Annotated in this window: 101 protein-coding genes and 9 pseudogenes (2 of these 110 running past the window's edge); 50 read left to right on the plus strand and 60 right to left on the minus strand. The window is 64.1% G+C overall.

What is annotated here, in order from left to right; all coding sequences use genetic code 11:
• Both E5P2_RS33810 and E5P2_RS33815 read left to right on the plus strand, forming a co-directional pair.
• Window positions 1-448 carry the 3' portion of an IclR family transcriptional regulator gene (locus tag E5P2_RS33810; RefSeq protein WP_162571437.1) on the plus strand. Its footprint begins 356 nt before the window's first position, so only the last 448 of its 804 coding nucleotides appear in the window; its start codon lies off the left edge, out of view; its stop codon occupies window positions 446-448.
• 6 nt (window positions 449-454) lie between these two features.
• The gene (locus E5P2_RS33815; RefSeq protein ID WP_162571438.1) at window positions 455-1,375 is read left to right on the plus strand and encodes a LysR family transcriptional regulator; all 921 of its coding nucleotides are present in this window, start codon (window positions 455-457) and stop codon (window positions 1,373-1,375) included.
• A gap of 13 nt (window positions 1,376-1,388) precedes the next feature.
• Here the strand turns inward: E5P2_RS33815 and E5P2_RS33820 are convergent, their stop codons facing one another.
• The 4 genes from E5P2_RS33820 to E5P2_RS33835 all read right to left on the minus strand — a co-directional run bounded on the left by E5P2_RS33820 (window position 1,389) and on the right by E5P2_RS33835 (window position 4,894).
• Window positions 1,389-2,126 carry an SDR family NAD(P)-dependent oxidoreductase gene (locus E5P2_RS33820; protein ID WP_162571439.1) on the minus strand — a complete coding sequence of 246 codons (738 nt, stop codon included), beginning with the start codon at window positions 2,124-2,126 and terminating at the stop codon, window positions 1,389-1,391.
• Complete coding sequence (locus tag E5P2_RS33825; protein WP_162571440.1) at window positions 2,123-3,304, minus strand: NAD(P)H-dependent flavin oxidoreductase; 1,182 nt, start codon at window positions 3,302-3,304, stop codon at window positions 2,123-2,125. The genes E5P2_RS33820 and E5P2_RS33825 overlap by 4 nt, the downstream gene beginning before the upstream one ends.
• Before the next feature lie 121 nt (window positions 3,305-3,425).
• Window positions 3,426-4,445, minus strand: coding sequence for an MDR family NADP-dependent oxidoreductase (locus E5P2_RS33830; RefSeq protein WP_232080983.1), 1,020 nt, complete (start codon window positions 4,443-4,445; stop codon window positions 3,426-3,428).
• Window positions 4,442-4,894: a nuclear transport factor 2 family protein gene (locus E5P2_RS33835; protein WP_162571442.1), complete on the minus strand. Its 453-nt coding sequence runs from the start codon at window positions 4,892-4,894 to the stop codon at window positions 4,442-4,444. Before E5P2_RS33835 ends, E5P2_RS33830 begins: the two co-directional genes overlap by 4 nt.
• 190 nt (window positions 4,895-5,084) lie before the next feature.
• On the opposite strand from E5P2_RS33835, the gene E5P2_RS33840 reads away from it, so the two are divergent.
• The 14 genes from E5P2_RS33840 (at window position 5,085) to E5P2_RS33905 (ending at window position 14,487) form a co-directional block, all read left to right on the plus strand.
• Window positions 5,085-6,023 (plus strand): SDR family NAD(P)-dependent oxidoreductase, encoded by a 939-nt coding sequence (locus E5P2_RS33840; RefSeq protein ID WP_162571443.1) that lies wholly within the window; start codon window positions 5,085-5,087, stop codon window positions 6,021-6,023.
• A 201-nt stretch (window positions 6,024-6,224) separates the two neighbouring features.
• The gene (locus E5P2_RS33845) at window positions 6,225-6,962 is read left to right on the plus strand and encodes an IS6 family transposase (RefSeq protein WP_162571444.1); all 738 of its coding nucleotides are present in this window, start codon (window positions 6,225-6,227) and stop codon (window positions 6,960-6,962) included.
• Window positions 6,963-7,090: 128 nt separating this feature from the next.
• Window positions 7,091-7,375: a type II toxin-antitoxin system TacA family antitoxin gene (locus tag E5P2_RS33850; RefSeq protein ID WP_162571445.1), complete on the plus strand. Its 285-nt coding sequence runs from the start codon at window positions 7,091-7,093 to the stop codon at window positions 7,373-7,375.
• A complete protein-coding gene (locus E5P2_RS33855) occupies window positions 7,372-7,872 on the plus strand; it encodes a GNAT family N-acetyltransferase (RefSeq protein WP_162571446.1) in 501 nt (166 codons plus the stop codon). Before E5P2_RS33850 ends, E5P2_RS33855 begins: the two co-directional genes overlap by 4 nt.
• 320 nt (window positions 7,873-8,192) lie before the next feature.
• Window positions 8,193-8,936: a hypothetical protein gene (locus tag E5P2_RS33860; protein ID WP_162571447.1), complete on the plus strand. Its 744-nt coding sequence runs from the start codon at window positions 8,193-8,195 to the stop codon at window positions 8,934-8,936.
• Window positions 8,937-9,040: 104 nt separating this feature from the next.
• A complete protein-coding gene (locus E5P2_RS33865; RefSeq protein WP_332107576.1) occupies window positions 9,041-9,271 on the plus strand; it encodes a BrnT family toxin in 231 nt (76 codons plus the stop codon).
• Window positions 9,268-9,561 (plus strand): BrnA antitoxin family protein, encoded by a 294-nt coding sequence (locus E5P2_RS33870; RefSeq protein WP_162571448.1) that lies wholly within the window; start codon window positions 9,268-9,270, stop codon window positions 9,559-9,561. Before E5P2_RS33865 ends, E5P2_RS33870 begins: the two co-directional genes overlap by 4 nt.
• A 256-nt stretch (window positions 9,562-9,817) precedes the next feature.
• A complete protein-coding gene (gene sdhC / locus E5P2_RS33875; protein WP_162571449.1) occupies window positions 9,818-10,195 on the plus strand; it encodes a succinate dehydrogenase, cytochrome b556 subunit in 378 nt (125 codons plus the stop codon).
• Window positions 10,135-10,533 carry a succinate dehydrogenase, hydrophobic membrane anchor protein gene (sdhD, locus tag E5P2_RS33880; protein WP_269475715.1) on the plus strand — a complete coding sequence of 133 codons (399 nt, stop codon included), beginning with the start codon at window positions 10,135-10,137 and terminating at the stop codon, window positions 10,531-10,533. The genes sdhC and sdhD overlap by 61 nt, the downstream gene beginning before the upstream one ends.
• Before the next feature lie 39 nt (window positions 10,534-10,572).
• A complete protein-coding gene (locus tag E5P2_RS33885; RefSeq protein ID WP_162571451.1) occupies window positions 10,573-11,310 on the plus strand; it encodes a succinate dehydrogenase iron-sulfur subunit in 738 nt (245 codons plus the stop codon).
• Window positions 11,311-11,368: 58 nt separating this feature from the next.
• Window positions 11,369-11,905 carry a hypothetical protein gene (locus tag E5P2_RS38445; protein WP_162571452.1) on the plus strand — a complete coding sequence of 179 codons (537 nt, stop codon included), beginning with the start codon at window positions 11,369-11,371 and terminating at the stop codon, window positions 11,903-11,905.
• On the plus strand, window positions 11,902-12,114 hold the full coding sequence (locus tag E5P2_RS33895) for a DUF2945 domain-containing protein (RefSeq protein WP_162571453.1): 213 nt from the start codon (window positions 11,902-11,904) through the stop codon (window positions 12,112-12,114). Before E5P2_RS38445 ends, E5P2_RS33895 begins: the two co-directional genes overlap by 4 nt.
• A 129-nt stretch (window positions 12,115-12,243) precedes the next feature.
• Complete coding sequence (locus E5P2_RS33900; protein ID WP_232080986.1) at window positions 12,244-13,890, plus strand: molybdopterin-dependent oxidoreductase; 1,647 nt, start codon at window positions 12,244-12,246, stop codon at window positions 13,888-13,890.
• 24 nt (window positions 13,891-13,914) lie between these two features.
• On the plus strand, window positions 13,915-14,487 hold the full coding sequence (locus E5P2_RS33905) for a DUF488 domain-containing protein (protein WP_162571454.1): 573 nt from the start codon (window positions 13,915-13,917) through the stop codon (window positions 14,485-14,487).
• Here the strand turns inward: E5P2_RS33905 and E5P2_RS33910 are convergent.
• Together E5P2_RS33910 and E5P2_RS33915 are read right to left on the minus strand one after the other, a co-directional pair.
• The gene (locus E5P2_RS33910; RefSeq protein WP_162571455.1) at window positions 14,472-14,708 is read right to left on the minus strand and encodes a hypothetical protein; all 237 of its coding nucleotides are present in this window, start codon (window positions 14,706-14,708) and stop codon (window positions 14,472-14,474) included. The genes E5P2_RS33905 and E5P2_RS33910 overlap by 16 nt on opposite strands.
• Before the next feature lie 355 nt (window positions 14,709-15,063).
• Window positions 15,064-16,382, minus strand: a protein-coding gene (locus E5P2_RS33915) for an IS3 family transposase (protein ID WP_162571641.1) whose coding sequence is annotated in 2 segments (ribosomal slippage) — window positions 15,064-15,939 and window positions 15,942-16,382 — 1,317 coding nt in all. Because the reading frame shifts where the segments join, the coding sequence is not laid out codon by codon here.
• Between the two features lie 101 nt (window positions 16,383-16,483).
• Between E5P2_RS33915 and E5P2_RS33920 the strand changes: the two genes are divergently transcribed.
• The 3 genes and pseudogenes from E5P2_RS33920 to tnpC (E5P2_RS33925) form a co-directional block, all read left to right on the plus strand.
• Window positions 16,484-16,879 carry a transposase gene (locus E5P2_RS33920; RefSeq protein WP_232080987.1) on the plus strand — a complete coding sequence of 132 codons (396 nt, stop codon included), beginning with the start codon at window positions 16,484-16,486 and terminating at the stop codon, window positions 16,877-16,879.
• Window positions 16,876-17,142 (plus strand): annotated as a pseudogene (gene tnpB, locus E5P2_RS38015) (IS66 family insertion sequence element accessory protein TnpB); the annotation flags it as partial. The gene E5P2_RS33920 and the pseudogene tnpB (E5P2_RS38015), both read left to right, overlap by 4 nt.
• 17 nt (window positions 17,143-17,159) lie before the next feature.
• Window positions 17,160-18,009, plus strand: a pseudogene (gene tnpC, locus E5P2_RS33925) (IS66 family transposase); the annotation flags it as partial.
• Between the two features lie 252 nt (window positions 18,010-18,261).
• Here the strand turns inward: tnpC (E5P2_RS33925) and E5P2_RS33930 are convergent.
• The 8 genes from E5P2_RS33930 to E5P2_RS33965 all read right to left on the minus strand — a co-directional run bounded on the left by E5P2_RS33930 (window position 18,262) and on the right by E5P2_RS33965 (window position 29,479).
• Window positions 18,262-19,710 (minus strand): IS1182 family transposase, encoded by a 1,449-nt coding sequence (locus E5P2_RS33930; RefSeq protein WP_162569187.1) that lies wholly within the window; start codon window positions 19,708-19,710, stop codon window positions 18,262-18,264.
• A 460-nt stretch (window positions 19,711-20,170) separates the two neighbouring features.
• Window positions 20,171-20,521: a hypothetical protein gene (locus E5P2_RS33935; protein ID WP_162571458.1), complete on the minus strand. Its 351-nt coding sequence runs from the start codon at window positions 20,519-20,521 to the stop codon at window positions 20,171-20,173.
• A gap of 315 nt (window positions 20,522-20,836) precedes the next feature.
• Complete coding sequence (locus E5P2_RS33940) at window positions 20,837-21,061, minus strand: DUF7661 family protein (protein WP_162571459.1); 225 nt, start codon at window positions 21,059-21,061, stop codon at window positions 20,837-20,839.
• A 243-nt stretch (window positions 21,062-21,304) separates the two neighbouring features.
• Window positions 21,305-22,555, minus strand: coding sequence for an aminotransferase-like domain-containing protein (locus E5P2_RS33945; protein WP_162571460.1), 1,251 nt, complete (start codon window positions 22,553-22,555; stop codon window positions 21,305-21,307).
• A complete protein-coding gene (hglS, locus tag E5P2_RS33950; protein WP_443083580.1) occupies window positions 22,552-23,928 on the minus strand; it encodes a 2-oxoadipate dioxygenase/decarboxylase HglS in 1,377 nt (458 codons plus the stop codon). Before hglS ends, E5P2_RS33945 begins: the two co-directional genes overlap by 4 nt.
• 42 nt (window positions 23,929-23,970) lie before the next feature.
• Window positions 23,971-26,508 carry a valine--tRNA ligase gene (valS, locus tag E5P2_RS33955; RefSeq protein ID WP_162571462.1) on the minus strand — a complete coding sequence of 846 codons (2,538 nt, stop codon included), beginning with the start codon at window positions 26,506-26,508 and terminating at the stop codon, window positions 23,971-23,973.
• The gene (locus tag E5P2_RS33960) at window positions 26,509-28,134 is read right to left on the minus strand and encodes an N-acyl-D-amino-acid deacylase family protein (RefSeq protein ID WP_162571463.1); all 1,626 of its coding nucleotides are present in this window, start codon (window positions 28,132-28,134) and stop codon (window positions 26,509-26,511) included. It abuts the gene before it with no gap.
• A gap of 13 nt (window positions 28,135-28,147) precedes the next feature.
• Window positions 28,148-29,479 carry an aspartate aminotransferase family protein gene (locus E5P2_RS33965; RefSeq protein ID WP_232080988.1) on the minus strand — a complete coding sequence of 444 codons (1,332 nt, stop codon included), beginning with the start codon at window positions 29,477-29,479 and terminating at the stop codon, window positions 28,148-28,150.
• Window positions 29,480-29,728: 249 nt separating this feature from the next.
• Here E5P2_RS33965 and E5P2_RS33970 point away from each other — a divergent pair, with 249 nt between their 5' ends.
• The gene (locus tag E5P2_RS33970) at window positions 29,729-31,231 is read left to right on the plus strand and encodes an aminotransferase-like domain-containing protein (RefSeq protein ID WP_232081013.1); all 1,503 of its coding nucleotides are present in this window, start codon (window positions 29,729-29,731) and stop codon (window positions 31,229-31,231) included.
• Between the two features lie 4 nt (window positions 31,232-31,235).
• Here E5P2_RS33970 and E5P2_RS33975 read toward each other — a convergent pair whose 3' ends face one another.
• From E5P2_RS33975 to E5P2_RS33995, 5 genes are all read right to left on the minus strand, one after another.
• Window positions 31,236-31,946, minus strand: coding sequence for an ABC transporter ATP-binding protein (locus E5P2_RS33975; RefSeq protein ID WP_162571465.1), 711 nt, complete (start codon window positions 31,944-31,946; stop codon window positions 31,236-31,238).
• A complete protein-coding gene (locus E5P2_RS33980) occupies window positions 31,946-32,665 on the minus strand; it encodes an ABC transporter ATP-binding protein (RefSeq protein WP_162571466.1) in 720 nt (239 codons plus the stop codon). Before E5P2_RS33980 ends, E5P2_RS33975 begins: the two co-directional genes overlap by 1 nt.
• Window positions 32,662-33,678, minus strand: coding sequence for a branched-chain amino acid ABC transporter permease (locus E5P2_RS33985; RefSeq protein ID WP_162571467.1), 1,017 nt, complete (start codon window positions 33,676-33,678; stop codon window positions 32,662-32,664). The genes E5P2_RS33980 and E5P2_RS33985 overlap by 4 nt, the downstream gene beginning before the upstream one ends.
• Before the next feature lie 128 nt (window positions 33,679-33,806).
• Window positions 33,807-34,700: a branched-chain amino acid ABC transporter permease gene (locus E5P2_RS33990; RefSeq protein WP_162571468.1), complete on the minus strand. Its 894-nt coding sequence runs from the start codon at window positions 34,698-34,700 to the stop codon at window positions 33,807-33,809.
• A gap of 58 nt (window positions 34,701-34,758) precedes the next feature.
• Window positions 34,759-36,012, minus strand: coding sequence for a branched-chain amino acid ABC transporter substrate-binding protein (locus E5P2_RS33995; RefSeq protein WP_162571469.1), 1,254 nt, complete (start codon window positions 36,010-36,012; stop codon window positions 34,759-34,761).
• Window positions 36,013-36,108: 96 nt separating this feature from the next.
• On the opposite strand from E5P2_RS33995, the gene E5P2_RS34000 reads away from it, so the two are divergent.
• The 5 genes from E5P2_RS34000 (at window position 36,109) to E5P2_RS34020 (ending at window position 42,852) form a co-directional block, all read left to right on the plus strand.
• Window positions 36,109-37,335 carry a pyridoxal-phosphate-dependent aminotransferase family protein gene (locus tag E5P2_RS34000; RefSeq protein WP_162571470.1) on the plus strand — a complete coding sequence of 409 codons (1,227 nt, stop codon included), beginning with the start codon at window positions 36,109-36,111 and terminating at the stop codon, window positions 37,333-37,335.
• Complete coding sequence (locus E5P2_RS34005; protein ID WP_162571471.1) at window positions 37,332-38,771, plus strand: FAD-binding oxidoreductase; 1,440 nt, start codon at window positions 37,332-37,334, stop codon at window positions 38,769-38,771. Before E5P2_RS34000 ends, E5P2_RS34005 begins: the two co-directional genes overlap by 4 nt.
• Before the next feature lie 19 nt (window positions 38,772-38,790).
• A complete protein-coding gene (locus E5P2_RS34010; RefSeq protein WP_232080989.1) occupies window positions 38,791-40,326 on the plus strand; it encodes an acetolactate synthase large subunit in 1,536 nt (511 codons plus the stop codon).
• A 75-nt stretch (window positions 40,327-40,401) separates the two neighbouring features.
• Window positions 40,402-42,060, plus strand: a complete 1,659-nt coding sequence (locus tag E5P2_RS34015) for a gamma-glutamyltransferase family protein (RefSeq protein ID WP_162571472.1) — start codon at window positions 40,402-40,404, stop codon at window positions 42,058-42,060.
• A 225-nt stretch (window positions 42,061-42,285) separates the two neighbouring features.
• Complete coding sequence (locus tag E5P2_RS34020) at window positions 42,286-42,852, plus strand: DNA-binding protein (protein ID WP_269475721.1); 567 nt, start codon at window positions 42,286-42,288, stop codon at window positions 42,850-42,852.
• 181 nt (window positions 42,853-43,033) lie between these two features.
• On the opposite strand, the gene E5P2_RS34025 is transcribed toward E5P2_RS34020, so the two are convergent.
• Both E5P2_RS34025 and E5P2_RS34030 read right to left on the minus strand, forming a co-directional pair.
• The gene (locus E5P2_RS34025; protein WP_162571474.1) at window positions 43,034-43,417 is read right to left on the minus strand and encodes an antitoxin Xre/MbcA/ParS toxin-binding domain-containing protein; all 384 of its coding nucleotides are present in this window, start codon (window positions 43,415-43,417) and stop codon (window positions 43,034-43,036) included.
• A gap of 256 nt (window positions 43,418-43,673) precedes the next feature.
• A complete protein-coding gene (locus tag E5P2_RS34030) occupies window positions 43,674-45,218 on the minus strand; it encodes an IS3 family transposase (protein ID WP_162571475.1) in 1,545 nt (514 codons plus the stop codon).
• 177 nt (window positions 45,219-45,395) lie between these two features.
• On the opposite strand from E5P2_RS34030, the gene E5P2_RS34035 reads away from it, so the two are divergent.
• Complete coding sequence (locus tag E5P2_RS34035) at window positions 45,396-47,006, plus strand: PAS domain-containing sensor histidine kinase (protein ID WP_162571476.1); 1,611 nt, start codon at window positions 45,396-45,398, stop codon at window positions 47,004-47,006.
• A gap of 77 nt (window positions 47,007-47,083) precedes the next feature.
• Here E5P2_RS34035 and E5P2_RS34040 read toward each other — a convergent pair whose 3' ends face one another.
• A complete protein-coding gene (locus E5P2_RS34040; RefSeq protein WP_162571477.1) occupies window positions 47,084-47,524 on the minus strand; it encodes a DUF2514 family protein in 441 nt (146 codons plus the stop codon).
• A gap of 61 nt (window positions 47,525-47,585) precedes the next feature.
• Here E5P2_RS34040 and E5P2_RS34045 point away from each other — a divergent pair, with 61 nt between their 5' ends.
• Both E5P2_RS34045 and E5P2_RS34055 read left to right on the plus strand, forming a co-directional pair.
• A complete protein-coding gene (locus E5P2_RS34045; RefSeq protein ID WP_162571478.1) occupies window positions 47,586-48,581 on the plus strand; it encodes a Bug family tripartite tricarboxylate transporter substrate binding protein in 996 nt (331 codons plus the stop codon).
• A gap of 1,494 nt (window positions 48,582-50,075) precedes the next feature.
• Window positions 50,076-50,615, plus strand: a complete 540-nt coding sequence (locus E5P2_RS34055) for a hypothetical protein (protein ID WP_162571479.1) — start codon at window positions 50,076-50,078, stop codon at window positions 50,613-50,615.
• Between the two features lie 152 nt (window positions 50,616-50,767).
• On the opposite strand, the gene E5P2_RS34060 is transcribed toward E5P2_RS34055, so the two are convergent.
• A complete protein-coding gene (locus tag E5P2_RS34060) occupies window positions 50,768-51,769 on the minus strand; it encodes an NADP-dependent oxidoreductase (RefSeq protein WP_162571480.1) in 1,002 nt (333 codons plus the stop codon).
• A gap of 298 nt (window positions 51,770-52,067) precedes the next feature.
• On the opposite strand from E5P2_RS34060, the pseudogene E5P2_RS34070 reads away from it, so the two are divergent.
• Window positions 52,068-52,178: pseudogene (locus E5P2_RS34070) on the plus strand (SDR family NAD(P)-dependent oxidoreductase); the annotation flags it as partial.
• 52 nt (window positions 52,179-52,230) lie between these two features.
• Here E5P2_RS34070 and E5P2_RS38450 read toward each other — a convergent pair.
• The 12 genes and pseudogenes from E5P2_RS38450 to E5P2_RS34125 all read right to left on the minus strand — a co-directional run.
• Window positions 52,231-52,371: pseudogene (locus E5P2_RS38450) on the minus strand (SDR family NAD(P)-dependent oxidoreductase); the annotation flags it as partial.
• Window positions 52,372-52,607: 236 nt separating this feature from the next.
• Window positions 52,608-54,071 (minus strand): glucose-6-phosphate dehydrogenase, encoded by a 1,464-nt coding sequence (gene zwf, locus E5P2_RS34080; RefSeq protein ID WP_162571481.1) that lies wholly within the window; start codon window positions 54,069-54,071, stop codon window positions 52,608-52,610.
• Window positions 54,072-54,128: 57 nt separating this feature from the next.
• Complete coding sequence (gene eda, locus E5P2_RS34085; RefSeq protein WP_162571482.1) at window positions 54,129-54,758, minus strand: bifunctional 4-hydroxy-2-oxoglutarate aldolase/2-dehydro-3-deoxy-phosphogluconate aldolase; 630 nt, start codon at window positions 54,756-54,758, stop codon at window positions 54,129-54,131.
• Entirely contained in the window at window positions 54,755-56,659 is a 1,905-nt protein-coding gene (gene edd / locus E5P2_RS34090) for a phosphogluconate dehydratase (protein WP_162571483.1), read from the minus strand. Before edd ends, eda begins: the two co-directional genes overlap by 4 nt.
• 108 nt (window positions 56,660-56,767) lie before the next feature.
• Window positions 56,768-56,818, minus strand: a pseudogene (locus E5P2_RS38455) (hypothetical protein); the annotation flags it as partial.
• Window positions 56,799-57,148: pseudogene (locus E5P2_RS34095) on the minus strand (pyruvate kinase); the annotation flags it as partial. The pseudogenes E5P2_RS34095 and E5P2_RS38455, both read right to left, overlap by 20 nt.
• Window positions 57,149-57,157: 9 nt before the next feature.
• Entirely contained in the window at window positions 57,158-58,795 is a 1,638-nt protein-coding gene (locus E5P2_RS34100; RefSeq protein WP_162571484.1) for an NADP-dependent glyceraldehyde-3-phosphate dehydrogenase, read from the minus strand.
• Window positions 58,796-58,842: 47 nt separating this feature from the next.
• Entirely contained in the window at window positions 58,843-60,060 is a 1,218-nt protein-coding gene (locus E5P2_RS34105; RefSeq protein WP_162571485.1) for an ROK family transcriptional regulator, read from the minus strand.
• Window positions 60,057-60,512 carry an RbsD/FucU family protein gene (locus E5P2_RS34110; protein ID WP_162571486.1) on the minus strand — a complete coding sequence of 152 codons (456 nt, stop codon included), beginning with the start codon at window positions 60,510-60,512 and terminating at the stop codon, window positions 60,057-60,059. The genes E5P2_RS34105 and E5P2_RS34110 overlap by 4 nt, the downstream gene beginning before the upstream one ends.
• An 11-nt stretch (window positions 60,513-60,523) precedes the next feature.
• Complete coding sequence (locus E5P2_RS34115; RefSeq protein ID WP_162571487.1) at window positions 60,524-61,315, minus strand: ATP-binding cassette domain-containing protein; 792 nt, start codon at window positions 61,313-61,315, stop codon at window positions 60,524-60,526.
• Window positions 61,312-62,271 carry an ABC transporter permease gene (locus tag E5P2_RS34120; protein WP_162571488.1) on the minus strand — a complete coding sequence of 320 codons (960 nt, stop codon included), beginning with the start codon at window positions 62,269-62,271 and terminating at the stop codon, window positions 61,312-61,314. Before E5P2_RS34120 ends, E5P2_RS34115 begins: the two co-directional genes overlap by 4 nt.
• Before the next feature lie 26 nt (window positions 62,272-62,297).
• On the minus strand, window positions 62,298-63,299 hold the full coding sequence (locus E5P2_RS34125; RefSeq protein ID WP_162571489.1) for a sugar ABC transporter substrate-binding protein: 1,002 nt from the start codon (window positions 63,297-63,299) through the stop codon (window positions 62,298-62,300).
• A gap of 136 nt (window positions 63,300-63,435) precedes the next feature.
• On the opposite strand from E5P2_RS34125, the gene E5P2_RS34130 reads away from it, so the two are divergent.
• Window positions 63,436-64,362: a carbohydrate kinase family protein gene (locus E5P2_RS34130; RefSeq protein WP_162571490.1), complete on the plus strand. Its 927-nt coding sequence runs from the start codon at window positions 63,436-63,438 to the stop codon at window positions 64,360-64,362.
• A gap of 155 nt (window positions 64,363-64,517) precedes the next feature.
• Here E5P2_RS34130 and E5P2_RS34135 read toward each other — a convergent pair whose 3' ends face one another.
• The 4 genes from E5P2_RS34135 to E5P2_RS34150 form a co-directional block, all read right to left on the minus strand.
• Entirely contained in the window at window positions 64,518-65,237 is a 720-nt protein-coding gene (locus tag E5P2_RS34135; RefSeq protein ID WP_162571491.1) for an IS6 family transposase, read from the minus strand.
• A 62-nt stretch (window positions 65,238-65,299) separates the two neighbouring features.
• Window positions 65,300-66,709, minus strand: coding sequence for a sensor histidine kinase (locus E5P2_RS34140; protein WP_232080991.1), 1,410 nt, complete (start codon window positions 66,707-66,709; stop codon window positions 65,300-65,302).
• A gap of 28 nt (window positions 66,710-66,737) precedes the next feature.
• Window positions 66,738-67,415, minus strand: a complete 678-nt coding sequence (locus tag E5P2_RS34145; protein ID WP_162571493.1) for a response regulator — start codon at window positions 67,413-67,415, stop codon at window positions 66,738-66,740.
• 15 nt (window positions 67,416-67,430) lie between these two features.
• Window positions 67,431-68,459, minus strand: coding sequence for an ABC transporter substrate-binding protein (locus E5P2_RS34150; RefSeq protein WP_162571494.1), 1,029 nt, complete (start codon window positions 68,457-68,459; stop codon window positions 67,431-67,433).
• Window positions 68,460-68,684: 225 nt separating this feature from the next.
• On the opposite strand from E5P2_RS34150, the gene E5P2_RS34155 reads away from it, so the two are divergent.
• The 3 genes from E5P2_RS34155 (at window position 68,685) to E5P2_RS38025 (ending at window position 73,409) form a co-directional block, all read left to right on the plus strand.
• On the plus strand, window positions 68,685-70,163 hold the full coding sequence (locus tag E5P2_RS34155) for a porin (protein ID WP_232080992.1): 1,479 nt from the start codon (window positions 68,685-68,687) through the stop codon (window positions 70,161-70,163).
• Between the two features lie 278 nt (window positions 70,164-70,441).
• Entirely contained in the window at window positions 70,442-71,551 is a 1,110-nt protein-coding gene (locus E5P2_RS38020; RefSeq protein WP_232080993.1) for a DUF4158 domain-containing protein, read from the plus strand.
• Between the two features lie 13 nt (window positions 71,552-71,564).
• Window positions 71,565-73,409, plus strand: coding sequence for a Tn3 family transposase (locus tag E5P2_RS38025; protein WP_443083581.1), 1,845 nt, complete (start codon window positions 71,565-71,567; stop codon window positions 73,407-73,409).
• A 288-nt stretch (window positions 73,410-73,697) separates the two neighbouring features.
• Here E5P2_RS38025 and E5P2_RS34165 read toward each other — a convergent pair whose 3' ends face one another.
• Window positions 73,698-74,324 (minus strand): cupin domain-containing protein, encoded by a 627-nt coding sequence (locus E5P2_RS34165; RefSeq protein ID WP_162571645.1) that lies wholly within the window; start codon window positions 74,322-74,324, stop codon window positions 73,698-73,700.
• Between the two features lie 124 nt (window positions 74,325-74,448).
• Between E5P2_RS34165 and E5P2_RS34170 the strand changes: the two genes are divergently transcribed.
• From E5P2_RS34170 to E5P2_RS34190, 5 genes are read left to right on the plus strand one after another with little or no spacing between them, the layout of a single operon-like run.
• Window positions 74,449-75,624, plus strand: a complete 1,176-nt coding sequence (locus E5P2_RS34170) for a M20 family metallopeptidase (protein WP_162571495.1) — start codon at window positions 74,449-74,451, stop codon at window positions 75,622-75,624.
• The gene (locus E5P2_RS34175; protein WP_162571496.1) at window positions 75,621-76,673 is read left to right on the plus strand and encodes a hypothetical protein; all 1,053 of its coding nucleotides are present in this window, start codon (window positions 75,621-75,623) and stop codon (window positions 76,671-76,673) included. Before E5P2_RS34170 ends, E5P2_RS34175 begins: the two co-directional genes overlap by 4 nt.
• 21 nt (window positions 76,674-76,694) lie before the next feature.
• Complete coding sequence (locus E5P2_RS34180; RefSeq protein ID WP_162571497.1) at window positions 76,695-77,855, plus strand: aromatic ring-hydroxylating oxygenase subunit alpha; 1,161 nt, start codon at window positions 76,695-76,697, stop codon at window positions 77,853-77,855.
• Window positions 77,855-78,697, plus strand: coding sequence for an alpha/beta fold hydrolase (locus E5P2_RS34185; RefSeq protein ID WP_162571498.1), 843 nt, complete (start codon window positions 77,855-77,857; stop codon window positions 78,695-78,697). Before E5P2_RS34180 ends, E5P2_RS34185 begins: the two co-directional genes overlap by 1 nt.
• A gap of 60 nt (window positions 78,698-78,757) precedes the next feature.
• On the plus strand, window positions 78,758-79,798 hold the full coding sequence (locus E5P2_RS34190) for a Bug family tripartite tricarboxylate transporter substrate binding protein (protein WP_162571499.1): 1,041 nt from the start codon (window positions 78,758-78,760) through the stop codon (window positions 79,796-79,798).
• Window positions 79,799-79,940: 142 nt separating this feature from the next.
• Here the strand turns inward: E5P2_RS34190 and E5P2_RS34195 are convergent, their stop codons facing one another.
• Complete coding sequence (locus tag E5P2_RS34195; RefSeq protein ID WP_162571500.1) at window positions 79,941-80,174, minus strand: hypothetical protein; 234 nt, start codon at window positions 80,172-80,174, stop codon at window positions 79,941-79,943.
• Between the two features lie 45 nt (window positions 80,175-80,219).
• On the opposite strand from E5P2_RS34195, the pseudogene E5P2_RS34200 reads away from it, so the two are divergent.
• Window positions 80,220-83,130, plus strand: a pseudogene (locus tag E5P2_RS34200) (Tn3 family transposase).
• Window positions 83,131-83,431: 301 nt separating this feature from the next.
• Here E5P2_RS34200 and E5P2_RS34205 read toward each other — a convergent pair.
• The 9 genes from E5P2_RS34205 to E5P2_RS34245 are packed head-to-tail and all read right to left on the minus strand — an operon-like array spanning window position 83,432 to window position 92,769.
• Window positions 83,432-84,463, minus strand: a complete 1,032-nt coding sequence (locus E5P2_RS34205; protein ID WP_174262741.1) for a leucyl aminopeptidase — start codon at window positions 84,461-84,463, stop codon at window positions 83,432-83,434.
• Between the two features lie 21 nt (window positions 84,464-84,484).
• Window positions 84,485-85,291, minus strand: a complete 807-nt coding sequence (locus tag E5P2_RS34210) for an alpha/beta fold hydrolase (protein WP_162571501.1) — start codon at window positions 85,289-85,291, stop codon at window positions 84,485-84,487.
• A 24-nt stretch (window positions 85,292-85,315) separates the two neighbouring features.
• Window positions 85,316-86,029: an isochorismatase family protein gene (locus E5P2_RS34215; protein ID WP_162571502.1), complete on the minus strand. Its 714-nt coding sequence runs from the start codon at window positions 86,027-86,029 to the stop codon at window positions 85,316-85,318.
• A complete protein-coding gene (locus E5P2_RS34220; protein WP_162571503.1) occupies window positions 86,030-87,247 on the minus strand; it encodes an FAD-dependent oxidoreductase in 1,218 nt (405 codons plus the stop codon).
• Window positions 87,244-87,756, minus strand: coding sequence for a (2Fe-2S)-binding protein (locus E5P2_RS34225; protein ID WP_162571504.1), 513 nt, complete (start codon window positions 87,754-87,756; stop codon window positions 87,244-87,246). The genes E5P2_RS34220 and E5P2_RS34225 overlap by 4 nt, the downstream gene beginning before the upstream one ends.
• A complete protein-coding gene (locus E5P2_RS34230) occupies window positions 87,753-88,598 on the minus strand; it encodes an FAD binding domain-containing protein (protein WP_162571505.1) in 846 nt (281 codons plus the stop codon). Before E5P2_RS34230 ends, E5P2_RS34225 begins: the two co-directional genes overlap by 4 nt.
• Before the next feature lie 17 nt (window positions 88,599-88,615).
• The gene (locus E5P2_RS34235; protein ID WP_162571506.1) at window positions 88,616-89,461 is read right to left on the minus strand and encodes a CoxG family protein; all 846 of its coding nucleotides are present in this window, start codon (window positions 89,459-89,461) and stop codon (window positions 88,616-88,618) included.
• On the minus strand, window positions 89,445-91,775 hold the full coding sequence (locus E5P2_RS34240; RefSeq protein ID WP_162571507.1) for a xanthine dehydrogenase family protein molybdopterin-binding subunit: 2,331 nt from the start codon (window positions 91,773-91,775) through the stop codon (window positions 89,445-89,447). The genes E5P2_RS34235 and E5P2_RS34240 overlap by 17 nt, the downstream gene beginning before the upstream one ends.
• 16 nt (window positions 91,776-91,791) lie before the next feature.
• Window positions 91,792-92,769: a Bug family tripartite tricarboxylate transporter substrate binding protein gene (locus E5P2_RS34245; protein WP_162571508.1), complete on the minus strand. Its 978-nt coding sequence runs from the start codon at window positions 92,767-92,769 to the stop codon at window positions 91,792-91,794.
• 170 nt (window positions 92,770-92,939) lie between these two features.
• Between E5P2_RS34245 and E5P2_RS34250 the strand changes: the two genes are divergently transcribed.
• Window positions 92,940-93,689 (plus strand): IclR family transcriptional regulator, encoded by a 750-nt coding sequence (locus E5P2_RS34250; protein ID WP_162571509.1) that lies wholly within the window; start codon window positions 92,940-92,942, stop codon window positions 93,687-93,689.
• Between the two features lie 250 nt (window positions 93,690-93,939).
• On the opposite strand, the gene tnpC (E5P2_RS34255) is transcribed toward E5P2_RS34250, so the two are convergent.
• The 3 genes from tnpC (E5P2_RS34255) to E5P2_RS34265 form a co-directional block, all read right to left on the minus strand.
• The gene (gene tnpC / locus E5P2_RS34255) at window positions 93,940-95,511 is read right to left on the minus strand and encodes an IS66 family transposase (protein ID WP_443083582.1); all 1,572 of its coding nucleotides are present in this window, start codon (window positions 95,509-95,511) and stop codon (window positions 93,940-93,942) included.
• 105 nt (window positions 95,512-95,616) lie between these two features.
• A complete protein-coding gene (tnpB, locus tag E5P2_RS34260) occupies window positions 95,617-95,949 on the minus strand; it encodes an IS66 family insertion sequence element accessory protein TnpB (RefSeq protein WP_162571510.1) in 333 nt (110 codons plus the stop codon).
• Window positions 95,946-96,341, minus strand: a complete 396-nt coding sequence (locus tag E5P2_RS34265; RefSeq protein WP_162571511.1) for a transposase — start codon at window positions 96,339-96,341, stop codon at window positions 95,946-95,948. Before E5P2_RS34265 ends, tnpB (E5P2_RS34260) begins: the two co-directional genes overlap by 4 nt.
• Before the next feature lie 102 nt (window positions 96,342-96,443).
• Here E5P2_RS34265 and E5P2_RS34270 point away from each other — a divergent pair.
• Window positions 96,444-97,762 (plus strand): IS3 family transposase gene (locus E5P2_RS34270; protein WP_162571641.1). Its coding sequence is split into 2 segments (ribosomal slippage): window positions 96,444-96,884 and window positions 96,887-97,762, totalling 1,317 coding nucleotides; the frame shifts between segments, so codons are not numbered across the junction.
• A 327-nt stretch (window positions 97,763-98,089) separates the two neighbouring features.
• On the opposite strand, the gene E5P2_RS34275 is transcribed toward E5P2_RS34270, so the two are convergent.
• Window positions 98,090-99,408, minus strand: a protein-coding gene (locus E5P2_RS34275; RefSeq protein ID WP_162571641.1) for an IS3 family transposase whose coding sequence is annotated in 2 segments (ribosomal slippage) — window positions 98,090-98,965 and window positions 98,968-99,408 — 1,317 coding nt in all. Because the reading frame shifts where the segments join, the coding sequence is not laid out codon by codon here.
• A gap of 104 nt (window positions 99,409-99,512) precedes the next feature.
• Between E5P2_RS34275 and E5P2_RS34280 the strand changes: the two genes are divergently transcribed.
• From E5P2_RS34280 to tnpC (E5P2_RS34290), 3 genes are read left to right on the plus strand one after another with little or no spacing between them, the layout of a single operon-like run.
• Entirely contained in the window at window positions 99,513-99,860 is a 348-nt protein-coding gene (locus E5P2_RS34280) for a transposase (RefSeq protein WP_162571512.1), read from the plus strand.
• On the plus strand, window positions 99,857-100,189 hold the full coding sequence (tnpB, locus tag E5P2_RS34285; RefSeq protein ID WP_162571513.1) for an IS66 family insertion sequence element accessory protein TnpB: 333 nt from the start codon (window positions 99,857-99,859) through the stop codon (window positions 100,187-100,189). Before E5P2_RS34280 ends, tnpB (E5P2_RS34285) begins: the two co-directional genes overlap by 4 nt.
• A gap of 57 nt (window positions 100,190-100,246) precedes the next feature.
• Window positions 100,247-101,815, plus strand: coding sequence for an IS66 family transposase (tnpC, locus tag E5P2_RS34290; RefSeq protein ID WP_443083578.1), 1,569 nt, complete (start codon window positions 100,247-100,249; stop codon window positions 101,813-101,815).
• A gap of 97 nt (window positions 101,816-101,912) precedes the next feature.
• Here tnpC (E5P2_RS34290) and E5P2_RS34295 read toward each other — a convergent pair.
• Both E5P2_RS34295 and E5P2_RS34300 read right to left on the minus strand, forming a co-directional pair.
• A pseudogene (locus E5P2_RS34295) lies at window positions 101,913-102,092 on the minus strand (acyl-CoA dehydrogenase); the annotation flags it as partial.
• Window positions 102,093-102,185: 93 nt separating this feature from the next.
• Window positions 102,186-102,734, minus strand: a complete 549-nt coding sequence (locus E5P2_RS34300) for a MarR family winged helix-turn-helix transcriptional regulator (protein ID WP_162571649.1) — start codon at window positions 102,732-102,734, stop codon at window positions 102,186-102,188.
• A gap of 75 nt (window positions 102,735-102,809) precedes the next feature.
• On the opposite strand from E5P2_RS34300, the pseudogene E5P2_RS34305 reads away from it, so the two are divergent.
• Window positions 102,810-103,331 (plus strand): annotated as a pseudogene (locus tag E5P2_RS34305) (IS5 family transposase); the annotation flags it as partial.
• On the opposite strand, the gene E5P2_RS34310 reads toward E5P2_RS34305, so the two are convergent.
• The 4 genes from E5P2_RS34310 to E5P2_RS34325 are packed head-to-tail and all read right to left on the minus strand — an operon-like array spanning window position 103,328 to window position 108,589.
• On the minus strand, window positions 103,328-104,134 hold the full coding sequence (locus E5P2_RS34310; RefSeq protein ID WP_162571514.1) for an alpha/beta fold hydrolase: 807 nt from the start codon (window positions 104,132-104,134) through the stop codon (window positions 103,328-103,330). The pseudogene E5P2_RS34305 and the gene E5P2_RS34310 overlap by 4 nt on opposite strands.
• A complete protein-coding gene (locus E5P2_RS34315) occupies window positions 104,131-105,354 on the minus strand; it encodes a xanthine dehydrogenase family Fe-S subunit (RefSeq protein WP_174262742.1) in 1,224 nt (407 codons plus the stop codon). The genes E5P2_RS34310 and E5P2_RS34315 overlap by 4 nt, the downstream gene beginning before the upstream one ends.
• A 5-nt stretch (window positions 105,355-105,359) precedes the next feature.
• Window positions 105,360-106,211, minus strand: coding sequence for an FAD binding domain-containing protein (locus E5P2_RS34320; RefSeq protein ID WP_162571515.1), 852 nt, complete (start codon window positions 106,209-106,211; stop codon window positions 105,360-105,362).
• Window positions 106,208-108,589 (minus strand): xanthine dehydrogenase family protein molybdopterin-binding subunit, encoded by a 2,382-nt coding sequence (locus E5P2_RS34325; protein WP_162571516.1) that lies wholly within the window; start codon window positions 108,587-108,589, stop codon window positions 106,208-106,210. Before E5P2_RS34325 ends, E5P2_RS34320 begins: the two co-directional genes overlap by 4 nt.
• 355 nt (window positions 108,590-108,944) lie before the next feature.
• Here E5P2_RS34325 and E5P2_RS34330 point away from each other — a divergent pair, with 355 nt between their 5' ends.
• The 5 genes in view from E5P2_RS34330 to E5P2_RS34350 are tightly spaced (at most 28 nt apart) and all read left to right on the plus strand, a layout consistent with a single transcriptional unit that may run on beyond the window.
• Window positions 108,945-109,262 (plus strand): non-heme iron oxygenase ferredoxin subunit, encoded by a 318-nt coding sequence (locus E5P2_RS34330; protein ID WP_081270285.1) that lies wholly within the window; start codon window positions 108,945-108,947, stop codon window positions 109,260-109,262.
• Complete coding sequence (locus E5P2_RS34335; protein ID WP_162571517.1) at window positions 109,259-110,518, plus strand: NAD(P)/FAD-dependent oxidoreductase; 1,260 nt, start codon at window positions 109,259-109,261, stop codon at window positions 110,516-110,518. The genes E5P2_RS34330 and E5P2_RS34335 overlap by 4 nt, the downstream gene beginning before the upstream one ends.
• A 28-nt stretch (window positions 110,519-110,546) precedes the next feature.
• Window positions 110,547-111,857, plus strand: coding sequence for an aromatic ring-hydroxylating oxygenase subunit alpha (locus E5P2_RS34340; RefSeq protein WP_162571518.1), 1,311 nt, complete (start codon window positions 110,547-110,549; stop codon window positions 111,855-111,857).
• Window positions 111,854-112,369 (plus strand): aromatic-ring-hydroxylating dioxygenase subunit beta, encoded by a 516-nt coding sequence (locus E5P2_RS34345; RefSeq protein ID WP_162571519.1) that lies wholly within the window; start codon window positions 111,854-111,856, stop codon window positions 112,367-112,369. The genes E5P2_RS34340 and E5P2_RS34345 overlap by 4 nt, the downstream gene beginning before the upstream one ends.
• Before the next feature lie 17 nt (window positions 112,370-112,386).
• Window positions 112,387-113,187, plus strand: the 5' portion of a protein-coding gene (locus E5P2_RS34350) for an amidohydrolase family protein (protein WP_162571520.1). 195 nt of this gene lie beyond the right edge of the window; the window shows 801 of its 996 coding nt (coding positions 1-801); the start codon lies at window positions 112,387-112,389; its stop codon lies beyond the right edge, outside the window.

Genomic DNA, 113,187 nt, shown 5'->3' on the forward strand with positions numbered 1-113,187 from the left:
GGTGGTCCTGGCCATTCGCAACGGTGTGTGGTCCCAGTACATCCACGTGCTGCAGGCCACCAGCATGGCGCGCCTGCAGGTGACGCGCGGCGCGCTGCGCCCGCTCGCCGCATCGGGCACCGGCTACGCGCTGCTCGGCACGATGGAGGACACCGAAGTGAAGAAGATCGCGCACCGCATCAATGCCGAGGCGCGCACCGGCGCGATCGCTTCGGTGGCCACCGAAGGGCTGCTTGCCACGCTGGGCGAAGTCCGGCGCCTGGGCTATGCCTTCACCGCCGACCTGGTCACGCCCGGCGGCGCCGTGCTGGCCATGCCGCTGCCGGTCACCGACAGCGGCGAAGCGCTGGTGATCGGTCTCGGCGGCATCAGCGAAGTGCAGAAGAAGCGCCGCGCCGAACTGGTGGTGACGATGCGCGAGACGCTGGCCGCGTACTTCCCGCAGTAGCACGACATGGACCTGCGACGCGTCCGGCATTTCGTCGTCCTGGCGGAAACACTCAACGTCAGCCGCGCCGCGGAGCGCCTGCACATCGCGCAGCCCGCGCTGTCCGTGTCGATCCAGAAGCTGGAGACCGAACTGGGCAGCCGCCTGTTCGAGCGCACATCGACCGGCGTGCTGCTGACAGCCAGCGGCGAAGCCGCGGTGGCCGAGGCGCGCCGGCTGCTCTATCAGGGCGAACAGCTGGCGCGCTCCGCACGCGAGGCGGCCGAGGGGACCTCCGGACGCCTGCGCATCGGCTTCGTGGGCTCGGCGATCTACCAGCTGATCCCGAGCCTGATCCCGCTCTTTCGCGGCCAGTATCCCGGCGTCGAACTGGTCCTGCGCGAAGCCACGTCGACGAGCATCGTGCAGATGTTGAACGAGGACGCACTGGACGTCGGTCTCGTGCGCGCGCCGCTGATGCAGCCGAGCGCGGCGACCCTGGTGGCCCTGCAGCGCGACCGCTTCATCGCCGCGCTGCCTCGCACCCATGCGCTGGCGCAGCGCCGGCGCCTGCCCCTGGCCGAGCTGCGCGGCGAGCGCTTCGTCATGTACAGCGCCGCCGGCGCGCCGGGCCTGCACGGTTCGGCGATGGCCGCATGCCAGGCCGCCAGCTTCGTTCCCGACATCAGCCAGGAGGCGGTCCAGATCGCCACCGTCCTCGCACTCGTCGAAAGCGGACTGGGCGTGGCGCTCGTGCCCGAGGTGATGCGCGGCCACCGCGGGGAGCATGTGGCCTATCTCGACCTGGATGCGGCATCGCCGGCCATGGAGACAACGCTCGCGCTCGCCTACATCGAAGGCATGGAGAACCCGGCCGCGCAGCGCTTCATCGAGCTGTGCGGTCATCGAGGGCTCCTTGCGGCGGCCGGCGCTGCCGGAACGTCGTGAGACCGTGCCTGCTTCAGTGGCGCGTGCGCCCGCCGTCCGCCGCGATCGCCGTGCCCGTGATGAAGGTCGACTCCGGCCCGATGAGGAACAGGATCAGGTCGGCGATCTCGGCGGTCGCTGCAAGGCGGCCCATCGGCACCGCGGCGATGTTTCGCTTCACGGCATCGGGATTGGGACCGTCCAGAATGGCCTGCACCATCGGTGTGCCGGTGGTTCCAGGACACACCACGTTGACGCGGATCTTCGGCGCCAGTTCGAACGAGATCGTCTTGCTGAAAGCGACGACGCCGCCCTTGGAGGCGGTGTAGCTCGAACTGCTGCCCGTCGGCAGCAGCGCCTGGGCCGATGCCAGGTTGACGATGGAAGCTGTCTCTTCCTTGCGCATCCACCGCGTCGCCTCGCGGCACACGAGAAAGGTGCCGTTGAGATTGGTGTCGATCTGCGCCTTCCAGGATGCATAGTCGGTGCTTTCGAAGGGCAGTCCGTTGGCCACGCCGGCGCAGTTGACCACGCCGTCGATGCCGCCCATCGCCTGGGCCGCCTGGTCGATCGCCGCAGCCACCGACGCCTCTTCGCGCACGTCGGTCCCGATGGCCCAGGCCCTGTTGTCCACCGCCAACTGCTGGATGGCGGGCAGGTCGATGTCGAGCATCGCGATGCGCGCACCCTCGCGCATGAAAACGCGCGCCGTCTCGCGGCCGATGCCCGAGCCGGCGCCGGTGATCACGATGCGCCTCTTGTTCAATCTCATGGAGTCTCCTGGTTGGAATTGCTGCTGATGCGCCGGATGCGCACGAGCGTGGACTCGCAGTCCTCGACCATCGACGAAACGATCTGGGCTGCGGACTGCACGCGATTCATGCGGCCCACTACCTGCCCGACCGGGATGGTCGTCAGGTCTGCGCGGCCATGGCGCTGGATGCGCTCCTCGGCCTGCGCGGTCAGCAGATGCTGGCTGGGCATCCCGAGCATCGGCGGCGCGTCAGGCGCCTCCCAGGCGGCGCTCCATTCGGAACGCAGCTGCCGCAGCGGCTTGCCGGTGCGGCAGCGCGAGCGCAGGGTGTCGGTCGAACGCGCGGCCAGCAGCCGCTCGACGACGGCGGCGGGCTCGTCGCTTTCCGCGCAGGCGAGCCAGATGGAACCGGTCCATGCGCCTTCGGCGCCGAGCGCCAGCGCAGCGGCCAGCTGTGCGCCGGAGCCGATGCCACCGGCCGCCAGCACCGGCACCGGCGCCACCGCCTCGACGATTTCCGGCACCAGCACCAGGGTCGAGATGTCGCCCGTGTGCGCCGCCGCTTCGGTGCCCTGCGCGATGATGAGATCGACGCCGGCATCGACCTGCTGCTGCGCATGGTGCGGACTGCCGACCAGCGCGCCGAGCCTGATGCCGCGTTCACGTGCGCGCGCCCGCACATCGGGCGGCGGCGGCCCGAGCGCGGTGACCAGCAGCGCGATCGGGTGGCGCAGCGCGATCTCCACATGCATCAGCGCGCCGCTTTCGACGGCGCCCAGGCGGAATTCGTACCAGGACGAGCGCCAGCCGGGCCCACCCGGGCGGCCGTCGTCAGGCCTGGGCAGCGCCTCGGCGAGCGGCGGCACACCGAAACGCTGAAGCAGGCTCTCCGTGAAGTCCCGGTGGCCCTGGGGGATCGATTGCTCGAGCGCGGCTTCGAGCGTCCGGACATCGGTGCCTGTGCCCTTGCCATCCGATTTCAGCGGGATCATGACGTCGACACCGAAGGGTTTGCCATCGACATGGTGCGCGATCCATGCCAGGTCCGCATCCACACGCTCCGGAGAAAAAGTGCTCGCACCATAGATCCCCATGCCACCGGCGCGGCTGACCGCGGCCACCACCTCGCGCGCATGCGAGAACGCGAAGATCGGCGCGGCGATGCCGAAGAGCGCCGTGGCGCGTGTCGCGAGCATGGGTGTCTCCTTGGTGCACGAAAAGTCTATCGGCGACCTGCGCCTGACGCGCACATCGCCCGAAGATCACATGCATGTGATTGTTTGGGTGCCAGGTCTTGCGCAGCCGGGCTCTGGCGGATCAGGACACCCGGGCGATGTGCTTTCCGAAGCCCCGGCCGGCCAGCATGCCGACGAAGGCGGCCGGCGCGTTCTCCAGCCCTTCGGTCATGGTTTCGTGCTGGCGCAGTGCGCCCTCGTGCCACCACCGGGCCAGATCGGCAGCGGCCTGCGCATGCTGCGCCTCGAAGTCGTCGATCCGGAAGCCCTGCAGCGCCAGTCCCCGATCGAGCAGGCGGGCGAAGTTCGCGAAGGCGTGCGCCGCATCGGATTGGTAGTGTCCGAGCAGGCCGCACAACGCGATGCGGCCGCGCGGATTCATCCGCGACAGAGCGGCGTCGAGCACGGCCGCGCCGACCGACTCGAAGCACAGGTCGACACCCGACGGCGTGGCCTGCTCCAATTGCCGCTCGAAGTCGAAGGCCGTGTAGTCGACGGCTTCGTCGAAGCCCAGCTCGCCCTTCAGCCACGCGCACTTGCCGGCGCCGCCGGCGATGCCGATCACCCGGGCGCCGAAGCGGCGGGCGATCTGGGCCGCCACGCTGCCGACGGCACCCGCCGCCGAGGACACCAGCACCGTCTCGCCCTGCCGCACCTGTCCGAGGTGGACCATCCCCAGCCATGCGGTGATGCCGGGGCGACCCAGCGCGCCGAGATAAGGCGAAGAGGAAGGCTCGAGCGGCGTCACGCGCATGAGGCGCTCGGCGTCCTGCGCGGCGAAGGATTGCCAGCCGGCCCATCCCAGCACCAGGTCGCCCGCGGCGAATCCGCCCGCCGCGCCGGCCTCGACCACGCCGAGCGTGCGGCCGATCATGGGGTCGCCGGGGCGCAGCGCGGCGCGGCCCTGCCGCGCCTCCTGCATCCGCTTGCGCATGTACGGATCGAGCGAAAGGTACAGGGTCCGCGTGAGGACCTGCCCCGGACCGGGCACCGGCATCGGCGCGCGCGACAGCTCGAAATTCCCGATGCCGACCGCGCCGTCCGGCAGCGAATGAAGCCGTACCTGGAGGTTGCAGACCGTCATTGCAGCCGGGGGTGTCATGCCTGGTCCGAGAACACCACCGTGGTATGCCGCGCGCCGATGTGCCATCGTCCGTCGATGCGCACGAACTCGTCACGGTAGTCGACGACCATCTGCGGCTGAACAAGCTTCGCCGGCCCCGTGCCGCCATAGGCCGGATCGCGGTACACCGTGGTGTAGCTGAGTCCGCGCGCATGGTCCTGGTCGATCACCTCGACATGAATGCTGCCGCAGACGTGGCGGGTGACATGACCGGTGGGCCGCGCATCCATGAAGCGCCGGATCTCGTCGCGGCCTCGCATGACCATTCCGGGGCGCTTCCACACGCCGTCGGGTGCGAACAGTTCGGCGAAGGCTGCGTGGTCGCGGCTGTCCGCACAATGGCAGTAGCACGCCAGCACGCTGGCGCAGGCCGTCTGGACCGTGGCCACCTGCGCGTCGCTCAATCCGCAATGGGGTGCATCGATCATCACTGGGTCTCCTGTCCTCGCCGCCGTACCGTATCGAGCAAGCGTAGCCCGATGCGCTTCGCGAGGGAACGGGCTTCACCAGAAGCATCATGTACGTGCCGAATTCGCCGCCGGCGCCGAGCCGGCTTGCCGACGCTGACGCCACAGGTCCAAGATGGCAGGCACCGTCCCAGCATCGAAAGCCCGCCGCATGCGACTCTCCGCTTCCACGCCACTCGCCGACAAGGCCATCATCGTCACCGGTGCCGGCCAGGGCATCGGCGCGGCCTGTGCGCACTACCTGGCCGAACTCGGCGCGAGCCTCGTGGTGTCGGACATCGACGAGGCCGCCGCATCCGACGTGGCGGCCGGGATCTCACGCACCGGCGCGAGGGCCGATGCGCAGGTCGCCGACGTCTCCTCGTGGCAGGCCTGCGAAACGCTGATCGCGCGCTGCGTCCAGCTTCACGGGCGCATCGACGGCCTGGTCAACAACGCCGGTGTCATCTATTTCGGCGCGCCGGACGAAGAGCACGACGAGGCGCGCTCGCGGCGTCTGTTCGAGGTCAACCTCATGGGCTCGTACTTCGCCGGCATCCACGCGATGAAGCACATGTTCAAGGCCGGCCGCGGCGCCATCGTCAACATCACCTCCGGCGCCCAGGCCGGCATCGGGTCGGCCGCCGCCTACGGCGCCGCCAAGGGCGGGCTGGCGTCGCTGACCTATTGCTGGGCCATCGACGCCGCGCCGTACGGCGTGCGCGTCAATGCCGTATCGCCGATCGCGACCACCGCCCTCACGGCCCGCACCGACGCGTACATGCGCGAGCACGGGCAATCGACCGCCGCCCGCGTGAGCGTCGATCCCCGCTGCAATGCACCGGCGATCGCCTTCCTGCTTTCCGACGCCGCGCACGACGTCAACGGCCAGGTGCTGCGCGTGCACGGCGACACGCTGCAGCTCATGACGCATCCGGCGGTGATGCATCCTGCCGTCGAACGCACTGACTGGCGCTTCGAGGATGTCATGCAGGTCTTCGACTCGGCGTTCCGCGGCCGGCTGGCGCCCCTGGGGATGAGCACAATGGACCTGCGCTATATGCTAATGGCCAAGCAGCACGTCGTGCCGGTGCCGGAGGATCGCCGCTAGGCGAAAAGCCCGGCTCATGAAGTAGTGGCGTTGCACGTCGGGCATGCCGAATCGTTCCTTCGTGCTGAGAGATCATGGCCGAGCGTTCGACGCGCGGCGAAGGTGGGCGAGGCGGCCCAGCCTGGAGTCGGGGGCCCCTCGTGTTCGAGGGCGATACCTTGGAGGGGCATTGTCACGTTGTCGATGGCGTAAGCTTCTTCGATGCAAAAGAAGAGGTTGCTCTATCACGGTCATCGGTTCCCCGGGGTGGTGATCAGTCAGGCGGTGCGCTGGTATTTTCGATTTCAACTGAGCCTGCGCGACATCGAGGAGCTTTTGTTCGAGCGCGGTGTGGTCGTCAGCTACGAGACGATCCGGCGCTGGTGCGACAAATTCGGCGCGCGCTTTGCGCATGACGCCAAGGGTGCCCGCCGCAAGCTGGGATCGACCTGGCATCTGGACGAAATGTTCGTGACGCTGCGCGGGGAAACCTATCTGCTGTGGCGTGCCGTCGATCAGCATGGCGCCGAACTCGACGTTCTGGTCCAGAGACGCCGCGACAAGGTCGCAGCAAAGCGTTTCTTCAAGCGCGTGCTTGCCGCCTTGCCGCAGGCACCACGCAAGATCGTCACCGACCGATTGCGCAGCTACCCGGCCGCGAAGGCCGAGATCCCGGAGCTTGCGAACGTGCGGCACGTGTTCGTGAAGGCCTGTGCGCGCGTGAACAACCGTGCCGAGAACAGCCATCAGCCCACCCGTGAACGCGAGCGGCGCATGCGAGGATTTCGCTGGCCGGAGCGGACCCAGACTTTTCTCTCCAGCTTCGGGCCCATCCGCCAACACTTCGCACTCAAACGCCACCTGTTGCGTGCCTCGATCTATCGCAAGCAGTTGGCTGCGCGCTTCGAATCATGGCGTCTTTTCACCGGCAACGCCCAAGATCCGTTTGCCGTCTTCTGAGCCTTTGATCCGCTGCCAGCTTTGCAACGTGGCATCGCCAACGTGACAAAGCCCTGGAAAAGGAAGAATCTCCTTCTCTTGATTTGTACGGCAAAATACCGTACATTGAGAGGAAAGAGAGGGTTTCCATGTCCGATACCACCCGAACCGAGCGTGTCGAAGCTCGCATAGCGCCCGATGTCCTGGCAGTGGTCCGACGGGCCGCGGAAATCGAAGGACGCAGCCTCAGTGACTTCCTCGTCGGAGCCGCGCAAGAAGCCGCGCGTCGCACGATTGAGCAGACGCAGATTATTCGCCTCTCGATGGAAGAACAGCAGCGCTTTGCCGCATTGCTGCTCGATCCCCCCGCGCTCCCTCCTGCGATGGCACGCGCGGCTAAGGCACACAAGAAGTTGATCGCTTCCTCGCGGTGACAGTTCAGTTCCGCATAGAAGCGCTTGCGCCCGAGCATGACCGCGCGGGCTTTGTCTGCGGGAGCGATTCGCTCGACAAGTACTTGCGAGAGCAAGCGTCGCAGGACATACGCCGCCGCACCGGCGCATGCTATGTCGCCATCGACGCGAAATCACATGCGATTGCTGGGTACTACACCCTGGCAGCAGGCAGCGTGCCCCTCACAGACCTTTCCGAGACGATGGTAAAGAAGTTGCCGCGCTATCCCCTTGTTCCTGTGGCACGCATTGGCCGTCTCGCCGTGAGCGTTGCGTTTCAGAAGAGGCAACTCGGAGCGGCGCTGCTGTGGGATGCAGGGCTGCGCGCAATGCAGTCGGGCATGGGCGTCTTCGCGTTGGTTGTCGATGCCAAGGACGAGACGGCCGCTGCGTTCTACGAGCATCACGGCTTCACTGCACTCGGCAGCAACCCACTGACCTTCGTCCTTCCAATTGCGACGCTTGCGAAGAAGAACTGAACGGGCCACGAAGGCCCGTTCTCCTTGAATTCTGGGGGAGTGGAGGTATCGAACGCTCCATCTTTGACATAACAAGGCTTGCTGGGCTGACAGTTGTCAGCCATCGCCAAAGGGCGTCCGTCCTGGCCCCGGGCTTCCCCCTCGATGTGCTTGGCGAATGCGTTGCCAGAGGGCACGTGGCCAAGGCCCGACACACCGCACGCCCCACGCCCCGAGCCGGATGACCGGGTCCGTTCTGGGCCCTCCTCCAATGCCGACAGTGGACGTTCGCAGGTTGCGAGAAATACGGCGCGAAAACATCGTCGACTAGCATGGTCGGTATGAGCCAATTGCAATTTGAACTTGATCGCCTGTACGGACTGGGCGCGAAAGCCGCAGATGGCGCCACCCCGAGCGTCGGACATGAAGGGCGCCAGCGTGGCATCCGAGCCTTGGTGCTGGAGTTGGCGCTACCCGCGAGTTGGAGACAGCTTTCTTCGGTCTGGAAGGGTGCCCAATCGGATCTCGGCCTTCCTGCACCTGCCATTGCGGTCTCGGGCGTCGACGGACTGCAGCTGTGGTTCTCCCTGGCCGCGCCGATTTCGCCGAATGCCGGCGAGCTTTTTCTGCAGGGTCTCCGTGCACGGTACCTGTCAGACCTCGGGTCGACCCTCGTACGTTGGATGACCGAGACGGCCAAATTCCCGGTTGCGCCGCCCGTCGAGATCAGCCCGGATCGCTGGTCGGCTTTCGTCGCCCCCGATTTGGCATCGGTGTTTGCCGATACGCCGTGGCTGGACTTTCCTCTCAACGCCGAAGGCCAGGCAACGCTTCTGCGCGCGCTCGAGCCCATTCAACAGGTTGCATTCGAAGCCGCGTTGAGCCAGCTTGGTGCAATCGAAGTGAGTGAGTCTCGCGAACCAGTTGCCTTGAAGGTACCCGCGCGGGCCGAAGTGCGGACGTGCGAGCAAGTGGACGCAGATCCGGTACGTTTTCTCAGAGGCGTCATGAACGACGAGACGGCGCCTCTGGCTTTGCGGATAGAAGCCGCAAAGGCCTTGCTTCTCGGTGCCAAGCGCTCATAGACAACACCGGGCCTGACCGATCTGATCACGGAGTCGGGGCGCCCAATTCGTGCGAAAAGTGGCCTTGCGCCAGATGGTTTGTGTAGCTGCAATAACCTATGCAGATGACCTTCGACCCCGTCAAGCGAGCCAAGACGCTTGCCGAGCGGGGTCTGGATTTCGCTGATGCCGCCATTGTGTTCGAGGGCAATACCTTGGAGGTTGAAGACGACCGCAAGGACTACGGTGAAATCCGAATCATCTGCTTCGGCCTCCTGGCAGGGCGCATGGTCGTGGTCGGATACACCCGCGCGTGTCGCGGATCGCCATATCTTCAGCATGAGGAAAGCCAATGAACGCGAACAAGAGCGGATCGGTCCGCAGCTTGGGGTCTGATCTGGCGAAGGTGGATGCCCACAAGGGGGAGGCATTGGAATACGATGAGTTGCCGGAATTGACGGACGACATGCTGGCCCGGGCGACGGTGAACCGTGGCGGCCGACCGCGCTCGGCATCGAGCAAGGTGCTGCTGTCGGTGCGGTACAGCAGGGAGGTCGTGGACTTCTTTCGCGCCACCGGCGAGGGCTGGCAGTCCCGTATGGACGGAGCGCTGAAGGAGTACGTCGCGCAGCACTCACGCAGGTAGGATGCTCGGGGGTGGACTTGGACTGACACTCAGTGTCGCCACGTCAATCACTCCTGTGCTCCTGCCACCAAAAGCAGCAGGTTAGGGTTCTTACGTGGGTCAGTTTTAGATGGAGATCGCCGGGCTCAGTGGGTCACTTCTGGATGGAAATCAACACATATGGCAAGACTTCGATCGTGAGCTTGTCGTGCATCCTGTTTTTGAGCGGTGAGCGACCTACGATCGCTCACCGCTACCTTGCTGCTCCAAAACACCAATGCCTCGATTTTCACGCCCATCATTCCTGAATCCTCTGCGGATTCAAATGCCCGTGGGTGCCTGGACGTCCATCGGCCATCGACTGACCGGCATTCTCCTGGCTGTGGTTGTGCCCTGCGGCGTCTACCTACTGGATCAGTCGCTGCGAAGCGAGCAGGGCTTTGCTGAGGCGAGTGCAATATTTAGCCTGAGACCGGTCAAGGCCCTTGCTGTGTTATTGCTCTGGGCCCTCTCCCACCACCTTCTTGCCGGCACTCGCCATTTGCTGAGCGACTTCAACATTGGCTCACCGTTGCGGACAGCGCGACGCAGTGCATGGTTCGTAAACCTCGGCGCCGTTGCTGTGGCGTCGCTTGCGGCAGGAGTCCTCCTGTGAGATTCCGAGCCACAGGGCTGGCTGCATGGTGGGTGCAACGCGCGAGCGCCGTTTACATGTTGCTCTTCATCCTGTTTCTTCTCTGCTCGCTGCTGCTCCATCCACGCCACTCTTATGGCGAGTGGCGTGGATGGGTGGTCGACCGCTACGGCATGACGCCCGCCATCCTTGCTTTCTTTGCGGCGTTGCTGGCGCACATGTGGGTCGGCCTGTGCGATGTGCTGATCGATTACGCCCGACCGGCAAGCCTGCGCCTTTTTCTGCTATGCCTCGTTGGTGCTGCACTTTTGAGCATCTTGGTTTGGGTCATCTGGATTTTTCTTCGAACGCAGACCTGACGTTTTCTTCGCTCAGTTGTGGGCGCCATGGAGCCAATCGTGAAACTCTCGATCTCTCGCTACAACCCCGAACTAGACGACAAACCCTACATGCAGGACTATTCGATCGATCTCCTCGAGGGGGATCACATGCTGCTGGATGTGATCCTGCGGCTCAAACGGCTTGACAACACGTTGACGCTGAGAAAATCTTGCCGGGAAGGGGTTTGCGGCTCCGACGCAATGAACATCAATGGTCGAAATGGCTTAGCTTGCATCACGCCCGTGCGGACCCTGAAGGAACCGGTGGTCCTGCGCCCGTTGCCTAGCTTTCCGATCATTCGGGACCTCGTGGTCGACATGACCAACTTCTTCAAGCAGTATCACTCGATCTCTCCATACCTCATCAACGCGGAGACTCCGCCCGAGAAGGAGCGCCTTCAGTCGCCGGCCGAGCGCGACAAACTAAACGGTGCCTACGAGTGCATCATGTGCGGCTGCTGCAGCAGCCAGTGTCCGTCGTTTTGGTGGAACCCCGACAAGTTCGTCGGACCTGCCGGACTGATACAAGCTTACCGGTTCATAGTCGACAGCCGGGACCGGGCAACACAGCCGCGGCTGGATAACCTGAACGATGCCTATCGTCTATTCCGCTGTCGCACGATCATGAACTGCTCGGAGGTGTGCCCGAAAGGGTTGGAGCCTTCTCATGCTATCGAGGAAATCAGGCTGAAGATGTCGAAGATTCCGGTGAGGGGCGGCGGACTTGAAGTGCATAGCCCGAAGTCTCCCAAGTAGCGAATGCTGCTTCGAATCTTGATATCGGCGTGAGCAACAGTGATGAGGCAAGTAACCAATGAAGATTCAAACAAAGGTATCGCTGCACCGGCCGGAATTGAATGATCCGGCCAATCAGGCATTGCGGGGCGACAAGACGGACCGCTCACAACTGCTGCGAAGGGCGATCTCGCGCTGGGAGAGCGAGGGCGGCGCTGCTGGCAATCAAGCTCCGGAGAGATCGACGTCCGGCGAAGTGCAAACAGAAGTGGGCCTGACAAATGCGGAACTGGTGCAGCTACAGATTCGGGTGATCGCGCTCGAAAACCTGGTGACCGCGCTTCTCACCGACGCACCCGATCAAACACGGGACCTCGCGCGCGCGATGGCGACGAACATCTCTCCCAGACCGGGCCGCACTCCCCACCATCTGACCATCCATGCTGCGGCGCAGATGGTCCATCTGGTCGAGCGAGCATCGCCAGGAGGCGCACTCAAAGCCGCAGAAACACATCTGCTCAAAATCGACAAAGACAAAGCCGATTGCACGGCTACCCCGGACGGCGCATCATTGCTGGATGGCCGGCATCCAAAATCTCGAGGAACAGGACCGTGACGGACTTCAGGGTCGGTGAGAAAGTGAAGTGGAATTCGGAGGCCGGCCACGTCAGCGGCACCGTCATCCGCGTGCATACGCGCGATTTCGACGTCAAGGGCTATACGCACCACGCGAGCCCGGATGCGCCGCAATACGAAATCAAGAGCGCGACGACGGACCACATCGCCTTTCACAAAGGCTCGGCGCTTACCAAGCTCTCCGACTGACCGGCTCCGGTTGGCCGATCGATAACTACACAGGATCGTCCAACGTCCGCCTCTGCACCCCCCAACTCGCCCGATCCGCTGCGCGCAACGCTCAGCGACGCGGATGATCGCCTGCGCACCGATCACTGGATGCCGCCTCAACGGGGTATCGCCCCGCGCATCCGGATCGGTCGGCGCTGGTACAACACGCTGTGGGCCTTGCCGATTGGCGTCGCGGTATTGCTCTGCCTGATCGCGCTGGCGCAAAGCCTGCGCGAGCTGGCGGTCGTCGCCGCCTTCATCGAGCACCATCCCGGCATCGCGCAGTCCGCGCCGTCGGTGGACTCGGGCTTCCCCTGGTGGCTCCAGCTCCAGCATTTTCTGAACATGCTCTTCATGCTGTTCATCATGCGGGCGGGCTTGCAGATTCTGGCCGACCATCCGCGGCTGTACTGGGGACGCGACTGCACGCCGGGCAGCGATTGGTTCCGTTTCCAGATGCCGGTCCCCAAGGGGCGGCTGTGGACCGCCAAGGACGATTCCGTGACGCTGCCCCGATGGCTGGGCATTCCGGGCTTGCGGCACACGCTCGGCCTTGCGCGCTGGTGGCATTTCTCGATCAACCTGCTGTGGCTGGTCAACGGCATTGCCTTCTATGCGCTGCTGTTTTCCACCGACCAGTGGCGCAGGCTGGTGCCGCTGACCTGGGATGTGTTCCCGGCCGCGCTCTCGACCGCGATCCAGTACGCCTCGCTGAACTTCCCGGTCGACGAAGGCTGGACGCGCTACAACGGCCTGCAGCAGCTGAGCTACTTCATCACCGTGTTCGTCGCGGCACCGGTCTCGATCGCCACCGGGCTCATGCAAAGCCCGGCGATCTCCAACGCGCTCGGCGGGGTCGGCCGCCTGTTCAACCGGCAGGCGATGCGCTCGGTGCATTTCCTCTCCTTCGCCTGGTTCGTGGGCTTCATCCTCGCGCATGGCGCGATGGTGTTCGTCACCGGCCTTCGGCAGAATACCAATCACATGTTCGGCGGCGTCAACGATGCGTCGTGGACCGGCTTTCCGCTGTTCCTTCTTGCGATGGCGATACTGGCGGCCTGCTGGCTCGCCGCGTCGCCGCTCACGCTGCGCTTCGCCCGCCAGGTGCAGCATGTCGGCCAGTTCATGATCGGCTGGCTGATGGGATTGGCCGAGAAGTGGGATCCCCACTCCCAACTCGGCGAGAAAGACATCTCGCCCTATTTCTGGCCGAACGGCACGATGCCGGACTCGACGGAATTCGCTGGCCTCCTGGCAGAGAATTTCGCCGGCTATCGGCTGCGGATCGACGGCCTGGTCGATGCTCCATGCGAGCTCTCGCTGGCGGACCTCAAGGCGATGGCGAAGCAGGAGCAGATCACCACGCACTTCTGCATCCAGGGCTGGTCGGGCGTCGCCAAATGGGGCGGTGTGCCGATGCGCGACATCCTTCACCTGGTGCGGCCGATGCCCGAAGCCCGCTACGCCGTCTTCTACTCCCTGGCCGATGGCGCCGACGGCGGACGCTACTACGACGTCCACAAGATCGAGAACATGCGCCACGCATTGACGATCCTCGCCTACGAGATGAACGGGGCGCCGGTCAGCGTCGTTCACGGAGCGCCGCTGCGGCTGCGCTGCGAGAACGAGCTGGGCTTCAAGATGGTCAAGTGGATCGCGGCGATCGAGTTCGTGGCAGGCTTCGCCGATCTCGGCGCGGGCCAGGGCGGCTACAACGAGGACCATGAGTTCTACGGCTACCGCATGCCGATCTGACGCACTCGAAAGGAACCGCAAGACGTGTCCTCAGGCGATCGATCCACCGAACCCGTCGCGGCCCCGCCCCAGCCGCCGATCTTCACCATCGGCCACTCGACACGCACGATCGACGAGTTCGTGGCGCTGCTTCGCGTGGGTGAGGTCGAGCATGTCGTCGATATCCGCAGCGTGCCGCGCTCGCGCACCAATCCGCGCTACAACCTCGACGCCTTGCCCGCCGAACTCGCGCGCTGCCAGATCGCTCACACGCGAATCGCCGAACTCGGCGGCTTGCGCAGGAAATCGCGCACGATCGCTCCAGAAGTGAATGGCTTCTGGATCAACCAGAGCTTCCACAACTATGCCGATCATGCACTGTCCGACGAATTCCGCAGCGGGCTCGCCCGCCTGATCGATCTGAGCCACGACCGGCGCTGCGCCATCATGTGCTCCGAAGCGGTCTGGTGGCGCTGCCACCGGCGCATCGTCGCCGACTATCTTCTGTGGGGCGGGCGCGCGGTCTTTCATTTGATGGGCACCCATCGGGTCGAGCCGGCAGCGCTGAACGAGGCGGCGCGGGCGTGGGGCGGCGGGCTCGCCTATCCGGCGGCCTGACTGATGAGCTGCGTAGCAATATGTCCGAGCAATTGGAGATAGCGCGCATCGGCGCACTCCGACCGCGCCATGAAAAACGCGAGCTCATCGAACGCGTCCTCTGCCGGGCCATCGCCCCGGCCCTGTTGTTGACGCGCGAATGCCGCAGCAATTTCCTGCTGAGCAAGGCGATGGACGGCGCGCAGATGACGGCTGTGCGCGAACAGCGCCTCGAGTTCCAAGATACTCTTGGCGAGATCTGGGTCTGTGGAAGGAGGCATCTACGTCTTTCTTCGCAGGGCACAACATTTCCCTCGGGCGCATGGGCCGCTATCGGCAAATGTATGTGCTGCTTGCAGGCAACGGTCGACGCCCTCGGATCCCTTCGTCGGCATCCGCGCGCCAGATAAGGCGATGCATTCGGCCCCGGTTTGTGGCGTCACCGCTTGAAATCAAGCAGCTGCATCGCCTTGCTTATCCCTTGCGCTTCGTATGCGTCCGGCAAACCCATCTTGAATGCGGCTTAGGAGCAAAGGATGCTCGTATCCACTACGACTGTGAACTGACCCCCGGAAGTTGGACGGCTGTTGAACTGATCTATCGGACCTCTTGTTGCCTTCGGAAGGCAACTGGACTCATGCCAAGCTTCAGCTTGATTCGCTCCTCGTTGTAGTAGCGGATGTAGGCATCAATGCCGTGCTTGAGGTCCTCTATGCTCTCGAATTTGTTCAAGTAAAAGAACTCTGACTTTAATGTGCCGAAGAAGCTCTCCATCGCCGCATTGTCCAGGCAGTTCCCCTTCCGAGACATGCTCTGTGTGACAGCACGCCGATCCAGCTGCTCGCGGTAGGTAGGCATACGATATTGCCAACCCTGATCCGAGTGAAGGACTGGGCTCTCATCGGCTTTCAGACGCGCGAAGGCAGTGTTCAGCATGGTCCGGAACATGCGGGGCGTGGGTGACTCGCTTTTCTCGTAGGAAACGATCTCGCCGTTATACAAATCCATGATCGGAGACAGGTACAGCTTCTTCGCGCCCACCTTGAACTCGGTCATGTCTGTGACCCACTTCTGATTCAACCGTGCGGCACTGAAGTCGCGCCGAAGGAGGTCAGGTGCCAACACCGACCCTGTTCCAGAGAATCTCTTGAATCGCTTAGCTCGCACTTTCGATCGTAGCTGCAGCTCGCCCATCAAGCGTTGCACGGTTTTGTGGTTCACCGTGCGGCCTTGGAGACGCAATGCCTGCGTCACTCGGCGGTAGCCATACCAGCCCCTGTGCCGCTCGAAGATCTCGCGAATGGCATCTCGCAAACCAAGTTGCCTGTCTTCACGAGTCAACGATTTTCGCTGATAGTAGAAGGTGCTTCGCGCCAGGCCGGCGAGCTTCAGCAACCCGGCCAGGGGGAATAGAGGCCTTAGCTCGAGCACGATCCGCGTCCGTTCCTCGACGGTGATGTCGGCTTGCTGCGAACCAAGGCCCTCGCTTTTTTTAGGTATGCGACCTCCATGCGAAGCTGCCGAACTTCATCCAACAACTCCTCTCTGGTACGCGTACCTTCGTCGCGTGGCTCGCTCGGGTCGCCATCGACGGAGCCGCTCTGTCGTCTTCGTGGCCCTGGTCTCATCGGATTTAGCCCTTCAAGTCCGCTCTGCGCGTAGGCACGCTGCCATATGGCGATCAAGTCAAACCGCCGGATGCCGTAGATCGCGGCCGCCTGGCGATATGAGAGACCTTCGTCGTGGACCCGCTTCAGGATCTCCAGCCTCAACTGTGGAGGGTACTTCTGCTTCTCCTTCCTCTCCTGAAGACCTGCCTCGCCGTGTTCTCGATACGCGGCTACCCAAAGCCGCAAGGAATCAAAACCAACGCCCCGTGATGCCGCGGTAGCTCTCAGGCCGTGGTTCCCTTTCATGTAGGCCAGCACGGCCTCCAGCTTCTGCCTATCTGTGTATTTCACCTCGATCCCCCGGTTTCGTCCAACTTCCGGGGGTCAGTTCAACTGTTGGTGGACACGTGCACACTATCGCTCCTCAGGCTTCGGGCGACCGGCGACGCCGCCGGTTGCATAGCGACGAATTCAAGGCCCATGCGGTCGCTTCAGCGGCGCAGCCCGGCGTCTCCATGGCATCCGTGGCGATGGCGCTGGGCATCAATGCAAATCTGCTGCGCCGCTGGGTGCGTGACGCGGAGGTGTCGCCTGGCGGAGTGGCGGAAGGCACCGCTCGCAAGGCTTTGCCCAGCACTGAGGCTGCGTCGTCGTCCTTCGTGCCCGTGCAACTGCCTGCGCCGGTCACGCCAGCGAGCGACATTCGCATGGAAGTCAGACGAGGTTCCACGACCATCGTGGTGACTTGGCCGGCGCCACTAGCCACCGAGTGCAGCATGTGGCTGAGCGAGTTGCTGCGATGATCCGCATCGAGGCCATCTGGCTGGCGGTCGAACCGTTGGACATGCGCGCCGGCACTGAAGCGGCATTGGGCCGCGTGGTGAAGGTGTTCGGTGAAGCCCGTCCGCATCACGCCTACATGTTCGCCAACCGCCGAGCCAACCGCATGAAGGTCCTTGTGCATAACGGCATCGGCGTGTGGCTGGCCGCCCGACGACTTAACGCGGGCAAGTTCATCTGGTCGGCTGATAGCGCGCATACCCTGAGCTTGAGCCGAACGCAGTTCGATGCGCTGGTGCTGGACCTGCCGTGGCAGCGCTCAGGGAGGCCATCCTTACTCACCGGGTTCTGCACGCTGACGAGACGCCCGTGGCCGTGCTCAAGCCCGGAACGGGCAAGACGCACCGCGCTTACCTGTGGGCCTACACCCCAGGCGCCTTCGAAGCCATGAAGGCCGTGGTCTACGACTTCGCCGACAGCCGGGCTGGCCAGCACGCGCAGGACTTCCTGGGCGACTGGCGCGGCGCGCTGGTCTGTGATGACTACTCGGGCTACAAGGCCCTGCTGGCCAAGGGCGTCGTCGAAGCTGGCTGCCTCGCCCACGCTCGACGCAAGTTCGTTGAGCTGCACACGGCTAACAAGAGCCAGATCGCCGAGGCCGGCATCCAGTACTTCACTCGGCTCTACGAGATCGAGCGCGAGGTGAAGGACCTGGACGCAGATGAGCGGCGTCGCATCCGCCAAGCGCGGGGTCGGCCGATCGCCGAGGCACTGCATGCCTGGATGATCGCGCAGCGGCTCAAGGTCCCGGAAGGTTCAGGGACAGCCAAAACACTGAACTACAGCCTGAAGCGCTGGGCTGCGCTGACGCGCTACCTGGACGACGGCAACTTGCCTGCGGACAACAACTGGGTAGAGAACCAGATCCGGCCGATTGCAGTGGGCAGAGGCAACTGGTTGTTCGCCGGGAGCCTGCGCGCCGGGCAACGCGCCGCCGCCGTCATGAGCTTGATCCAGTCAGCGAAGCTCAATGGGCACGATCCGGATGCCTATCTGAAGGACGTGTTCTTGCGCCTTCCGACGCAGCCGCATAGCCGCATAGCCGCATAGCCGCATCGACGAACTGCTGCCGCATCGCTGGCAGCGGAGCTGATCACCCACTCGAGAACACCGCCGCGTGCTGCGGCCAGCGTCAAGATGTGTTTGCCGCGTGCTTACCGAGAAGTCGCGCAGACAGCTGATGGCCGAGGCTGTGTGCAAACAGCTTTGACTTGCGAGTATGCCGAACACACGGGCTTGTTCCCGTCATTGGCGCCACGGAGTCATCCAGTGGTCTTGTCGCGCAAACTCGGCGTTGCTCACGCCTCAGAGTCGCTGCACGAGTCGCGAAGGTCACCGAAGGGGCTCATGCCCCCAGCAATCTCATCGCCTTCGTCGTTCTGGCAATACCCAGGATCGCGATCACCCGCTTCAGGTTGTATGCCAGCACGTGCAGACTCATCTCGGTGTTCACGTGCTCCAGTTTCTTCGTGAGGAAGTGCGTCCAACCCATCCAGTGTTTGAGTGTCCCGAACACGTGCTCCACGGTGCATCTGCGCAGTGTCATGGCAACAGGCTTGCGGTCCAGGCGTTGCTGTACGCGCTCGAGCACTGCTTCATGCTCCCATCGCCGGATGCGCCGATAGTCGCTGGGCGTGCACCGGTCCTTCAGCGGGCAGTTGGGGCAGGCACTGGTCCAGTAGAGATGTGCTTTCAGGCCACTCTTCTCGATCGTGCTGAACCTGAAGATGGCTCGCTGCCCTGCGGGACACTGATACTCGTCGTCCTTCGCGATATAGATGAAGTCGCTCTTGTCGAAGCGCCCCTCGGCCTTGGCGTTCGAGGTCATCGGCTTGGGTACGTAGGTCGTGATGCTCGCGTCCTCGCAGGCCTTGAGCTCCATGCCGTTGAAGTACCCACGATCAGCGAGCGCTTGCAGTTTGGTCTTGCCCATCGCCTCGCGCGCAGCCTTGGCCATTTTGCTCAGTTGTGCACGGTCATTGCCGACGTTCGTCACCTCGTGCGCCACGATCAGGTGGCGCCTGGCATCGACGGCCGCCTGGACGTTGTAGCCCACCAGACCCGAGCCTTTGGCTTGCGAGTTCATCGAGCGCGCATCGGGATCGGTGAGCGAGTGCTGCCCATCGGGTTCCTTCTTCAACTCTTCCTTGGTGTCGTCGAGCCGCTTCATCTGCTCGCGCAGTTTCTTGATCTTGTCCTGCAAGCGCTCGGTCTTGGCTTCGACCTCCGTCGGCTGTGTGCGGTCGGCCGTCTCCAGGGCGTCGAGATAGCGCTGGATGCTCTGCTCGATCTGCCGCTGGCGCGCGTCGATCTTGCCGGCAGTGAAGTTGCGGTCGCGGCTGTTGACCGCCTTGAACTTGCTGCCGTCGATGGCGACGATGGCATGAGAGAACAGCTTGAGGTCGCGGCACAGGCCGACGAAGCGCTTGCAGACGTTGCGGATGCCGGGACCGTTGTCGTGACGGAAGTCGGCAATGGTCTTGAAGTCCGGCGCCAAGCGACCCGTGAGCCACATCAGTTCAACGTTGCGCTGTGCCTCGCGCTCCAGGCGGCGGCTCGACTGGATGCGGTTGAGGTAACCGTAGATGTAGAGCTTCAACAGGACCGACGGGTGGTAAGAAGGCCGACCCGTTGCCGCCGGATCAACGCCTTCGAAGCCCAGTGCGTAGAGATTCAGTTCCTCGACGAACGCGTCCACGACTCGCACCGGGTTGTCTTCGCCGATATAGTCGTCAAGGCACTCGGGCAGCAGAGTGACCTGCTGTCGGTCCTCGCCTTCGATGAATCGCTTCATGGGCCACCACCTCGCTCAGACGGGTTGGCTCAATATAGGCGACCATCGAGGGAGTTTCCACACAACCTCGGCCGAGGCTGTGTGAAAACGCGAACGCATCGACGTCGTCGAAACAATCGATCGCTCAGAACGGCGTAGGTCGCGTTTTCTCGAAGGCGCCAAGGGGTCGAAGACTCCCAAAAACATCGCTCAATGACGTTTTCACACAGCCTCGGCCGATAGTAGCTGGTCGCTCGAAGCACGCGAGAGGCCGCAACCGCTGCGAAGCAGGCTGTCGCGCGCCATTATTTCACGGGCAACTGCCCTTCCCCATACTGCATTGGCAGCTCATCACGCTGATGCGCCGCACCCGCACCACCGGTCATCTCGCAACGGCCGGGCATGCTTACGGTGGCGGCGATGGCAGCGGGGCCTGCACCCGCACCTCCCAGCCGAGCTCCTGCCCCAACGCCCTGCCGGCTTAGAACGCGTCAAACACCGCCGAGTTGGCCGCAGCCTGCCCCTGAGCGCTTTCGAGGGCGCGGATCACGCCGCGCAGGCGCTCGCACTCGCGCTCGAGCGAGCCGACCCAGGCGCGCGCGTGCTGCGCTTCATTCAAAGCCTGCGCGTGGAGGGCGGCCATGCCCCAGCGGCTCTCGAACCACAGCGCCAGATAGACGGCACGGGGTGCGTTCCCGCTGGCCTGGTAGCGCTGCAGGGTGCGCAGGCTCACGCCCAAGTGCCGGGAGATCTTCTTGCGCGGCTCGGTTTGGTCCGCGAGTAGATAGGCCAGGGGCGGCAACCGTGCGAACGAGGGCGCGAGGAATGGCATGGAGGACCTCCTGCGAGCGGCGAGACGGCGGTGGTGCCGGCTCGGCCAGGCCATGTCAGTTTGTCGCGATGCGGTGGTGCCCTCTTCTGCCCTGCGCGGGCGGCCTTTCAGGGCGGGGAGAGAATGAAATCAACATAACAAGGCTTGCTCGGCGTTGACAGGCAGCACATCCTCAGGCCCCAAAAAAGAACGTCACACTTTTTCCTTAGGCGCCGCAGTTTCGGCGGGGCCCCCCTCCTCGCACTGTTGGTACCGGGCTTGATCTGCGCCGACTGTCCGCAGCTGAACTGCGGCGTGCTTCTCGGCGATTTAGACCTACGATGGACTGATTCGAAAAACCGACCCATTCCAGGGCATTGCCGTCTCGTGGAATAAATCTTCAAGGTACTGACAAAGCTCGTCTTCGGCGAGAAAGTCTGGCACCACGAAATCAGCGGGCCGCCTCTTTCCTTCGGAGCCGAGATCGAACGCGATCCATGTACCCTGCTGGCGGCTGATGGCAATGATCCGACCAAAGACGTTGAAACGGTGCTCTGACATTCGTTCTCCTTGCTCTTGTCGATGGTCCAGCCCGATTGCGTCGGGGCCATGACTCTCTACACTTGCGACCGCCCGTTGGGCCTCTTCCGCGCTCACTGCGCGTCTCCGCGCCCGCTGCTATCCTGCAAGCTCGCTCAACCCTATGTCTTTGTGCGCAGTTTGCCGCCAGCGCCTGTATTGGTCCGTTGTCCAGACCCGCATCGGACGAACGTTGGCGACAGCAGGGCATACGATGACTCAGGGTTATTTCGCTCCCGCCAACGATTCAGAGAAGGCCTTCGCTAGCCGCGCGATCGCCTCGAGGATCTGGGCACGATTGCTGGCCGCATAGGACAGACGCAGCGTAAAGTGATCCGGATCAGAAGCATAGAACGCGCGCCCCGGCACAAAGAGCACGCCTGCCTGTGTGGCGGCGTCGAACAGCCGGGTCGGATCGAGATTGGCCTTCGTGCGCAACCACACGAACATGCCGCCTGCCGGCTCGACGAACTCCACTTGATCGACAAGACGCTCGTGCAGTGCATCGACCATAACGCGCATGCGCGCACCATATGCCGAGCGCATGCGTGCCACGGCCGCCGGATAGCGGCCACTCGCGAGGTACTGGGCTGCCACTGCTTGCATCACGGGCGAAGTGCAGAGATCCACGGTCTGCTTCGCGATCACGCAACGTCGCACCACTTCGCCCGGTGCAATCATCCAGCCGATGCGCAACGCAGGCGCAACGGTCTTGGACAGGGTCGACAGATAGATGACGGGGTTGCGCTGGCCCGCAAGCGAATGCCCTGCCATGAACACCGTGCCGGGCGCAGCCGCACCGAAGGTTAGCTCGCCGTAAGGGTCGTCTTCCACGACGAGAAAGCGATACCGCAGCGCCAGTTCCACCAGCTTTCTGCGCCGGTTGGTGCTTAGCAGGGTGCCGCAGGGGTTCGAGAAACTAGGAACCGTGTAGAGCAGCTTCGGGCGCTGCGAGACCGGCATAGCAGCCAGCGCGGCCTCAAGCTTGTGCACCATCAGTCCATCGTCGTCGACCGGCACCTGAACGATCCTTGCTTGGGCCAGGCGCAGGGCCTGGATCGTGGCCGGATAGGTTGGAGTTTCGACGAGCACGACATCGCCGGGCTCGATCAGGACCCGAACGAGCAAGTCGAAGCCCTGCTGAGAGCCTGTCGTGACCAACAGGTTCGCCAGCTGGCAATCGATGGCGCGCGTGGCACTCAGACGTTGAAGCTCCGTGCGCAATGCGAGGTCGCCCTCCGTCGCTCCGTACTGGAGCGCATTCATCGAATCGGCCATGGCGCGCGCGCTGGCCTGCTGCAGTCCTTCGACATCGAAGAGACTCGGCGATGGGTATCCGCCGGCCAGCGAGATCATCCCCGGTCGGCCGAGGTACCGGAACAGTTCGCGGATTGGTGAGCCAGCCGGCTCGGCATACGACGAGGCGAATGGGATCGGCGTCACGGCATCTGCTCGGGCGACGGCGCCGCCGTTCATGGCGCGCGCCTACCTAGCGCACGGCGCACACGCTCGATCGATCGCTGTTCGGCGTCTTGGTAGAGCTCCGTCTCGTCGAGGACTGCGCGGCCGAGCGCTTGCTCGAAACTTTCGCGTGCATCGGACACCGCGTAGGCATCGGCTTTCGCGCCGTCAAGGTTGGACTGGAAGATGCCCGCCGCGCTCACGGGCAAGAAGTCTTCGTAGGTCAACGGTTCGGCGTGGACGATGCCCGAGGCGATCAGATCGTCCAACGCCAAGTCCGAGACTTCCGCGTCCGATACCGGGGGGGCGGCGACCGTGTATCGGAAGAACGCCAGCCCTCGGAGGCGCAGCGCGTCCAAGTCATCCGGAAAGGCCTTGAAGGCTTCGCGCATCCTTGACGCATGGTCGATGGATGGGTCGCCGCTGCGTGCCTGTGCCAGGCAGTTGTCGTAGAGTGCGCGTCCGGCCCGCGTGAGTGCGACGCCGCGTTGTTCGATCTCGCCGAAGCGAGCGGTGTGCGCACCGATCACCTCGGCCTCCAGGCCGCCGCCGTCGAACGTGACCTTCTCTTGCAGCGCCGTGAAGCTGGTCTGGCGCAGGAGGATCGGACAGCGCCGCGCCGGCGGGCCTTCGATGACGGCCTTCGCACCCAGGCCGCGTCGCAGCATCTCTTCCTGGGCTGCGTCGATGTCGAACGTGCGGGGCGTGAGGTGGTTGATGTGCGGACCCTTGAAGCACACCACGTCCGCGATCAGGCGGTGCGCCGCAAGGAGCCGGGCGTAGGTCGACGCGTCGACTGTCGCGCGTTCGTGCCAACGGAAAGTCTCGATCAGGGCCTCCACGAACTCGGATGCCTGCGGCTGGGTCAGGCCGTGCTGCGCTTCGAAGATTTCGAGCAAGGCCAGCGCACCCGGCGAAAAGATCTGGCGGCGCGCCAGGATCTGGGCGGCCTCGTCGCGCAATGCCCAGTCGGCTATCAGGTCGAGCCGCAGCAGCGAGGTGAAGACACGGAAAGGGTTGTGCGACAACGCCGCATCGGACACAGGCCGAAATGCCGTGGCATGCACCGGCACGCCGGCCGCCGACAGGTCGTAGTAGCCCACCGGCTGCATGCCGAGGACCGCGAACATGCGGGCGACGGTGGCCAGCTCCCGAGCGGTGCCGAGCCGGATCGCGCCGTGCCGCTCGTCGTCGACGCGGGCGCTCTCCTGGGACAAGGCCAGCCGCGTTCGCAGCTCGGGCGCGTCACGCAGCGCCGTGGCATTCACGTCCGCGACCAGTTCCATCAACACGCCGTACTGCGGTACCTCGCGCTTGTACATTCTCGACAGCGCGGTCGAGAACACCTGACGAATTTCGTCGGAGGAAACGAATGGGGCGGTGTGCAGGGAAGGCATTGGCAATGAAGTGAAAACAAAAGGAGGTGGCACTCAGGACAGCGCGATCACGACGTCGAAGAAGTCGGAGGGCACCAGGTCGAATCGCTTCACTTGCCCTGCCGCACGCAGGTCGCCGTCGATGGCCCGCAGCAAATCGAGCCGAGCTGCCGAGTCCTTCACGATCACGGTGTCGACCTCGGTCTTGATCGACAGCTTCGCATCGGATTTGGCGCGGCGGATCTCGCGCAGAACGTCGGAGGCCACGTCCGTCAAGCCTGCATCGATGGTCGCGCTGCCAGCCACGGCCAGCAACGCCTTGCTGTCGGGCCACGGTGCGCGGTGCACGGAGCCTTGCATCCACCAGGACCAGCTTTCCTCGGTCACGAAGGGCAGGAAAGGCGCGAGCAGGCGCAACAACACCGACAACGAGATCGCCAGCGCGTGGCGTGCCGACTCGGCACCGGCGCCCGCGTCATAGGCGCGGTTCTTCACCAGTTCGACGTAGTCGTTGCAGTACCACCAGAAGAACGACTCGGTGCGCTCGATGGCCCGGGTGTAGTGGAAGGCCTCGAGCGACGCGGTGGCGTCCTGCACCACGCCGCCCAGGCGCTTCAGCATCGCGCCATCGAGCGCTTCGGTGACGCGGGCGGCATGCGGGTCGCCCTGGAACGAGATCGCGAATTTCGACACATTCAGCAGCTTGGTCGCGAGCCGGCGGCCGATCTTCATCTGCTGCTCTTCGAAGGCCGTGTCGGTTCCGGGCCGCCCCGACGCGGCCCAATAGCGGACGCCGTCGGAGCCGTATTGGTCGAGCAGCGCCTGGGGCGTCACGACGTTGCCCTTGGATTTGGACATCTTCTTGCGGTCGGGGTCCAGGATCCATCCGGAAAGCAACGCGTTCTTCCAAGGCGCGCACCCATGCTCGAAATGGCTGCGCACCGCCGTGGAAAAAAGCCAGGTGCGGATGATGTCGTGCCCCTGCGGGCGCACGTCGAATGGGAAGACCCTGGCGAAGAGATCGTCGTCTTCTGCCCAGCCTCCGGCGATCTGCGGTGTGAGCGAACTCGTTGCCCAGGTGTCCATGATGTCGCGCTCGCCGATGAAGCCGCCTGGTCGCCCGCGCTGATCGGCGGTGTAGCCTGCCGGGACGTGGGACTGCGGGTCGATCGGCAAGGCGTGCTCGTCGGGCACGATCGGCGCGGTGTAGTCGGGCTTGACCTCGGCGTCGAGCGGATACCAAACCGGAATGGGCACCCCGAAGATGCGTTGCCGGCTGATGAGCCAGTCGCCGTTGAGTCCGCCCACCCAGCTGTCGTAGCGGCTGCGCATGTGCTCGGGGTGCCAGGCGAACTCCTGTCCGCGCGTTAGCAGAGCCACGCGCAGTGCCGGATCGCGGCCACCATTGCGCAGATACCACTGCCGGGTGGCGACAATCTCGAGTGGCCGGTCGCCCTTCTCGTAGAACTTCACCGCATGCCGGATTGGCTTGGGCTCGCCCACGAGTTCGCCGCTCTGCGCCAGCATGACGGCGATCGACCTACGGGCTTCGTTGACCGACTGACCTGCGACGGACTCGTAGGCGTGAACGCCCTCTGGCGCGGTGATCCATGCGGGCGTCTCCTTCGAGAGCCGCCCGTCTCGCCCGACCACCGGCCGCGCCGGAAGATCGAGCTCACGCCACCAGGTCACGTCCGTGAGGTCGCCGAAAGTGCAGACCATCGCGATGCCGGTGCCCTTCGCCGGGTCTGCCAGGGTATGGGTCAACACCGGTACATCGACGCCGAACAGCGGCGTGCGCACCATCGATCCGACCAAGGCGCGGTAGCGCTCGTCAGAGGGGTGAGCGACCAGCGCGACGCAGGCAGGGAGCAATTCGGGACGCGTCGTGGCGATTGCCACCGCTTGACCCTCCCTATCGACAAAGCGCAGGTCATGGAAGGCGGCGCTGGCCTCGCGGTCCTCGAGTTCGGCCTGTGCGATGGCGGTCTGGAACGTGACGTCCCAGAGGCATGGTGCCAGCTGGCTGTACAGTTCGCCGCGCCGGAAATTGCGAAGGAAGGCCCGCTGGCTCGCACGCTGGGAGCGTTCGTCGATGGTCGCATAGCCCAGGCGCCAGTCGACCGAAATGCCGAGCGCTACGAACAGGCCACGAAACGCCTTCTCGTCGACCTCGGTCAGGCGATGGCACAGCTCGATGAAGTTGCGCCGGCTCACGCGCTGGTACTGGCCGCGTTGCGCGGGCACATGCTGCGGCAGCGACACCCCCTCGGGTGCGTAGCTCACGTCGGGGTCGCAGACCACGCCGTAGAAATTCTCGACGCGCCGCTCGGTCGGCAGCCCGTTGTCGTCCCAGCCCATCGGATAGAAGACCGTCTTGCCGCGCATGCGCTGGTAGCGCGCGACGATGTCGGTGTGGGTGTAGCTGAACACATGCCCCATGTGCAGCGAGCCTGACACCGTCGGCGGCGGTGTGTCGATGGAGAACACGCTTTCCCGCGGTTGGCATCGGTCGAAGCGGTAGGTTCCGAGGGCTTCCCAACGCTGCGACCAGGCCGCTTCCAGGCCTTCGAGCAGCGGCTTGTCGGACATTCAGTGCCTCACGCCGACATGGCCGGGCAGCGCACCCGAAGGTGCTCCGTCGCGCACGACGAACTGTCCATTGACGAGCACGTGCGAGATGCCGGTCGGCAGTTGACGCAGTGCATGCGGCGCCACGGCCGAGCCGATCGTGCGAGCGTCGAACACCACCAGATCGGCCGCCTTGCCTGGCTCTACCGTTCCACGATCCGTCAGTCCGAATTGCAGCGCCGGACCCGAGCACATGCGCCCGATGGCCTGTTCGATCGAGACCAGCTTCATGTCGCGCACGAAGCGCGACAGATAGCGCGGCGCATAGCCCCAGTCGGCCAGCGCCATGGCGAACGAGGACGCCGGGCCATCGAGCGCGCTGGTGGCGCCGTCGCCCATGATGAAGAACTGCGGATCCTCCAGGGCACCCACGAGATCCTCCCAGCGCACCCAGTTCTCGACGATGTAGACGCAGGGAAAGTTGTCCCCTGCGTTCTCGAGCAGCCAGACTGCCGCTTCGGTCACTGGCAGTCCGGTCTTCTTCGCCAGATCCGCGAGCGACAGGCCGGTGAGGCTGCCGTCCGCACCGTCGGAGGCGACAAACATCGAGTCCACCATGTCGTTGTCAATGGCCGCCTTGAACATGCCGCCCATGCCTTCGACGATGCGCCGCTTGAACGCCGGATCGCGCAAGCGGCGCGCCATTTCCTCGCGCGTGTCTGCGAACATCGATGGCGGAATCAAAGCCGACAGCGGCGTCGGTCCGTAGTCGAAGGGAAAAACATCCGCGCGAACCGTCATGCCATCGCGGCTTGCTTGATCCAGGTGCGCCCAGGCCCGCCCGACCATGTCGTCCGACGCGTAGGGTCGCCGCACGTAGTGCGACATCTGCAGGCGCATGCGACCGGCTCTCGCGACGTCCACCGCCTCCTGCGCGGCCTCGGCCATTCGGTCGCTGCGGTTGCGGCAATGCGTGGCGTACACCACGTTGAAATCGGCTGCCGCCTCGGCGATTCGCGTCAGCTCATCGGTGGTCGCCGAGATGCCGGGCGCGTATTCGAGCCCCGTCGACATGCCCACTGCGCCGGCGGCCAGTGCATCGTGCAGCGCCTGGCGGGCGGCGGTGACTTCCGCATCGGACAACTGGCGGTCCCGGAAGCCCGAGATTCCGAGCCGGATCGTGCCGTGGGCGACCAGCGGAAACACGTTCGGCCCCACACCGCGATCCCGCAACAGGCTCAAGTATTCGCCGAAGCTGCTCCAGGTGATGGGCAGCGCGCTTTCGCGGCGCCAGCCGGCAATGTTCATGGACACGAGCTTGCGCGACTGCGCCGTCACGGGTGCGATGCCGTGTCCGCAGTTGCCGGTGACGATACTTGTGACGCCCTGCATCAGCGCGCTCTGGCCCCTGCCGTCCAGGAGGATGGTGTAGTCGGCGTGGGAGTGAACGTCGATGAAGCCCGGGCAGACGACGCGGCCAGCCGCCTCGACGATCACCGGCGCTTCGAGGCTTCCGCCCGGTGCGATGGCGACGATGCGGTCGCCGCGAACCGCCACATCGACATCGTGCTGCAGTGGTCCCTTGCCGTCGACCAGGTCGCCGTGGGCAATAACGAGATCGAGGTCGTGCGCAACTTCCTTTTGCATGGCGGCAACTTTCTCAACGCAGGCTGGTCGCCGCAGCCCAGCGCAGCACGCTGCAGTACTCGTCGAGGTGGTCCGGCGTGTGCACCAGACACAGGTAGGTCTTGGCCGCTTGCCGGTAGATGCCTGCGGCATACATGTGGCGGTGGATCGCGTTGCCGAGCGCGATGTTGGAGCGACGCGCCACGGTCTGGTCGATCACCTCCTCTTCGGTGAAGTAGTAGTGGAACATCGGCCCCACGCCCGTGATCTGCGCGGTGAGCCCGAGGTCCTTGAAGACGGCGCCCACCTTTTCCCGCGCCAGGTCGCCCAGCTTGCCCAGTGTCTCGATGCCGCCTTCGTCGATCATGATGTCCATCGTGGTGTGGGCACATTCAATGGCGAGCGGCGAGCCATTGAAGGTGCCGCAGTGGAAGCTGAACATCGACGGGTCGCTGCCCGGCGTGAGGTGCTCCATCAACCAGCGCTTGCCCACCAGCGCCGCCAGCGGCAGCCCGCCGGAAAGCGCCTTGCCCAGGGTCGTGAGGTCTGGCACCACGCCGTACTTCTCCTGCGCACCGCCGGGGGCGATACGGAATCCGGTGACCACCTCGTCGAAGATCAGAACCACGCCCGCCTTGGTGCACTCTTCGCGCAGTGTTTCCAGGAAGCCGGGCTGGGGCGACAGCGCACGTTGCGCCGGCTCGCAGATGATGGCCGCAAAGCGCTGGGGATGCGCGCGCAGCAGTTCGCGCACGGCGGCCGCGTCGTTGTAGCGAAGCACCACGAGATCGTCGCTCACGCCCCGCTGGATGCCGGCACTCTCTGCATAGGGCGTGGGAATCTGCGTGGGCGAGGATTCCATCGACCATGCGGCAAGGTCGCTGTGCCCATGCCATGCCCCGTCGAACTTGACAAAGCCTTCGCGCCCGGTCACTGCACGCGCCAGCCGAATGGCATGCATCGTCGCTTCGGTGCCGCTGCCCGCGAAGCGGACCATCTCCGCCGAAGGCACGTGGCGTGCGATGCGCTCGGCCAGCTCGACCGCCCGCTGGGCCAGCCCGAAGTAGTGCGTGCCTCTGGCGGCCTGCTGCGCGATCGTCTCGACGATGCGCGGATGTGCGTGCCCCAGCACCAGCGGGCCCGCACCGAGCATGAAGTCGAGGCGCCGGTGACCGTCCATGTCGATGACGTAGGCGCCCTCGCCGCGCTCGATCACGAACTCGAGGCCGGCTGGCTGCATCAGCGAATTGGTTGTGCCGCCAGGCAGGAGGCGCGCCGCGCGTTCGTAGGCGGCGGTGTGGGACGACGAACGCTTCAGTGTTGCGTAGGTGTCCGGAAAAATCTTGGGCGATGCGAGCGCGTTCATCTCGAGAACTCCATGTGGGCCCGGCCGGGGTCGGCCGGACGCTTGTGATTGCATTAATCCATTAAGGATCTTGGATCATCATGCATTATATCCAGCGGGTCAAGTGCTCTCGCCAACTCGGCTTACCGACAGAGGCGCGGAACGCGCACTTTCTTGCATCGATCCTTGCAGGAGGATATAATGCAAGTTAGGAATGATGTCTGGCATGCAATAGGGTGGCTCGACATCCACCCAAGCAGGAATCGACGCATGCAGGCAGGAGACGTATCGGAGCAGAAGCTGAATCTACGGGTCACGCGGGGATCTTCCTTGCCCGTGTACCGCCAACTGGTGGACGGCATCGAAGCTGCCGTGCAGGAAGGTCGCCTGCGCCCCGGAGATGCACTGCCGTCCATCCGCGCCGTGGCCGCCGAACTCGGCATCAACCAGATGACGGTGTCCAAGGCCTACCGGCAGCTATCGAACCGAGGCATTGTGCGCGGCCAGAGCGGCAATGGCACGCGGGTTCTCGAGCAGCGCCCAGGCAGCGCCCCGATCGCGCCGACACGCGCCGCCCGCGCACCCGAAGTGGTGGATCGCTACCCCTCACGCATGGCAGAACTGGCGAACGCCCCCGGTGTCATCGCGCTCACCGATGCCTACCCGCAGTTCCCCGCCGCCGACCTCGACGCATTCCGGATTTGCCTCGACAAGGCCCTCTCGGCCTATGGCACCAGCATGTTCGCCTATGGCCCGCCGGCGGGCAAGTTCGAACTGCGCGATCTGCTGGCGCAGGTGGTGCGACGCGCCGATGTCGCGGTCCAGGCCGACCAGATCGTGCTGACCTCAGGTGCGCAGCAGGCCCTCGACCTTTCTGCCCGTCTGCTGCTTCGCCCAGGCGACGTCGTGGTGGTGGAATCGCCCTGCTACTTCGGCGCGCTCGATGTCTTTCGCGCGCTCGGCGCTGAGATCGTCGAGATTCCGATTTCAAGCGACGGCATCTCCGCAGCAGACTTGCGCAGTGTCTGCGAGCGCCACGCACCGAAGGCTTTCTACACGATTCCCACCGTCCACAACCCAACCGGCATCACCACCTCCGAGGCCCGCCGCCTCGAGATCCTGGAGGTGGCGCGCGCCTTCGGCTGCGTCATCATCGAAGACGATTACTGCCCGGAGCTCCACTTCGGTCGGGACCGCGTCAAGAGCTACCTGGCCCTTTCGCAAGGCAGCGTGGAGGTGTTTTACCTGCGCAGTCTGGGCAAGATCTACCTGCCTGGCATCCGTCTCGGCTTCCTGATTCCGCCGGCCGCCCGTCTGCCCCAGGCGCTGCAGCTCAAGCGGTCGTCGGACATGCACGGCCCGCTGGTTTTGCAGAACGCCGCCGAGTTGTTCCTGCGCGAGCGCATGTTCGACAGCCAGGCCATGCCCGAACTCAAGTCGTTGCAGGCGCGCGCCCGCTTGCTCTTCGCCGAACTCGAGAACCAATTGCCGGCGGGGTGCGAGACCCGTATGGTCACGGGCGGCCTGAGCTTCTGGGTGTCGCTGCCCGAGTCCGTCAGCAATGAGGACCTTTACTTCGCGGCCATCCGGCACAGCGTGGCGTTTGCGCTCGGCTCGGCCTTCTTTGCAGAACACGATGGTGCTTCGAAAGGCATCCGCGTGAGCTTCGGCGGCCTGACGAATGACCAGATCATCGAAGGTGTCAAGCGCCTGTGCCTCGCGCTCGCTTCTGTCTTCGGCTCCGGCGCCGACTCGTCCGCCTACTTCATCTGATCCCTCACTCCGTGCCGCCGAGGTAGGCGGCCTGGATCAGATCTTCGGAGAGGCCACTCACGGGGCCTGCGTAGGCGATGTTGCCGGTCTTCAGCACATAAGCCCGCGCGGTTAGCGCCATCGCCACGTGCATGTTCTGCTCGACCACAAGCAGGCTGGTGCGATGACGGATCCTTTCCAGGGCGTCATAGATCACATCGACCATCACGGGCGAAAGGCCCATCGACGGTTCGTCCAGGATCAGCAGCCGCGGCCGCCCCATGAGTGCACGGCCGATCGCGAGCATTTGCTGTTCGCCTCCGCTCATCGTGCCCGCCAACTGGTCGCGCCGCTCGGCTAGGCGCGGAAAGAGCTCGAACATCTGGTCGACACTTGCTCGCCCGCGCGATGAACCGCTGGCCGGTAGCGCGCCCAGCCGCAGATTCTCCGAGACACTAAGCCGTTGGAACACCTGCCGCCCCTCGGGCACATGCAGCAGGCCGCGCCGGGCGATCTCGTGCGGCGACAGCTTCGACAAATCGGTACCGTCGAAGACGATCCCGTCGCTTTGTCGGCGCACCAGGTGCGACAAGGCCCTGAGCAGAGTGCTCTTGCCCGCGCCGTTGGCACCGAGCACGGCCACCGCCTCGCCAGCCTCGATGCGGATGTCTACGCCAGCCAGCGCAGGTATCGCTCCGTAGCTCACTCTAAGGTTCTTCACGTCCAGCAACGACATCAGTGACGTCTCCCGAGATAAGCTGTCTTGACGGCCTCGTTGGCCCGCACTTCGTCCATGGAACCCTGCGCAATGATTTGCCCGAGGTTCATGGCGATCACATGGTCGCAGGCCTCGGAGATCAGCGCGATATCGTGCTCGATCACCAGGATCGCGAGGCCGCCTCCTACCAGCGACTTGATGAGTCGCACCAGGTCGTGCCGCTCTTTCGCGTGCATGCCGGCCGCGGGCTCGTCGAGCAGCAACAGGCGCGGCTTGCCGACCAGCGCTCGCGCGATCTCCACACGCCGCTGCGATGCATACGGCAGCTGCCCGGGCAAGTCTCGGTGCTGCGCGGCAAGCCCCATGCGCTCCAGAACCTCGGCCGCACGCCGCCGTGCCTCGCTCATCGGCACGGCCCCGTGGGCCACGCATCCCGTCAGGACGTTCTCGAACACCGTGAGGTGGCGAAACAGCTTGATGTTCTGGAACGTCCTGCGGATGCCGTGCTGCGCAATCCGGTGCGCCGGCTGGCCGGTGATCTCCAGGTCGCCGAGCACGATCTTGCCTGCGCCCGGCCGGTAGAAGCCCGAGACCAGGTTGAGCACGCTGGTCTTGCCCGCGCCGTTGGGGCCGATGAGTCCGACCACCGAGCTTTGCATGACCGAAAAGGACACGCCGTTGACCGCGGGAAGCCCGCCGAAACGCAGCGAGATGTCGCTGACCGAAAGTACCGTCATGGCGCGTCCTGGTCCTGAAGTCTGCGGCGGCCCAGCTGGCGCATGCGCTGCCACATCGGCGTCTTGCGTGCACCGGTCAGCGAGCCCCCGTCCCAGCGGCTGCGAAGGATGATCGCCAGCACGAGGATCGGCCCGAAGATGACCATGCGGTAGGACTCGAAATCGCGCAGCGCCTCCGGCATCGTGATCACGAAGAGCGCGCTGATCGCCACGGGGAGGAATCTGCCGCTTAACCCACCCAGGACCACGATGGCCAGCACGAGGATCGACTGGTCGACGGTGAAGGAGTCCGGCGAGATCGAGATCTGCTTCATGGCCCACAACGCCCCGGCCACGCCGGCATAGACGGCACCGATGGCGAACGCGGTCAAGAAGTATTTGAGCGGATTGACGCCGGCCGAACGCGCAGCCAGTTCATCGTCGCGCAGCGCCTGCCAGATCACGCCCAGGCGGCCGCGCCGCAGGAACTCGCCGATGCCGATACCGAGAACGCAGAAGAGCCCGATAAGCACGAAATACGACTCGAGCTTGAACGTGAACTGGTAGCCGAAGATGTTGGGCCGGTCGATCGACTGGATGCCGTCAGAGCCACCGGTGATCCAGTCGCCGTTGAGCAGCGCGATCCGCACGATCTCGCCGAAGCCCAGCGTCACGATCGACAGGTAGTCGCCGCGCAGGCGCAGCGTGGGAAAGCCCAGGGCGACCGCAAACACCGCCGCGGTCACGCCGGCGACCACGATTACGGCGAGGAACGGCAGGTGGATGCCGAAGTGCGGACTCGCGAGGAACGCGGCGCAATACGCCCCAATGGCCGCGAACGCGATGTAGCCCAGGTCGAGCAACCCGGCCAGACCGACGACGATGTTGAGCCCACAAGCAAAGAGGATGAAGATCCCCGCGTGGCTCAGCACGTCGAATACATACTGGTTGCGCACGAACAGCGGCAACACGAGGATGGCCACCACCGCAATCGCCAACGCGGCATACAGACCCTTCGGTGCGGCGGCTTGCACTGGCGCCGCCCCCACCTTTATAAAAGTCTCACTCATGAGCTTGGAACTTTCGGCGGCGACTGGATGCCGTATGGCGATGTGGGGTTGAGACATGAGGCGTCGCGCTGTGACTGGTTGGTTTGAACGTATCAGGCGCGCTGCGGAGCCTGTGCCCCGATGAGGCCATCGGGGCGGATGACCAGCACGAGCACCAGCATGAGGAAAACGATGGCATCGCTCCAGGCGGCCGAGATGTAGCCAGAAGACAGCGTCTCGATGATGCCGACGAGAAGGCCGCCGATCAGCGCGCCCGGGATATTTCCGATGCCCGCGACGACTGCTGCCGCGAAAGCCTTCATGCCGATCAGGAAACCCATCGATGGCGCGACCACACCGATGAACGCGCCAATCAGAACGCCCGCTACGCCGGACAATGCACCGGCAACCGCGAAGGTCAGCAGGATGATTCGCTCCGGGTTGATGCTCATCAGCACGGCCGTCTCGGCACGCTCGGAAACCCCGCGGATGATCAACCCGACCTCCGTTCGCCGCACCAGGTACCAGAGCGCGGCGACGGCAGCCGCGGTGGTGCCAAGCACCGTCAGCTGCGCGGCGGTGACGCGAATCTCGCCCAATTGGTACTGGGCGGCGGGGAGCACGGCAGGGAACGCGAACACCTTGCGCCCCACAAGGAGGCCGATGGCGTTCTCAATGAAAAAGTAGACGCCAATGCCCGAGATCAACGACGACAGTCGCCCGGCATTGCGCAGTGGCCGATAGGTCAGCTGATCGATCAGCACATTGACGCACGCGCCCACCGCAGCGGCACACACCAACGCAAGCGGCAGCGTCAACAGGATGCTGTAGCCGTGCATCTGCGTCACGACGAACAGGCCGACGTACGCACTGAGCATGTAGACCGCACCCTGTGCAAAGGCCATCACGCCCAGGACGCCGAAAATCATCGTGATGCTCAACGCCAGCAACGCATAGACGGAGCCGAGCGTGATGCCATTGAGGAGTTGTTGAAGAAGAGTTGCCATTCGGTATGTGGTGACGGAGACAATAACGCCGCGCTTCGCCGTGGGCAGCGACCCTTCGTTACTTCGATGATTCGGACTGTGCGGCGAACTCGATCTTGCCGCCAGCCACCTTGTAGATCCCGATACGTGGAGCTGCAAGATCGCCCACCGGGCTGAAGGCCAACGGTCCGAACAACGTGCTGAAAGACTTCGCGGCGAGCGCATCGCGCACCGCCTTGCGGTCGACGCCGCCGCCGGCGTTCTTCCAGGCCTGCACCAGCACCATCGTCGCATCGTAGGCATTGGCCGCATAGGAGGGCGGAGCCTCCTTGTACTCGGCCTGGTAGGCGGCAACGAAAGCTGCTGCCGAGGCGACCTTCGTCGGATCAAAGCCGAGGTTGGTCATGTGGACGCCATCGGTACCCTGTGTGCCGCCTACGCTGATGAAGTTGGCCGAGGCGATCGCGTCGGTGCCGAAGAAGCGGCCCTTGTAGCCGAGTTCGCGCGCCTGCTTGACGAAGAGTCCGGTATCGGTGTCGAACATCCCAGTGAAGATGAAGTCAGGCTTCTCTGCGAGCATCGAGGTGATGATGCCGCGGAAGTCGCTCGTCCCCGGCGTCGCCTGGACCTGGCTGACGACCCTGACGCCACGATCCTTCCAGATTTGCGCCACCTGCGCCGTGACTTCCCTGCCGCTTGCATCGTTGCCCGTGATGATGGCCACCGACTTCACGTCTGGCCAGTTGGCAGCGACCCATTGCATGCCCTGGCCGATCTGGTCTGAGTTCTTCGAGCAAATCCGGAAGAAGTACTTCCAGCCTTTGGCGGTGAGCGTGTTGTTCGATGCGGTCGCGCTCACGCGGGGCAGATGGCAGTCCTCGTAGACGGGGCCGGAGGCCAGGTTGATCGAACTTGCGAAATTCCCGACGACGCCGACCACGTTATCGATGCCGCACAGCTTGCGCGCCACGGTCGCACCGACCTCGGGCTTGTCCTGGTCGTCCTGGACGCTTTCCAGGATTTTCCCGGGCAGACCACCCTCTTTGTTCGCCATCTTGATGGCCAGCTTGTAGCCCTTGACCACCGGGTCCGCCAATGGCGCATCGGTGCCGGTGGTCGGTGCGGACAGCGCGATGACGACGTCCGCCGCCAGCGCCCTTGCCGCGAAGGCCAGAGCAAAGGTTGCAAGGATGAGTCTCGGCGCGGCGCCCGGCAAGTGTTGAACTTTCATGATTGCAACCTCTTTGTAGTAGTACAAGATGACGAACGATAACAATGATAATGCAACATGTCTAATGTTTTTTATTGCATTATTTCGATATTCCGCCGGCAACGTCTTTGCCTTGCAGGAAGATCAACTCTTGCGAACTGCGCAAATGCCTTACATCGCCACAACTTGTGATACATGCGTTATGATCAGCTCGCCTGAATGCACTACTACAAGGAAGACGATATGAGTGCCGTCCCGTCGAACGAACCCGCGCACGCCCCGCGGAACCCCTACGACACGCCTCGCAAGATGTTGAACATGTCGACCGGACCTGTCGAGGTGTCGAGGAGGGTTCTCGAAGCCCAGCTGACGCCGATGCTCACGCCCCATCACGACGATTTCTGGGCACTGCACGACGAGACGTTGGGGTTGCTCAAAATGGCGCTGCGTACCCGGGAGCGCGTGCTCTTGATGCACGGCTCAATCCGCAGCGGCATTGACCTTGCGCTGGGCAACCTGATCGGGCCCGGAACACGGATGCTGATGATCCAGAACGGCTTCTGGGGAACGCTGGTCGGGCAATGGGCTCAGCTCCACGGCGCCGTTGTCCAAACCCTCGACCATGGGCCACTCGAGGCACTTGAGCTCGACCGGATCCGGGACAAGTTGCGTGCGGAGCGTTTCGACATCGTGGCTGTCGTCCACGTCGAGACCAATTCCGGCATCGTGAATCCGATCGAGGCCATCGGCAAGCTGGTGGCGCAGACCGACGCGCTGTACTTCGTGGATACCGCCTGCTCAGCGGGGGCCATCCCGGTGGAAACCGACCGCTGGCACATCGACGTGCAGACGACGGGTTCGCACAAGTGCCTCGCGTCAATCCCCGGCCTCGCGGTGCTCACGGTGTCCGACAAAGCATGGGGGCGCATGAAGAGCGCGCGGATGGGCGCGTACTTCGACTTTCGGCGCTGGTGGCAGTCGACTGTCGAGCGCAGCGTAACGCCGCCCTTCACCCAGCCCACCACCCTGGTGCTGGCCTTGCGCCAGGCATTGCTCGAAATCACCGAGGGTGGCATGGAGAACTGGTGGGCCCGGCATGCTGCCGTCGGGACGCGCTTCATGGACGACATGCGTGCGGCCGGCTTCCGCATGCTGCTGGACGAGGCGTCCACGCCCCATCCCCGGCACGCATTCTCTGATACCGTGATCGCCATGACCTACCCGGAAGGTGTCGCCGATGCGGCGTTCCGGCACACCTTGCTGGAAGACTCCGGCATCTTCGTGATCGGCAACGTTGGAGCCTATGCCGGGCGGTCGTTCCGCGTGGGCCTCATGAGCCCGCCGCAGCTGGACGAGCGCAACCTTCAGGCGACGATGGCGGCCATCCAGGCCGCAACTCTTTCCCTTGCCGCGGCGCCGCGTGCGCCCAGCCCCGTCCATCCATGAGCGAGCTGTCACTGATCGACGGCCTCGCGGTTATCGTCGGCGCGGCGCACGTCGCATCCGCCGGCGACCTCAGCCTCTACGAGCGAGACTGGCGCGGCCGCATCGCTGGCAGGGCCCTGGCGGTAGTGCGCCCCGCAACTACCGAGCAGGTCGCCGCGGTCGTGCGCCTCTGCGCAGCCGCCGGCGTGTCCATCGTTCCGCAGGGCGGCAACACCGGGCTGGTGGGCGGCTCCGTGCCCGACGACAGCGGCCGCCAGGTCGTGCTGCAGCTGGGGCGCATGTCGGCCATACGCGAGATCGATCCGGAGAACCTGACGGTGACCGTCGAGGCTGGCTGCGTCCTGCAGAACCTGCAGTCCAGCATGCGCGATGCCGGTTTCCTGTTCCCGCTGAGGCTGGGGGCGCAGGGCAGCTGCATGATCGGCGGCAACCTCGCCACCAATGCTGGCGGAACTCAGGTGCTTCGCTACGGCAACATGCGCGAACTCTGCCTCGGCCTCGAAGTGGTCACGCCGTCCGGCGAGGTCTGGAATGGCCTGACAGGACTGCGCAAGGACAACACCGGCTACGACCTGCGCGACTTGTTCGTGGGTAGCGAAGGTACGCTCGGCATCATCACGGCCGCCACCCTGAAGCTGTTCCCCCTGCCGGCCGCGGTGCTGACCGCGTGGGTCTCGCTGGCTTCGATCCAGGAGGCAGTCGCGTTGCTTTCGCTGGCGCAGCGCCGGCTCGGCGCCGATCTCACCGGCTTTGAGGTCATGGAGCGCTTTGGCCTCGAGCTGGTGGCGAGGCACATGCCGCAGACCCGCATTCCCTTCTTTGAAGACGGCGCGTCCTGCAACGTGCTGCTGGAATGTTCGAGCACGCGGTCTGAGCGCGAAGCCCTCGAGGCCCTATTGGAAGAGGCCTTCGAACAGTCGCTTGTGACGAACGCGGTGGTCGCCGAGAGCCTGGCTCAGGCACAGCAGCTCTGGCAGGTGCGCGAGCAGATCGTGCTCGCCCAGGCCCAGGAAGGGCCCAACGTCAAGCACGACATCTCGTTGCCGATCTCCAGGATTCCCGCGTTTGTCGTACGCACCCGCGAGCTGCTGGAGGCGGCGATTCCCGGCGTGCGGATCGCGAACTTCGGACATCTGGGCGACGGCAACTTGCACTACAACGTGCAGGTGCCTGAAGGCGGCGACGCCCTGGCATTCCTGCAGAGCCACGAGGCACAGATCATGGACCTCGTGTACCGCTCGGTGAGTGACTTTGGGGGGTCGTTCTCGGCGGAGCACGGGGTCGGCGGGCTCAAAGTCCACAAGCTGGAACAGTACAAGTGCCCCACTGCACTGCGCCTGATGCGCGCCATCAAGGATGCCGTGGACCCGGCCCAGACGATGAACCCGGGTCGGGTCCTGGCCCGCGGCGGCGCGCCGGAGGCCACCGTTGGCTAAGGGCAGGATCGGTGCTGAGGTGCTCGTCGAGACACTGCTGGCCGGCGGCGTCGACGTGTGCTTCGCCAACCCGGGAACCTCGGAGATGCACTTCGTGGCCGCGCTCGACCGCATCGACGGCATGCGCTGCGTGCTGGGCCTGTTCGAGGGCGTGGTGACGGGCGCCGCAGACGGCTACGCGCGGATGACGGACAGGCCCGCCGCCACCCTGCTCCACCTAGCGCCGGGCCTGGGCAACGCGCTCGCGAACCTGCACAACGCCAAGCGGGCACAGGTTCCGATGGTCAACATCGTCGGCGAGCACCGACAAGGCCACAAGGTCACGGACTCTCCACTCACCGGTGACATCGAAGGCATCGCCGCAAGCATGTCCGACTGGGTCCGCACTTCGATCTCGGCGGATCACATTGCGCCCGATGCAGCGGCGGCGATCCGCCGCGCCAACACGCTGCCCGGACGGATCGCGACCCTGATCCTGCCCGCGGACACCGCGTGGAGCGAAACGCAAAACGCCGAGCCTGTGTCCTTCACGCCTGACACGCCAACCTCTCCCGCTGGCGCGAAGTTCGATGCCGCCGCGGCCGCACTTCGCAGCGGCGAAGAGACGATCCTCGTCCTGTCGGGTCGCGCGCTGCGCGAAGGCCCATTGAAGGACGCGAGCCGGATCGCGCAACGCACCGGCGCCCGGCTTCTCGCCCAGTACGCCAACGCGCGCATCGAGCGCGGCGCGGGCCGCGTCGCCATCGCGCGCACGCCCGCACCGGTCGACCAGGGCGTGGCCGCCTTCTCGGGCGCCAGGCACGTGATCCTTCTCGGCGCCAAAACGCCCGCGCCCTTGTTCGGCTATCCGGGGAAGCCTGATTTCCTGTTGGCGCCTGGTTCGAACCTGATCGAACTGGGGTCGCCCTCCGATGACCTCGCTGAGGTGCTGAAGGAACTCGCGCGCCGCGCAGGTGCCAGCGACGCAGCGTCCATCTTGCAGCGGGCTGTATCCATTCCCCTGCCCACCGGGGAGCTGACGCCCGACGCCGTGCTGCAAGCTGTTTCTGCCCTGCTGCCAGCGCACGCCATCGTGGTGGACGAGTCCATCACTGCGGGCCGCGCGTTTTTCCCGATCTCGCAGGGCTGCGCGCCGCACGACTACCTGCAACTCACAGGTGGCGCGATCGGCGCGGGCATCCCGCTGGCGATTGGCGCAGCCATCGCATGCGGACAGCGCAAGGTCGTCAACCTCGAAGGCGATGGCAGTTCGATGTACACGATTCAGGGGCTCTGGACCCAGGCGCGCGAGCGGCTCGATGTGCTCACCGTGGTGTTCGCCAACAAGGGCTACAAGATTCTCAAGGACGAGATGGCGAGTGTCGGCGCCCCCCACTGGGGCGAACGTGCGGAGCGCATGCTGTCGCTCGTCAGCCCCGAGATCAGCTGGGTCGGCCCGGCACGCGCGATGGGCGTGGAGGCCGCACAGGCCACGACGATCGCAGAACTCAACCGGCTCCTTCGCCACGGCATGACCGCCCGCGGCCCGTTTTTGATTGAAGTGCAACTGGCCTGAAGGCCCCTCCCCCTGCCAATACACAGACTGATGGAGCAAGACGCGATGCCAATGGACCCCACAAGAAGCAACTGGATGCACGACAAGACCGAGGCCCTGGCCTCCGGCGGCATGGTGTCGTCGCGGCACCCATTGTCGGCCGAAGCCGGACTTGAAATCCTGCGTGCCGGCGGCAATGCAGTCGATGCGGCGGTCGCCGCCTCGTTCGCCGAAAGCGTGGTGCAGCCCGCCGCCAGCACGATCGGCGGAGGCGGGTTGTTCTCGGTGCGGCAGCCGGACGGGACCGCCCACGGAATCAACTACATGTGGCAGGCGCCCATCGCGGCATCGGCCGACATGTTTCCAATGGAGGGCGCTCCCATGCGTGGCCTGTTCGGATGGAGCGGCGTGAAGGACAAGGCCAACGAGATCGGTGGCCTCGCAGCGGCGGTTCCGGGCTCGGTCGCCGGGCTTGCTAAGGCATCGGAAGACTTCGGGCGACTGCCGCTGGCCGAAGTCATGAAGCCTGCCATCCGGCTGGCCCGGGACGGGTTTCCCATGGACTGGTACGGAAGCCTCATGGCGGGCATCCATCTGGACATCCTAAAGTCGTACCCGGTCACGGCGGGGATGTTGTTGCGCGACGGCGAGTTTCCTTACCGCCCCAGCATGATTGGCCCAGCCGATCTTCACCGGCAGCGCGAACTGGCGGAAACCCTCGAGGCGATTGCCGTGCAGGGCGCAAAGGCCTTCTACACCGGCGAGATCGCGGCCAGCATCGTCGAGGCAGTCAACGTAAACGGCGGCGTGTTCAGTCTGCGCGACCTGGAAACCTACGAAGCGATCGGCAGCACGCCGCTGGAAGTTTCCTACCGCGGCCATCGCGTGCAGGGCGAGCCCAGCGGCTTCACCATCTACGCACAGGTGCTCAACGTGCTGTCCCACCTGGACTTCTCTGGCTTGGCGCCGGATTCGGCGGAGCGTCTACATCTGTTCATCGAAACCTTCCGCCACTGCAGCCGCGATCGCGCGAAGTTCGATCCCGGGTTTGGCACCGCCGAAGGGCCGTGGTCCTACCTGCTGAGTACCGAGTACTCGGCGAACTTGGCCCGGCAGATCGAGCCTGGACGACGCGTCGACATTCCAGCGACCACGCTGGAGCACAAGGAAGCATTCCGCGCCGGCGAAAGCCGCACCGTGCACATTGCGGCAATCGACGCCGAAGGCGGCATGGCCAGCCTCACGGAAACCGTGATCGGCAACTACGGCAGCTTCGTGATGTCCGACACGGGCGTGCTGCTCAACAACGGCATGATCACGTTCGCACCGGTGCCCGGCTACTCCAACTCGATCGTACCCGGGCGCCGACCGTCGCCGTTCATCACGCCACTACACGTGACGCGGCCGGACGGCCGTTCAATCATGACCATCGGCTCTTCCGGCGGCAGCAAGATCATGACCTCGGTGCTGCAGATCGCGAGCTACATCATCGATCACGGCATGTCGCCGCAGCAGGCAACCTCTTTCCCGCGTATCGATTTCGAAGGCGACATTGTCGTCCTGGACTCTCGACTGAGCAGCGAGACCGTGCGAAAACTCGAGCGCTACGGGCATGCGGTGGAGGTTCGAGCCGAGGAGCTGGCAACCTTCGAGTACGGAAATCCATGCGTGCTCGCACGGGACGCCGATGGCACAATCCGCGGCGGCGTCAACCCATTCCAGGCTACGGTCGCAGTGGGCTACGACCATGCCTGAATGGCCAGCGAGAGTCGGGGGGATGAAGAAGGCCGAGGCGACCGCTTACTGCGCTGCAAAGCTGCAAGGCAGCCGTTGGCTCCCGGCTCCCCTCAAGATGATGGCCGTCGCTGCACAACACGAGGAACAAGAAACGGAATGAGGGGCGGGGCGGCTACACGCCGCCCTCCTGTCTCTCAATCGTCTGTGATCTGACGATGAATACCCTCATAGTCCTGTCTCAATATTCGCTCCTTATCGTTCAAGGCAGCGGACGTGCTGCTCTCCGAAGGCCTGCGTCCTACGATCGAGCGCGTGCGCCAGAAGATCGGCCGCGGCTCGCCCAATACCGTCAGCCCGATGCTGGAGCGCTGGTTCGCGTCGCTGGGGCAGCGGATTGCCGGCGGGACGAATCCTTCGGCAAATCTCGCGGCGGGCAATGATGCCGATGGCGTGCCGGTGAGCGTGCGCAACGCGACGCGGCTGCTATGGGAGACGGCACGGCGCGAAGCCGAGGAGGTTCAGCGCGGCGAGCTGGAATCGGTGCGCGCGGAGCTCCAAGAACGCGGGAACGCGCTGGCCGAGGCGCAGGCAGCGCTCGTGCAGCGCGAGGATGCCTTCGCCCAGGCGCGGGTGAGACTTCGCGCTGGCATCCTCGCAGCAGGCGCGCGAGACCTTGGAAAGGCAGCTTCAGGAACACGCGATCGAGGCGCGCCGGGTTCGCACGGGGCTGGAAGACGAGATCAAGCGGCTGACCGCCCTGCTCTCCCAGTCCGTCGAGAACCAGGAACTGACACGCCGCGAGCACGCTGAAGCGATCGCCCAGAAGGACCAGGACTTGCGCCGGGCCGAGGAGCGGCACACCGCGCAGGAACGACGCATGCTCGAGGACGTCGACCTTTGCGGGCTGCGCCAGCGCCAGAGGTGGGGCTGTATGCCCAACTCGGCGTCAGGATACGGTATTGGGCTTCGTCATCCCCCAGATCGCGCAGGATCATCCTGTCGCACCGCCGGCGATCGACTCGATGTAGTCGATGACCACGCGGGCCTTCCCCGCACGTACCAATGCGTCCGGTGTCTGATAGTCGAACTCGGCAAGTGGCTCGTTCATGAACCAGAAGAAAGCGCGCCCGCGGTCTCCGCCGGCCAGGTCTGCGGCCGCTGCGAGCACGCGCACGACCTCTCGCAGGTAGTTTTGCAGCCCGTCGTTCTGAGGGCGGGCGGCGGGCGTGTTGCGACTGACGTGGGCTCGCTCGGCCACGCCCTGGATTTGCAGGCCCAAGGCTTCGCCGATGCGATGCGGCGAGAGGTACGTCTGATCAGGCTCGCGGAAAAACTCCGCCAAGCTTTCACTGGCAAAGGCTATTGCGGCGCTCATGTGATCACTCCATTGATGTATGCACGAATTATGCACGAGAAACGCACCGGCTTCAACCACTCACCTCTCGGTAGGTCGCCGCGCCTCCTGCGCGTAGCACCGGTCCTTGCCCGGTGCCCGCGCGCAAAGCCTGAACTCCCGAAGGTCGATGCGGATCGCTCATCAAGGGCGATGCCCTTAGCCGCGCGGCTTATCCCAACTGTTGGCGCCGACCGAAAACTGACCCTGGGGGGTGCGGCAGAAATCTTGGACTGGGTTATGCCGGAAATCCAAGGCTCTCACGGTACTCGAGAGGGCTGCGCGAGCCTAGGGAGATCTTGATCCGCTTTTCGTTGTACCAGCGGATGTAGGAGTCGAGGGCCTGCATGAACTGCTCGATGGTCGCGCAGCGCCACTGCCGAGGATAGAACCACTCCGCTTTCAGCCGCCCGAAGAAGCCCTCGCAAGCCGCATTGTCGGGCGAGCACCCCTTGCGTGACATCGAGCGGATCAGCTTTGCTTGGCCGATGCGCGTGAGCCAGCCAGGCCAGCGATAGTGAGCTCCTCGATCGGAGTGGACCACCGGCCGATTGTTGCTGTCAGTGATCTTCTCGACCGCCGCATCCAACATGCTGTTCACAAGCTCGGCGTCCGGGCGAGTGCCGATCGACCAGCTGACGACCATCCCGTCAAAGCAGTCGATCATCGGTGATAGATACACCTTGCCGGCGGGGATCTGGAACTCCGAGATATCGGTGAGCCACTTCGCGTTTGGCGCCACGGCCTTGAAGTCTCGGTTGATCAGGTTATCCGGCGCCGGGCCGATCTCGCCGAGGTAGGAGCCGAATCGGCGCCGTTTTGGCTTTGCGACGACCAGGCACTCCTGCTTCATCAGGCGCTGCACCACCTTCTCCGACAGGCGCATGCACTGCCTGCTCAGCGCCGCCTGCATTCTGCGGTAGCCGTAGCAGCGGTGATTGAGTTCGAAGATCTCGGCGATCGCTTGGCGCGCACCGGCATACTTGTCCGCAACCTGCAGGCGCGCCCGATGATAGAAGTACGAGCTGCGGGCAAGGCCCAGTTCGGTCAACAGATCTGACACCGCATGGGTCTGTTTGAGGGCGTCAACCAGCAGCGTCTTCTCCCGGTTCGTCAGGAGCTGCAGGCTGACGCCCAGGCCTTTTTTTATGATTTCGCTGGCCTTTTTCAAGAGGTCGTGTTCGAGTTGCAGCCGCCGAATGTCGCGACGCAGCGATTCAACCTGCCGCTCCAGCTCCGCGCGCTCGACCTGTTGCGCTGGTGGCAAACCCTTCTGGCGTTTCATTGATGTGGGTACCTCCGGGCCGGCGAGCTGGTTTTTCCAGTTGTACAACGTCGGCCTGCTCACGCCAAGCTTCTGGGCAATCGCGCGCGCACTTCCTTGGCGGGTGCACAGTTCAAGGACCGCTGCCTTCTTCAATTCTGGCGACCGAGGCTCGCTGCCAGCTCTGCCAACAACACGTCGCCTGGATTCGGGGTGCAGCTCATCAATCCAGGCAGCCAGAGTTTCCCGCCCCGGGTAGCCCAGCGCCTTCACGGTTGCAGCAATGCAGCAACCATGCGTGAGGTAGTGGTCAACAGCCAGCCTCCTCTGTTCGTGCGCATACTTCGGCCTCGAGCGCACGTAGCCCGCAGGCAAATCGCGTCGTCGCTCGTATTCCAGGTGCCAGCTCCTCAGGGACTTCTTCGTCGGATATCCCAATTGGCGAATGGTCGCCGCAGTTCGCTTGCCCAGCTTGATAAAGAGCTTGACCGCTCGGATGCGGTCTTCGTATGAATACATGAACTACCTCCAAGGGTAGTCCAAGATTTCTGCCGCACCCCCCCCTGGTCAAGATTCGATCGGCGCGGACATAAAGACCTCGCGAGCAAGAATTGTGATACTTTGCAGCGTCGGTGTCGGCCAAGATCGGACTTTCCGACTTAGATCAGAAATGCGCTCCAAACCAAAAGTCAAAACATGGATAGCGGCGACCGTCTCGACGACAAGAGGCTTATCGAACTGAAACGTTTCGAGTTGCTCGTTTCGGCGATCCACGACTACGCGATTTACATGCTGGATGCCCGTGGCCATGTGGTGAGCTGGAACGCCGGCGCTGAGCGTTTCAAGGGCTATGCTGCTAGCGAAATTATTGGCGAGCATTTTTCACGTTTTTACTCGCCAGAAGACCGCGCGGCTGGGATTCCCGATCGTGCCTTGAAGATTGCTGAGACAGAAGGAACGTTCCAGGCCGAAGGCTGGCGGGTTCGCAAGGACGGAAAACGCTTCTGGGCCAGTGTCGTCATCGATCCTATCTTCAGTACCGACCGGCGCCTGCTTGGCTTTGCCAAGATCACCCGCGACATCACTGAGCGCCGGGAGGCAGCCGAAGTGCTGAAGCGCACGGAAAGGGCGTTGCTGCAGGCTCAGAAGATGGAGACCATCGGCAAGCTGACGGGTGGGGTCGCACACGACTTCAACAATCTGCTGCAGGTCATCGCTGGCAATCTGCAGTTGTTAGCCCGTGACGTAGCTGGCATTGAGCAGGCCGAGCGGCGCATTGAAAATGCGCTGGCAGGCGTGCGGCGCGGCGCAAAGTTGGCTGGGCAGCTGCTGGCCTTTGGGCGGCGGCAGACCCTCGAGCCGAAAGTCGTCAATCTCGGGCACATGGTCCAAGCCATGGCTGAGATGCTGCAACGCGCCTTGGGCGAGGGGGTCTTGGTGGAGACCACTGTCGACGATGATCTTTGGAACACATTCGCTGACGTGTCACAAGTCGAGAACGCGCTGCTGAACTTAGCCATCAATGCGCGCGATGCCATGGAGGGGGCCGGCAAGCTTACCGTGGAGATCGGCAATGCGACACTGGATGCAGACTACGCCAGGGAACATGATGAAGTCGATGCCGGGGACTATGTCATGCTGGCGGTGTCGGACACTGGTTCTGGCATGCCGCCAGAAGTTGTAGCTCAAGCCTTCGATCCGTTCTATACCACCAAGCCTGAAGGAAAAGGCACTGGCCTTGGGCTTTCCATGGTGTACGGCTTCGTGAAGCAGTCGGGCGGCCATGTCAAGATCTACAGCGAACTGGGCTATGGCACGACAGTAAAGGTGTACCTGCCTCGGTCATTTGGTGCAGAGCAGGCAATCGCACTATCGGACGTGCGCTCTGTGGTGGGTGGAACCGAGACGATTTTGGTCGCTGAGGACGACGAGCACGTGAGGGCCACCGCGGTGGAAACGCTGCAGCAGTTAGGCTATCAAGTGCTTGCAGCGAGCGACGCTGAGGGAGCACTCGCGATTGTGAAAAGTGGCGTCAAGATCGACCTCCTCTTTACCGACGTCGTAATGCCCGGTCTGTTGCGAAGCCCCGACATGGCGCGCCAAGCCTGCGATTTCCTCCCAGGATTGGCTGTGCTTTACACCTCAGGCTACACGCGAAATGCCATCGTCCATGGGGGCCGGCTCGACCCCGGTTTGGAACTGCTCCCCAAACCATATTCTCGCGAAGACCTGACGCGCAGGATTCGCGGTGCGTTAGACCACCAGAGCGAGCGCGACTCGCCAGAGGCAGATCAAACAAGCGGATGAGGCGACAACTGCGACGGCTGCGAGAGCTTGGGCGACTTGAATGGGCCGGGCCCTACTCTGCCGGTCGTGTCAATGCGTCAGGGCTTCGCGAGCGCGTCGTAACTGCGTTCGCAGGCAAGGCCGGCGATGCGCGAACGGTCAGCATGTCCAGCCAGGATTTCGATTCGTTGGCTGCACCGGCCGAGCACGTCGGCGAGCACTCCGATGGGATCGGCGGCTGCCGCGCTTCGTTCGAGAGCGCTGGCACGACCGCTGGCCGCACTGGCGGCGGCGTAGGGCTGGGCGTGCAGGCGCAGCCGGTCACCAGCAGCACGAGCATCGCCAATGTCCGCCAGCGCCGTGCGGGTTTGCGAGGCAGCATCATCAAGGGCCTTTCGTTGGTCAGCATTCCAGCGCTCTTCCTTCACGCGCTCCGCGCGCTCGGCGAGGCGCGCACTCTCGGCGGCCGTCGCCTTGTAGTCGGACAGGTCGGCGCGCGCACTTTGCGGCGCGTCAATCAGGTGAGAAGAGCGCGTCAATCAAGGTGAGAAGGATGGCGTGGGCGGGAGGTCGGCCCATGGGGCGCCTCGTCGGTGATCCATGGCTCGCGTTTTCCTTTCCAAGCATGTCCGCTCGCTTCTCCTGGCGTGTGCCGCCGTTGCCGCATTGCCCGCCGCCCAGGCGCAAACGCCTTGGCCGTCGGCGCGGCCCATCACGCTCATCGTTCCCTTCACGGCCGGCGGCGGCACGGACGCCATCGCGCGCATGGTGGGTCAGAAGCTTGGTGCCCGGCTCGGGCAGGCGGTCGTGATCGAGAACGTGGGCGGAGGCGGCGGAACCATCGGCACGGCCAAGGCCGTTGCCGCCGCATCCGATGGCTACACGATTCTCCTGGGCGTGGACAGCCCGCTGCTGATCGCCAAGCTGCTGAATCCCCGGGCGGTGCGCTACGACGCGTTCAGGGACCTCACGCCCATCGGGCTGGTGAGCACCTCGCCGATGGTGCTCATGGCTCGGCCGGGCCTCGCTGCCAACACGCTACCTGAGGTGATCGCGCTGGCGAAGGCAAAGCCCGGCAAGCTCACCTATGCGACTTCGGGTATCGGCACCATCCTGCACCTCGGGATGGAACGCCTGAAGCAGCAGAGCGGCATCGACGTCACGCATGTCCCCTACCGCGGCGGCGCGCAGGCCCTGACCGATCTGATGGGCGACCAAGTCGATCTCGCGTTGCTCACTACCGGTTCGGCGCTGGCGCCCGTGACGGGCAGGAAGGTCAAGGGCGTCGTGCTCACCGATGACAAGCGTCTGTCCACGCTGCCGGACGTGCCCGCCCTCTCGGAGTTCAAGGAATTCAAAGGCATGAAGCTACTGACGTGGATCGGCCTCTACGCCCCTGAGCGCACACCCGGCGAGATCGTCTCCAGGCTGAACAAGGAGCTCGACGCAGTGCTTCAGGCGCCCGACGTGCGTTCCAGGCTTTCCGAACAGGGCGCACTTCCAGGTGGCGGCACGCCGGAGGAGTTCGGCGCCTTCGTCAGGAGCGAGCAGCCCCGCTACGAGGATATCGTCAAATCAGCCGACATCCACGAGTGAGGTCGGCGCCGAGCATCAGGCCCTGATGCACTCTAGCGACCTTGACTTAGCCTGTGAAGGCCTTGGTCCGTCAGAAATTTGCCTCCATAACGGTCCGTTGCGACAAATCCGTTTGACTTTAGCCGGTCCGACACCTTGATCGAATCGGTCGAACGTCGCCGATTGTTGGCCTCCAGGAGGAACTGGAGCGTCCTCCATTGTTCGTCGTTGAGCTGAATTTTCTGGACCATGCCATCTCCTTCGACGACGGCAGTTCAACCTGTGGCGCCGGGCGACTCAGCGAACCGGGCTCCTGACTTCGCATTGCGGGCAGTGACCGGGCTCAAGACCGTTTCGCTCCTCGATTATCGCGGGCGTAGCCACTTGTTCCTCGCGCTGATTGTCGGCCGTTTGGTTCCCGTTCTCCCGCCGACAGCTTCTCCAGCTCGGCACGTTCGAAAGCAAGTAGAAGTCGCTGAGCATTGAGAGCTTGGCCGTGGTGGCGACAAGGCCGAAAAATGCGCGGCTGTGTTCGGGGCAACCGTGTCTTTCCAGCAAATCGACCCGGGCCGGCCTGCTGGCGCACCCTGGGCCTCAGTGCGCAGGTGGGAATTCGCAACCAAACCGACTCAGGTAGATTGAAAATGCCGATTGGGCCGCTAAACCGTTGACGTCGCAGGCACCGGTGCAAGAGGCGCTGCCAGTTCACCGATTCCAGTTGGCAGGGCTGGCCTGCCAAAGGGCGCAAGTCCTTGCAGTTGCCGAAGAGCGGCGGTGCCCTCGATCAGTGCCCGCGAATAATCTCCTTGTGGCTTCGTAGCAGAGTCGATCGGGGAGTAGACAAGGCAATCGTCCGCGTCGGCCTGGACCGCTTCCATAACGACCCAGTAAAACTCCTCAGCCTCAAGCTCAAGCACCGTCAACGCCAGATCTCTACGTTCCATAATCTCTTTGTCTGCTAAGTCGTAGTGGCATTGTGCAGGTAGTCTATCGACACGCATTCGACATACTCGTTTTCATACTCAATAACCGCGCATAAGTTGACATCCAGCCGCTCGACTGAGTCGCAGAGCTTCGGGCGAAGGTAATGGCGGAATGCGACGTCCTGGGCGCGTAGGCAGCCAAGTAGCGATGTCGAACGGCATCAACGCCCCAACGCGGTGCGCCGGGGATGGCGTCCGGCACGCGAGGCACGGCCCGCGCTTGCGGCAGCTACCGGGGAGTTCGTACTGGTCGCGCTTGCCCTCGGTATCCCCATCTCCGAACGCGGCCCCACTCCAGATCCAGTTGCGCTCCGGCGCGACCGCGATGACCATCGTCTGGCCGACGTCGGCGGCTGCCGACTTGGGCGCCCGGGGATGCGCGAGCTGCTGCCGTGTTGCGGGTCATTGAATCGCTGGACATGCCCTGCGCACCGGCTCCAACATTGGCAAGACGTGGCGAAGACCTGGAGCATGTCAAATAGAAACAGCCGATGGAGCCATAGCGACCGGCGGGCCGCTGCCGGCGATCGACATGGACTGCGCAGCCGGCACGGCCCAGTCTCAGTCCGAACTGGTCGGAGAGCTCGGCGATGAGCTGGCGCGGCGGGGCCTCGAGCGGCAGATAGGCGCCGTGAGCGACCAGGGCGTTGATGTGAAGGTGCAGTTCGACATCGAGCACCGAGCGGCCTGCAACGTGATCAGCCTCCAGCTTTGCCAGGCGCTCAAGACGTTCCTGCAAGGTGCGGGAACACAGAAGTCACCAAGGCGCGCGACGCGAAGAAGCGATCGACACGGGCCAGCGCGCTGGTCAGGGTGTGGTCAACGCAGCCTCACTACTCTTCGCGCGATGATGACACTGGAACAACGCGCACGCCTGGAGCACTTGCTGGGACGCATGCGCAAGGTCGCGCAGCGACGCCGCACGCCGATCGAGCGAAGCGAGGCCGCAATCATTGTGGCCTTCCTCACGTCGTTTCTCGAGGGGCGCGACACCTCTCGCCCCGTCGCGCAGTGGATTTCAATGGCCGAGCAGGCGCTCGACGATTGGGACGCGACAGCGGAAGGGGCTTAGCCGTACTGCGGAGTCAATTATTCCGACTAGCGTTTCGGCGCGGATCAACGTTATTCAGGGAAGCTGTCGCGATTCGACTTTTTGCGCCGACCGGGTCGGCGGTCGATCCCTCTGCCCCTCGGTCACTAAGCGCGTTTGGTTGCTGACCGCCTCTATCTCACCTTGACGACGACCTTGCCCTTTGCGCGGCCTGCTTCGACGAAGGCCATGGCCTCGTTGGTTGATTCGAACGGGAAGACCCGATCCATCACGGGGCGGATGACGCCAGCATCGAAGAGACGGGTAATCTCGCGCAGTTGGCTCCCGTTCGCCGTCATGAAAAGAAACGAGAAGCTGACCCCGCGGCTCTTCGCCTTTCGTCTGATTCCTGAACTCAGCAGCCGTATGACCAGTTTCACGAACCCGGGTGCCCCGATTTCCTTGCCGAATTCGGGATCGGGAGGTCCGGAGATGGAGATGATCTTCCCGCCGCTCTTGAGCACGCGTAGGGATTTTTCGAGCGTCTTGCCGTCCTGGCTGTTCAGGACCACGTCGTAGTCGTGCAAGACATCCTCGAAGTCCTGCGTCTTGTAGTCGATGACGATGTCTGCGCCCAGACTCTTCACGAGCGCGACATTGGTCGTGCTCGTCGTCGTGGCGACTGCTGCGCCCAGATGCTTGGCCAGCTGAATGGCAAAAGTACCTACGCCGCCGGAGCCCGCCTGAATGAAGACCTTCTGCCCCTTCTTCAAATCGGCCTTCTCGACCAGCGCCTGCCAAGCCGTCAATGCCACCAGAGGAATGGACGTGGCTTCTTCCATCGTGAGGCCCTTGGGCTTGAGCGCCAGCGAAGCTTCCTTGACGGGGACGAATTCAGCGAACGTGCCGATCCGAAAATCATCTGCCCGCGCATAGACCTCATCGCCCAGCTTGAACTGCCGCACGCGCGGGCCGACCTTGACCACGATGCCCGCCACATCGTGGCCCAGGATGAGAGGCAGGCGATAGGGCAGGATGAGCTTGAACTCCCCGTCCCGGATCTTGGAGTCCAGCAGGTTCACGCCAGCGGCGTGGACCTGGACCAGGACCTCGTCATCGCGCAATTCCGGGGTTGGCATATCTGCCGACCGCAGCGCACCCTTTTTGCCGTATCGATCAAGAACAAATGCTTTCATGGTTCTTCCTTGTTTGTCGTACTTGGCGCCAAGGCTCTGCGGATCGGCCGGCCGCCTACGCTTCGAGCCGCAGGTCTTTTCGAACCCCCGCGTCGAGCACCCTGGCGGGGGCAAACCTGCGCAGCAGGCGCATGCGGCTGGCAAGCCCGGGGGCGTAGTGGATTTTTGGATGAACCGCCGTGGCCGCCTTCAACACGATGTCGGCAACGACGTCGGGACCATCAGCGCCCACCAGCACTTCCTTGACTCGCTTCTCCACGCCCGTTCGGATTTCGCGATACACCTCAAGGGGAGCATCCTGCCAATGCCCTACATGGCGCTGTATTCCGCCACCAAGCATGCGGTCGCGGGCTATTCGGAATCGCTCGACCATGAGCTTCGCACGATGGGCATTCGCGTCTCGGTGGTCGGAAACCCAGCACGGAGCCAATGTTGATGATGCGCCCGCCCCTTTGGCGGCGCATATGTGGCACGACGGCCCGGCTCATCCGGACCATCCCGAAGAAGTTCGTATCGAAGACCGACTGGGCCTGCTCGATCGAACTCTCTTCCGCACCGGCTGGAGCGACCCCGAAGCCGGCGTTGTTGACGAGAAGGTCGATCGTCGGCTCGCCTGGCCTCCACGTCTGCTGGTGCCGTACACCTTGTAGTGAACCGCACCGGCTTTGAGGAGGCTCCCTCGATTGAGAATGGAGTCATCATGAGGAAGTCCCCGAAGTTTTCCTCCGAGGTCATGGATCGCGCGGTGCGCATGGTCTTTGACACCAAGTCCAGGACTCTCGCCGTGTCAAGCGGCCAAGATCAATTTTTGCACCAAAGCCCCCCAGGTGCACACGCGCTACGACTCCTCCCGCCATGAAGCACCGTCGCGTCCGACCAAGGCACTGGAAGCGGCAGGCCCCCACGACCCGGCGCTGTAAGGCCGGGGCGTTTCACCGGAGGCCCGCCAGCCATCGAGGATCGGCTCGCACCATCGCCAGGCGGCGTCGAGTTCGTCGCGGCGCATGAACAGCGTCAGGTTGCCCCGGATCGCGTCCAGCAGCAGGCGCTCGTAGGCCTCCATCGGACGCTGCTTGAATTGCTCCGCGAAGTCCAGGTTCAAGCCGACCGGCCGGAGGTTCATGGTGTCGCCGGGGACCTTGGCCATCATGAACAGCTCGAGTCCTTCTTCCGGCTGGAGCTGGATGACCAGTCGATTGCCCATCGAGTCGTTGCCGATCGACGGAAAGATCGAATGCGGCACCGAATGAAAGTTCACCACGATCTCGGCCGCGCGCGCGGCCATGCGCTTGCCGGTGCGCAGGTAGAACGGCACGCCCGACCAGCGCCAGCTTTCGAGCTCCGCGCGGATCGCCACGTAGGTCTCGGTGGAGGTCTCGGGCGGAATGCCGACTTCCTCGAGATAGCCCGGCACGGCCTGGCCATTGATGGTGCCGGCGCGGTACTGGCCGCGAACGGTGCGCGCGCCCACGTCGGACTGCGTGAAAGGCGTCAGCGCACGCAGCACCTTGAGCTTCTCGTCGCGTACCGCATCCGGATGAATGGAGGTCGGCGGCTCCATCGCCACGATGCACAGCAACTGCAGCAGATGGTTTTGCACCATGTCGCGCAACGCGCCGGTGCGGTCGTAGAACTCGCCGCGCGTTTCGACGCCCACCTGCTCGGCAATCGTGATCTGCACGTTGCGCACCCAAGTCCGGTTCCACAGCGGTTCCAGCAGTGCATTGGCGAATCGCAGCGCGAGCAGGTTCTGAACCGGCTCCTTGCCCAGGTAGTGGTCGATGCGAAAGATCTGCGGCTCGGCGAAGACGCTGCCGACATCCGCGTTGATCTTCTGCGCCGAGGCCAGATCGCGCCCGAGGGGCTTCTCCAGCACGACACGCGAGTTCGCGGTGGCCAGCCCGGCCGCCGCCAGGTTCTTGCAAATCGGTGCAAAGAAGTCCGGTGCGGTGGAGAGGAAGAAAACCCGCACCTCCGCTGGCGAGTCCATCAGTACCTGAGCCAGCGCCGTGAAATCCTCGGGCGTGTTCGCCTCCACCTTGGCGTAGTCGAGGCGCTCGACAAATGTCGCGAACGTCGCCTGGTCCATGTCCGCGGCTGCCACGAAGCTGGCGAAGCTCCTCTCCACTTTGGCGATGAAGGCGGCGCGGCCGAGTTTTTCCCGCGCCAGGCCCAGGATCCGGCCATGCGGCGGCAGGTCGCCATCCCGGTGGCGGAAGTACAGGGCGGGCAGCAGCTTGCGCATGGCGAGGTCGCCGGTCCCGCCGAACAGGAGCAGATCGAATGAATTGACTTTGGGCATTGAAGAATCCTGGGTTGCGTCGCGGATGCGTGCGAAGTCAGGTCGCCGGTCGGGGGTTCAGGCGGCCTGGCCGAGACTCACGGTGCCCCGGGCCAACGCGGCGATGCGGCCCCAGTCGCGAGAGGCGATCGCGTCGCCCGGCGTCAGCCAGGAGCCGCCGACGCAGGCGACGTTGGGCAGGGCCAGGAACTCCGGCGCCGTGGCGAGGCTGATGCCGCCGGTCGGGCAGAACGCCAGATCGGGAAAGGGACCGCCCAGGGCCTTCAGCATGCCCACGCCGCCTGCCTGCTGCGCCGGAAAGAGCTTGAGCTGCGTGAAGCCCGCCGCGCGCGCGGTGATCACGTCCGACGGCGTCATCACGCCGGGCAGCAGGGGCAGCGAACTGTCCTTGGACGCCGCAATCAGCTCCGGCGTCAGGCCAGGACTGACGCCGAACAACGCACCGGCCTTGACCGACGCGTCGAAGTCCTCCGGCCGGGTGATCGTTCCAACGCCGATCATCGCGCCTTCGACCTCGTTGGCGATGGCCTCGATCGCCTTCAACGCCACCGGCGTGCGCAGGGTCAGTTCGAGCACGCGAACGCCGCCAGCCACCAGCGCGCGTGCCAGCGGTACTGCATCCTCGAGCCGGTTGATGACGATGACCGGAATCACCGGCCCGGTGCGCATGATCTGCAGGATGTTCATGTCGTGGCCCCCTGGGTGAAGACGAAATGCTCGTGGACGGGCGCCACAGGCGCCGCATGGCTCGGCGCGCCCGGCTCGGCCGCGTGGAAGGTAATGGCGCCCTCCTCCGCGCTGAGCGCGTTGGCCCGAAATACCGCGAACAGTTCGCGGCCCATGCCGTGGCGCGACTCGCCAAGGTCCGCGACCGCCGGCTGGCGCGACCGCCACTCGGCGGCGTCGACACGGGCCTCGAGCACGCCGCGCTCGCTGTCCAGCACGATCGGGTCGCCGTCGCGCACCAAGGCGAACGGCCCGCCGGCCAGGCATTCGGGCGTGACGTGGATCGCCGCCGGCACCTTGCCGGAAGCGCCGGACATTCGCCCATCGGTGACCAGCGCGACACGGAAGCCCCGGTCCTGCAGCACGCCCAGGATCGGCGTGAGCTTGTGCAGCTCGGGCATGCCATTGGCGCGCGGTCCCTGGAAGCGCACCACGGCGATCAGGTCGCGCTGCAGTTCGCCGCGATCGAAGGCAGCGATCACCGCCTCCTGTGTATCGAACACCATCGCCGGCGCCTGCACCACGCGGTGCTCGGGCTTGACAGCCGAAGTCTTGATGATCGCGCGCCCGAGATTGCCGGTGAGCAGTTTCAACCCGCCGTCGGCGCTGAAGGGCGTCGATACCGGCGCCAGGATGGCGGCATCTGCGCTGGCGCGCGGCGTGTCGCGCCAGGCCAGCCGGCCGCCATCGTCCAGGGCCGGTTGCCGGCGGTAGCGGGCAAGTCCGCCGGCGCCGGCCACCGTCAGCGTATCGCCGTGCAGCAATCCCGCGTCCAGCAGCTCGCCGATCACGTAGCCCATGCCGCCGGCGGCATGGAACTGGTTGACGTCGGCCTTGCCGTTCGGGTAGACGCGCGCCAGCAACGGCACCGCCTTGGACAGGTCGCGGAAGTCGTCCCAGTTGATGCGGATGCCGGCGGCACGCGCGATCGCGACGAGGTGGATCGTGTGGTTGGTCGAGCCGCCCGTGGCCAGCAGGCCGACGATGGCATTGGCGATCGCACGCTCGTCGACCACTCGGCCGACGGGCGTGTACTCGCCGCCCGCGGCCGTGATTTCGACCGCCCGGTGCGCGGCCGCCGCAGTCAGCGTGTCGCGCAGCGGCGTGCCTGGATTGACGAAAGCCGCGCCCGGCAGGTGCAGCCCCATCACTTCCATCAGCATCTGGTTGCTGTTGGCCGTGCCATAGAAGGTGCAGGTGCCCGCGCCGTGGTAGGACTTTTCTTCGGATTCGAGCAAGGCGTCGCGGCCGACTTCGCCCTTGGCGAAACGCTGCCGAACGCGCGCCTTCTCGTCGTTGGAAATGCCCGAAGGCATCGGACCGCCGGGAACGAAGATCGTCGGCAGGTGGCCGAACTGCAGCGCGCCGATCAGGAGGCCGGGGACGATCTTGTCGCAGATGCCCAGGCACAGCGCGGCATCGAACATGTTGTGCGAAAGCGCCACCGCGGTGGCCATCGCGATCACGTCGCGGCTGAAGAGCGACAGCTCCATGCCGGGCTCGCCCTGCGTGACGCCGTCGCACATCGCCGGCACGCCGCCGGCGAATTGCGCGGTGGCGCCCACCTCGCGCGCCGCCTGCTTGATGAGGGCCGGGAAGCGCTCGAATGGCTGGTGCGCCGACAGCATGTCGTTGTAAGACGAGACGATCGCGATATTGGGCTGGCGCAATTCACGCAGCATGATCTTGTCGACGGCCGGCGCCGCGGCGAAGCCGTGGGCCAGGTTCGTGCAGCCGAGGGCCTGCCGGGTCGGTCCCTTGGAGCGGGCCTGTTCGAGGCGGGCAAGGTAGGCCGCGCGCGGCGTCGCGCTGCGGTCGCCGATGCGGTCTGTGACCGCGGCAAGCACTGGATGAAGACTCATCGAAGGCTCCTTCATAAAGCAGGTTCCGGCCTCAGCCGCGCAACAACGGGAATGCGTCGCGGTCGCGTAGACGGCATCGGCAGCCCGTTCCTGCTCGATCACGAGCAGGCGGTTGTACTTGGCGACGCGGTCCGAGCGGCAGCGCCACCCGGTCGACACCGAGCTGCAGCCCCGCGTCGAGGTCGCTGCGGTCCTTGGCGGTCAGCGCCGGAATCGGCAGCAGGACCTCTGGCACATTGACCCCTTTGCGCTCCGACAGGACGCCGCCGGCACTGACCGTGGTGTCGTGCGGCGCATCGAGCAGGACCCGGGCGGCCCATCGCTATCCTGCTCGATGTCGTGGCGTTCGCGGTGTTGCTCATGGCTGCCGTGGCTGAAGTTGAAGCGGAACACGTCCGCGTCGGCGCCGAAGAGCGCCCGAATGGTCTCGGCGTCGGAGCTGGCCGGCCCGAGCGTGGCGACGATCTTGGCATGGCGTTGTCGGTGCATGGTCTGTATTCAGAGAATGAAACCAGTGTTGATGAACCTCGACTGGTGGTCCTGCACGATGGCGTTGAGCAGCTGCTTGCTCGCCTCGGTCTGCTTCGCCGCCACCATGGAGCGAATCGAGAAGGCCCGCAACGCGTCCGTCACCGACAGCGTGCCTTCGGCCGAATCCTTGCGGCCGGCAAACGGAAAGACGTCGGGACCGCGCTGGCACTGGCAGTTGATGTTGACGCGACAGACCTGGTTGACCAGCGGGTCGACGAGCGCGCCGATCTGGCCGGCATCGGCGCCGAAGATGCTGACCTGCTGGCCATGGTCCGAGGTGATGACGTAGTCGAGCGCGGACTCGATGTCCTCGAAGGGCATCACCGGCACCAGCGGGCCGAATTGCTCCTCGCGGTAGAGCTTCATGCCCTCGCTCACCGGATACACCACGGCCGGGTAGAACAGCGTCTGGCAGAACTCGCCGCCGCCCTCGTTGACGATCCGCGCGCCCTTCGCGCAGGCATTCTCGAGCGCCTCGGTCATGTAGGCCGTGCGGTGCAGGCCGGGCAACGGCGTGATGCTCACACCGCTCTCCCACGGCATGCCGACCTTGAGCTTGGCGAGTTCCTCGGTGAAGCGCTTCAAGAAACGATCGGCGATGGAGCGGTGGACGATCAGCATCTTGAGCGCGGTGCAGCGCTGGCCGTTGAACGACAGCGCGCCGAGCAGGCACTCCTTGACCGTGAGCTCGATGTCGGCGTCGGGCAGGATGATCGCGGCGTTCTTGGCATCGAGCCCGAGGATGGCGCGCAGGCGATGCGACTTGGGATGCTGCTTCTTCAGGTGGTCGGCCACCTTGCTCGAGCCGATCAGCGCCAGCACATTGACCTTGCCGGAGGCCAGCAGGCGCGGCACCACAACCGCGCCGGGCGCGTAGATGGTGTTGATCACGCCCGCGGGGAAGGCCGAGCGAAAAGCATCGAGCAGCGGATGGAACAGCAGCGTGCCGTACTGCGGCGGCTTGAACACCACCGTGTTGCCCATCAGCAGAGCCGGGATCAGCGTCGCGAAGGTCTCGTTCAGCGGGTAGTTGTACGGGCCCATGCACAAGACCACGCCGAGCGGCGTGCGCCGGATCTGGCCGATGGTGCCCTCGGCGACGACGAAACGCGAGCTTGCGTTGTCCAGAGCCTTCAGCGCCTCGATGGTGGCCTGGATGTACTCGACGGTGCGGTCGAACTCCTTGCGCGAGTCGGCCAGGCTCTTGCCGATCTCCCACATGATCAGCTTCACGATCAGCTCGCGCTGCTGCGCCATGAGGCGTACGAACTCCTGCATGCAGGCAATGCGGTCGGCTACGGCCATGGTCGGCCATTCGCCGCGGCCGTTGGCGTAGGCGGCTACCGCAGCGTCGAGTGCAGCGTCGCTCTCGGCCTCGCCCATCACCGGGTAACTGCCGATCTCGACCTGGCGCACCTCGGCGGTAGCTGCATCGCGGGTGCAGATGGGCGACAGCACGGTCTTGCAGAGGCCGCTCCATTCAATCATCTGGCCGGCAATCAGGGACTGGCGCTGGTGCACCTGTTCGGCCAGCCGGTGTTCGGCCGGGATGTCTTCGAGGGCGGGAAAGTGCTGCGCAAGCTGCGCCCTGCGGTCGGTGGTCATGGAGTCTACGAAGGGGTGCGGATTCAGGTCGACTCAGCGAGGCTGGATCAACGATCAAGTTTGAGAAACAGGTTGCGATCGGGGGCGAAGTTCGCGTAAAGCGGCAGCAGCGCGCCGCCGATCGCGCCCGCATCGGCGCCGATCGTCCCGGCCAGCACCGAGGGGCGGGAAACGCCCTCCCAGTTGCAACGATCGAGCGCGACGCCAACCTCCGCCAACACGGCCGCAAGCATTTCCCGGCTGAACGATCCGTCGATGATCACGGCTTCGAGGTCGAGCAGCGCCGCGGCGCCATTGATCGCCAGCGCGATCGCCGGGGTCGACTGCGACAGCCACGCCTGCGTCAAAGGAAGCCAGGGAGACGCGACCGCGCGCGCGTCCGCCAGCGCGCCGGCATCGAGCCCGGCCTGCGCATACATCGACTCCAGCGTGAACAGCGAAGCCACGTTGAGGACCTGGGGCGGCACGGCGCCGTCGGCGTGGCCCGGGCCGAGCGGCATCGACCCCACGGCGCCCGCGTTGCCGGACCCGCCGCTGCGCAAGCGACTGTCGATGACCAGCCCGCCGCCGATGAACGTGTCGACGAAGACATAGAGAAAGCTGCGAATGCTGCGTCCGCCCCCGGACACCAGTTCGGCCACGCAGGCGGCCGCGGTGTCCTTGACCATTTCGACCGGCAGCTTGGTCATCGCCATCACCTGCGCGCGGATGTCGATCGCGTTCCATTTGCCGGCCTTCTCCGGCGCAACGCCGAGCAGCGATCGCCAGCCGCCGAGAGACAAGGGTGCAGCGACGCCGACGCCGTGCAGAAGTGGTGCGCGCTTGGGGCCGAGCGTCTTGCGCAACGCCTGCACGCGCGCGCGGATCTCGTCGAACAGCGTGTCGGGATCGGGGAACTGGTAGTCGAGCGTGAGGCGCTCGCGGACCTGCGCGGCGAAGTCGACCAGCAGCACATCGAGGCTGCGCCTCCCGATCTTGATGCCGATCGAGTACGCGCCGTCCGGGTTCAGCGCCATCGGTATCGACGGCTGGCCAATCCTGCCGCGCAAAGGTGCGTGCTTGAGCACCAGGCCTTCGGCCTCCAGCCCCGCAATGATGAGCTGCACCGACTGCGCGGTCAGGTTCGTCAGCCGTGCGATCTCGGCCTTCGGCAGCGCGCCGTGCAGGCGGATCGCATGCAGCACCACACGCTCGTTGAACTGGCGCGTGCCAAGGTTGTTGGAGCCACGCGGCCGCAGCCTCGCGGCGGTTTCCGCTGTGTTCATGTCAGCAGGTCGTGAGCGATCACGCCTTTCTTGAGCAGGAAATTGGCGAACGGCTGCATCTCCCCCGTCTGCACGATGGCATAGGCGCGCGAGACGCGCTCGTAGAAGGCGAATCGTTCCATGGCCTCGCATTGCGCGTTGCTCGCATCGCCGCTCGCCTGCATTCGCGCGATCACGTCGCGCTGCAAGGCGCTTCGAGAGCCCTCGGGCGTGTCGCTGACCTGCATGAACGCGACCGGATGCGCCACTGCCGCGTCCAGCGGCAGCACCGACAGCACTGCCGCGCAGGCCTCGCGCATGCCCACGCCGGGTAGCCGCACGATTGGCTTGCCGCGTCCCAGCGACTCGGCGGTGAAGTTGGCGTCGGCCAGCACGATCTCGTCGCCATGGCCCATCTCGCAAAGCACCTTGAGCAGTTCGGGGGTGAGAAGAGGATCGAAGTTCTTCAGCATGGTCGACTCCATCACGCCAGGCAGTCGGGCGGCAGCTGCTCCGGCGGCAGCGCCCCCGTCATCACCGCCACGGTGTCGCTCATGCTGATCTTCTTCGGGTTCAGCACCGCGCCGCGCTTGCCCAGGCGCGCCACGTGAATGCGATCGGCGATCTCGAACACGTGCGGCATGTTGTGCGAGATCAGCACCACCGGCAGACCCTTGTCGCGCACCCGGCGGATCAGCTCGAGCACCATGTTTCCCTCCTTCACGCCGAGCGCCGCGGTCGGCTCGTCGAGGATCACCACGTGGCTGGCGAAAGCCGCCGCGCGCGCCACCGCCACACACTGGCGCTGGCCGCCCGACAGCGTCTCGACCGCCTGCGTCATCGAGCGGATGCCGACCTTCAGGTCGTTCATGCGGGCCACGCTCTGCTCGAGCATCTTCTTCTTGTCGAGCATGCGCAGCACATTGCCGGCGAAGCCCTCGCGGCGGATCTCGCGGCCGAGGAACAGGTTCTCGGCGATGGTCATCGCCGGCGCCACCGCAAGGTCCTGGTACACCGTCTCGATGCCGAGCCGGCGCGCATCGATCGGGCCCTTGAAGTGGATCACCTGGCCGTCGAGCAGGATCTGGCCTTCATCGGGAATCGTGGCACCCGACAGGCACTTGATCAGCGACGACTTGCCGGCGCCGTTGTCGCCGATCACCGCCAGGATCTCGCCGGCGCGCAGCTCGAAGTCGGCACCGTCCAGCGCCGTCACCTGGCCGTAGCGCTTCACCAGGCCCTTGGCCTGCATCACGATCTGTGGGATGGACATCATCTGCCTCCGCGACGCGAAAGTTGATCGACCGTGACCGCCACGATCACCAGGATGCCGGTGATCAGCACCTGGTACACCGACGACACGCCCATCAGGGTCAGGCCATTGCGCAGCACGCCGACCACCACCGCGCCGACCAGCGAGCCGAACAGCACGCCGCGGCCGCCGAACAGGCTGGTGCCGCCGAGCACCACCGCCGTGATCGCGTCGAGGTTCTCGGTCTGCCCGGCGTTCGGGTCGCCGACACCGGTGCGCGCCACCGACAGCAGCGAGGCGATACCGTAGAACACGCCGGCCATCACATATACGCCGAGCAGCACCTTCTCGGGCGGGATGCCGACCAGCCGCGTCGCCTCGGGGTTGTTGCCGACCGCATAGACGTGGCGCCCGGCGCCGGTCTCGCGCAGCCAGAAGCCGACGCCGAGGTAGAGCAGGATCATCAGCACCGTGCCGTAGGCGACGTTGCTGCCGCCTATCGGAAAGGTGTTGCCGAGCCAGGTCATCATGTCGGGCACCTCGGTCACGGTCTGCGCACCCGAGTAGAGCTGGGTGATGGCGAACGCGATGTTGAAGGTGCCCAGCGTGACGATGAACGGCGGCAGCTTGATGCGCGTCACCAGCAGGCCGTTGACGAGCCCGAACAGTGCCGTCACGCAGATGCCGGCCAGGATCGCCAGCGGCGCCGGCAGTCCCATGTCGGCGGCCAGCTTGGTCATCACGATGCTGCCGAGCGCCATGATCATCCCGCACGACAGGTCGATGCCGGCGGTCAGGATGATCAACGTCTGGCCGATCGCGATCACGCCAACCACCGTCACCTGCTGCAGGATCAGCGAGAAGTTGTCGCCGCTGAAGAAGTGGTCGGTGGTCAGGCCGAACGCGATGCAGGCAATCAGCAGCGCGATGAAGGGGCCGAGCTGGCCGATCGGCGGCAGCTTCTCTTTCCAGTTGGCCATCATGCTTCCTGGTCGGCGGGCCGGAACTACTTCTTGCCCCAGCACAGATCGTGGCCGACCGTGGTGTCCTTGCTTTCCACGCCGGCGACCGGCTTGGCGGCGATCAGGGTCACGCCGGTGTCGGTGTAGCCGCTGGCCTTCTTGCCGGTGCTCGCGTAGTCGACGCCGGCCGCGACGCCCATGGCGGCCATCTTCAGCGGGTACTGCTGCGAGGTGGCGGCGATCTTGCCGGCGGCGACGTCCTTGATGCCGTCGCAGCCGCCGTCGACCGAGACGATCATCACGCCCTTCTCCTTGCCGGCCTTCTGCAGCGCGTTGAAGGCGCCCGCGGCGGCCGGTTCGTTGATGGTGTAGACCAGGTTGATGTCGGGATTCTTCTGCAGGCAGTTTTCCATCGCGGTCTGGCCCTTGGCGCGGTCGCCGAAGCTGTCGGCCATGCAGACCACCTCGGCCGGCCTGGCGAGTTCGTTGTTCTTCTTGTCGTTGCTCTTGAGACCGAAGCCCTGCAGGAAGCCGTTGTGCCGCTGGGCACCGACCGGGTGGCCCGGAAACAGGTCGAGGGTCGCGATCTTCACCGGCTTGCCCGCCATCGCGGCCTTGGCGTATTGCCCGATCAGCACGCCGGCCTGGTAGTTGTCGGTGGCGAACAGCGCGTCGGTCGCCTCCTGCGGATCGGTCGGGCTGTCGAGCGCGATCACCATCACGCCCTTTTCCTGGGCCTTCTTGATGGCCGGGATGATCGCCTTGGCATCGCTCGGCGTGATCAGGATAGTCTTGGCGCCGGCGGCGATCATGTTCTCCATCGCCGCCACCTGGCCGGCGTTGTCGCCGTCGGTCTTGCCGGCGCCCGACAGCAGCTTGGCGCCCTTGGCCTTGGCCTCGGCGCTGGCGCCTTCCTTCATCTTCACGAAGAAGGGATTGGTCTCGGTCTTGGTGATCAGGCCGATCACCGGTTCGGCCGCTTGCGCGGGCGCCCAGGCAACGAGCGCGGCGGTGGTCAGGGCGGTGGCGAGGGTGAGCTTCAGCATCGTAGGTCTCCTGTTGACAAAAAAACCATCCAGCCCTTCAAGGGGGCTTTGCGACGGGGGGCGAGGCAACTATAGTTGCGTTCGAGTAATTAAATCAAGTTGCTTTAAGTAGTGGAAACCCGAAGGAGACATCAATATGTTCGTGGTCTGCGGTGAAGCCCTGATGGACGTTTACTTGGGCGATTCCACGCCCACCGGCACGCGGCTCGATGCGCGCATCGGCGGCTCGCCGCTCAACGTGGTGCAGGGGCTTGCGCGGCTGAAGCGGCCGGCGGCCTTCCTCTCCGCCCTGTCGACCGACGCCCTGGGCGAGCGCCTGCTGGCATCGCTTGTGGCCGAGGGCGTCGACACCTCGCTGGTGCTGCGCAGCGACGCGCCGAGCACGCTCAGCGTGGTCAGCATCGACGCCAGCGGCGTGCCTCGCTACGACTTCCACGGCAACGGCGCAGCCGATCGGCAGCTCACGCCCGACACGCTGCCGGCGTTGCCGGCGGACACGCGCGTGCTGCAGCTCGGCTCCTACGCGCTCGTGGTCGAGCCGGTCGGCAGCACGCTGCGCGCACTCGCGCAAGCCGCCCGTGCGTCTTGCCTGATCGCCTACGACCCGAACGTCCGGCTCAATGTCGAACCCGACATCGCCCGCTGGCGCGAAGTGGTCGAGGGCATGATCTCGCTGGCGCACCTGGTCAAGGTGAGCGAGGAAGACCTCGCCCTGCTCTACCCGGACGAAACGCCCGAGCAGGTGGCGCCGCGATGGCTGATGCAGGGCGCGGCCCTGGTGACCGTCACGCGCGGAGGCGCCGGCTCGAGCGCCTGGACCGCCAAGGCGCGTATCGACGCGCCGTCCGAGCCCGTGAAAGTGATCGACACGGTCGGCGCCGGCGACACCTTCCAGGCCGCCCTACTGACGTGGCTCGACGAACACGATGCGCTCACGCCCGCGACGCTGACGGCGCTGGGCGACAGGCAATTGGAGGCGCTGCTGCGCTTCGCGGCGCAGGCCGCAGCCATCACCTGCTCCCGCCGGGGGGCCGATATGCCGACGCGCGCCGAACTGCCCTGAGGCTGTCCGAGACTTCGCCGCCGCTCTGGCAGAGCTGGCCGGTGTCCCACATCGTAGATCGTGTCCAGAAACGCAGAGCTACATGCTGTGACTTGCGTCGGCTCTGGTGCAAAAATTGATCTTGGCCGCTTGACACGGCGAGAGTCCTGGACGGTTCAGGCAGAAAGTACGGCATTCCAAACTGCAGGCGCAGCTTGGCCTCGAGGACGCAGCTTGCCGAGATTGAACTGGCCTTTGCGGATGCGATGCAGCAGTTCGACGCCGGCGATCGTGACGGCCGCGCGATCGAAGACCTTGAAGCCCAGCATCGGCTTGATGCGCGACTTAACGCCTCGATGGTCCCGCTCCACCATGTTGTTCAGATAGCGCGACGATCGCAACCGCGTGTCTTTCCAACAAGTGCTCTGCGCGGGCAACTCCCGCACCGCGCGATGCGAGGCGGCGTAGCCGTCCAGCGTGATGCGCACCGGAGGTCGCCCTTGCGTCTTCAGCGCCTTGCGAAAGAACGCCTTGGCCGCCTTCACATCCCGATTGGGGCTCAGACGGAAGTCCACCGTCTGCCCGTCTCGATCGACAGCCCGGTACAGGTAGGTCCACCGGCCGCGGATTTTCACGTAGGTCTCGTCAACGCGCCACGACCGACCTGCCTTGCGCGCGAATCGATTCCAGCGCTTCTCGAACTCGGGCACGAAGTGCTGAACCCATCGCACGATGGTTGTGTGGGCCAAGGCCAGATCGCGCTCAGCCATCATCTCTACCAGGTCACGCAGACTCAGCTTGAATCGCAGGTACCAGCGAACGCACAGGACGATGATCTCGCACTCGAAGTGCCGGCCCTTGAACAGTTCGTCCATGCTTTTCACCCTTTGCGCCATCGAGCCGCCTCCAATTCAAGAGGCCAACAGCCTACCTCAGGGCCGATTTGCACCAGAACCCGTCAAGCAACGGGGATGGGCGGACAGGTACCTTTGGCCGCACTTGCTGGTGCGGAAGCGTGGCTCGCCGGCGCGGCGCATATCAGGGTCAGCACCATGGCCGTGCCCTCGCCACTTGGGGGCACCCGCAGTTCAATGCTTCCGCCCATGCGGCCCGCGAACTCGCGCACGATCGACAAGCCTAGCCCGCAACCGCTGGAATCGCGGTCATTAATCCTGTAGAAGCGTTCGAAGATCCGCTCCCGATGCGCGGCGGCAATGCCGGGGCCGTTGTCTTCCACGACCAATTCGATTTTCTGCTCACGCACCGTGATCCGGGCCGTCACGACGCCGCCCGGCTGGGTGTAGCGGATCGCATTGTCGACCAGATTCACCACCATCTCGCGCAGCGCCACCGGGTGGCCCTGGACATTCGCCGGCACGGTGCCATTCATCTCGAAACCCAAGTCGATGTCCCTGGCCTGCGCCTGTGCGGCCAAGTCTTGCAATACGCCTTGGACGACGGCGTCGAGGCTGACGGGGCCGTCCGCTTCGCGGTCCGCGCGGTGCGCCTCGGCCGCCGAGAGCATGAGCATCTGATTGACCAGGCGCACCGCCCCGTGCACCGTCTGGCGAATCGCCACCAGCGACTGCGACTGCACCCGCGCATCGTCGGAGCGTATCGCGTAGCTGAGTTGGATGTTCAGGAGTGCCAAAGGCGTGCGCAATTGATGCGCGGCGTTCTGAACGAAGATGCGTTGTGCGCTCAGATACTGATCGAGCTGCCGCGCGTACTCGTTGATGGCCAGCACCAATGGCGCTAGCTCAACCGGAACTGCCTCGATCTCCAGCGGCTCCAGCGTCCCGGGATCACGCGCGCGCACTGCGGCGCTCAGCCCGAGCAGCGGCTTCAGCCCATGGCGCAATCCAATCAGGACCAGTGCGCTGGCCAACGCCAGGATGACCAGTTGCTGCGCAATCGCGTCGAGCCAGAGGCTGCGTGTCATCTGCGCATGGCCATTCATCGTCTGCGCGATTTCTACCAGCACCGCCTGCGGCCCTCCATCGCTGACCACCGGCTGCAGGAACGCCACCACGCGCACTGGCGAATCGCGCACGCGGGTGTCGAAATACAACGGTGTCTCCGGCGTCAGCGTGGCGGCGGGCGCAGCCAGTTCGTCGTAGCCGCTGAGCAGTTGCCCACCATTCCCGGTCAAGCGGTAGTAAACGCGATCCGTCACTTCGGCGCGAAACAACTCCAGAGCGGCAGGCGGGATGCGCTCCTGGAAAACACTGTCTTCGAACTGCAACTGCTCGGCGACCACGCGCGCCGACCCGAGCAACAGGCGATCCTGCACCAACGAGGCGGTTCGCGCCGCGTCGCGATGGCTGACCCATGCGTCCACCGCGACGGCTCCCGCCAGTGGCAGCATGACCCATGCGAGGAGTCTCGAACGCAGGCTATGGGCCATGGTGCACCTGCCTCAGCAGGTAACCCAGGCCACGCAGATGCACGATAGTGACATCGCTGCCTTGCAGCTTCTTGCGCAGCCGGTGCATGTAGATCTCCACGGCATCGACGGATACTTCTTCGTCAATGGAGAACAGGCTCTGGGCGATCGCCTGTTTGGGAACCGCCGTCCCGATCTTCATGGTCAGCACCTCCAGCGAACTGCGCTCGCGCGGCGTCAGCGACAGAGGCTCGCCTCCCAGGAGGTATTCACGCGTGTTGGTGTTGTATTGCAACTCGCCAAACACGATGACCGGATTCACGACCTGCGAGGAGCGTCGCACAAGCACGCGAATCCGCGCTTCGAGCTCTTCGACTTCAAATGGCTTGGCCATGTAGTCGTCCGCGCCCTGGTCGAGTTCGTTGACACGGCTGCGCAGCGAGTTGTCAGCCGTGAGCACCAGCACCGGTGTGCGATTTCCACGTTCTCGCATGCGCCGAAGCACGTCGCGTCCGCCCATCTTCGGCAGTGCCAAGTCCAAAATGATCAGGTCGTAGGTTTCGTAGCGCAGGATGAAGTCGGCATCGCCGCCGCAGCCGACCCAGTCCACGATATATCGTTCCTTGCGAAGCGTGCGCCGCAGCCAGTCGGCCAACGTCTCGTTATCTTCCACCAGCAGGATTCGCATGTCTGTGCTTGCGGCTCAGGGCGCCGCGTCCACGAAATCTGTGGTGTAGGTTTTCGAAAGATCGATTGCCTTGCTCTTCAACGCGTGCTGCACCGTCTTCAGCACCCTCAATACGGTGGGAGGCCCGGATTCCGGCATGCGGCCATCCGCGATGAACATGCTCTTCCCGAAAGCCAGCGCGTCCACGTACTGCGCGCGATCGCCGACGAAATAGTCGGGCGGCAATAGCGCTGCGATCTCCAGCGCGCTGTGCGCGTCGATGTACCTGAGCGCCTTGACGAAGGCATTGACGAGCTTCTGCACCTGCAGCCTGTGCGTGTCGATCCATGCGGTCTCCATGTACAGGCAGGCGCCTGGATACAGGCCGTCGAAGACCTGAACGCTGCCCTGCGGCGTGCGCAGATCCACCAGCAGGTCCGCGCTACCCGTCCTCAGAAGCTGCGTGATCGTGGGCTCGGTCGCCATCCCCGCGTCGATATAGCCCGACTTCATCGCAGTCACGAAACCGGCGCCCGAGCCGACGGGGGTGATCACGAAGTCGCTTAGCCTGACGCCGTGCTTTAACGCCAGATAGCGTATCAGGACTTGCGTCGAAGAGCCCAAGCCGGTGACCCCCAGCCGGTGACCCGCGAAATCAGCTGGCGACCCGATGCTGGCGGCCTGCTCGGATGCCACCAGCACCGCCTCTCCAGGCACGCGGCTGAATTGCACGACTGACTGCACGAACTTGCCGCGGGCCTGGAGGTCGATCGTGTGATCGTAAAAGCCGACCACCGCGTTCACAGTTCCCGAGAACAGCGCGTCGGTGCCGTCCTGCCGCCCTGACGCATCGCTGAGCAACTCGACCTGCAAGCCCTGCTCTTCGAAAAAGCCCAGCCGCTTGGCAATGGTCGCCGGCAAATAGATCTGCTTCTCAACGTCGTTCACCATGATCTTCAGGGGTGCCTGCTGCGCGTGGGTCGCGCCCAGACTGCATAGCGCGAAGATTGCCAGGGAAACGCTCCGCGCCCAACCCATTGCCGCGCGCTGGATGTCGTATCTCATTGCCAGGTTCTCAATATCTCATTGCCAGGATCTCGTGTCTTAGTCCCGGCGCGCGTGCCGCGCGCCGCAGCAGAGTTCTAACCGAGAAGCAGAACGCGATCCGCGTTCGCTGCCCTCCGGACTTTCCCTTATACGCGGCTGCTGAAAGCGAATCGACAGCGCTCGCTTACTAGCCTCGGCCCCGGACATCTGTCCACCCGTACCAAGAACAGAGGAACTCGACCCATGATTCGCCGCAATGCTCCACCACGCCCCTTCCCGCCGCTTCAGAAAAAATCGACGCGCCTTGCGGTCTGTGCCGCCATTGCGGCCCTGCCCTGGATTGCGACCCCCGCATGGGCCAGCGAGTTGGACGACCTGAAAGCACAGATGGAAACCATGAGCCGCCGCCTTGCGGAGCTCGAAGAAAAGCAGAGCCGTACGCCCGTCTCCGCGCCGGCGGCGGTAGCCAAGCCCGTCCCGTTGGCGCTGCAAACCGACCAGCAGGGCTTGCCGCTCGATCCCGCCACCTCCGGTATCGGCCTGTACAGCAGTGACACCACCAGCCTACGGATGTATGGCTTGCTCGAAGCCACTATCAGTCGCTCTGATCACCAGACCCCAAGCGGCGGCACGTCTTCCGGCTTCCAGACCGCATGGTTCAGCGGCAATCGCCTGGGCTTTGATGCGGAACACGCGCTGGCCGCGGGTGCCAGCCTTGGCATGCCCGACCTGAAGATCATTTCGAAACTCGAAACCGAATTTGAGCTACCCACGGGCAACAGCGACACATCCGGCGTGCTCTTCAATCGTGATGCATGGCTTGGCGTCTATAGCGACAAGCTGGGAAAGATCACCTTGGGGCGTCAAAACACACTGACCCGGGATTTCACGGCGAACTGGGGCGATCCGTATGGCACCAGCGCCGTGACGCTCAAGGAAGGCGGCTACAGCAATGTCAACAACTTCAAGCAGCTTATTTTTTATTCGGGAAGCGCCAACGGTACTCGCGTGAACAGCGCCATTGAATGGAAAAAGAATTGGGGTAACCACTGGGTCTCCGGCTTGGGGTATGCGTTCGGATCGGGCGCAAATGGCGGCAGCGGCGACGTTGGGACTGGTGGCTCGACACCAGGCGAATTCACCAAGGGCACCACCGTGGCGGCTTCCGTTGCCTACAACCAGATCGACCTGGGCGGCAACGCGGTCATGAACGTCAATGCGTCACTCGACCGCGCCAACGTCAACAATCTGGTCCACAAATCGGAACTGTTCGGCGGCAATGTGGTCTACGGGCCCTTCCGCGTGAACGCCGGCTATATCCATTACACGGCTGAGCAGGGTATTGCCAACAGCGCAGGGACACGCACCGACAATTCCTGGACAACCTCGGTGAGCTATTCGCCCGGCCAGTTCGACTACGCCCTGGGATATCAGGTCATGAAAGGTCGCCATGCGGGCTTCAGCGCCAGCGGAACGACGCTCAACCCTTTCGGCGATACCGCTGGCGTAACTGCCACTGCAGATGGCTCCAAGAGCACTATCTACGGATCGGTGATGTATCACTTGGATAAGCAAACTGACCTCTATTTTGCAATCGACCACTTCAATGTCAAAGACGGATGGGTCGTGACCGATGCACTAGGAAACGGGATGCGATTTGGCGCCGGCAATCCGTACAAGACTCAAACCGACTTCGGAGTTGGCGCGAGGTTCAAGTTCTGACGGGGGTCGCACCCGCGCGCCAGCGCAAGATGCAAAAAAAATGCGGCGACGGACCTCGGCAGCTCCGGGGCCTTAAGAGGAACCGGCGCCTCGAAGCATCCACTTTCGCTCGGTATTATTGTGCGTGTTCCGCGGGGGGCGGGTTTTCGTAACTGGGGTGATCTCGGTTTTCGTGCATTTTGTGGCGCTTGGCGGCCGAGGCCCCTCCGGCAGGCGCAGAATTCCGGCCAGGCGCTGCTGTCCACACTGGCGCCATACAAGAACCGCCGGAGGGGCTCGTGTCCACATACCACCTGCGCTTCGTCGGCGCCGATCATCTCCCCAGGACACTCTCCGAGTTCGATGTTGCGCGGTTCTTTCACCTTGCTCTGGTTGACGCGCAGGCCATCAGAGAGCGATTTCGGGCGGACCGGCGACTCGGCGTCGCGGTGCAGTTCTTGTTTTTGCGCGCCAGCGGCCGCCCGCTCGACCGCTTTGCGGTCGTTCCAAAGACGCTGCTGCAGCACCTTGCCAGGGAACTTGGCGTCACGCAGACCAGCATTGCTTCTCTGCGCTCGATGTATCGACGCCGGGAAACCCTTTACGATCACCAGCGCTGGGCCCGCGAGCAGCTGGGCCTGAGCAGTTGCGGCGACAAAGAACTTGCCGCGCTGAAGGCTCAGCTCCGCATCCAGGCCAATGATGCTGCCTCCATTGACGAGCTTGTCAAAGGGGCCGAGCGCTGGCTCTTTGAGCGGGGCACCCTCCTCCCATCGGACCGCGTGTTGCGCGATGCGGCACGCAAGGCGTTCGCCGTCGTCGAGCAATCGGCACTGGAAGTCATCGAGGCCGCTGTGTCGGCGTCTGCGCGGACTGTCTGTCAAACCGTCCTCTTTGAGTCAATTGCCGGCAATGAAGGCCAGACCGTTCTGGAGTGGCTGAAGACGCCGGCAGCGCGGCACAGCCCCAGCACCTTGACCGACACGTTGGCCAAGGTCCGGATCCTCAAGCAGCTTGGCGCCCATGACTGGAAGCTCGACGGAATATCCGCGGCTCGCGAGGGCGCCTATGCCCGGGCCCTTGCCAATCGCTCGCCGTCCGAATCGCGCCGGCGCAAGGACCGCACCCAGACGCTGGAGGTCATCTGCTTTCTTCGCGTGACCCTGTTCGAACTCAGCGACACAGTACTGTTGCTGGCGGGCCGCCGGGTCAGTGACCTCGTGCGACGTGCCGCCGGCAAGGTGGATGCCAAACGCGCAGGTGATGCGTTGGACTACCGCGCCCGCTTCGCCTCGATCAGGGAAACGCTCAAAAATTTCGCGCTGTCGGCCGAGCAACGGCTCGTGACCATCGAACTGATGGTTCACGATGACATTGACCCATCGACCCATCGACCCATCGACCCATAGCGCCGCCGCGCTGATGCGCCGCACGCTGACGGATGAGCCCACCGGCGTTCGCCCGCTGCTCGATGGCCTGCGCGACCTCGACTTCGAAGGAGATCCGGACGATCCTGCAATTGGGCAGTGGCAGACTTGGCGCGCGCTGCGTGACGGTGGCGCGACATCGCTGCCCGGCGGCGAGCAGCAGCCGCGAGTGAGCGCCGCCTGGAGCGACCTGGTCGCCGATCCCGATCGCCAGCGGGCATTCAGAGCCTACGAGGCATGCACGATGACGACAATGCGCAAGGCGCTACGCGGCGGCGCTGTGTGGCTCGACCACACCGCGAGTTTCCGCGACCGCGACAGTATGCTGATTCCGGTTGCCGACTGGAAGCTGCATCGCGATCACTTCATCGCGACGCTGGGGCAGTCAGCCGAGGCGGACGCATTGCTCGATCCGTTGCTTGCCAATGTACGCGCTGGCCTGGCCAGTGTTGCAGACGCACTGGCGGACGGCAAACTAACTATCGACGCTGACGGCAGCTTGCATTTGCCGGCTCTGGAGACACTGGACGGCGAGGTGATCCCCAAGCGCACCGGCAGGGCCATCTTCGAGGCGATCGGCGAGCAGCAGCTGCCGGACATCCTGCTCGAACTTGATGCGCACGCAGAGTTCAGCGAAGCGTTGATGGGTCACAAGGCCACGAGCTCCGATGAACTGCTGGCTTGCTACGCGGGCCTGCTTGCGCACGGAACGGAAATCGACGCAAAGGGCGTAGCCGCGATGATCCCGACGCTGAGCGTGGGCCCGATCAGCGCCGCGATGCGGTCTTTGGAGGTGCCAGGTCGTCTGCGTCGTGCAAACGAGCGCGTCGTTGAGTTCCAGCACACATTTCCGCTTGCATCGCTGTGGGGCGTGGGCGACAAGGCGTCGGCCGACATGATGTCGTTGGACGCCTCGCAGCACCTGTGGAATGCACGCGTCGACCCAAGGCGTCGTACCTATGCGGCGGGGCTGTACACCCACGTCCTTGACCGCTACGGCATCGTGTACGACCAGCCGATCGTGCTCAACGAACGACAGGCAGGTGCCGCCATCGCCGGCGTCGAGCACTACAACCGCGAGCAGCAAGACCGCCTGTCGATGGTCGCTGTTGACACCCACGGATACACCCACGCCGGGATGGCGGGAGCGAAATTGCTCGGCTTCGACCTATGCCCTCGCCTTCGCGCGCTGGCCGAGCGCAAGTTGTATGTCCCCTCGGGTTGGCGCGCTGGGCGGGACTTTGCGCAGGCGATCGAACCGGTCGTCAGCGCGAGCGTGGCGCTCAACGCGATCCGGACTGGTTGGGACGGAATGCTGCGCTTCGCGGCCTCGATCCGTACGGGGCGCATCAGCGCCAATGTCGGGCTGCGTCTGTGGGGAAGCGCCGCCAGGGGTGACCACGGTCGTCGCGGTGCCGACGAGCTTGGACGGCTGCTCAGAACGATGTTCCTGTGCGACTACTTCACCAACCCGGACTTCCGGCGAGAACTGCATACCCTGCTCAACCGTGGCGAGTCGGTACACCAACTGCAGCGGGCCATCTACTATGGACGGATTGCGCCAGAGCGAGGTCGTCGTCGAGACGAACTCAACGCTATCTCCGGTGCACACGCCCTCCTCACCAATATCGTGATCGCTTGGAACACGGCGCGCATGCAGGCGGTGGTCGACCGTTGGCGAAAGGAAGGCATGGACGTCGAGGATGCCTGGCTGCGCCGGCTTGGACCAGTGCATTTCGAGCACATCAATTTCCGGGGCACGTTCAGCTTCGGGGTGCAGCGGTACGCGAAGGCGCTGATCAGGCAAGGCCCCGCTGCTCGGCAGGCAGCGCGTGAGTAGCGCGCGAACTCATCGCGATCGCGCAGACGCTCTGAAGACGGCCATAGGACTGCCCAGCCGACACCGCCACAAAATGCACGACATCCAGCGCTTCGCCAAATGGGCCCATAACGCAACCCATTGATTTGATTGAGGGAAGTCGTGCCAAGCGCCACAAAATGCACGAAAACCGAGATTACCCCAACTTGCGCCCACCGGGCGTTTGCGCCGTCGGAACACCGTGGCCAGCACCGGCTCGCGGCTCGCGAGCATTCGACCGCCGCAGCGTTCGCGCGTCGTGCGCATTCCTCAGAACGTCGGCGGGGTGTTGATCCACAGGATCCGGGCCACCTCGCGCCCCGGGTTGCGATAGCCGTGCCGCACCTCGGAAGGAAAAAAGATCGCATCGCCCTGACCCAGAACATGCACCTTCCCGTCGAGGTTGATCTCGACCGTTCCCTCGAGCACGAAGGCGAGTTCTTCACCCACGTGCTGAATGAAGCCGCCGCTGTCTCCGCCAGCGTCCACCACGTGTATCGAGCTGTAGAGCAGTTCACCGTTGATGGCGACGCCCTCGAGACGGATGCCCACACCCCCGTCGCGGCCGATCGCGTCCACGCTGATGATGGGCCGCTGACCATCGCGCGAGACCACGCCGCTGTCGGCGTTTTCCTCCGAGAACATCTTCCCGATCGAGGTCCCCAGTTCGGCCGCGATCTTGTGCAGCATCGGCAGCGACGGGGTGGCCCGATCGTTCTCGATCTTGGAAATCAGGCTTTCCGAACATCCGACACGCAACGCGAGATCGCGCAACTTGAGCCTGCGAGCCTTGCGTGCCGCCTTCAGCTTGGCGCCCACGCGAAGCTGGGGCACCGCCGAAGGGGATGAAGGCCCCGGCGGCACGTGTCCGGGTTCTTTGGGAATAGAGGGAAACATGTTCAAGGCATTTTCACATGGATCCAGAAGAGCCCTCTGACCCCATCAAGAAGCCTCTACTTTCCTTGACATTCAAGTTTTCAATCAATACTATGCAAGTCACTTGAATGAAAATAATGAACGCATGACAAGTATCGATGACGCCGTCAGTCTTGCCCAGCAATTGGTGCGCTTCGATACGCGCAACCCCCCTGGCCAGGAGGCGCAATGCGCGACTTTCCTGCAGGCGCTACTCACCGACGCGGGCTTTTCCGTGCGCGCCTATTCGCACTCGCCGGGGCGGACCAGCCTGGTCGCGCGCGCCGGCGAAGCCGGGGCACCGCATTCGCTGTGCTTCGTAGGCCACCTGGATACGGTGCCACTCGGCAAGGCCGCATGGAAGCTCGATCCCTTCGCCGGCGTCGTCGCGGATGGACGACTGCATGGCCGCGGCGCGTGCGACATGAAGTCCGGCGTCGCCGCATTCGTCACCGCGGCCGTGAACCGGGTCTCGGGGCTGCCGGCAGGTGTCGCTCTCACATTGCTGCTGGTCGCGGGCGAGGAAACCGGCTGCGAGGGCTCGTCGTACCTGGCGTCGCTGCCACTGGCGCTGGATGGCTTCACCGGCGTCGTCGTCGCCGAACCCACGTTCAATGAGCCCCTGCTCGGCCACAAGGGCGCACTGTGGCTGCGTGCAACGGCCAGGGGCTGCACCGCGCACGGCGCCACGCCGGAAGCGGGCGTGAACGCGATTGCAAAGGCGGTGCGCATGGTCGATCGCTTGCAGGCGTTCGGCGGTGAAATGTCCGATGTGCACCCCGTGCTCGGCGTGCCGAGCCTCAACATCGGAACCTTCCATGCTGGCGAGAACGTGAACTCGGTTCCCGACTGGGCCGAAGTGGGCATCGATCTGCGCACGCTGCCGGGCATGGACCACGCGCAGCTGCGGGAACAGTTGACGCAGCGCCTTCGGCCCGAACTCGAGTCGCTCGACCTGCAAGCCAGCCTGGACAGCGTCTTCACCGAACCGGCGGATCCCTGGGTGCAGAGCGTACTGGCGCTTGCCGAGAGGGAGACCGGACGCCCCGCCACATTGCGCACGGCCCACTACTTCACCGATGCGAGCGCGCTCAAGGGCCGCATGGGTGCCACGCCGATCCTGATCCTGGGGCCGGGACATCCGTCGCAGATGCACCAGACGGACGAGTTCTGCGACCTGAGCCAGATCGACGAAGCCGTGCGCGTGTATTCGGCCATCATCGATCATGCGATGCCATGCGCCGAGGCCGCCTCCGCCGACACGGCGCCGGAGCCGGCATGAGCACGGCACGCCGCGCATCGGTGGCGTGCGCCGCGCAGACGCTCGTCGGCCGGCATTTTTGCGCGCAGCCGGGAGAGGCGGCGGTGCTGACTGTCGACGAAGCCAGCGACCCGCGGTTGGTGGAGGCGCTTTCGGACAGTCTGGCCGCGGCGGGCGCGAAGCCGTGCGTCATGCGCTTTCCGAGGCTTCCGCTCCAGGGTTCACTGGCGGACCCGCACATCCCCGAGCCGGTTGCGTCTGCCGTGCTGGCGTGCGATATCTGGTTCGACCTGAGCTTTCCCTATCTGGCGGGGTCGGGGCCGTTCGACCGGGCGATGGCGCGCAAGCGTGCGCGCTACCTGCTTCTGGGAGACCTCGACGCCGACGGATTCGCGCGCCTGTATGGCGGCGCCGACTTCGACGCCCTCTTCGATCTGCAGGACTGCGCGGACAGCCTGCTCGCGAGTGCGCAAGGGCAGGCATGCCGGCTGACGACGCCGGCCGGCACCGATCTCGTCTTCCGCATGGGCAAGCCTGCGAACGCCAAGCACCGGCAGGCCTCGCAGCCCGGCGCCCAGACCGTCCCGGGCTCCGCCATCTTCTACCCCGAACTGGAGTCGGTCAAAGGCACCATCGTGCTCGAGGCGGTCTTTCATGATCACTACGGCCCGCTCGAATCACCGCTCACGCTGACGGTGGACGGCAGAGTGCGCGAGGTGCGTGGCGACGCGCAGCGTGCGCTCATGGATCGCGCGCTGCGGCGCGCCGGCGGCGGCGAGTACGGCCACGTGATCCACCTGACCATCGGGCTCCACCCGGCGGCACGGACCACCGGCCACTCCTTCATCGAAGACATCCGCGTGGTGGGACGCAACGCCATCGGCCTGGGCCTGCCATGGTGGCTGCCGGGCGGCGGCGAGAACCATCCGGACGGCGTGGTCCATGACCAGTCGCTCTGGCTCGCGGGCGAGCAGGTGATGGAGCGCGGAAGGCCGGTCTCGGCACACCCGCTCGCGCGTCTGCTCGACGCCGCGAGGGCGAGCGTGCACGACGCGGCGCACACCCCATGAAATGACCGATCGAGGACCTCCATGAGACAAGAGCAAACAGCCAGAATCCTGCACGGCGCCGAACGCACCGCCGAGCCCCTGAACCGCGCCGCCCACTCGCCGCGCGAGATCTACTTCTCCCCCGATGTCTTCGCGCTCGAGCGCGAGCATGTCTTCTTCAAGGACTGGGTCTGCTGCGGCCGCATCGAGGCGCTGGTCCAGCCCGGCGACTACCTGAGCGTCGACATCGTCGGCGAGCCCCTGGTCATCACGCGAACGCAGGAAGGCAGGCTCGCGGCGTTTTCCAACGTCTGCCTGCATCGCGCGGTCGCCGTGGCACCGCCAGGCCAGGGGAATCGCCGCGCGTTCAGCTGTCCGTTCCACGGCTGGACCTACGACCTCGAAGGTCGGCTGATGGGCGCACCCCGCATGCAGGGCGCCGAGTGCTTCGAGAAGCAGAACTTCCGCCTGCCGGCGATCCAGGTCGATGAATGGCACGGATGGGTGTTCGTGAACCTCGACCCGCAGGCCGCGCCGCTGTCCGAGCACACGGCGACGCTGGAGCGCGACTTCGCTTTCATGCGGCAGGATGACTGCCGGCTCGCGATCACCACGGTCAACGACATCGACTGCAACTGGAAACTGGTGGTCGAGAACGTCATCGACCTCTACCACGTCAACCTGGTGCACAAGTCCACCAACGGGCGGCAGTTCACGTCGGAAGCGTTCGAGTTTGCGCCGCGCAGCGAGGGCGGCTACTACGCCACCTTCAACTCCGGCCCCTCCACGCTCACCGGGCAACCCGTCTTCGGCCGGATGCCCTGGTTGCAGGATCTGCCCGAGAGCTTCGCGGCGACCGGGCGCCTGCGGCCCAACTTCACGCTGTTCGCCCGCATCGACACGGTGCATGCCCTGACGATATGGCCGCTGTCGCCGACGCGCACGCGCGTGACCGTCTACACACTGCTTCCCAAGCAGTATTTCGACGCGCCCGACTTCGCGCAGCGCGTCGTGGCCTATCAGGACTACCAGAACAAGGTGATCTCGGAGGACCGCGAAGTGCTGCAGATGATGCAGCGTGGCCTGTCGTCGCACCTGTACGTACCTGGCCGCATGGCCGAAATCGAAGCGGGTGTGCATCACATCGAAAAGGACAATCTCGCGCGCCTGTGCGGCGTACTTTCCCGGCCGGAGCAACGCTGATGCAGATGCGCTTCGTCCAGGCCGGCGGCGTGCCCACGCGCTGCCTCGAGGCGGGTCACCCGGACGCGCCCGCTCTCCTGCTCGTGCACGGCCTCACCCTGACATGCGACTTGTGGATGCGCAATGTCGATGCGCTCGCGCAGCATTTCCACGTGATCGCGCCGGACATGCTGGGGCATGGCTTCACCCGGCCCGTGCTGGCGCCGCATGAGGTCGACGTCGCGGCCAAAGTCGAACATCTGCTTTCGCTGATGGACGCGTGCGGCCATCAGCGCTTCGCCGTCAGCGGCAGTTCGTATGGTGCGCTCATCGCCGCCAACATCTATCTGGCCGCGCCCGCCCGCGTTTCCCGACTGGTCCTGAACGGCAGCGGCTCGTGCTTCAGCACCGAGGCGCAGCTCGTCGAGGCCGTCGGACGGGCGCATGCGAGCTACGACGCGCTCATGGATGCGTCCGATCCCGAGGGCTGGCGCCATCATCTCGACACCGTCGTCCATGCGCCGGCCTCCGTGCCCGAGGCGTTGCCGAGCCTGCTCGCCCTCGCCTACGCACAACCGTGGATCGCTGCGTACTGGCGTGCAACCATCGCCGCCATGCGCGACGCGGCGCAGTTCCAGCGCTTTCGCGTCCTCGAGCGCCTTCACGAGATCGATGTCGACACATTGATCCTCTGGGGCCGCGACGACAAGGGCGCGCGCTACGAGAACGCGCAGGCTGCGGTCGAGAAGCTGCCCCGCGCCCGCCTCATCGGCATCGACGCATGCGGCCACCTGCCCATGCTCGAACAGCCTGCGGCCGTCAACGAAGCGATGCAGTCCTTCCTCCTGCAGGACGCGCGCTGAGCCTGCATTCCCAGATCGCCATCAACCACCGGATCCACGATCCTTGGAAGGAAAAATGAAATGAACATTGATCGCAAACCCATCGGCCAGACTGCCGCATGGCGCGTGAATCGCCGTGCCTTCCTGACCGGCACCGGTGCCGCCGGGCTGTGCCTGTCGGGCGTCGGCATCGTGTCTTCGGCCGTGGCGGAAGAAAAGCCATGGCAGCCCACCAGGCCGATCCGGCTGATCGTCCCCTATCCGCCCGGAGGAGGCATCGACATCGTGGGCCGCTTCATCGCGCCCAAGCTCCAGGACGGCCTCGACCAGACCGTCATCGTCGAGAACAAGCCCGGTGCCGTCGGCATGATCGGCAGCGAATATGTCTATCGCTCGCCGCCGGACGGCTACACCTACGTGGTCGCCAGCGCAGACACGCACTCGATCAATCCGCACGTCTACACCGGCCTGCGCTACAAGGCTTCGGAGTTCAGCCCCGCCGCCGCGATCGCGCGGCTCGACTACATGTTCGTCGCGCGGCCGGACCTGCCGGTGTCGACGATCAAGGACGTCATCGAACTCGCGCGACGGCAGGAATTGACCTATGCATCCAGCGGCGTCGGATCCTCCGCGCAGGTCGTGACCGAGGCCCTCAAGGCGCGCTACAAGCTGAAGCTGCTGCATGTCCCCTACGCGGGCTCGGGGCCGGCGGCGGGAGCGATCATGGGCAGCCAGGTCGACCTGCTCATGGTGCCTATCGCCATCGCGCTGGCGAGCCGCGCCAAGATGAAGATCCTCGGCGTTGCCTCGGCCACGCGTTTCGCGGGCGCGCCGGACATCCCGTCGCTGGCGGAGCAGGGCTATCCGATCGGACTGGATGCCGCGTGGATCGGGCTCATGGGGCCACCGCACACGCCGCGGCCCGCGCTGGAGCGCATTCACGGTATCGTCGACCGCATCGTGCGCGAGCCCGGAACGCGGGAACGCCTGCTTGCCCTGGGCCTCATGCCTTACACGGCGACACTGGACGAGTTCTCTTCGCAAACCAAGGCGGCGTACCAAAGCTGGGGCGAAGTCGTCGCCGCCGCGGGAATCCATGCCGATTCGACACAGCTCAACTGATGCCGGCCCCGGCCCATCGCCATTTCTCTCGCCTCCTTTGACGCAATGGGCTTCTTTCAGTACGCGTCTGTTCGGAGGCACTCTTGAAGCCGGGAAAGATACCCACGCACGCCGCGTTCGCCACATCATTTTGGAGGACCGGCTACCTCTTCGTCCTTGCGCGCAGCACCTGCACGAGCCGCTCGAACGGCCGCAGCATCTCGCCTTCCGGCACGCTCGCGAAGCCGAGGACCAGACCGCGCTCGCGCGGCGCATGCACGAAGTAGCGTGAAAGGGGGTCCACTCGTTTTCCGTGCACTGAGTGACGGTTCGCAAGCCCAGCAACGGCGCGGGTGTGATGTTGTAAGCCATTGATTTTCTTGATGTTGCTGTTCACTTTTCAGCGGCGTATCGTCCCCTGCCCCACTGACGGAGGCGCGCGATGCAAGGCTGGCAGACCACATACTTGGGCATGCGCGAACTTCCGCGCGACATCAGCGGCTTCGAACTGCAGGCGTTCTTCACCTTCAGCCACGCGGAGCGTGAACTGATCGGCGCGCGCCGCGGCGAATCTCTCAAGCTCGGCCTGGCATTGCACATCGGATTCCTGCGCATGAGCGGCCGTGTGCTCGACGCCTTTCGGATCGTTCCGCCAGCGCTGTGGCGCCATCTGGGCAGTGAGTTGGGTGTCGATGCTCCCGAGATCGCGTCGCTACGCGCCCTGTACGGGCGAGGTCGCACCCTGTTCGACCACCAGCAAGTAGCCTGTGAAGCCCTCGGGTTCCGGTGGATGACCGAGCACCAGCGCCGCGCTCTCGTTCGGTCGATGAGTGACGAGGTCGCCCGGTGCGCAGATCGCGAGCAACTGGTTGTCTTTGCCCGACGTTGGATGTACGAACATCGACTGCTGATCGTCCACGATCGCGCCATCCGCGCCTTGATTGCCACCGCCCTCGCCCGTTTCGAGGCCGAGATGTCGGCGTCCATTCGCAGCGTGGTGCCATCTAACACCCTGGATCAATGGGGCCGAATGATCGCGCTGCCACACGCCACCGGCGTGACCCATCAAAGTTGGCTGTGGGCGACGCCCGCTCGACACTCGACGCGCCAGATCAGCGAGGTGCTCGAACGGATCAATTGGCTTCGGAGCCTTGACGTCCACAAGTACCTGGGCGCCCTGCCCGACCTCATCGTGCGGCGCTACGCACGTCGTTTGGCCTCCAGACCTCCTTCGGCCGGCGCCAAGATCAAGGAACCAGTTCGCACCGTAGAGGTCGCCTGCTTCCTGCGCTACTGCCTGCTGACCGCCACCGATCAACTGGTCCTGATGGTCCAGCGTCGCGTGGCCGACCTGTGGCGTCAGGCCGCAGGTAGTGTCGGAGACACCGCCAACTGGGCTGACCTTTATCGATCGCTGCTCAACGAACTTGCGAACATGAGCACCGAGGGTGGCATTCCAGACTCGGACTTGAGGGCTCGTTTGGCGGCCTTGGTCGCGAGCCACCAGCAGCGTCGCCCGCCAGGTCGGGCATCGCTCGTGCGGGAGCGCCTGATCGAGGCCATCCGCCCAGTACGATCCCTGCTGGCGGCAATCGTCAAGTTGCCATGGCAGGCGACCGGCGACCATCCGGTCATCGAATCACTGACCAAGCTGCGCGATCTGTACGCTAGAAACGCCAGGAGCCTGCCAGACATCGTTTCACCCCAACTCGGATCGGTCTGGCGCGATGCGATCTCGGGGTACGACCGGGAGCGCGCTTTCCGGGCGCTGGAAGTGGCCACGCTTTTTGCACTGCGTCGATCTGTGCGCAACGGCTCGGTGTGGATCGAAGACAGCTTGACGTTTCGTGGCCGAGAGCGCCTGTTCCTGCCCGCCGAGCGCTGGCAGGCCGAAGCCAAGCGGCACTACAGCTCGGCTGTCGTTGCCGACCAACCCGGAGGAATTCCTTGTTCCGCTCCTGATGCGCGTGCATGCTGGCGTCCAAGCGGTGGCCGTCGCCGCCCGTTCCGGCGTGCTGCGCATCGACGATGAATTGCACCTCTCGGCGCTCCTGGCGGACGATGAAGATCCGGAGGTCGGCAAGCTGCGCGCCAGATTCGACCAGCGCATCGGCGAGGTGCAATTGCCCGAGGTGATCCTGGCCGTTGACGCGCAAGTTCGTTTCAGCTGGATCATGCTGGGGCGCGAGCCGCGCTCGGCCGACGAGCTGCTGATGGCCTACGCCGGCATCCTCGCCCACGGCACCAGCCTCACGGCTGCCGATTGCGCACGCATGATGCCGCAGCTGTCGGCCCGGAGCATCCGCCAAAGCATGCGCTGGGCCGGCGACGAACGCCGGCTTGGTCAAGCCTGCCAAGCGGTGCTGGAGTTCATGCAAGGCCATCCCATTGCAACGACTTGGGGACGCTCCGATCTCGCCTCCTCGGACATGATGAGCATGGAGACCACCAAGCGCGTGTGGCAGGCCCGCCTGGATCCGCGGCGCAACACGCCCTCGATCGGCATCTACTCGCATGTGGGAGATCGATGGGGCATCTTTCACGCGCAACCCTTTGTGCTGAACGAACGCCAAGCCGGCGTGGCGATCGAAGGCGTCGTGCGGCAGGAGCGGATGGAAACTTCTCAGCTCGCCGTCGACTCGCACGGTTACACCGACTTCGCGATGGGTTTGTCGCGGTTGTTGGGTTTCGATCTATGTCCGCGGCTGAAGGATCTGAAGCCGCGACAACTCTATGTTCCCCGGGGCATGCCGATACCGGCCGACGTGGCATCGGTGTGCGTCACCAGCGTCGACGCTTCGCTCATTGCGTCGCACTGGGACGCGCTCGTTCGTCTCACGGCGTCCGCGATGTCCGGGCATGCCAGCGCGGTGGCCGTGATGGCGCGCTTCGGAGCGGCGGCCAGGTCCGACCCGATCTACGAGGCCGGCGTACACCTTGGGAGATTGATGCGCACGGCCTTTCTGGCGGACTACTTCGTCAATGCGGCGTTTCGCCGCGAACTGCATCGGGTACTTAATCGCGGCGAGGCGGTGAACGCCTTGAAGCGCGCCATCTACACCGGGCGGGTCAGTCCAGCGCAGGCAAGGCGTGTCGAGGAGATGCAGGCCGTGGCCGATGCGTTGAGCTTGCTCGCCAACATCGTGATGGCATGGAACACCGCGCAGATGCAGGCAGTGCTCGATCGCTGGGCCCATCGACGTCAGGTTGTGCCGCCCGAACTCATTGGGCGGATCGCGCCCACACGGCTGGAGGGCATCAATCTGCGCGGCATCTTTCGATTCCCCATCGAGCGGTATGCCGCTCAGCTCCTACCGTCACAAACTGCAGCGAAAACGAGCGCCAATGGCTAAAACCGACCCATCGCCGGTGCGGACCGCGGCGCGATTGGAGGGGTGACAGAAAGGCCATGTTCGACAAGGACTTGCGAACGCCGAGGCGTTGGAAGCCGCATGCTTGGCTGCGCACTTATCGTCACTTAGTGCACTGAAAACGAGTAGACCCCCTAGCGGCCCTCGCCGTGTTGCGGCGGCGCTAAACCTCCATAAGTGGGCGTTATGGAGGGTTAGGTGAACCTGCTTTTTTTGGCTGCTGAGGCAAGCAAGCGTGAGCGGGCACCCCCAGAAGGCCGTTGAGGTGTCGCGTTGTAATAGGTTAGGCGCGCATCGCAGGATGAACCACGTCTCCTCGGTCGAGGATCTGCACCTCATCCAGCCATAGGCTGCACCGGCGCATTGGAAGGTCCAGGTGGCAGGCCGTGTCGTTGGTCCCTCCCAGTTCCAAATTGGGTCCTAGAGAGAACAGAACATTTCCGTAGAACGCCAGAGCGTTCATCACGTGCTCCGAAGGCAGCTGTCGCGTGACTGAGAACTGGTACCAACGTGCTTTCTCGTTGAGTCCCCACCCGATGTGAGAAATGGCGTAGGCCCGGGGATCCTTGAAGCTGTCGATGTAGCTCCTGATCAGCTCTGCGTCCATGCCATATCCGGAGATCTTCACCACCATGCCCTTTTCCACGTGCAGCGTGACCGGCGTAGTCACATATTGCTTGAATGCGCAAAGGATGTCCCCGGGCTGCAGCACGACCACGCCATCCACTTCACCGTCATTGCCTTGGGTGAAGGAAAAGCCCGAAGGAAAGTGATCCCAACGCCCGGGTTCGGCCGTGAAGCCATACTCCGAAATGACGGGGTACTGTCCAAGCCGGTACACGATGTCCGTCCCGGCGTCCGAGGTGAAGCGCAGCTGTTTCGCAGACTCCAGCAAAGTCTTGGCGAATTCGACGCGCCGTTGCAAGTCCACCGTGGGGAACATTTGCTTGAGCACGTGGACCGGTTCCATCACCCGCAGGATGCGCGCACCCGCCGCCTGGATTTCCGCCTGCTCGCGCGAGAACAACAAGCCCACCATGTCGATGACCAGATTGGCGGACTTCAGCGTGGTCATTGCCAGTGCATTGCCCACCAGAGGATGGCGGCCCTGGACACCGACTGCGTTGGCCGTTTCACGGCGCACATTGAGGTTGAATGTGGTGGCTCCCAATTGACCCGCGGCAGCCATGAATGCGTGGGCGTTTTCCGCCCATTCATCGCCCGCCGTCAGCACGACGACCGTTTCTTCGGCCTTGACGCCGCAAAGCCTCAGTTCGTCGGTGAAAAGCCCCAGAACCTCTGCATCTATTTTCACTTCAGTTTCCTCTCGACAAGATCAGTAGCAGTGGCGGCGCAGCACCGCGGCCAACTCGGCGCTGAACTGCGCAAAGTTCTCCGCCTGCATCTGGTGGCCCACCCCCGCGAGTCGAGTGACATGCAGGTCAGGGCGCAAACGCTTCATCTCCTCCACATCTGCGTCGGACACCACGCCGCCTTCCTCTGCGCAGATGAGAGAGATCGGCACTCGGGCGCCGGCCAGGTCCGCGAAGAAATCCTGACCGTGGAAGTCTTCATAGGCGGCGTGGACGGCGCGCTCGTCGCAACTGGTCAGCCACTCAGCCCGCAACTGCTGCAGCGGCTCAGGCCAGGGCCGTGCTTTGCTCGCCTGCAGCGCTTCCCACGCCTCCCCCCGCAGGGCCGCCCGCAGCAGCCCCAGTGTGCGCGCGAGTGGGATCGGGTAAACGCGACGGCCCGGACCGCTGGTGGGCGGATCGACCAGCACCAGCGAATGCGCCAAGTCGGGTGCCCGCGCCACCGCCCGGGCCGCGATCCGTGCGCCCATGGAGTGCCCGAGAATCAGCGGCGGTGTGCCGACCTTGGCGTGGATGAAGGCCTCCAGGTCGGTCGCGCAGGCATCCAGGCCGTAGTCGAGATGGGCTCCGCCTTCGGACAGGCCGCGCCCCCGCACGTCGACGACGAGACAGGTGCGTGTCTCCGCAAACCAAGCGCCGACGTGGCGCCACAGAATCGCCGGACTGATGACCCCCGGCACTATGACCACAGGCCGCCCCTCACCCGAGAATTGCAAGTAGTGCTGGCGGATGCCGTTGGCCCTCACATGGGCGCCTGTGCCGTTGTTCAAGGTGCGATTCCCGGTATTGTTTGCTCAACCTGCGGCGGCGATTTGACGCAAAGCGATCAGCAGTTGCTCGGTCGGCATGACGTCGGCGTATTTGTTCGCCATGTCGAACAGATTCACCGCGTGAGACGTCTGCGACCTGTCATAGACAGCATCTTCCGGGACCACGACCTTGAAGTTCAGGGCGCAAGCATCGATGGCCGTTGCACGTACGCAGCCGCTTGTTGTGCAGCCAGTGACAATGACTGTATCGACGCCGAGCCCCACCAGGTAGCTGGTCAAGGGCGTGCCATGGAATGCGCTGGCCTGGAACTTGGGGATCAGAATGTCTTCCGGCTGGGGTGCCACCTCGGCGACGAAGTCATACCCGTGCTGTGGGACTTCCATGACGCCAGGCACCTTCTGCTCGAATTGGCCACGGTTCTGGGGGCCCTTGGGGGCCACATGAGGGTACAGGATGGGTGCCCCTATGGAACGGAATGCTTCCACCAGGCGCGCAATTCTTGGCACAGCGCGCCAGCCGTGTTCACCGCAGCTCGTGGGCATCAGTTTGATGGCTTCCTCGATGGGAAGGGGCTCGTCGCCCATCGACCGGTACTGCACATCGATGATCAGCAAGGCGGGATGCTTGCCCAAGCCCGTGGGCGTCCCCCAGCCAGTCTTGCGATAGATGGCCAGCTCGACTTCGGGGATGATGCCGTCCCACGGACGACGGCCTTGTGTTTTGATCGCGCTCAGCATTCAAACCTCCACAGCGGTGGCGTCGTATGCCAGTAGCCAGTCGTAGCGCTGACGCACCGCTTCGGGTGACCAGTTCCGCTCGATGTAGGAACGACCCGTGTCAATCCGCTCGAGCGCCGGGTCGTGGAAGACCTTCAGCATCTCGAGTGAACTGGCCTTGGTACGGTTGGCGCGCGCGATTCGGGCGCTGTCGTAGCGCTCGAGCGCGGCTTCGACACCCTCGGGTTGCGCTTCCAAGCAGCGCGCCAGAACGTAGGCGTCCTCGAAGGTCATGTTCACGCCCATGCCCAGGTACGGCGTCATGGAATGACAGGCGTCGCCTACCAAGGTCACCCTGCCGCGAGACCAGCGATCGAGCGGGTCACGCACGAACAAGCCCCAGCGAAAAAGGTTCTCGGAATTGATGAACAGATCGAGGATGTCCTGGTTCCATCCCTCGAAATCCCTCAGCGCGTCGGAAAGCTCGCCGCGCTCGGACCAGGACTCGGTCTGCCACACCTCGCTGTCCACCTGCGCCGAAAAGCTCACGAACTGCTCCCCGCCGCGCTGCACCGGATAGGTGGTCACGTGCGCTGTCGGTCCCACCCAGGTGGAGGCCAGGGCTCGCTGATGCTGCGGCTTGAGTCGGGCCATCGACGCCAAGCCGCGCCAGGCATTGGCGCCCGTGTAGCGTGCCGGTGCCGCACCGAAGATGGATTGCCGCACCTGCGAATGTGCGCCGTCGCTGCCGACGACCACGTCGCCCTCGATCGCACGCCCATCGTCCAATAGCAGCCTGGCGCGGCCGTCCATGGTCTCGGCGCCGACCGCACGCACCCCAAAATGCACCGCGCCAGGCTTGATGGCGATCACCGCCTCGTAGAGGATGCGCTGCAATTCCGCGCGCAGGACCTGAATCAGGGTGTGGTCGACCTTGGAGTCCGTAGCACCGCGGTTGTATACCGAGTGCTCTTCACCGGTCTTCCAGAATCTGATCACGCGGTCCTCCGGATCGAGGTTGATGGCTTGCAGTTCCTTTTTGAGCCCCAGCTTCTCCATGACGCGACTGCCATTGGCAGATATCCAGAGCCCGGCCCCCACCTCCCGCAATTCGGGGGACTGTTCGTAGATATCCACCTCGAAGCCCTTTTGCAGCAGCGCGAGGGCCAGGGTCAGGCCGCCCATGCCAGCACCAGAGATGATTGCATGCGGCTTGCGCGGTGTGTTCGATTGAGTCATTTTTTCTCCGGTTCGAAACTCAGTGGGTTGTGCACGAGGTCCTGGATGGCCTCAAGAATCTTCACGTAGCCCGTACAGCGGCAGATGTTGCCGCGCAGGAAGTGACGAATCGTCTCCTCCGACGGGTTCTCGTACAGCGACAGCATCGACTTCACCGCCAGGATCATTCCGGGCGTACAGAAGCCGCACTGCAGCGCTCCGTGGGCGATGAAGGCGCGCTGCACCGGGTCCAGGCGCCCTTCGTAGGCCAGACCCTCGATGGTGGTGACGTGGCGCTCGTGCACATCGGCGCACAGAGTGGTGCAGCTCGAAATCGGCATGCCGTCGACGAGCACGGTGCAAGCTCCGCACACTTGCACATCGCAAGAGCGTTTTGTTCCGGTGAGTCGGCACCGCTCCCGGAGCACGTCGATGAGGAGTTCGCGAGGTTCGATCTCCAGCGACTGTTCTGAAGCGTTGAGCGTCATGTCCACCCGGATGAGTGGATAGGTTCGCGTGTGGTGGCTCATTGGAGGCATTCCTGAAGAGCGCGCTGCGCGAGTACGGTGACCAGGTGCTTCTTGTAGTCGGCGCTTCCATGAAGATCGTCATGCGCGTCGATTTGTTCTGCCTCGGCGGTGATGACAGGTTCCAAGGCGCGCCACACCTCGTCGAACGGCGCTTGGGATGGCAGGCTCTGCGCCACTTCCTGCGCCTTGCAGAGCGCTACAGGAACAGCCACGACGGCACCCGTCCAGAGGCGCAGGCGCTGAGAGCCTTGTGGCGACCAGACCGCAGCCACGCCGACCGCGGGACGTTCGGTGTGGCCGAATGGCCGGTACGCGGAGCGATCACCCGGCAATTGGGGGGGCACGTCGATGGAGACGAGCAGTTCGTCGTCCTTTCTCGCCGTGGCGAACTCGCCCACATGGAACTCGCGCGAGGGGACGTTGCGTTGCCCGGTCGTATTTGCCAATACGATCCGAGCGTCGAGGGCGCACAGCATGGTCGGCGCATCGGCATGCGGCTCGGCGAAGCAAAGGACGCCGCCCAGGGTTCCAGCAACGCGCACCCGGATGTTGGCGACATGATCACTGAGATCGGCATAACCCGGAAGGAGCCGTTGAACCAGCGGATCGTGGGCGATGACATGATGCGTCGACAGAGACCCGATACGCAGCGCACCATCGTCCAGCAGTCGAATCTCGCGCAGTTCCTGAACTTGCTTGATGTCGATGACGTGGTCGTATTGCAGTACGTGGGCCTTCAAGGCGACGAGCAGCTCGGTACCACCAGCATGAAAAGTTGCAGCCTCGCCCAGTTCAGCCTTCAGCGCGAGGGCTTCGCGCAGACTCGTCGGTCGATGCAGCATGAAACGCGCCGGCCGCATCAGTCGGACCTCCGCCCGAGCCCAGCGGCAACGCCCAGAAGGGGGGCCACCAGCCACCAACCGGGAGACTGCTGAAACGCAGTGGTAGCGGCATATGCGACCACACAGGCCACGGCCACGCTGACACCGACGCGCGGCCATTGCAGCACCAGCTCCACGCCACGCGAAGGCCTGGCGGCCGACGGCTGGGGTTGGGCGAAATAGGCATGCTGCAGATGAGGGGCTGACACCTTCTCTGCCGCGCTCGCCGCCGAGGCAGCAGCGAGCGCGGGGCGTTGCGCCGGCGTTGCCTGGGGCACCGAAGCGCCGGTTGTGGAGGCCAGTGTTGGCGCGAAGACTGGCGCCGTGGATTCAACAGGCGCCATGACCGGACCCTTGGGTTCTGCAATCCCGGCCAATTCGTTGCGCAAGCGCTTTTCGAAATCGGCGAACAGTTCCTCGGAGCGCTTCTTGACGACCGGATAACCGAGAGAAGCAAGCTTGCCAGCAACCTGCATGTCGGCATCGATGCTCAGCAGGCACTCGACCGCGCCATGGTTGTGTCGCTCCTCAAGGTTGACCTTCATGTTCACGGCAAGGGTGGTGCCGGTGAACTTGTCGCGGCCGCTGGCACTCAGTTCCACGTAGCGCTCCAGCGTATGGGCGCCGAGCGTGATCGTTGTCGGAAGCTCGAGCTTGAAAGGGCCGAGCTTCTGCTTCATCAGGGCCGAGAACTCCTTCAGCGGCTCGACTTCGGTGACGTTTTCGCAGCCCGGGATGAGTTGCGCGACGCGTTGGACGTCGAAGAAGATCGACCAGAGTTGCGCAGCGGATGCCGGCAGGGTGGCATCAATCCTGAAATCCATGGTGTCTTCCTTCTTGTTTGTCGGCGGCGATCTTGGCTGTCTTGAGTGCACGCCAGACCCGTTCCGGAGTCAGCGGGAGCTCCTTGATCCGTACGCCCCAACCCTCGAACAGGGCATTGGCAACTGCGGGAGCGACCGGCAGGATGGCCCCTTCACCGCCTCCCCGTGCGCCGAATGGTCCGGGCCCATCGAGGCTCTCGATCAGCGTGGTGCCGACATGGAAAGGCACGTCTTCCATCGTGGGCACCCGGTAGTCGAAGAGCGTGCCGTTGACCACCTGGCCGTCCTCATAGATGTATTCCTCGAACAAGGTATGACCCAGGCCCATGACCATGGCACCTTCATCCTGGCCTTCTGCGGCCTTGGGATTCATCACAAATCCGAGATCTGCGGCACCGCCGACCCGGACGAGCCGGATATTTCCCGTGCCTTCGTCCACCTCGATTTCACAGGCGCCCGCGCTGGTTTCCCAGAACAGAGGCGCAAGCTTAAAAGCTCCGTTCTTCGTCTCCGGATTCACGCGGCCGATGCCGAGGAATTCACCGGCCGTCATGCCGTTGAATCTGCGCAGCAATTCGATGATGGAGATCGCGCCATCAGGACCTTCGATGCGCCCTTCTTCCAACCGATAGTCGTGTGGCGAGCCGCCCAATACCGTCGCAGCTGTCTCGCCGACCTGGCGCAGGATGTCTTCGCAGGCCATCTGGACGGCCAGGCCGACGATGACTGTGGAGCGGCTCGCGCCGGTACCCCAATCGTAAGGAGCCAGCAGCGTGTCGGGCTCAGAAGATGCGATCATGCGCAACGGCTGGCGAAGCATCTTGTTCGCGATGATGCGCAGGACGCCTCGATTGCCTTGGCCGATCTCGACCGAGTTCGCCGACACGTTGACCGAACCGTCGGCACGCAGGCGCACGGTGGCACCCCCGATGGGCATGATGCCGGGGTCGCTGACGCCGACGGCGACGCCCCGGGCGCGACGACGTGGGCCCTTCATTTCGGGAAGGGCCTCGAGCGTCTCCACTGCCTTGCGCAATAAATTGCGCATGTCCACGTCCAACGGGCGGAGGTCGGGCTTGATCGTCTGGCCTTTGTCCGCCATGTTGAGCAGGCGGAACTCAACTGGATCTATGCCGCATGCGTGCGCCATGATGTCCATTTGCGACTCCGTCGCCCAGACCGCCTGCGGCCCACCGATCGACCGAAATGCCGCGCCCGGTACCGTGTTCGTATAGACGCCATGTGATTCCAGCCGAAGATTGGGGATGCGATAGGGCCCGATGGCGCGGATCGCGGCCTTGATGGCGATCGCGGGGCCGGTGTCCGAAAAGGCTCCTCCGTTCAGGACGGCAGCAATCGATTTGGCAGTGATTCGCCCGGTTGCGTCGAGCGCCGTCTTGACCGTGATCTCCGCATCCAACCGTCTGCAGGTCAACATCGACTCGGCGATCGACAGGCACACCCGGACAGGTGCGCGCGCCTTCCACGAGAGTGCGGCCACGAGCGGATCGATCTTCACCGATGCTTTGCCGCCGAATCCGCCGCCTATGTAGGGCGAGTGCACTCGCACGCAGGCCAGTGGAATACCGAGTATTTCTGAACACACCCGGGCGATGGCGGTTGGCGTCTGTCCGCCGCTCCAGATCTCCAGCGAGTGCTGCTTCCAATCCGCGACGCTGACGTGAGGCTCCATCGCAAAATGGAAAACCATCGGGAAGCTGAATGTGTCTTCGAACACCTGCGCTGCCTCGTCATAGGCTTGTTCGACATTGCCCGCGTTGTATTGGTAGTGCTGGAAGATGTTCGTGCCCGATACAGGATTGGCTTCTCCACGAAAGTAGAAGTCCTTGAGCTTGTCCATGTCCTCGTGAACGAGCGGGGCGCCTGCGGCCATCGCCTCCTTGGCCGTCGTGACGAAGGGCAGGGGCTCGTACTCGACCACGATGGCTTCAACGGCTTCCTCGGCTGTCGATTCGTCCACGGCTGCGACGGCAGCGACCGGATCGCCCACGTACCTCACCTTCTCTATCGCGATTACTTCACGGTCGCGCAGATATAGGCCCCATCGATTGGCGGTCCCGGGGAGGTTCTTCATATCGGCTCCCGTGAGAACTGCAACCACGCCCGGCAGCGCCAGGGCGGCACTCGTGTCGATGTTGCGAATGCGAGCGTGCGGCACCGTGCTCCGCAGGATCTTTCCGTGCAGCATGCCCGGTACCTCCACATCGCTGGCGAAGATCGCCGCACCGGTCACCTTCTGCAGATAGTCGGCACGGGGCTCTTGATGGAGCGGAAGCTTGGGACGGGAGTGCATGCAGGGCTCCAGGGGCTCAATCGACTGGAGTGATGTGCGCCTTGGCGATCACTTCGGCCCACATCTTCGTCTCCGCGGCCTGCCGTTTCGCCACCGCATCAGGCGAACTGGACGAGGGCTCGACGCCCACCGCGTTCAGGCTTTCCTTCACGGCCGGGGAAGCCATCGTCTTGGCAATCTGGGGCACCAACTTGTCCTGGACACTCTTCGGAAGGCCCGAAGGCGCGTACAGCGCAAACCACGTCACGGCCTCAAAGCCCGGCAATACCGTTTCGGCCAGTGTCGGGACGTTCGGCATCGCCTCGGCCCGTTTCGCTGTCGTCACGGCGAGCGCCTTGAGCGTGCCCGCCTTGATCTGCGTGAGCACCGCGGGTCCCTGCTCGATCGCCATCACCACGCGCCCGGCCATCAGGTCCACCACCATCGGCCCGCTGCCCTTGTACTGGACAGGGAACAGGTCAACACCAGCGCGCTGCTTGAAGAGTTCCATAAACACGTGCTGCGACGTGCCATTGCCGGCCGAGCCATAGCCGTACTGGCCGGGCTTCGCCTTCAAGTAGGCGATCAACTCCTGAATGGTATTCACCGGCAATGAGGCCGGCACCACGACGTAGGAAGGATTGAAACCGAGGATGGATATCGGCTCGATGTGGCTCGCCACCTTCTCCATGCGCGGATTCAACTGGGGCAGCACGGAAAACATGGAGGACGCACCGATGAGCAAGGTGTGGCCATCTGCCGGCTGTCGCGCGACATAGTCGGCACCGATCATTCCCGATGCACCCGCTCGGTTGTCAACGATGGTCGGCTGCCCCAGCTCTGCCAGTCCGTTGGCCACCGCGCGGGCGTACAAGTCCGTGGCACCGCCGGGTGGGTACGGCGCGACGATGGTGATCGGCCTGCTTGGGAATGTTTGCGCTTGCGCCGAGACGGCTAGAGCACACAGAGTGAAGCCGGCGAGAGCAGCGGCGAATGCCTTTTTCATCGTGAACATGCGTAGCTCCAAAAGGGGGCAAAACCGAGAGGTTTTTTGGTTGTTGCGTCTGACAGAATGATATCCCTTGGAAGGGAACGTCATTCTGCTGGTCGCTACGTTATGATGTCAAGCAGAATGTTTCGTCGGCGACAGGACCGCGCGCCGGCGAACAAAACGGGGGCAAGTGGATGGCTGTTGATCAGGAAGTCGAGCAGAAGGCCGGAGGAGTTGCCGCTGTAGAACGGGCGTTTGCGATCCTCCATGCGTTCCGTGCAGGCGACACGTCTCTCAACTTGAGTGAGTTGGCGCAACGAACCGGCATGTACAAGAGCACCATCCTGCGCACCGTCGCCTCGCTGATCCGGGAGCATTGCATGGTGCGGCTCGACGATGGCACCTACCAGCTCGGCTCCATGCTGCTGCATTGGGGCGGCCTCTACCAGGCCGCCCTTCGGTTGGACGACCACGTGCCAGCCTTTTTGCGTCAGCTGGTCCAGGAGACGGGCGAAGGCGCTTCCTTCTTTACGCGCGAAGGCGACCTGCGGGTATGCCTTTTCCGTGTCGACTCGCCAAAATCGGTGCGCGACCACATCCGAACCGGCGATCTGTTGCCTCTGAACAAGGGCGCTGCCGGCCGTGTATTGTCCTGTTTTGACCGCGCACTGACGCCCCCCGAGAGGTTCCCTGAGCAGCCCCTCATCGTGACCGTGGGCGAGCGCGAACCCGACATTGGCGCGATCGCCGCACCGGTGTTCGGGCCGATGGGCAGCTTGCGCGGCGCGCTTGCCATCTCTGGTCCGGCCGCTCGGTTTTCCGAGGAGCTAATTCCAAGCATGTCGCAATCCGTGCTCAAGGCGGCTTCGGACTTGACGCGGCGTTTAGGTGGCGATCCCTCGGCGTTCGATACTGCCATCGCCGTGGCGCCCTCGTTGCTCTAGCAAAATTCGGCTGATCGCATCTATTCGCGACATGCTGTTGGTGAAGTTGTTGCTCGGGTTCTCGGCGGACTTAGGCGCGGCGAACGGCCGCAGGGCCGGGCGCTGAATTTCAGTCAGTCACGTCAGGCAACTCCAGAGGCCGCAACCGCTGCCCTGCTGCCGTCAGCAGGCCTTTCTCGAGAGACCAAGTTGGGCCCAGTAGAGTCATTCGTAAACGTCCGGCAAACCCATCTTGACGCCGCCGCGGAGCTCAGTGTGTGGCGGACTCCGTCCGCCAGAGGTGCGGCAATAAGTCGTCGATCCGGCTTGCCGGATGAGTAGGCAGGCGCTCAAGGACATCCTTCAGGTACGCGTAGGGATCGTGTCCGTTAATGCGTGCCGAGTGAACCAGGCTCATGATCGCCGCGGCGCGCTTGCCGGCTCGCAGGCTGCCTGCGAACAACCAGTTGCTCCTTCCGAGGGCGATGGGGCGGATCTGGTTCTCTACCCAGTTGTTCGAGATCGGCACGTCACCGTCTTCGATGTACCGCGTCAATGCCGGCCAGCGCTTCAGGCTGTAGTCGATCGCTTTCAGCGTGGCCGAACCCGGCGGAACCTGCTGCCTCTGCAGGAGTAGCCATCGATGGAACAACACGGCCACCCGTCGCGACTTGCGCTTGCGAATTCGTTGCCGCTCGTCCGGGAGGAGGTGATCGATCTTCGCCTCGATCCTGAACAGCACCTGGAAGTACCGTAGCGCCTTTTCCCCGATCCTGCTGCCGTGATTGGCCCAGAGGTCGTTGAACTTGCGTCTCGCGTGCGCCATGCAATTTGCAGCCGTTACGCCCCTCGCGATCGAAGCGTTGTAGCCAGAGAAGCCGTCGGTTACGAGCGTGCCCTTCCAAGGGGTGGCGCCGTCTTGGCCAAGGAAGCGGCGCACGTTCTCGCCGCTGCGCGTCTCGGCGAAGTTGAACACCACCGCCTTGGTCGAGTTGAAGGTGGTTGTGCAGAAGCTCCAGATGTAGGCTTTGTGGGTCTTCTTGTTGCCAGGCTTGAGCATGGCCACCGGCGTCTCGTCGGCGTGCAGCACGACGTGGCGTAGTAGCTCGGCCTCCAGAGCGTCTACCAGCGGCTGGAGTTGCGCTCCGCATTCACCCACCCACTGCGCCAGCGTCGAGCGCGCGATAGCCATGCCGGCACGCTGGAAGATGTGCTCCTGCCGATACAGGGGCAGATGATCAATGAACTTGGCCACCAGCACCTGGGCCAGCAGGCTTGCCGTGGGAATGCCCTTGTTGATGATGTGCGCAGCCACGGGCGCCTGCACCAGCTTCTCGCACTTCGCGCACGCCCACTTGCCGCGAACGTGGTGCTCCACTGTGAACACGCCCGGCTCGTAGTCAAGCTTCTCGGAGACGTCCTGGCCGATGCGCTTCATCTGGCAGCCACAGCTGCACACAGTGCTCTCTGGTTCGTGGCGCATCTCGCGCCGCGGCAGATGCGCGGGCAACGGCTGGCGCTTCGGCTGTTCCTTGTCCTTTGGGTCTTTGCCTTTGTTGTTGGCGGTGGCCCGTTCGATCTCCCCGGTGACTTCGGCGATGTCACCTTCGAGGGTCTCTTCCAGCAGGCTCGTCTGCTCGGCACTGAGGCCTGCCCTGAACTTCTCGCTCGTGGCGGCGAACTTCAGGCGCTTGAGCACCGCCATCTCGTGCGTGAGCTTGTCGATCAGGGTCTGCTTAAACGCAGCCTCGCGTTGCGATCTCTCAAGCTCGACGGCCTGGTCTCGCAGTTGCTCGTCCTTGGCGGACAGCTCACTCATCAGCGCCAGCGTGGCTTGGCGCATCTGCTCCGGATCCAACGATTCCAAGGGCTGGGAGGCGATCACGGAGGGTGATCGTGCCAGATGAAATGCGCCAATGACATCGGCACATTCATCAATTGCGCATCGCTACAGAACTCGGATGATTCCAGCCTCCCCGACGCGTTGCCAGGGCAGTCCCAGCACGAGTGCGTTGAGCTGCTGCTTGCTGAGCGACAGCGTCCCCGTCGTGTCGTGTGGCCAGACGAACTTGCCGGCGTTCAGTCGCCTGGCAGCCAACCAGACGCCAATGCCATCGTGTACGAGGACCTTCATGCGATTGGCACGGCGGTTTGCAAACAGGTAGGCGTGATGCGGGCGGGCTTCACCGAATACTTTCACCACGCGGCCCAATGCCGCTTCGGTGCCAGCGCGCATGTCCATCGGTTCGACCGCCAACCAGACGGCGTCGATACGGATCACCGCAGCAACTCGCGCAGCCAGGTTCCGCATTCGGCAGCAAGTGCTGCCGGCCAGCTCACCACGACAGTCGTTGAGCCGCGCTTGACCTCCATGCGGATGTCGCTCACCGGAGCGACCGGTGCGGGCAGTTGCAAGGCAACGAACGACGGGGACTCGGACTTAACGCCGGGGAGCGCCTTCGGAGCTTTGCCTTCTGCTGGCCTGCTCGGCGGCGCCTCCGCGTCGTGTACCCAACGGCGCAGCAGGTTCGCATTGATGCCCAGCGACATCGCCACCGATGCCATCGACACGCCAGGCTTCGCGACCAAAGCAACGGCATTGGCCTTGAACTCGTCGCTGTGTAGCCGGCGCCGCCGGCGATCACCACCAGCCTGCGGAGAGATAGTGTGCACGTGTCCACCAAGAGAGTGAACTGACCCCCGGAAGTTGGACGAAACCGGGGGATCGAGGTGAAATACACAGATAGGCAGAAGCTGGAGGCCGTGCTGGCCTACATGAAAGGGAACCACGGCCTGAGAGCTACCGCGGCATCACGGGGCGTTGGTTTTGATTCCTTGCGGCTTTGGGTAGCCGCGTATCGAGAACACGGCGAGGCAGGTCTTCAGGAGAGGAAGGAGAAGCAGAAGTACCCTCCACAGTTGAGGCTGGAGATCCTGAAGCGGGTCCACGACGAAGGTCTCTCATATCGCCAGGCGGCCGCGATCTACGGCATCCGGCGGTTTGACTTGATCGCCATATGGCAGCGTGCCTACGCGCAGAGCGGACTTGAAGGGCTAAATCCGATGAGACCAGGGCCACGAAGACGACAGAGCGGCTCCGTCGATGGCGACCCGAGCGAGCCACGCGACGAAGGTACGCGTACCAGAGAGGAGTTGTTGGATGAAGTTCGGCAGCTTCGCATGGAGGTCGCATACCTAAAAAAAGCGAGGGCCTTGGTTCGCAGCAAGCCGACATCACCGTCGAGGAACGGACGCGGATCGTGCTCGAGCTAAGGCCTCTATTCCCCCTGGCCGGGTTGCTGAAGCTCGCCGGCCTGGCGCGAAGCACCTTCTACTATCAGCGAAAATCGTTGACTCGTGAAGACAGGCAACTTGGTTTGCGAGATGCCATTCGCGAGATCTTCGAGCGGCACAGGGGCTGGTATGGCTACCGCCGAGTGACGCAGGCATTGCGTCTCCAAGGCCGCACGGTGAACCACAAAACCGTGCAACGCTTGATGGGCGAGCTGCAGCTACGATCGAAAGTGCGAGCTAAGCGATTCAAGAGATTCTCTGGAACAGGGTCGGTGTTGGCACCTGACCTCCTTCGGCGCGACTTCAGTGCCGCACGGTTGAATCAGAAGTGGGTCACAGACATGACCGAGTTCAAGGTGGGCGCGAAGAAGCTGTACCTGTCTCCGATCATGGATTTGTATAACGGCGAGATCGTTTCCTACGAGAAAAGCGAGTCACCCACGCCCCGCATGTTCCGGACCATGCTGAACACTGCCTTCGCGCGTCTGAAAGCCGATGAGAGCCCAGTCCTTCACTCGGATCAGGGTTGGCAATATCGTATGCCTACCTACCGCGAGCAGCTGGATCGGCGTGCTGTCACACAGAGCATGTCTCGGAAGGGGAACTGCCTGGACAATGCGGCGATGGAGAGCTTCTTCGGCACATTAAAGTCAGAGTTCTTTTACTTGAACAAATTCGAGAGCATAGAGGACCTCAAGCACGGCATTGATGCCTACATCCGCTACTACAACGAGGAGCGAATCAAGCTGAAGCTTGGCATGAGTCCAGTTGCCTTCCGAAGGCAACAAGAGGTCCGATAGATCAGTTCAACAGCCGTCCAACTTCCGGGGGTCAGTTCAAGAGTTAGTGGATACGAGCATCCTTTGCTCCTATGGCGAATTCAAGATGGGATTGCCGGACGCATACAGTCATTCGCCTTCTGCCCAGCAAGTTCGGCAGTCGGGCCAGAACCAGCCCTTCGCCAGCGCCGCGGAATCCCTGGCGTAGTTTGTCAACTTGTCGGCGACCGCAGGAACGCGGCGTAAGCGCGCGGTGATCCCGTCTTGAGTTGCGGGCTTGTGTCCATGACGATGGTGTCCACCAAGAATTGAACTGACCCCCGGAAGTTGGACGGCTGTTGAACTGATCTATCGGACCTCTTGTTGCCTTCGGAAGGCAACTGGACTCATGCCAAGCTTCAGCTTGATTCGCTCCTCGTTGTAGTAGCGGATGTAGGCATCAATGCCGTGCTTGAGGTCCTCTATGCTCTCGAATTTGTTCAAGTAAAAGAACTCTGACTTTAATGTGCCGAAGAAGCTCTCCATCGCCGCATTGTCCAGGCAGTTCCCCTTCCGAGACATGCTCTGTGTGACAGCACGCCGATCCAGCTGCTCGCGGTAGGTAGGCATACGATATTGCCAACCCTGATCCGAGTGAAGGACTGGGCTCTCATCGGCTTTCAGACGCGCGAAGGCAGTGTTCAGCATGGTCCGGAACATGCGGGGCGTGGGTGACTCGCTTTTCTCGTAGGAAACGATCTCGCCGTTATACAAATCCATGATCGGAGACAGGTACAGCTTCTTCGCGCCCACCTTGAACTCGGTCATGTCTGTGACCCACTTCTGATTCAACCGTGCGGCACTGAAGTCGCGCCGAAGGAGGTCAGGTGCCAACACCGACCCTGTTCCAGAGAATCTCTTGAATCGCTTAGCTCGCACTTTCGATCGTAGCTGCAGCTCGCCCATCAAGCGTTGCACGGTTTTGTGGTTCACCGTGCGGCCTTGGAGACGCAATGCCTGCGTCACTCGGCGGTAGCCATACCAGCCCCTGTGCCGCTCGAAGATCTCGCGAATGGCATCTCGCAAACCAAGTTGCCTGTCTTCACGAGTCAACGATTTTCGCTGATAGTAGAAGGTGCTTCGCGCCAGGCCGGCGAGCTTCAGCAACCCGGCCAGGGGGAATAGAGGCCTTAGCTCGAGCACGATCCGCGTCCGTTCCTCGACGGTGATGTCGGCTTGCTGCGAACCAAGGCCCTCGCTTTTTTTAGGTATGCGACCTCCATGCGAAGCTGCCGAACTTCATCCAACAACTCCTCTCTGGTACGCGTACCTTCGTCGCGTGGCTCGCTCGGGTCGCCATCGACGGAGCCGCTCTGTCGTCTTCGTGGCCCTGGTCTCATCGGATTTAGCCCTTCAAGTCCGCTCTGCGCGTAGGCACGCTGCCATATGGCGATCAAGTCAAACCGCCGGATGCCGTAGATCGCGGCCGCCTGGCGATATGAGAGACCTTCGTCGTGGACCCGCTTCAGGATCTCCAGCCTCAACTGTGGAGGGTACTTCTGCTTCTCCTTCCTCTCCTGAAGACCTGCCTCGCCGTGTTCTCGATACGCGGCTACCCAAAGCCGCAAGGAATCAAAACCAACGCCCCGTGATGCCGCGGTAGCTCTCAGGCCGTGGTTCCCTTTCATGTAGGCCAGCACGGCCTCCAGCTTCTGCCTATCTGTGTATTTCACCTCGATCCCCCGGTTTCGTCCAACTTCCGGGGGTCAGTTCAGAATTTAGGTGGACACCTATGGAAGACTCCAAGCGCGTGAGCCGACGTCGCCACGCGGCCGATTTGAAGCGGCGAGTCCTGGCGGCGTGCGCGGAGCCTGGAGCGTCTGTGGCGCAGGTGGCCCTGGCCCATGGCCTCAACGCCAACCTCGTTCACAAGTGGCGCCGCATGGTTGACTCGGGAGGTACCGCCTCGAAGGCCAGCGACCAGCAAGCCGAGTTCATCTCGCTCACGCTAGCTCCTGGCCTGACTGTCGCAAACGACATCCATCTCGAGCTTCGCCGCGGCGCGATCGCGGTGAACGTGACCTGGCCGTTAAGTGCGTCAGGCCAGTGCGCCGTCTGGCTGCGCGAGATCCTCAGGTGATCCGGGTCGACGCACTGTGGCTTGCCATCGAGCCGTTGGACATGCGCGCAGGCACCGAAGCAGCTCTGGCACGTGTGGTTCGTGTCTTCGGTGCTGCGCGCCCCCACCATGCATACCTGTTCGCCAATCGACGCGCCAACCGGATGAAGGTTCTGGTTCACGACGGAATCGGAATCTGGTTGTCGGCGCGTCGCCTGCACCAGGGCAAGTTCATCTGGCCCAAGGACAGCGGCACCACCCTCAGCTTGACCCATCCCCAGTTCGATGCGCTGGTACTCGGGCTTCCGTGGCAGCGTATCGGCGAAGCTGGAGTGATCTGCGTGCTGTAGTGCAATTGCCGAATGTGCTGATGCGCTCGCGAGTGCACCAGGGCACCATCACCTTCCGTGATCGACACGGCCGACCTTGACCACCTGGACGCGCAGCAACTGCGCGAGATGGTCCTCTCGCTCAGAAGAGGAGCGGCAGTCGACAAGCTCGAGATTGCACGTCGCGACCACGAAATCGCGTTCAAGCAAGCTGCCATCGACAAGCTCACGCACGAGATGGCGGTGCTCAAGCGGCTGAAGTTCGCCGCCAAGTCTGAGGCCTTCAACACCGAGCAGAAGAGCCTCCTGGAGGAGACCGTCGATGCCGACCTAGCGGCGATGGAACTCGAACTGGAAAAACTGGCGGGCACCTCGGCTGCGGAGCGCGAAAAGCAGCAACCCAAGCGCCAGGCGCTGCCTGCGTACCTGCCACGCCGGGAGATCCGTCACGAGCCTGAGAGCACCACCTGTGCCTGCGGCTGCACCCTCCAGCGTATCGGCGAGGACGTGGCCGAGAAGCTCGACTATCAACCGGGCGTGTTCACGGTGGAGCGCCACGTGCGCGGCAAGTGGGTCTGCACGAAGTGCGAGACGCTGGTGCAGGTGCCCGTCGCTCCGCACATCATCGACAAGGGCATCCCGACGGCCAGACTGCTCTCGCAGGTCCTGGTGGGCAAGTACCTGGATCACTTGCCGCTGTACAGGCAGGAAGCCATCTTCGGTCGCGCGGGCCTGGCCATCTCGCGCTCGACACTGGCCAGCTGGGTCGGACAGTGCGGCGTGCAGTTGCAGCCCCTGGTCGATGCGCTCAAGCGCGAGATGCTCGAAGAGCGCGTACTGCATGCCGACGAGACGCCCGTGGCGATGCTCAAACCCGGCAACGGCAAGACGCACCGGGCGTACCTGTGGAGTTACTGCACGACGAGCTACAGCGCGCTGCGCGCGGTGGTGTTCGACTTCGCTGACAGCCGCGGCGGCCAGCACGCTCGCGCCTTCCTCGGGCTGCCGGGAGAGGATGGTTGGCGCGGCTCCCTCGTGTGCGACGACTTCAGTGGCTACAAGGCGTGCTTCGAGCTTGGCGTCACCGAGGCCGGCTGCCTGGCCCATGCGAGACGCAAGTTCCACGAACTCTGGGTCAATCACGGCAGCCAGGTCGGCAAGCAGGCGCTGAAGTTCTTTGGCGAGCTGTATACGGTCGAACGCGAGGTCGCCGACTTGCAGCCTGAGGAACGAAGGCGAATACGACGAGAGACGTCGCGCAAGGTGGCCGATGCCCTGCAGCAGTGGCTCGCGGGACAACGCCAGAGGGTGCCGGATGGCTCGGCCACGGCCAGGGCTATCGACTACAGCCTGAAGCGCTGGAGCGCGCTCACGCGCTACATCGACGACGGCGAGCTGCCGGCGGACAACAACTGGGTGGAAAACAAGATCAGGCCGATTGCGATCGGAAGATCCAACTGGCTGTTCGCAGGATCGCTACGGGCGGGCCAGCGCGCAGCGGCCGTGATGAGCTTGATCCAGTCAGCGAAGCTCAACGGGCACGAGCCTCACGGGTACCTCAGCGACGTCCTTGAGCGCCTGCCCACCCAGCCAGCCAGTCGCGTCGCCGAGTTGCTGCCACATCGTTGGGTGCCGTCGGCAGCCTGATCTGCGGCGCCAGTCAAGACGGGATCACCGCGCGCTTACAACGCGGCATCTTCTCGACGAGCTGCGAGAGACACACGAACCTGCACCGACTCGCATCACCGCCCTTGAACGACGAGGGATTGCGGTCGCCCGCGATATTCAGCGGCGCGACCACGTCCTGGTTGAAGCGTGCGCACCCCTCGAGCACGGCCTGCGCGGTTTCGAGGCCCGCGTCTTCGAAGCCGGTCAGCTTGGCGATCTCGTTGATGTTGGTCAGGTGCTCGATGTCGAACAGCATGTCCTTGAGGGGGCGGCCTAGCTCATCTCATTGCTGCCTTTAAAAGTAGTTCCAAATTACTCGGTGAAAACAAGTCGCGTGCGGATCCTCCGATCAGCCGGCTCCATTTTCTTTTTCCATCTTTTCCTTCTTTTCATGCGCATCGACGAGCTGTGCCAGAAGTCTCATGAATTCGGCGCGATCTTCGGGCGACAGTGGTTCGATCAGCAGCTCCTGGGAGCGGTGAATGCTCTCCTGCAGATCGTTGATCAGGTTGAGCCCATCTGTCGTGATCACCGAGAGTCTTGACCGGCGATCGTCCGGGTTGACACGGGTTTCAACCAAGCCCTTGTCACCAAGACGCTTGAGCACTTCTGCAGTCGTCGTGCGGTCGAGCGACAGTTCCCGACCGATCGCTTTTTGATCCAGCCAGGGGTTCATCGAAAGCGCCGTCAGCATGCCGATCTGAAGCGGCGTGATACTTTCCGACTTGCAGAGATCGAAGAAGATCGCCTGTCCGATCTGCGTCAGCCTGCGGATGAGGAAACCCGGCCGGCGCCACATGACCTGGCGCAATGGATTGAACGGCTCCAGGACCGGATGCTTTGCCACATCGGCTGAGCCGACCGTCTTTTTCTGAGCGGGGGAACGCTTTGTCATCATCTTGAGATCGCTGAAGGTGTCAGCCGACGAGTTTATCGACTCCCCTGGCTGTGACGCGGAAAGCAAGACACGCTTCGGATTGCGCTCGAGGCAGTCTCACTGGACAGCACGAGCATCAAGGTGCACCCCGATGGAACGGGAGCGTTAAAAAAAAAGGTCGCCAGGCCATCGACAAGTCCAGAGGCGGCTGGAACACCAAGATTCATATGGTTGCCGCGAATGCTCGAACGGCCATAACTTTCTCGCGCTCGCCTGGGCAGGCGCACGAAGCGCCCGAGGGTCGCGCGCTGCTGCGTCGACTCGGCGGGCCTGATCGACCCGTGCATCTTCTGATGGATCGCGCCTACGAGGGCAATGAGACCCGACAACTCGCACTTGACCTGGGATTCATTCCCGTGATGCCGCCGCTGAAGACCAGGGTCGAGCCCTGGGAATACGACCAGGAGATAGTACAAGCGCCGCAGCGAAGTGGAAAGGCTATTCCGACGCCTCAATGGTTATCGACGCATCTTTTCTCGCTTCGAGAAGGTGGTCGACGTGATGTTCGTAGGCTTCATCAGCTTCGCGCTGATCTTCGTTTGTGTGAACACGCCCTAGCGCAGGTCGAGCTTCAGGTAGTCGCCGAGCAAGCGATAGAAATCTTCTTCGTCATCCCACGGGATCATGTGCCCGGCGTTCGACGCCGTGCATTGCGACAACCCGGGCGCAAGAGACTCGATCTCGGCAAGGTCCTCCGGCAGCATCACCCCTCCCCGGCCTGCCGCCATCAGAAGCGCGGGCGTCCGCAATTGGGGGAGATCGGCGTGGATGTCGTCCTCGTGGAAACCGGCGTGCGCCTGGATGATGGCATCCGGGTCGCAGGTATGGAGCCATTCGGCCCTGAGGCGCAATTGGTCGTCCGTCCACGTAGGTGCATAGGGGCGAAGCTCTTCGGCCGTGATGCCCTTGAGCGCCATCTGGATGGAATCGACATACCAGGCCAGCGGAACCGGATAAGGACGCCGGCCCGGGCCGGACACCGGCGGATCGACGAGCAGCAGCCTGGCCATGCGTCCCGGATTGCGCGCAGCGGCTCGAATCGCCACGCGGGCACCCATCGAGTGGCCCAGCACCGTCACCGACGACCACTGCAGCACCTTCAGCAGGTCCAGCACATCGGCCGCCATGGCATCGAGGCTCGCGACCATGCCCGGCGCGCTGAAGGACAGGCCTCGCCCCCGGAAATCAAGCACATGAACATCGAAATGGCGAGCCAACCGCTCTGCGACGAAGCCCCAGGTGATGGCGGGACTCGTGATGCCGGGCAACAGCAGCAGGCGAGGACCCTGCCCTCCATAGCGCAGAAGATGCAGCCGCACCCCGTTCGCACGGACGTGATAGCCAAGAAGAAAGGAACTCATTCGGACTCCCTCGGCGGTTTGCCGAACCAACCGCGGAAGCGGTTCCAGAGCACGCTCCACATCATCCCCGCGACGGACACCGAGGGTTGAGGCTCGTCGGCCGCAACTGTTTGGCCGCCCAGCCGTCGCGTGATTTGCTTTCCGAAGTCTGCGACCATGCGTCGCACGAAGTCCTTTACGAGTCCGGAGCGCGAGAACTGCGCGAGTGGGCCCTGCAGAGCATAGATCATGTCGACGTGCACACGGGTGCTGTCGGCCGTCAGGGCTTCCAGCCGATAGGTGATATCGCCCTGGGTGCGTGACTTGCTCAGGCTGTCCTGACCGGCACCACGCAGGACCGCGCGCCTCGCTGCGTCGTCGCGCTCCAGCCGCGCAGCGCCCGCGAATGCCGCCGACATCGGCCCAAACTTGATCGCGATGGTGCCCTTGACCCGCTCTCCTTCGTATGAGTCGATAGTCGCACCGGGCAGGCAGGAGGCCACTGCAGGCAGGTCTCCCATGAACTTCCACACCTGGTCTTCCGGATAAGGCACGTCGAAATGCACTTCGATGGCGTTGCCCTTGGCCTTGGCCTTGGCCATCGCGGCGGGATCGACCTCTGCCATTTCCGCGGACGCCGCAGATTCCGCCGCGGGCTGCCTGGCGGCGGCAACCGCGAGCGGCTGCGCCTGGCTCGGCGCCGTGGCCGGGCGCGGTGCAACAGTTCGCGGAGTACTCAGTGCCTGCCGCAGCTTTTCGACTTGTGCGTCGGGAGTGTCGCGCTGCTGCTGCAGCACATCGAGAATGGCGTCCACGATGCCCTGGTAGCCGGTGCAACGGCACAGGTTGCCGGAGAGCTCGAGGCGCACGCGCGCTTCGTCGGCCTGGGGCAGACGAAGCACGATGTCGCGCGCCGTGGTAAGCATTCCGGGTGTGCAGAAGCCGCACTGCAGCGCGTGATGCCGCGTGAACGCCAGGCGCAGCCGCTGCATCACCGCATCATCGTCGTAGCCTTCGATGGTAGTGACTTCCTGGCCCTCGCATGCCACGGCGAAGGTGATGCATGAACGCGTCGGCTGGCCGTTGACGAGCACCGTGCATGCGCCGCAAACGCCATGCTCGCAGCCAAGATGGGTTCCTGTCAGGCGCAGTTCGTCGCGCAGGAAGTCACCAAGATGCGTGCGTGGTTCCGCGTGCCGGCTGAAGCCGCGGCCGTTGACCTGAATAGCGATGGGGTTCAAGTCTGTTACTCCGCTGGCTTGTGGTTGGAAAAAACACCCGACTGCGCCAGGGCGCGCTCGACGCAGGCCGTGAAGAGCTTTCGGTCGATGCCGTCGCGATCAGGCAGCGCCCGGCCTACGGCCGCGCCCACCTTGTCGCGCTCTGCGGCTTGCGCGCCCTTGCTTGCAACTTCCGCCGCGAATTCGTTCAACAGGATCGGCGGCCCGTCTGCCGCCCCCAGCACCACGCGCGCACGCTTGCGCGAAACATCAAAATACACCGCGGCGCTGGCCTCGGCAAATTCGCCAGGCTTGCGGCAGACCTTGTGATAACCCCAGCGCGTGGCCGGCGTTTCGCATGGCACGTGGACGGCCACGATCAACTCGTCGGACTCGAGCACCGTCGTATAGGCGCCGAGCATCACGCCATCCGCCTCGATCGTGCGTTCGCCGCGCGGCGACCTGAGCACGATGCGGGCACCCAGTGCGGCGAGCGTGACCACCCAGTCCGCGGCAGGATCTGCATGCGCCAGGCTGCCTCCGACAGTGCCGCGGCTGCGGATCGCCCGGTAGGCGATCCCGCCCGCGACCTGACGCATGGGATGCGCCGCCAGCGGCGGGTGCACGCCATCTTCGATCTCGGCATGTGTGACTGCCGCACCGATCTCGACCCACTCGCCCCTGCGACTGACTGCGCGCAACGCTGCGATGCCGGCGATGTCGACCACCTGCGCCGGTCGCGCGAGTCTCAGATTGAGCATCGGGCCGAAGGACTGGCTCCCACTCATCGCCTTTGCCATGCCGCCGCCTTTGGCCAGCACCTCGATCGCCTCATCCACGCCGAGCACTCGCGTGTACTCAAATTTCGCGGCCTTCATTTGACGAGCTCCTGTTGCGGCTTCGCGCTCTCGAGGGCCTTGAGCAGGCGCCGCGGTGTCAGGGGCGTCATCAGCACCTCGGCCGCGCCCGTGCCTCGCAATGCGTCGTTCACGGCGTTGAAAATCACCGCGGGCGGCGCGATGGCGCCGCCCTCCCCCACCCCCTTCGCGCCGAATTCGGTGTGAGGTGACGGTGTCTCGAAGTGCTCGATGCGGATGCGAGGCACTTCCGTGGCGCCAGGCAGGATGTAGTCGGCCAGCGTAGAAGCCAGCGGCTGGCCTTGGTCGTCGTACGGGCTCTCTTCGTACATCGCGGTGCCGATGCCCTGCGCGATGCCGCCGATGGTCTGGCCCTCTACGATCATCGGATTGACCATGGTGCCGCAATCCTCGACCACGACGTAATCGAGGATCTCGACCTCGCCTGTCTGCGTGTCGACCGCGACGACGACGGCATGGGTCGCATACGTAAAGGTACCGGTGTCGACTTTGGGCTTGTACGCACGCGAAACCTCCAGGCCACCAAGATGCACGTTATCGGGCAGGTCCTGCGGCGTGAGGTACCACGCGCCACCCACCTGGGACAGCGGGATCGACTTTTCTCCGGCCACGGCGAACCCTTCCACCAACGCGACGGTCTGCAGATCCACGCCCATGAGATAGGCGGCGATCGACTGGATGCGGGGCAGCAGTTCCTTGCACGCGGTCGCGATGGCGCCTCCCGACATGACGGTCGCCCGGGATGCGTAGGTGCCCGATGAGAAGGGCGTGAGCGCGGTGTCGCCATGCACGACCCGGATACGCGCAACGGGAATGCCGAGCACATCGTTGGCGATCTGCGCGAAACTGGTCTCCATGCCCTGGCCATGCGAGTGCACGCCGACGCGCACTTCGAGCCCGCCGTCCGCGGTCATCCGCACCACCGCCTGATCAAAACCGGGCACCACCGGAAGACCCCAGTTGGCGAACACGGTCGTGCCGTGCGCGGACTGCTCGGTATAAGTGGCCGTGCCGAACCCGATCCGGCGTCCGTCCGGCTCTCCCCGGGTCTGACGCTCACGCACGGCAGCCACTCCGACCATCTCGACGGCGCGGCGAAGGCTCGCGGGAAAGTCGCCGCTGTCGAAGTGCTTGTTGGCCACGTTGACGTAGGGCATGGCAGCGGCCGGCACGAGGTTGTCCATGCGAACCTCCCACGGCTCCCGGCCCACTTCACGCGCCACGGCATCCATAAGAAGTTCGATCGCAAAACAGACACCGGTGCGCGCCACGCCGCGGTAAGCCATGAAGCCCGGCTTGTTGGTCGCAACACACAAGGTCTCGCAGCGGTAGCCACGGAAGGTGTACGGACCCGGCAGGTTGCCGATCGCCTGGCCAGGCTCCAGGCCCACGAAGAACGGATAGTACGAATAGGCGCCGCCGTCGATGGTGATGACAGCGTCCAACGCCAGAAGCTTGCCCGTGCGGTCGGCGTAGGCAGTGAGCTGGTAGTGATGCTGCCGCGTGTTGGCACCGACGATCAGATGCTCGCGCCGATCCTCAAGATAGCGAAATGGGGTTCGGTACGTCTTGGCCAGCCAGGCAATGCACAGATCTTCGGGGTACAGCTGCCCCTTGTAGCCAAAGGCGCCTCCCACGTCGGGGGACACCACACGCACCGCCTCCTCGTTCATCGAGAGGTGCTGGGCGATGCCGACGCGCAGCAAATGCGGTACTTGCGTCGCACTGACGACCACAAGTTGATCGGCCTGGAAGTCCCAGTAGGCCAGCACCGACTTTCCCTCCAGCGGCACGATGCACTGACGCGACAGCTCGACGGTGCGACTGACTTGCACCTCCGCCTTCGCGGCAAGTTCATCGAAGTCGCGATTGGCCCGCAGCGTGAGAAAGACATTGTCTTTCCACCCAGGATGAAGGAAGTCTCCCGTCGCCGCAAGAGAAGACTCGGCGCCGTGGTAGACGGGCAGCTCGTCATAGGAAACCTGCACCTCTTCGAGCAGGTCTTCCGCCACTGCACGCGTTGGCGCAACGGCCATGGCGATCGCCTCTCCCACGTGCCGGACCTTGCCCGAAGCCAGCGGCGGCAAGGCCGAGTACTGGTATGTGGGCAGCGAAGACGGCGAACCGATGTCCGCCGCGTCCGTCATCATCTCACGCACGAAGATCTTCCCCGCATGCTCCTGCGGAATCTCGACACCCGTGATGGTGGCATGCGCCAGAGGGCTGCGCAGGAAGGCGACCTCCTGCAGACCAGGCAGCACGAAGTCGCCCACGAAATTGCCTTTGCCAACCATGTGGCGCGCATCTTCCTTGCGAGGCACACGGGCGCCGATGCCCTCTGGCTTGAGAACTCTCGCCGGAATGTCTGCCTGGTTCATGCGTTTCCTTCTGCTTGACTGATTGTTCCCGGGCGCCGCTCGGGATGTGCGGCACCGTCCGAGGTCAGGACTTCGTTCGTCTTTGTGACAGTACACGTTCATAAGTATAGGCCTGCTCGTCACGCGCGTGAAGACGGTGGTTGATGATGAAAACCCTGACACATCGATCTCCCTGATCCGGCGCACTTTTAGCACCTATATGCACGGTTTCCGCCCTTTTTATACGGGCATCTCCATCCACTCTGGTGCAAGGCCAACAAGTACAAACCCGCACTTGAAAAAATAATTCCACCGTCCTACTATGACAGTTCACTGAGTATTTATTTCAGTTCTCTGAATGACAGGATAGAAGCCCATGGATTGGATCAAAGTCGCCTCGGCGCAAGAGCTGAGCAACGATGAAGCGAAGACCGTCGATGTCGCTGGCTACGGGGTTGCGCTGTACCGGATCGACGACGAGTTCTTTGCCACCGACAGCATGTGCACTCATGCCACCGCGCTGCTGTCGGAGGGCTACGTGGAAGACGGTTGTGTTGAATGCCCGCTGCACCAAGCCCGCTTCGACATTCGCACGGGCAAGGCGATGTGCGCGCCGGCCACCGTGGACCTGCGCACCCACACCGTGAAGCGGGAGGGCGATCACATCTACGTGCTGTCGCCCGCTGGCAAATGACATCGCGCGGCATCGTCATCGTCGGTGCGGGCCAGTCGGCGGCCGTTGCGGCACACGCCCTGCGCGAGCACGGCTACAGCGGGCGCATCACGATGGTGGGCCGGGAGCGCCACAGGCCGTATGAGCGTCCTCTGTTGTCGAAGGCCGTCCTGGTGGCTGCGGAGGCGCCCAGGCTCGACGTGCTCACCGACGACGCCTGGACACGCAGCGACGTCGAACTGCTGAGCGGCAGCGAAGCGGTTGCACTGGATCTCCAGCGGCAGCATGTCCGTCTTGCGGACGGGCAGGTACTCGCGTATGAGTCCTGCCTGATCGCCACCGGCGGTGAGGCCACCACGCTGGCGTGCGTGCCGGCCGGCCGCGCGGGCGTGCACTACATCCGCACGCTGGACGACGCGCACCGGCTGCGCGCCGCGCTCCAGGCAAAGCCGCAGGTCGCGGTTCTTGGCGGTGGATTCCTCGGCCTCGAGGTCGCAAACTCGGCGCTGTCCGCGGGCGCTTCGGTGACGGTGCTCGAACGCGCGCCATCACTGCTCGATCGCTTCGTGCCGCCGCAGGCGTCGGAATGGCTCGAGGCGAAGTTGCGCGCAGCGGGCGCCAGGCTCCTGCTCGGCGCTTCCTGCAGTGGCGTCCATTCATTGCCGCAAGGCCGGTTGCGCTTGAGCACCAGCACCGGCGATCTCGAAGTGGATGAGGTGGTCATCGCCATCGGCTTGTCTCCGAACGACGCGCTGGCGCGCGATGCGGGGCTGGAGACGGCAGCAGGCAACGGCATTTTGGTCGATGCGTCTTGCCGCACGAGCAACGCACACGTGTTCGCATGCGGCGACTGCACCAGCCAGCGCCGTGCCGGACAGGCGGCGCCGACGCGCCTCGAATCCTGGCAGAACGCGAACGAGCAGGGGCGCACTGCCGCTGCCGCCATGCTCGGCCTGCCTCTTCCCGCACCCGCGGTGCCATGGTTCTGGACCGACCAGGGCAAACACAACATCCAGATGCTGGGCCTGCCGGCCAGCGATCTTGAATACGTGCGCCGTGGTAGCCCGGCCAACGACAAGGTGCTATGGATCGGCCATCGGGACTGCGTGCCGGTGCACGGCGTCGCAATCAACGCAGGCGCCGATCTGCGGGCCGTTCGCCCGCTCTTCGAACACGGGCACGGGCGGCGCGTGCAGTGGGACGACTTCGCACTGGACGCTACCAACCTTCGTGCATGGGCCAGGCAGATGCAGGCCGATGCCGCGTTCACCGCTTAACCACTTCTCTCAAAGCTAAGGAGCTTTCATGTATCAATCGCAGGCGGTCATCGGCATCACGAATGCCCGAAAGAATCCGCCCTTGGAGCAATGCGTCTGGCCCGCAGACGCCATGAACAACATTCCAGACTGGGTCTACACCAGCCAGGCGATCTACGACCAGGAGATCGAGCGCATATTTCGCGGCGACAGCTGGAACTTCGTCGCCCTGGAAGCGGAGATTCCCAACCCGGGCGACTACAAGCGCGGCTACGTCGGCGCCACGGCCGTCGTGATCGTGCGCGCGGAGGACAACACCATCTCCGTCTTCGAAAACCGCTGTGCCCATCGCGGCGCGGAGTTCTGTCGCGCCAGCCAGGGCAACACGAAGGAGTTCGTCTGCCCGTACCACCAGTGGTCGTACGACCTCAAGGGCAACCTGCAGGGGGTTCCGTTCAAGCGCGGCATCAACAAGGTGGGCGGCATGCCGGCGGACTTCAAGAACGCCGACCACGGCACCCGCCAGCTGCGCGTAGCCACCCGCAACGGCGTGGTGTTTGCCACCTACTCCGACAACACCCCTCCGCTGGAGGAGTACATGACGAAGGAGATCGTCGAGGAGTTCGACGTTCCGTTCTCGGGCAAGAAGCTAAAGATCCTCGGCTACTGCCGCAACGAGCTCCCGTGCAACTGGAAGATGTACCACGAGAACCTGAAGGATCCGTACCACGCGACGCTGCTGCATTCGTTTCTCGTGGTGTTCGGCCTGCTGGTTCCCGGCATCAAGTCGATCGTCTTCGCGGACAAGGTGCATGGCCGGCACGGCTTTATGGCGTCGGCCAAGCCGGACGAGATCTATGCCACTGTCGCCGACGACGACAAGGCGCAGATGCGGTCCTTCAGCGACAACCTTCGGTTGCGCGACGAACGGTTCCTGGACTACGTACGGGAATTCAAGTCGCCCTGGTCCGCCAACATGATGACCATGTGGCCGAACCTCATCGTGCAGCGTCAGATGAACACGATGGGCGTGCGCCAGATCATTCCGAACGGCCCGAACAGCATGGTGATGCAGTGGACGATGTTCGGATACGAGGACGACACGCCGGAGATGACAAGGCACCGCCTTCGCCAGGGCAACCTCATGGGCCCGGCCGGGTTCCTGGGCCTTGAAGACAACGAGGCTTTGAAGTTCGTGCAGGAAGGCCTGCGCAACTCGTCCACGGACAACAACGTCGTCAAGCTCGACGCCGGTCACCAGGGCACAGCACGCAACCTGATCTCCGAGTCCTGCATCCGCTCGCTCTACCAGTACTACCGGGAAGTGATGGACATCCGTGTCGCGGAGCACGCAGCATGAAGGAGCAGCTCGCCTATGCCAAGGCCACCCTCTCGCCGCGCCGCGCCGCCGAGTTGCGTACCGAGATCGAGTCGTTTCACGTCGAGTACTGCGCTGCCCTCGATGCGAACGACGTCGAGCGCTGGCCCGACTTCTTCAGCGAGGACGCGACGTACCGCGTGACATCGCGCCGCAACGCGCTCCTGGACATGCCCGTGGGACTCATCTACTGCGAGGGCCTGGACATGATCGTCGACCGTGCGCTTGCCGTGGCCCACTCGCAGATGTTCGCGCCGCGTCACATGCTGCATGTGCTCGGAATAGCGCGCGTGCTGCAGGAGACGGACGAAACGATCAGCGCTCAGACGCCATTCATGCTGATGCAGACCCTGGTGGAGGGGCCATCGACGGTGCACCTGGCCGGGGTCTATCACGACCGGTTCGTGCGCAAGGGCGACAGGCTGCTTCTCGCCAGCCGTGAAGTGATCCACGACACCGAAATTCTCGACACCGCCTTGGCATATCCGGTCTGAGGCCACCCAGGAAGACTATGAACCAAACTCTCAAAATCGCACTGGAAGAGCACTTCTCGGCCCCAGGGTTCGACGCGTACTCTTCCCCCTACACGCGGGCGCTTCCCGCCGGATTCGTCGCCAAGCTCGACGCCCGGCTGACCGACTTCGACGACCAGCGCCTCTCAGAAATGGACGCAGGCAACATCGAGTACGTCGTGCTATCGCAGACCATGCCCGGCGTACAGGCCGAGGTGGATCGCGACACCGCCATCCGCCGGGCGCGCGAGAACAACGAGTTCCTTGTCGAGCGTGTCTCGCGCCATCCGCAGCGCTTCGGCGCCTTCGCCCACGTGGCCATGCAGGATCCGGCCGCCGCGGCCAAGGAGCTGGAGCGCACCGTGGTCGAACACGGCTTCAAAGGCGCGATGATCAACGGCCACACCCTGGGCCGCTATTACGAAGGTGCCGCATTCGATGTGTTCTGGGAGCGCGCAGAGGCGCTGGGCGTGCCCATCTACCTGCATCCCAACGTGTTCAGCCAGGCACCGGCTCTGCTCGAAGGCATGCCGGTGCTCCAGGGCGCAGCCTGGGGATGGGGCGTCGAGACCGCGGGCCATGCGTTGCGCCTGCTGTTCGGCGGGGTGTTCGACCGCTTCCCGCGCTTGACCCTGGTGTTGGGCCACATGGGCGAGGCCCTGCCGTACCAGCGCTGGCGCATCGACAGCCGCTTCGCCGCGTATCCATCGGGCATCACGCTGGCGCGCAAGCCCAGCGAGTACATCGGCAGCAACATCCTGATCACCACGTCGGGCGTGTGCTCCGCACCGGCGTTGCTG

Source organism: Variovorax sp. SRS16 (assembly GCF_901827165.1).
In the GTDB taxonomy this organism is placed as follows: Bacteria; Pseudomonadota; Gammaproteobacteria; order Burkholderiales; family Burkholderiaceae_C; genus Variovorax.

What these genes read in the sequence shown, in the direction of transcription:
- E5P2_RS34055 (WP_162571479.1), top strand. Translation starts at nt 50,076, where the DNA reads ATGGACTGCGCAGCCGGCACGGCCCAGTCTCAGTCCGAACTGGTCGGA.
- sdhD (WP_269475715.1), top strand. Translation starts at nt 10,135, where the DNA reads ATGGTTCGTAAACCTCGGCGCCGTTGCTGTGGCGTCGCTTGCGGCAGG.
- E5P2_RS34150 (WP_162571494.1), bottom strand. Translation starts at nt 68,459, where the DNA reads ATGAGATACGACATCCAGCGCGCGGCAATGGGTTGGGCGCGGAGCGTT.
- E5P2_RS33935 (WP_162571458.1), bottom strand. Translation starts at nt 20,521, where the DNA reads ATGCCATTCCTCGCGCCCTCGTTCGCACGGTTGCCGCCCCTGGCCTAT.
- edd (WP_162571483.1), bottom strand. Translation starts at nt 56,659, where the DNA reads ATGAGTCTTCATCCAGTGCTTGCCGCGGTCACAGACCGCATCGGCGAC.
- E5P2_RS34110 (WP_162571486.1), bottom strand. Translation starts at nt 60,512, where the DNA reads ATGCTGAAGAACTTCGATCCTCTTCTCACCCCCGAACTGCTCAAGGTG.
- E5P2_RS34125 (WP_162571489.1), bottom strand. Translation starts at nt 63,299, where the DNA reads ATGCTGAAGCTCACCCTCGCCACCGCCCTGACCACCGCCGCGCTCGTT.
- E5P2_RS34000 (WP_162571470.1), top strand. Translation starts at nt 36,109, where the DNA reads ATGCACTACTACAAGGAAGACGATATGAGTGCCGTCCCGTCGAACGAA.
- E5P2_RS38025 (WP_443083581.1), top strand. Translation starts at nt 71,565, where the DNA reads ATGCGCCGCACGCTGACGGATGAGCCCACCGGCGTTCGCCCGCTGCTC.
- E5P2_RS33850 (WP_162571445.1), top strand. Translation starts at nt 7,091, where the DNA reads ATGTCCGATACCACCCGAACCGAGCGTGTCGAAGCTCGCATAGCGCCC.
- E5P2_RS33965 (WP_232080988.1), bottom strand. Translation starts at nt 29,479, where the DNA reads ATGAACGCGCTCGCATCGCCCAAGATTTTTCCGGACACCTACGCAACA.
- E5P2_RS33870 (WP_162571448.1), top strand. Translation starts at nt 9,268, where the DNA reads ATGAACGCGAACAAGAGCGGATCGGTCCGCAGCTTGGGGTCTGATCTG.
- eda (WP_162571482.1), bottom strand. Translation starts at nt 54,758, where the DNA reads ATGAACATCCTGCAGATCATGCGCACCGGGCCGGTGATTCCGGTCATC.
- E5P2_RS33940 (WP_162571459.1), bottom strand. Translation starts at nt 21,061, where the DNA reads ATGTCAGAGCACCGTTTCAACGTCTTTGGTCGGATCATTGCCATCAGC.
- E5P2_RS34045 (WP_162571478.1), top strand. Translation starts at nt 47,586, where the DNA reads ATGGCTCGCGTTTTCCTTTCCAAGCATGTCCGCTCGCTTCTCCTGGCG.
- E5P2_RS34225 (WP_162571504.1), bottom strand. Translation starts at nt 87,756, where the DNA reads ATGAGCCACCACACGCGAACCTATCCACTCATCCGGGTGGACATGACG.
- E5P2_RS33830 (WP_232080983.1), bottom strand. Translation starts at nt 4,445, where the DNA reads ATGACACCCCCGGCTGCAATGACGGTCTGCAACCTCCAGGTACGGCTT.
- E5P2_RS33930 (WP_162569187.1), bottom strand. Translation starts at nt 19,710, where the DNA reads ATGAAGCGATTCATCGAAGGCGAGGACCGACAGCAGGTCACTCTGCTG.
- E5P2_RS33840 (WP_162571443.1), top strand. Translation starts at nt 5,085, where the DNA reads ATGCGACTCTCCGCTTCCACGCCACTCGCCGACAAGGCCATCATCGTC.
- E5P2_RS34135 (WP_162571491.1), bottom strand. Translation starts at nt 65,237, where the DNA reads ATGGCGCAAAGGGTGAAAAGCATGGACGAACTGTTCAAGGGCCGGCAC.
- E5P2_RS34330 (WP_081270285.1), top strand. Translation starts at nt 108,945, where the DNA reads ATGGATTGGATCAAAGTCGCCTCGGCGCAAGAGCTGAGCAACGATGAA.
- E5P2_RS34060 (WP_162571480.1), bottom strand. Translation starts at nt 51,769, where the DNA reads ATGAAAGCATTTGTTCTTGATCGATACGGCAAAAAGGGTGCGCTGCGG.
- valS (WP_162571462.1), bottom strand. Translation starts at nt 26,508, where the DNA reads ATGTCCGACAAGCCGCTGCTCGAAGGCCTGGAAGCGGCCTGGTCGCAG.
- E5P2_RS34030 (WP_162571475.1), bottom strand. Translation starts at nt 45,218, where the DNA reads ATGTATTCATACGAAGACCGCATCCGAGCGGTCAAGCTCTTTATCAAG.
- tnpC (WP_443083582.1), bottom strand. Translation starts at nt 95,511, where the DNA reads ATGCGCCAAGCCACGCTGGCGCTGATGAGTGAGCTGTCCGCCAAGGAC.
- E5P2_RS34340 (WP_162571518.1), top strand. Translation starts at nt 110,547, where the DNA reads ATGTATCAATCGCAGGCGGTCATCGGCATCACGAATGCCCGAAAGAAT.
- E5P2_RS33860 (WP_162571447.1), top strand. Translation starts at nt 8,193, where the DNA reads ATGAGCCAATTGCAATTTGAACTTGATCGCCTGTACGGACTGGGCGCG.
- E5P2_RS33975 (WP_162571465.1), bottom strand. Translation starts at nt 31,946, where the DNA reads ATGTCGTTGCTGGACGTGAAGAACCTTAGAGTGAGCTACGGAGCGATA.
- E5P2_RS33945 (WP_162571460.1), bottom strand. Translation starts at nt 22,555, where the DNA reads ATGAACGGCGGCGCCGTCGCCCGAGCAGATGCCGTGACGCCGATCCCA.
- E5P2_RS34140 (WP_232080991.1), bottom strand. Translation starts at nt 66,709, where the DNA reads ATGCTGCCACTGGCGGGAGCCGTCGCGGTGGACGCATGGGTCAGCCAT.
- E5P2_RS34240 (WP_162571507.1), bottom strand. Translation starts at nt 91,775, where the DNA reads ATGCACTCCCGTCCCAAGCTTCCGCTCCATCAAGAGCCCCGTGCCGAC.
- E5P2_RS34220 (WP_162571503.1), bottom strand. Translation starts at nt 87,247, where the DNA reads ATGACTCAATCGAACACACCGCGCAAGCCGCATGCAATCATCTCTGGT.
- zwf (WP_162571481.1), bottom strand. Translation starts at nt 54,071, where the DNA reads ATGCCCAAAGTCAATTCATTCGATCTGCTCCTGTTCGGCGGGACCGGC.
- E5P2_RS34100 (WP_162571484.1), bottom strand. Translation starts at nt 58,795, where the DNA reads ATGACCACCGACCGCAGGGCGCAGCTTGCGCAGCACTTTCCCGCCCTC.
- E5P2_RS34280 (WP_162571512.1), top strand. Translation starts at nt 99,513, where the DNA reads ATGGAAGACTCCAAGCGCGTGAGCCGACGTCGCCACGCGGCCGATTTG.
- E5P2_RS33835 (WP_162571442.1), bottom strand. Translation starts at nt 4,894, where the DNA reads ATGATCGATGCACCCCATTGCGGATTGAGCGACGCGCAGGTGGCCACG.
- E5P2_RS34190 (WP_162571499.1), top strand. Translation starts at nt 78,758, where the DNA reads ATGAACATTGATCGCAAACCCATCGGCCAGACTGCCGCATGGCGCGTG.
- E5P2_RS33970 (WP_232081013.1), top strand. Translation starts at nt 29,729, where the DNA reads ATGCAGGCAGGAGACGTATCGGAGCAGAAGCTGAATCTACGGGTCACG.
- E5P2_RS34105 (WP_162571485.1), bottom strand. Translation starts at nt 60,060, where the DNA reads ATGAACACAGCGGAAACCGCCGCGAGGCTGCGGCCGCGTGGCTCCAAC.
- E5P2_RS34300 (WP_162571649.1), bottom strand. Translation starts at nt 102,734, where the DNA reads ATGATGACAAAGCGTTCCCCCGCTCAGAAAAAGACGGTCGGCTCAGCC.
- E5P2_RS34320 (WP_162571515.1), bottom strand. Translation starts at nt 106,211, where the DNA reads ATGAAGGCCGCGAAATTTGAGTACACGCGAGTGCTCGGCGTGGATGAG.
- E5P2_RS33820 (WP_162571439.1), bottom strand. Translation starts at nt 2,126, where the DNA reads ATGAGATTGAACAAGAGGCGCATCGTGATCACCGGCGCCGGCTCGGGC.
- E5P2_RS34175 (WP_162571496.1), top strand. Translation starts at nt 75,621, where the DNA reads ATGAGCACGGCACGCCGCGCATCGGTGGCGTGCGCCGCGCAGACGCTC.
- E5P2_RS34180 (WP_162571497.1), top strand. Translation starts at nt 76,695, where the DNA reads ATGAGACAAGAGCAAACAGCCAGAATCCTGCACGGCGCCGAACGCACC.
- E5P2_RS34025 (WP_162571474.1), bottom strand. Translation starts at nt 43,417, where the DNA reads ATGAGCGCCGCAATAGCCTTTGCCAGTGAAAGCTTGGCGGAGTTTTTC.
- E5P2_RS34170 (WP_162571495.1), top strand. Translation starts at nt 74,449, where the DNA reads ATGACAAGTATCGATGACGCCGTCAGTCTTGCCCAGCAATTGGTGCGC.
- E5P2_RS34120 (WP_162571488.1), bottom strand. Translation starts at nt 62,271, where the DNA reads ATGGCCAACTGGAAAGAGAAGCTGCCGCCGATCGGCCAGCTCGGCCCC.
- E5P2_RS33960 (WP_162571463.1), bottom strand. Translation starts at nt 28,134, where the DNA reads ATGCAAAAGGAAGTTGCGCACGACCTCGATCTCGTTATTGCCCACGGC.
- E5P2_RS34005 (WP_162571471.1), top strand. Translation starts at nt 37,332, where the DNA reads ATGAGCGAGCTGTCACTGATCGACGGCCTCGCGGTTATCGTCGGCGCG.
- E5P2_RS34165 (WP_162571645.1), bottom strand. Translation starts at nt 74,324, where the DNA reads ATGTTTCCCTCTATTCCCAAAGAACCCGGACACGTGCCGCCGGGGCCT.
- E5P2_RS34015 (WP_162571472.1), top strand. Translation starts at nt 40,402, where the DNA reads ATGCACGACAAGACCGAGGCCCTGGCCTCCGGCGGCATGGTGTCGTCG.
- E5P2_RS33990 (WP_162571468.1), bottom strand. Translation starts at nt 34,700, where the DNA reads ATGGCAACTCTTCTTCAACAACTCCTCAATGGCATCACGCTCGGCTCC.
- E5P2_RS33845 (WP_162571444.1), top strand. Translation starts at nt 6,225, where the DNA reads ATGCAAAAGAAGAGGTTGCTCTATCACGGTCATCGGTTCCCCGGGGTG.
- E5P2_RS34145 (WP_162571493.1), bottom strand. Translation starts at nt 67,415, where the DNA reads ATGCGAATCCTGCTGGTGGAAGATAACGAGACGTTGGCCGACTGGCTG.
- E5P2_RS34115 (WP_162571487.1), bottom strand. Translation starts at nt 61,315, where the DNA reads ATGATGTCCATCCCACAGATCGTGATGCAGGCCAAGGGCCTGGTGAAG.
- E5P2_RS34310 (WP_162571514.1), bottom strand. Translation starts at nt 104,134, where the DNA reads ATGAGTTCCTTTCTTCTTGGCTATCACGTCCGTGCGAACGGGGTGCGG.
- E5P2_RS33825 (WP_162571440.1), bottom strand. Translation starts at nt 3,304, where the DNA reads ATGCTCGCGACACGCGCCACGGCGCTCTTCGGCATCGCCGCGCCGATC.
- E5P2_RS33865 (WP_332107576.1), top strand. Translation starts at nt 9,041, where the DNA reads ATGACCTTCGACCCCGTCAAGCGAGCCAAGACGCTTGCCGAGCGGGGT.
- E5P2_RS34230 (WP_162571505.1), bottom strand. Translation starts at nt 88,598, where the DNA reads ATGCTGCATCGACCGACGAGTCTGCGCGAAGCCCTCGCGCTGAAGGCT.
- E5P2_RS34035 (WP_162571476.1), top strand. Translation starts at nt 45,396, where the DNA reads ATGGATAGCGGCGACCGTCTCGACGACAAGAGGCTTATCGAACTGAAA.
- E5P2_RS34130 (WP_162571490.1), top strand. Translation starts at nt 63,436, where the DNA reads ATGTTCGTGGTCTGCGGTGAAGCCCTGATGGACGTTTACTTGGGCGAT.
- E5P2_RS34250 (WP_162571509.1), top strand. Translation starts at nt 92,940, where the DNA reads ATGGCTGTTGATCAGGAAGTCGAGCAGAAGGCCGGAGGAGTTGCCGCT.
- E5P2_RS34325 (WP_162571516.1), bottom strand. Translation starts at nt 108,589, where the DNA reads ATGAACCAGGCAGACATTCCGGCGAGAGTTCTCAAGCCAGAGGGCATC.
- E5P2_RS38445 (WP_162571452.1), top strand. Translation starts at nt 11,369, where the DNA reads ATGAAGATTCAAACAAAGGTATCGCTGCACCGGCCGGAATTGAATGAT.
- E5P2_RS33815 (WP_162571438.1), top strand. Translation starts at nt 455, where the DNA reads ATGGACCTGCGACGCGTCCGGCATTTCGTCGTCCTGGCGGAAACACTC.
- sdhC (WP_162571449.1), top strand. Translation starts at nt 9,818, where the DNA reads ATGCCTCGATTTTCACGCCCATCATTCCTGAATCCTCTGCGGATTCAA.
- E5P2_RS33900 (WP_232080986.1), top strand. Translation starts at nt 12,244, where the DNA reads ATGCCGCCTCAACGGGGTATCGCCCCGCGCATCCGGATCGGTCGGCGC.
- E5P2_RS34345 (WP_162571519.1), top strand. Translation starts at nt 111,854, where the DNA reads ATGAAGGAGCAGCTCGCCTATGCCAAGGCCACCCTCTCGCCGCGCCGC.
- E5P2_RS34235 (WP_162571506.1), bottom strand. Translation starts at nt 89,461, where the DNA reads ATGGATTTCAGGATTGATGCCACCCTGCCGGCATCCGCTGCGCAACTC.
- E5P2_RS33980 (WP_162571466.1), bottom strand. Translation starts at nt 32,665, where the DNA reads ATGACGGTACTTTCGGTCAGCGACATCTCGCTGCGTTTCGGCGGGCTT.
- E5P2_RS34245 (WP_162571508.1), bottom strand. Translation starts at nt 92,769, where the DNA reads ATGTTCACGATGAAAAAGGCATTCGCCGCTGCTCTCGCCGGCTTCACT.
- E5P2_RS34215 (WP_162571502.1), bottom strand. Translation starts at nt 86,029, where the DNA reads ATGCTGAGCGCGATCAAAACACAAGGCCGTCGTCCGTGGGACGGCATC.
- E5P2_RS34155 (WP_232080992.1), top strand. Translation starts at nt 68,685, where the DNA reads ATGATTCGCCGCAATGCTCCACCACGCCCCTTCCCGCCGCTTCAGAAA.
- E5P2_RS34185 (WP_162571498.1), top strand. Translation starts at nt 77,855, where the DNA reads ATGCAGATGCGCTTCGTCCAGGCCGGCGGCGTGCCCACGCGCTGCCTC.
- E5P2_RS34335 (WP_162571517.1), top strand. Translation starts at nt 109,259, where the DNA reads ATGACATCGCGCGGCATCGTCATCGTCGGTGCGGGCCAGTCGGCGGCC.